The organism is Paraburkholderia sp. BR10872 (assembly GCF_040965835.1).
Lineage (GTDB): Bacteria > Pseudomonadota > Gammaproteobacteria > Burkholderiales > Burkholderiaceae > Paraburkholderia > Paraburkholderia nodosa_A.
Window position 1 is genome coordinate 1 of sequence record NZ_JBFRCN010000044.1, and the last position, 80,972, is coordinate 80,972.

Here is an 80,972-nt window from a genome sequence, read left to right on the forward strand (position 1 = left end):
CGACAATAGTCTTGCCTGGAACGACGCGCGACTACTCGGCTTCACGCCGATGGACGACGTTCACAAGGAGTTCTATACGTTTGCGCTGCGCCTGGTGACGTGCTCGGACGCGACGGCCGCAGCAGCGCTAGAGCTGTTCGAACAGCACGCCGTTAGCCATTTCGAGCAGGAAGACGAGTGGATGCGTACGACGAACTTCCCACCACGCGACTGCCACATCGAAGAACATGCGGCAGTGCTGAAGTCGGTCGGTGACGTGAAGGCTGCCATCGCGGAAGGACGAGCCGGCGCGGAACTGGCGCGAGATCTCGGCCTGCGCCTTTTCGAGTGGTTTTCTGGTCACGCGGACTATCTGGACTCGGCGCTTGCGGCATGGATGACGAAGCAGACAATGGGCGGCAAGCCTGTCGTGTTCCGACGATCGATTTGATTGCGCGTGAAAACATGGCCGACGATGATCAGGGTGCAAACCCGTCGCGACGCGATGGAAATTGCATCAGGACTTGGGAGCTCACTTAGCGTCCTTCGAGAGGGTGTTCCCGCGGAAACGTTAGAAGAGGCTCGTTCATGCGTATGTGTCAACCCATCGCCGGTGGCTCCGGCCACCTCGACAATATCCTGGTCGTACCCACGCCGACTCGAAGAACCTGCTGATGAGTGGCACTTTCTTCCGAAAAGCACGCGCCGTTCGTGGTCCAGCTTCGTCAAGCCGTACGAGGACGCGATTTCTGCCGAGAACGAAAATTGGCTCACAAAGTGGATGAAAAAGCGTCGGGAAACGAGCCGTTATTATGTCAAGAATGACCGCTTCACCTTTGCGAGCAGATATTCGCCTCGCGGTGACTCCAACGGCTGGCGTGGGTCGAATACGCAAGTTCGCCGATCAAAGCGATCCGTTGCGCGTACGTCTCCGATGGACTTCCGAGATCGGGACAACAAGAGACAGTCGTCGGCATCCTGCTTGAGGCATTCGAACGGCCGCTACTTGCTAGCGAGCAAGCAGTTTAGCTGCCGGCATGCTGCTCGGACGATGACTGCAATCATACGTCGCAGTACGCCGTATTCGCGCGTTCGCTATATGCGTCGTGCCATCGCCGATGATGTGGCCAGCTACGCTAATTCAAGCGGGCAAGAGCAGTTTCAAGCTGGCAATGATCAACACAATGCCCAGCAAGCTACGAATTTGACGAGGCGACAGCCAGCGGCTGCCAAGATATGCCCCAAACCAACTCCCCACAAGCACCATCAACGCCAGCGGACCAATCCCATGTGGAAGGTGATTTGTGGCTGTCCAATCACCTGCCAGCGCCGCGATGGAATTGCAAAGGATGAACAGCGCGGAAACGGATGCAGCAGTGCGCACCGATGACCATCTACAAAACAGCAGGAGCGGCGTTATCAGGACGCCCCCACCAACTCCGGTCAGCCCAGAAGCTAATCCGATAATTGCTCCCCAAGCGAGCGCGACGGACTTAGGAGGCGGCCGCAAAGTCTGGTCGTTCAATGGCCCACGGGCAAGAGAGAGCGTTCCAGCGATCAACAGCAGTGCACCAAGTAAATATTCAAACCCTGCATTCGGGAGCGTCATATAGCCACCTAATAGCGCCATCGGTACGGCCGGCAATGCAAATGGCCAGAACAACTCCCAGTCAAAATGACTGTCCCGTATGAAGCGCCAGCTTGCAACCAGAGAGACCAGGATATTCAGGACAAGCGCGGTAGGCTTGATGCTGTGGGGCTCGTATCCCATCAGCGCCATGATGGCGATGTAACCGGAAGCGCCAGCTTGCCCTGTGCTGGCGTAGAGCAACGCAACCGCCAGAAACGCACCGTAGATCAGCAGTGTCTGGAAATCAATCATCGCGCGTGTTAGTCGGGATGTTGGAGCAACAGTAACGCACCGGAAACTGGCTGCGTGCCCGCTCTACGTGCAGTAGCGGCATTCTTCCGTACGCAGGATAGACCGGCGACGGCGGGCCGACTACAGAAATTCATCGACCAAGGCGATCTGCTGCGCACAAGCTGTCGATGGACCTCCGAGTTTAGTCACCCACAGGTGCTGCCCCGCACCTCCGCGCGGACGTTCGAACGTCGGCTCCGCCCCCACGACGTGCCTTTCGAGAGAAGATCACGTCGGTCGCGTTTCGCCTTTGCACAGAATCCACACATGACGACACAGCACACGTAGCCGGATCGACGGGTACCACCGCGGTTAAGCATCGGGACGCAGTGAAAGGGCGCCCACTATTCCCACGAGCCGATATCGGCGTCGTCGCCTTCACCGCCTTGCTTTGCGTCGGCGCCATAGCTGAATACGTCGACCTCACCATGCACACCCGGATTGAGATACCGATACGCGTTGCCCCATGGATCGTTAGGCAATCGCTGGAGATAGCCGCCCTCCTTCCCCAGAATGACCATCACGATGGCGGTCGCCCCACTCGCGGCTGTGTACATGCCATCGCTCACATCCACACCGGTACCCGCGACCAAACGGTGCCTTGGCGCGGTCGCTAGACCGCGTGGGACCTGCCCGCTGTAGGGGATGCAGCAGCACGGCCAAGCGGTCAGGACGATATTGGAAGACCGACAGGTCGCGTCGCCTCGTGGCCTGATAATTGCTGCTGCCACTGCCACGTCCCGACAGCCGCGTCAGGACTCAGACACCAACACATTTGAACAGATGAACAACGCTCCCATTCCGTCCGAGGATTTCAGCTCCGCCTGGCTCCGGCTGTGGGCTGGCTCGACCGAAGATTACTCGATCTTCGCCGTCTCGCTTGACGGCACTATCCTGACGTGGAACCCGGGCGGTGAACGCATTCAGGGCTATCGCCCCGAAGAAGTCATCGGACGGCCGTTCTCCCTTTTTTACCCCGAGGCCCAACGCACCTCCGGTGCACCTGCAGCGGCGCTCCGCGCCGCGCTGGATGCCGGGCGTCACGTCTCGGAGGGTTGGCGCGTGCGAAAGGACGGCACCACGTTCTGGGCGCACGTGGTCATAACAGCGTTACGCGACGGCAATGGCGAACTGGTCGGTTTCGGCAAGGTGATCCAGGACATGAGTGACAAGAAGGCCGTTCACGAGGCTGTACTTGCAAGCGAACGGAGTTTCCGACTGCTGGTTCAGGGCGTCAGCGATTACGCCATCTTCATGCTCTCGCCCGATGGGCACATCACGAGCTGGAACTCCGGCGCCCGGCGGATCAAGGGCTATACGGAAAAGGAGATCATCGGTTCGCACTTTTCCCGGTTTTACACACCCGAAGACGTCGCAGCTGGTGTGCCCTTCAGGGGCCTCGAAACGGCGAGACGCGAGGGACGCTTTGAGGCGGAGGGCTGGCGCGTTCGGCGGGACGGAAGCCACTTCTGGGCGCACGTTGTGATCGATGCCATCAGGGAAGATGGCGAGCTTGTCGGATTCGCCAAGATCACGCGGGATGTTACCGAACGACGGCGCGCAGCCGAAGTTCTGGAGCAGACGCAAAAGGCCTTGTTCCAGGCGCAGAAAATGGAGGCCCTGGGAAAACTTACAGGCGGGGTGGCACACGATTTCAACAACGTGCTGCAGGTTTTGCGTGGCAATCTGGAGCTGCTCGAGAGCCGGTATGGCCGTGATGCCTGGGCCGCCGCTCGGCTTGGCAACGCCGTTGACGCCGTAGAGCGCGGTGCGAAGCTCGCTTCACAGCTGCTGGCGTTTGGCCGTCAGCAGCCTCTGGCACCAATCGTCGTCAACCCGGCACGCCGACTCCACGCGATGGATGAACTCCTGCGCCGGGCCCTGGGGGAGACGATCGAGATCGAGTCCGTGGTCACGGGCGGGCTCTGGAACGTCATGGTCGACCCCCACCAGTTCGAAAACGTGATCCTCAACCTGGCGATCAATGCGCGCGATGCGATGCCACACGGTGGCAAGCTCACGCTTGAACTCTCGAATGCAACGCTCGACGACGAGTATGTGTCAACACTTCCCGACGTTGCCGCTGGACAGTATGTGATGCTCGCCGTCACAGACACTGGGACAGGTATGAGCCCGGAAGTAATGGAACGTGCATTTGACCCATTCTTCAGCACCAAGCCGGAAGGTCGTGGTACAGGGCTTGGCCTCAGCATGGCTTACGGCTTCGTCAAGCAGAGTGGAGGTCATATCCGGCTCTACAGCGAGATCGGCCACGGAACGTCCGTCAGGATCTATCTGCCCCGCTCTACCGAAACGGCGCTGGAAATCGCCCCGGGCAGCGCGGGGGAAGTGAGGCACGGGAACGAGACTGTCCTCGTCGTGGAAGACGATCCGAAGGTTCAGTCGACAGTCGTCGAACTTCTTGCTGGTCTTGGTTATGCGGTGCTCAAGGCGAGCAATGCAGAGCAGGCGCTGGCCGTCGTCGCGAGCGGCATCCATATTGATCTGCTCTTTACGGACGTGGTGATGCCAGGTGCGTTGCGCAGCACGGAAATGGCCCGGAGGGCAGTCCGGATGGCGCCCGCGCTAAAGGTACTCTATACGTCGGGCTATACCCATAACGCGATCGTCCATGGTGGCCGCCTCGACCCTGGTGTGGAACTGCTGAGCAAGCCATACAGCCGTCATCAACTTGCTGCCAAAGTGCGGCAGGTCCTCGGAAGCACGGACAGCAAAACCCCGGGAAATGAGACAGATACCCTGGTGGCCGATGAAAGTCGGAGGAACTGGAACCCGGGAGGCATGCGCGTACTTGTTGTCGAAGACGACGTTGCGTCGCTCGACGCTACCTGCGAGCTGCTGGCGTTGATCGGAGTCGAGCCCGAGCGCGCGTCAAGCGCGGCGGCCGCGCTTGACGCGCTCACGGCAAACCGATTTGACGTTCTGGTCACCGACGTCGTGATGCCCCATATTTCCGGGTTCGAATTGGCCGAGCGCGCATTCGCCATCCGTCCGGGAATCGGGATCATTTTCGCTTCGGGAAATCCTGTTCCCGGGAATCGAATTTTTGCGTTCAAGTGGACCGCCTTACGCAAGCCCTATACGCTCGATCAACTGCGCGTCGCCCTGCAGACCACTGTCAGCTGATGTGCTCTCCGAAGATGTCAGGAAATATTTTTGCCAGCTCTCAACAAGTGGCTCACGCAGCGGAAAGCCAAGCGCTGAGTCGAGAGAAATAGAAGCGCACTTTAGGTGCGCCTGATCGTGGATAAGTATTCTGGAGCCCGCGACGTTCGGCCTTCAAACCTGCTCCGTCTTGTTAGCTGGCCCCGGTAACTGCTGCCCGAACGAATGACCGAGGTACCCTCGAAGCGAGCCGTTGGCGCCAACGTGCATCGGAAGACCGCTGCGGGTCGGTTATGCCTGCTGCATGAGACGTGGTGCGGGGATGGACGGCGTTCCCGATCATGGGACGCAGTGCGGCCCACTTCCAGACGTTTAGTCAAGGGCTGAGGTCGTTTAAGACACTATGACGGCTACGGCCGACCGCGTGGGGCCGTAGCCGGCCCAAAAAGGGGCGTTGAACCCGGCGATGACGATCGTCGACAATGTGATTCACCGTGAGAGCAGCCGAACTTGGCAGGTCACGTAACTTGCTGCCAAAGCCTGCAACCGATAGCTCGATGCATCCTAGCTGAACGGTCACCCAAGGTTCGCCCTCGGTCGAGCCTACAAGTACGATGATCCCGTCTGGCGGTGCTATACGGACGGCCTGAGTGAGGGTGGCGCAAACTAGCACTCGATACACGCCCCGTTAGGGCCTGCACGGTGCTAGCATTAGGCTTGCGTCGATTTGATCTCAACTTGTGGACGCAGGGAAGCCCGAAACAGCTAAAGCGAACGGTGGGGTGGCAGCCTAGCTATCGACGCTTGACAACATCCCCGCATACGAAGCCCGCTTCTGCCGACGCAGAGCGGGCTTTTTCGTTGCACTCGCGTCTTGATGCTGTCAACGGCGAGCGCGTGCGGCGTAAGAATAACGGAATAGAACGAACATGGACGACTCCCTCAACTTCGACACCCTTGCGGTCCGCTCCGGAACACTACGCAGTGAATTCGGCGAGCACTCTGAAGCGCTTTTCCTTACCTCCAGCTTTGTGTTCGCTAGCGCGGCAGAAGCCGCCGACCGTTTCACGTCGTCTGGGGACTACTACACATACTCGCGCTTCACGAACCCGACGGTGACAATGTTCCAGGAGCGTCTGGCCGCGCTCGAAGGCGGCGAAGCGTGCATCGCGACGGCCTCGGGAATGGCTGCCATCATGTCGGTCGTGATGTCGGCGCTCAAGGCGGGGGACCACCTCGTCAGTTCGCGAAGCCTTTTCGGCTCAACGCTCGGCATGTTCTCTCAGATCTTCAGCAAGTTCGGTATCAACACGACGTTTGTCGATCCGACGAACCCCGACGCGTGGAAAAAGGCGGTCCGTCCCGAGACGAAAATGTTCTTTCTCGAAACGCCGTCCAACCCGCTCACGGAAATCGCAGACATCGAGGCGATTGGCGCGATCGCCCACTCGGTGAACGCATTGTTTGTGGTCGACAACTGTTTCTGTAGCCCCGCGTTGCAACAGCCGCTCAAGCTCGGAGCCGACATCGTGATGCATTCGGCGACGAAGTTCCTCGATGGGCAAGGCCGCGTGCTTGGGGGCGCACTCGTCGGATCGAAGCAATTCATAACGGAGAAATTGTTCCCGTTCGTGCGCAGTGCGGGACCGACGTTGTCAGCGTTCAATGCGTGGGTTCTTCTGAAGGGCATGGAAACGCTGTCGGTACGGATCGAGCGACAGTCTGCCAACGCGCTAGAAATCGCGCGCTGGCTTGAGTCAGATCCCGCAGTTAAGCGCGTGTTCTACCCCGGCCTGCAATCCCACCCACAGTACGAGATTGCGAAGCGCCAGCAGAAAGCGGGGGGCGCCATCGTGTCATTTGAACTGAATGGCGACACACCGGAGCAAATGCGCGCAAATGCTTGGCGCGTGATCGACAGCACGAAGATCTGTTCAATTACCGGCAATCTCGGTGATACCCGAACCACGATCACCCATCCAGCTACCACGACGCACGCGCGAATCACGCCGGAAGCGCGGGCAGACGCAGGCATCACGGAAGGTCTTGTTCGGCTCGCCGTCGGTCTGGAGAGCGCGACAGACATTCGCGACGATATCGCGCGCGGTTTGACGCCCTGATGCGTCCTCCTCAAGGCAACGACAGCCGGCTGCAGAGCAGGACACGCCCGAACATTTCCACTGCCTTAAGAGCGCGGATTGAATGTCACCAATGCACCGGCTCCGAACGGCCGATCGTTGTCGATTGTGTGTCGGCTGAGCGACCGGTTTGGAGAATGTCATCTGACCGGAGTGGGTCGAGCTATGCCTTTTGCATGATCCGCATACCCCGGATGTTCAGCGCGCGGCGCCGTCGGGCTCTGCTCGGCCAATATGGGCCACTCAGGAATAGCGCTTAGATCGTCAACAATTCGACCTCCTTGCGCCCAGCTACAGGTTCGCGCCGGAACCAGAACTAAAGCTCTAGACCCCCTTCTAGCAGCCGAGCACGCAACTGCGGTTGTTGATCATCGGCCAAATCGAAGAGGCGTGATCGGGCGTCCGGGTTGGATAAAATCAGGCGGTGCTCGCCACTGGGTTTCGTCCACGATGAAGTTGGGTCTGCGATCCAACGTCTCAGCGCCTCCTTTACATCCGGATAACCGTCTTCGCCCACCACATTAAGTTCTGTGATGAGCGCGATGCATATGAGGCGATCCCATCTGTCTCTCGCACAGACCGCCAGTGCGGCGCGATAGTCTCCATGTTGCATAAGAACCGCTTTAAGCAGATCCAGAGAGACAAACGCTCCACAAGTGCACAGACGAACCCCGGCTTTTCGGACTTGCCTGGACGAATCGAGAAGCGCACGCGATGCGATCTCGTCCTTGAGCGATGGCAAAATCTTAGCCTGTAGCGCGACTACATGGGCGCGGATATCGGCCCGTGCGTCGTCCGCATGCCTCGCAAGCGTGGGGACGATTTCTGGCGCATGCTGCTCCGCGAGAAGCGATAGTCCTGCACGGACTTGTCTGGCAGTCAGCCCTCCCGTCTCGAGCAGCACAGTGCAGTGGCCAAGCACATCTCTACCGTGCTCGATAAGCAATCGGGCCGCCGCTGTCCGCAGGCTACCCTGCGAGTCAAGTGTCGCACGCCACAGGAAGGGCTCGTAATCGGAACTGCTCTTGTCGCTCGAAATAAGGTTGAAAGCAGCGAGGCGTACGGGACCAAACGGAGATGTGGCTGCAAGCTCGATGTACTTGGCTCGGTCTGAAGCCGGTACAAGGTCAAGCAGGGCAACCGCGGATCTCGCAAGCACGATGTCACCTGAGTTCAGACCAAGCTCTATCGTTTCGTTAGTCGACAAAAGTTGATGGTCTACAGCAACGAGAAACGCGGCGCGTCTGAGCCGAAAATCTGTGCCAGTCATTGCCGCGACAATCGCTTCGGTTCCTCCTGCTTCGACGAGACGCTGTTCAAATTCGAACAACCAAGACCTGTGGTCCGTACGCGTGGCCAGCATGAGACCGCGCAGTCGTGGAATGATGGAGACAAAGTGCTCGGCGGGAACGGTTGCTAAAAGCGTAAGTAGTGCGCTCGTCGCAGCCCGCCGCACCTCGGGTACCCAATCGTTCACACGCTTTGTTATCGAGTCTAAAGACGAACTGCCGCCAAGCTCGACCGCCCGCCCAATCGCCGCCTCCCTGACATAGCCCGAATAGTGCGATATACATTGCGCAACGAATTCTTGATCGGCGCTGGAGGCAATGGTCTCAAGCGCGGCGCGAAGGGACATCGATTCACCCGGCAATAGGTAGACCGTTTGTGCCGGCACCGTCGAAGGTGAGCGAGCCCCGAAGATCTTTGAGATAAGATTCATTGATTCTTATTTAGCTTGGTTGGGGCTGCGGCCCGCGGCTTTTGCTGGTGTCAAAGAAACTGAATGATGCCCGATTTTGAAGGATCGTTTTAAGGAAATCCGTCCGTCCGCTCAGGGTCGGTTATGCCTGTTGCATGAGACGTGGGGCGGCGAGAGCGACGTGTCCGGTTGTGGGACGCAGTGCGGCCACCTTCGGTCGTTCGACATCGCAGGCCGGATCGTCGACAATCGCGAAAAGATCGGGGGGAAGTATGTCAGGGGAAACGGATCTCGCTCGCAGGCGTTTATATAAGCGCGCTGTTGTGGCCTATTCAGGTGGCGTTGGGATGGTGCTTTTCGTTCTCGCGATATCAATTCACCACGGAGCTGGTTGGAGACCGGCTCTGGCCGGAATACCGCTCTACTTAACAGTATTCGGTGGTATTACGTACCAGCTCATAAAGGAGTTGCGCGCACTGAACGGTAAGCACTAGCGGTGGCTCGCTCAGACTATCAAGTGTCCGCTTTTCGCGAACGCGAACGTCTATTCAGGGTCGATCAGGGTCATCGAGGTAAGCGGCTCCTGACAGCGCACCGCGACAGGCCGAAACCGCTCACAAGCCTTGTCTCACGAGCCTTCCGGCGGTTTGGATGATATTTGCAAAGGTCGGCGCTTCACAAACTGCCGCTTTGCGTAACGGAGTTTGCCTGTGTGTGCATCGCCTTATCGTCTGCCAGACCTCGTTGGTTCGAAGTAGCAACGACGCATACTTTCGTCCGACATCATTCACGAATCAGGTACCTGTCGCGGTCTTCCACGTCCTTGATCCAATTGGGCGCACGCCCCCCTTCCCGACCAGGTCGCGCCCGTCGTCGGATCACGATACTTGGGGGGCACGACGCGCGCTGCGGACGTCGCCCTCCCGCCTCGCCGACGTCCGAGGATTTCGCTCTCAGTGAACCCATAGTCGGCAGCCTTTCCCCTGATGTCAGCGAGCACCTCTTCGTATTCTGCCGCCCGGGCCGCCGCCGCCTGCTCCTCGAGCGCGGCCATTTGTGCCTTCAGTTCCCTGAATGTTGCCACGATTTGTCTCCGTCCACACAGAGTAATCGCGATCTTAGCTCGCTTCGATTTAGGACGGCTGATAACTGGCCGCTCTCCTGATTCTACGAATTGCATAGGAAAATCAAGCGGTGCTGCCGCGCGTAGGCGGCAGCGAGAGCTTCGCGCGCCGGGAAAGGTGCTACGCTACATGAGCACCGCACGTGCTCCCAACTCCCGTGATTGCCGACGCAACCCGTCGAACTCCGGCTCGGGCAGTGCGCGCAACGACATGCGCAGCGCCCGACCCGCTGCTTCGCAAACGCGATCCACGCACGCTCTTTCCGTTCTCGCCGCGGAGAGCCACAGCGGCCTCAAACTGGATGTCTGCCGGATATTAAGATAAGTATTCCTATCAAAACCATGTGGATACCTATTTAAACTTGCACCAATAGAACATACCCGCCATGCGTCTCGACGCTGATGATCGTGCCCAGGCCTTCCGCTCACGCAGTGTCATTCAAAGTCAGGTCACCAAATCTTAAAAGAAATCCGGGTGTGCTCTCTTGGGGTCGTCCTCGTCCGAAACGATCATCTCGATGCGCAATGGCTCAAGACTTCCTGGGCCACCGGGTTCGGACGATTCGCGAAGATGTAGGACTTTTGTGGGTCGCAAGGTAGAATGCCCCCCGCATCTTTGAACAGCGAGCGATGATTCCAGCTCGCGATGAACGCAGGGCGATGAGTCCTAGCGGTTCCTGCCGCGGCCCGGCACTTCAACACGCCTTCGGTAAATGCATTGTCAGGACTCTTGCGCCACGTTCCAATTCATCGAGATGATCGGCCCACGCCTGCATCATTTTCCGACGTACGGGCAGGCAGCAAAGTTGTAAGCGCTCCGAACCTCGTCGCGTTCACCGTGTGATAACTGCCGCTCGATTGCGTCCCCCGGCCAACCGAGTTCGTTGAGTAGCGTAGAAGCAGTACTGCGAAATCCGTGGCCGGTCATTTCCTCACGGGTGTATCCGAGACGGCGCAGGGCGGCATTCACCGTGTTTTCGCTCATCGGCCGCTCGCTGGTCCGAACGCTGGGAAAAAGGTAGCGTCCATGGCTATTGACGGCATGAAGCTTTTCAAGGACGGCAACGGCCTGCAGCGAAAGCGGCACAATATGTTGCTCCTTCATTTTCATGCGTGCGGCTGGAATGCGCCATTCAGCCTGAACAAGGTCGAATTCGGTCCATTCAGCCTTGCGAAGCTCGCCGGGGCGAACAAACGTCAGCATGCCAACAAGAAGCGCGCATTTCGTTTCGAAACCTCCCTGGTAGTCGCGGATCGCGCGTACAAGCGCACCGACTTCCTTGGGGTCCTTTATCGAGGCATAGTGTTGCTTGGGTGCCGGCTTGAGCGCCTCGCAAAGGTCCGTCGTAGGGTCACGGTCTGCCCGTCCGGTCACAACTGCATACCGGAAAATCTGTCCGCACTTCTGCAACGATCGATGTGCCGTGTCGACGGCGCCGCGTTTTTCGATTCGCCTCAATGCAGTCAGTAGTTCGACTGCCGTAATCTCATTGATCGGGCGTTTGGCGAGGGAGGGAAACATGTCCCGCTCCAGTCGATGCATGATCAACTTCGCGTATTCCGCTTCCCACTTCCCTTTCGTCAACTGGAACCACTCGCGCGCCACGACTTCAAAGCTGTTCGTCGCCAGGTCTTTTTCCGCCCTCTTCTGCGCCTTCCTCGCTTCGCCCGGATCGTATCCCGCCGCGAGTTTCTTTCGCGCCTCTTCGCGCCTGTCGCGCGCGTCCTTCAATGTCACCGTTGGGTAGGTGCCGAGCGCGAGCAGTTTTTCCTTGCCAGCAAAGCGGTACTTCAACCGCCACAGACGGGAACCGGTCGGCATCAGGAGAAGATAGAGTCCGTCACCATCAGAGAGCTTGACGGGCTTGGCGCCTGGCCAGGCGCTACGGATTGCGGTATCAGAGAGACGCATTGGGGGTATCTCCTGTCGAAGACGGCAGAATACCCCCAAAACTACCCCCACCAAGCAGGGGAAGTCAACGGACCAAGCCAGCAAACAGCGGAACAGCCGACGGCCTGAGAAGCCCACCCAGCAAGGGTTTCGGCTACTCCATCGGAATATGTTGGAGTTCTATGGAACAGCGAATGGTGGGCCGTACTGGATTCGAACCAGTGACCAACGGATTAAAAGTCCGCTGCTCTACCAGCTGAGCTAACGACCCGGTCGACTTCACCGTCGCCGTCACAGCGCTTTCGTGTGCTTGCCCTAACCGATATCGATCGTCCGGTGCGCGGACGGCGCTGGTTCCATTTTCGGAATCGTCAACGTGAGAAGGCCATTGTCGAACTTCGCCAGAGCGCGGCCGGGATCGGCATATTCGGGCATCGGAATCGTGCGCACGAAGCGTCCGTGGGCACGCTCCAGCCGGTAGCAGCCGTTCTCTTCACTGTGTACGTCCTGCTTCTTCTCACCTCGGAGCACGATCGCGCCGTCCTCGACGCTCACTTTCACGTCTTCGCGCTCCATTCCGGGCAGCTCGGCAGTCACACGCAGCACCGGTCCTTCGTCGACAACGTCGATACGCGGCTGGAAACGCGACGAACTGAAGTCGCCAAACCACCGGTCGAGCGCACCACGGCCCGCGAACGGGTCAAGAAAAAATTCCTCCATTGCGCGCCATGGTTCGCGTGAAAACAGCCGCGCGATGTCGGGCATCGAGGCACGTTCGTTTTCGCTCGCCGACGTGCTTTCCCGGCCTTGCACATCGGACTTGCGGGAAGCTGCTCGAAGGAACTTGAAGGGATTCCACCTTCTCGGATCAGGGCTCATCGTATCCTCCCCCAATGTTCTGGAAGGGCAACCGGACTGTGTAGCCGCAAGCGCCAGTGATCCCGCACGGGAGTCTGGCTGCATGACAGCAACGCTTGGCGCGGCTGCCGGAACGATGCATAAAATAGCCCATGGAACGGAAATTTCAAGTGGCCCTTGCAACAAGCCACGGGAGGCTTCATGGACCTTTTCGACAGACTTCGGGAACAGGCCGAAAGCGTGCGCCTGCCGCTCTTCGCGGTCACCGTCAGCGCCGCTGCGCAGGTCAATACGCCGCTCGTCGCGATACTTCACTGGCACGGTTTCCGGCGCGCGACGCCGCTCGTGCTGCCCGGTGTGGAGATACCGGCGCGGCCAGTCCCCGGCACCGCCATCCAGATTGATGCGCCCTGGCAGAGCGTGGAAGCTGTCGACGCCATGCTGCTCGACGCGGCCTGGCAGTTCGGTGCGTGGGAGGTCGAGCGCATAGTGCGGCGCGGGTGCAATACGATCGGCGCCGGCGGTGCCGAAGCGCTCGCCTGTCGCCAGGCGTTTGGCGACTACGGAAGCGACATCCCGCCCGACGGGGCACTCATTGACGGTGCGAGTGATCGCGATGGCCTGATGCGACTGGCCGCGCGACGCGGCTACGTGCGCTGGCTCTTCCGACCGGTGAAAAGTGGCGTGTGGCGGGCGCTTGATGAAGCCGACGACAGCCTCGATGCGGACGGCGGTCGGCAGCCGCCCTGCCCCGTGCAACCGCAGCCGCGCAGCGCGCACAAGCGCGCGCTCGGACGTACGGTCTACCGCCTTGGGACCGTCGGCCGTATCCTCTTGCCGCGCTGAAATATTTTGTTACATTTGCGATTCGCGCTCCCTCTTGAACCTCGAATGCAGCGCCTCTATTTCGCTTTCCGCCAGACACTGGCACGGCTGCACGGAGGCCTCCCACGCGCCTCGTTCACGCAGCCGGATTCCCTTATTGGTGATCCTTTAATCGCTCAGGAGATGGAAATGCAGATTCGTCCCCTCTACGACCGGGTTATCGTCAAGCGAATCGAAACGCAGCGGACGACGGCCTCGGGCATCGTGATTCCCGATTCAGCGGCAGAAAAACCAGAACAGGGCGAAGTCGTCGCCGTCGGCAGCGGCCGGCTGCTGCAGGATGGAACGCTGCGCGCGCTCCAGCTGAAGGTCGGTGACCAGGTTCTCTTTGGAAAGTACGCAGGCCAGACCGTCAAGGTCGATGGCGAGGAACTGCTCGTCATGCGCGAGGAGGACGTCATGGGCGTCCTCGAGGCCGACGGCAGCGCCGCCCGCAAGGCCGCCTGAACTTTCGACCGGTCGCGGACACCCGCCCGGTCGTTCGCGACGTGTCGAGTCAACGACTTTACCCGGAGCAAGAACATGAGTGCCAAAGACGTCAAATTCCATGACAGCGCCCGCGCCCGCATCGTCAAGGGCGTGAACGTGCTCGCCGATGCCGTGAAGGTCACGCTCGGACCCAAAGGCCGCAACGTGCTGATCGAGCGCAGCTTCGGCGCGCCGACCATCACGAAGGATGGCGTGTCGGTCGCGAAAGAAATCGAACTGAAGGACCGCTTCGAGAACATGGGTGCGCAGGTGGTGAAACAGGTTGCATCGAAAACCGCCGACGTGGCGGGGGACGGCACCACCACAGCCACGGTGCTTGCCCAGGCGATCGTGCAGGAAGGTATGAAACACGTCGCCGCGGGCATGAACCCGATGGATCTGAAGCGCGGCATCGACAAGGCTGTCGCCGCCGTGCTCGACGAACTGCGCAAGCTGTCCAGGCCGATTTCGACGAACCGCGAAATCGCTCAGGTCGGTTCCATCTCGGCCAACTCTGACGAGGCAATCGGGAAAATCATTGCTGACGCGATGGAGAGAGTCGGCAAGGAAGGCGTAATCACGGTCGAGGACGGCAAGTCACTCGAGAACGAACTCGACGTGGTCGAAGGCATGCAGTTCGACCGCGGCTACGTGAGCCCCTACTTCATCAACGATCCCGACAGGCAGGCCGCATATCTCGATGACGCGCTGATCCTGCTGCACGACAAGAAGATCTCGAATATCCGGGACCTGCTCCCGGTTCTCGAAGCGACGTCCAAGGCAGGCAAGCCCCTGCTGATCGTCGCGGAGGACATTGACGGTGAAGCACTGGCCACGCTTGTGGTCAACGCGATGCGCGGCATCCTGAAGGTCGCCGCCGTCAAGGCGCCCGGCTTCGGCGATCGTCGCAAGGCGATGCTCGAGGACATCGCCATCCTCACGGGTGCGACCGTCATCTCGGAAGAAACCGGCAAGCAGCTGCAGAAGGCCACGCTCGAAGATCTCGGATCAGCAAAACGCGTCGAGGTCCGCAAGGACGACACCATCATCATCGATGGCGCCGGTGACGAAAAGCGCATCGAGGCGCGCGTGCACTCGATCCGCAGGCAGATCGAGGAAGCGACGAGCGATTACGACCGCGAAAAGCTACAGGAGCGCGTCGCGAAGCTCGCGGGCGGCGTGGCCGTGATCAAGGTCGGCGCGGCCACCGAGGTCGAGATGAAGGAGAAGAAGGACCGCGTCGACGACGCGCTGCACGCCACGCGTGCGGCGGTCGACGAAGGCATCGTGCCGGGTGGTGGCGTCGCGCTCGTGCGTGCGCGTTCGGCCGTGACGAGCCTGAAAGGCGTCAACAGTGATCAGGACGCCGGCATTCAGATCGTGCTGCGCGCACTCGAAGCGCCCATGCGCGTGATCGCCTCGAATGCGGGCGATGAGCCTTCGGTGGTCATCGCGAAGGTGCTCGAAGGCAAGGGCAATTTCGGCTACGACGCGGCCACCGGCGAATACGGCGATCTTGTCGAGGCGGGCGTAGTCGATCCGACGAAAGTCACGCGCACGGCTCTGCAGAATGCGGCATCGATTGCAGGGCTCATCCTGACGACGGATGCAACGGTGGCCGAAGCGCCGAAGGACGAGAAGCCGGCGCAGGCGAGCGCGCCGGAACTGGAGTACTGACCGCATCGGTTCCGCTCTGCACCGGTCATCAAGCCCGGCCGGTGCATTTCTTCGGCATCGTTCTTCCTGTCTTCGCGGGAGCGGTGCCGCTTTTTTTGCACCATAACCGTCATGAAACTCGAACTTCATATTGACTCAAGACCGCTCGACGTCGAGATCGATGATGTCGTGGCGGGGCTACTCGCCGTGCGGCTCAATCTGCCTGACGGCGAGGACCATCGCGACGCCCTCGCGCGCTATCTGAGCGAGAAGGGGAAACCCTGGATCCTGGACGAAGAGCATATGCGCAGGCGCATCCTTCGGCGGCTGATTCTGGAGATTGCCGACCCGGCGCTCGTAATCCGCCATCTGATGGCAGACGATTCACCGTGAGCAGACAGCCGAAATAATAGGCTTTCCGCACGCGACTCTATTCGCATTCCTGCATGAAATCCGACGATAAGCGAGCGCGCGCCTGCTCATCAACGAGGCTTCCTCCCGGCGTGCCCGATCTCTGCCTCGATCAGACGGGAACCCCACTCGATCGCGACGCCGGGCCCGATTCATGATGAAATGGCAAGTGGCGAACCTGTTACGTTAGCCGCGCTTATGGGCATCGAGCAGCGGAAACTAACTGGATGCGCGCGAACCGGTTCTCCGGGACCGCATACTCTGAGACTTTCGATGGAACTTCGGCAGTTGCGATATTTTGTCAGCGTCGTCGAACACGGCAGCATGGGCAAGGCCGCGCTCGAGCTAGGCATCGTCACGTCGGCGCTCAGCCAGCAGATCAGCAGGCTGGAAAGCGAACTCTCGACGCGCCTGCTACAGCGAACTTCGAGCGGCGTCGTTCCCACCGACGCGGGACTCGCCTTCTGGCGCCAGGCGCAACTCGCGCTGCGCCACGTCGACGATGCCGCACTGGCCGCGCGCCAGGCTCGCCTCTCGGGCCATGTCAGCGTGGGCCTCGCGCCGAGCACGACAGGCGTGCTCGGTCTCGCGTTCATGCAGGCAATGCGCGAGCGGTATCCCGACGTGCGGCTGCGCATGGTCGAAAGCCTCTCCGGTTATCTCGGCGCGATGCTCGGCGCCCGGCAAATCGATCTCGCGATTCTGTTTCGTGAAGAGCCCGCGCAGCGCTGGAGCGTCATGCCCTTGCTCGATGAACGGCTGTTCGTAATAGGCGCGTCGACGCTGCAAGGCATGCCCGCAAGATCGCGCACGTCGATTGCGAAACTGGGCCCCCTGCCGCTGATCCTGCCGAGCGGCACACACGGCCTTCGCGCACTGCTCGACGCCGCATTCAAGCGCGCTGGCTACACCCCGCGCATCGCCGCCGAAGTCGACGGCCTCGCCATGCTCATGGACGCCGTGCGCGGTGGACTCGGCGCGACGATTCAGCCCGGAGCGGCGCTCGCACGCGCAGAAAACGCTTCACTGGCGAGCGTGCCGCTCGTCGAGGCATACGCGACAAGACCGAACCTGATTGCGAGCGTCTCGGACGACGAACTTTCTCCCGCGGGGCTTGCCGCGCGCGTCGTACTCGCCGATGTCGCGCGCGATACCGTCCTGGCAGGCCGCTGGCCCGGCGCAACGCTGCGCCAACCCGCCCTTCACGAATCCTGAAGACCCCTTGCCGTCTCCCTGATGGCCGCGCCGGACGGAGCTTCTTATAGTTGTCTCAAAGGAGACAACCCAGATGGTGGACGTTCTTGTAATCGGCGGAGGCAATGCCGCGCTGTGTGCCGCTTTGATGGCGCGAGAAGCCGGCGCCTCCGTCCTGCTTCTCGAATCGGCACCGCGCGAATGGCGCGGCGGAAATTCCCAGCACACTCGCAATCTGCGCTGCATGCACGATGCGCCGCAAGACGTGCTGGTCGATGCTTATCCGGAAGAGGAATATTGGCAAGACTTGCTCAAGGTGACCGGCGGCATCACGAATGAGGCGCTCGCGCGGCTCGTGATCCGGGCATCGTCGACATGCCGTCCGTGGATGCGCAAGCACGGCGTGCGCTTTCAGCCGCCGCTTTCCGGGGCCCTGCACGTCGCGCGGACCAATGCGTTCTTCATGGGCGGCGGCAAAGCGCTCGTGAACGCCTACTACCGCAGCGCCGAAGCGATCGGGGTCCAGATCCGCTACGACACGCCTGTCGACGCAATCGAACTCGACGCAGGCCGCTTCGTCGCGGCGCGCAGCGGCGTGCAACGTTTCGAGGCGCGCGCCTGCGTGCTCGCGGCCGGCGGATTCGAATCGAATCGCGAGTGGCTGCGAGAAGCGTGGGGGCAAAACGAGCGCGGCGAATGGCCCGCCGACAACTTTCTCATTCGCGGCACGCGCTTCAATCAGGGCCTGCTGCTCAAGCACATGATCGAAGCAGGGGCGGATGCGATTGGCGATCCGTCGCAGTCGCACTGCGTCGCCATCGACGCCCGCGCGCCGCTCTATGATGGCGGCATCTGCACGCGTATCGACTGCGTGTCGCTCGGCGTAGTCGTCAATCGCGACGCGCAGCGTTTTTACGACGAGGGCGAAGACTTCTGGCCGAAGCGCTATGCGATCTGGGGACGGCTCGTCGCGCAGCAGCCGGGCCAGATCGGCTATTCGATCATCGACGCGAAGGCCGTCGGGCGGTTCATGCCTCCGGTGTTCCCGGGCGCGAAAGCCGCTTCGCTGAGCGAACTGGCGCGTCAACTGCATTTGCCCGAAGCGGCCTTCGTCGAGACGATTCGCGCCTACAACGCCGCGTGCCGCGACGGTACCTTCGATCACACGGCACTCGATGACTGCCGCACCGAAGGCCTCACGCCAGCGAAAACCCACTGGGCGCGGCCCATTGATACCCCTCCCTTCTTCGGCTATGCATTGCGGCCGGGCATCACGTTCACGTACCTGGGACTCGAGGTGAATGACCACGCGCAGGTGCATTTCGGCGGACGCCCCAGCGACAACCTTTTCGTTGCAGGAGAAATGATGGCCGGCAACGTGCTCGGCAAGGGTTATACCGCGGGCGTCGGCATGTCGATCGGCACCGCGTTCGGACGCATTGCCGGCACACAGGCTGCGATGGCTGCTGCTCATTACACTGGAGTTCAACGTGCAAAAGCTTGAAGCGCTTGCCCGCGAGGCGCGGGAACTCGCCTCGCCTTCCGTCATCACCGGCTACACGGCCACGAGCGAGCCCGCGGCGCGGACAATCCGCGTGCTCCCGCTCACGCAAAATGAAGCGGAAGTCGCACGGCAGATGCAGATCTGCAACGCGTGCCGTTACTGCGAAGGATTCTGCGCGGTCTTTCCCGCGATGACACGGCGCCTCGAATTCGCCAAGGCAGACGTCAATTATCTCGCCAACCTGTGCCACAACTGCGGCGCGTGCTATCACGCATGCCAGTATGCGCCGCCACATGAGTTCGCCGTGAACGTGCCGAAGGCGATGGCCGAAGTCCGTGTCGAAACCTATGCGGAGTATGCGTGGCCCGCACCGATGGGCGCACTCTACAAGCGCAACGGATTGACCGTCGCGCTTGCACTCGCGATCGGACTCGCCCTCTTTCTGATGCTTGGCATCGGGTTCAGGGGTTCGCTGTTCGCAGGCAATCTGGGCGGCAATTTCTATGCGATTTTCCCGCATAACCTGCTCGCGGCGATGTTCGGTTCGGTCTTCGGCTTCGCGATCCTCGCGCTCGGCGTCGGCGTGTCGAGATTCTGGCGTGACGTGTCTGCGGGACCGGCCAGCGCGCCGGCCATCGCCGAGGCCGCGAAGCACACGCTTACCCTGACGTATCTCGACGGAGGCCATGGCGACGGCTGCAACGAGTCGAATGACGCCTTTACGCTCGCACGCCGGCGTTTCCATCATTTGACCTTCTATGGATTCATGCTGTGCTTCGCGGCTACGGCGGTGGCCACCTTCTATCACTATGCGCTCAATCTGCACGCGCCTTACCCGGTCCTGAGTCTGCCCGTGATGCTCGGCACAGCGGGTGGTGCCGGTTTGCTCGTCGGGCCGGCGGGCCTGCTCTGGCTCAATCTGCGCCGCGACCCGAGCCGGGGCGATCCGAAGCAGCGCCCGATGGACCGTGGATTCATCGCGCTGCTGCTCTTGACCAGCGTTTCGGGTCTCGCGCTCCTCGCGTGGCGCGACACCGCCGCGATGGCGTGGCTCCTGGCCCTCCACCTCGGCGTCGTGATGGCACTCTTCGCCACGCTGCCTTACGGCAAATTCGCCCACGGAATCTATCGCTGTGCGGCGCTTCTCAAGTCATCGATCGAAAAACGACAGGCCAGCCGCCTGCAACCCGGCTCGGACTAACGGCGGTCCTCGAGGCAATACCTTCGACGGGCGGCCGCACTCACATAACACATCCATGGAGACAACTCATGCATCCCTCATCGCTCAACGCCGGGGATAGCGCGCATGGCCGAACGTCGAAGTTTGGCGCAGTGCTGCGCGTGACCAGCGGCAATTTTCTGGAGCAGTTCGACTTCTTTCTTTTCGGCTTCTATGCGACTTACATCTCGCGCATCTTCTTTCCGTCCACGAGCGAGTTCGCCTCGCTGATGCTCACCTTCGCCGTGTTCGGCGCGGGCTTCCTGATGCGCCCGCTGGGCGCGATCATATTGGGCGCATACATCGATGAAGTGGGGCGCCGCAAAGGGTTGATCGTCACACTGTCGATCATGGCGAGCGGAACGATCCTGATCGCGTGCGTCCCCGGATATGCGACGATCGGATTTCTGGCACCCGCTCTCGTGCTGCTCGGGCGCCTGCTGCAAGGCTTTTCCGCTGGCGCCGAGCTGGGCGGCGTCTCTGTCTATCTGGCGGAAATGGCGACGCCGGGGCACAAGGGCTTCTATACGAGTTGGCAGTCCGCGAGCCAGCAGGTCGCAATCGTGGTCGCAGCCGCTCTCGGCTATCTGCTCAACCATCTGATGACGGCCAGTGAAATCGGCGCATGGGGATGGCGCGTTCCCTTCTTCGTCGGTTGCGCTATCGTGCCGGTTATCTTTCTGTTGCGACGCACGCTGCAGGAAACCGACGAGTTCAAGGCGCGCACGCACCATCCGCGCGCACGCGAAGTGTTCGCCACGATGCTGCAAAACTGGCGGACGGTGCTCGCGGGCATGATGCTGGTCGCCATGACGACTACCACGTTCTACCTCATCACGGTCTACACGCCGACCTTCGGCAAAGCCGTTCTGAAGCTCACTACCGCAGACAGCCTGATCGTCACGCTTTGCGTGGGCCTCTCGAACTTCTTCTGGCTGCCCGTTGGTGGAGCGCTCTCGGATCGCATCGGCCACAGGCCGATTCTTATCGCCATCACCGCGCTCGCTATCTGCACGTCGTATCCGGCGCTCTCCTGGCTGTCATCGGCGCCGAGCTTTGCTCGCATGCTCGTCGTGCTGCTGTGGCTCTCGTTCTTCTTCGGCATGTACAACGGCGCGATGGTTGCAGCACTCACTGAAGTCATGCCCGCCGAGGTCCGCGTGGCCGGTTTCTCGCTCGCCTTCAGTCTCGCCACCGCGGTTTTTGGTGGTTTCACGCCCGCCGTATCGACGTATCTCATCGAGATTACCGGCGACAAGGCCGCGCCGGGATACTGGCTCAGTTTCGCCGCCGCGTGCGGACTCGTCGCGACTCTCGTGCTGTATCGCCGGGGCGGCGCAGCCGGGCGGTTCGCATCGCTCGCCTGAACGCTACGCCTGCGCCAGCCACCGCAAGCGAGGCCACCGCGGTGTCCCTTTGCCGTGTCGGCATTGAGAAACCTTGAATGATGACGTTCGCGGTCTTCGTGCGCGCGGTTCGATTCGTGATGTCCGTTTCCATGCGTCTCTCCATCGTGGAGAGGTCGGTATTGCGTTCGGACCGTACGCAACGGAAACGGGAATCCACGATAGTCGCGATCGGAACCGGCGATGATCGCGTGCGCCACGATCAACCCTTGGTGGCAGCCCCGCGCCGGCTCTTTTTCGCGGGCGCGGCAGCACGCTTACGCACGGCGTCGGCGTGTGCGCGAATCGTCTCGATCAGCGCGCGCAACCCCGCCGGCGCGTGCCGCCGCCCGGTGTAATAGAGGCACAGCCCGTCGAGCGGCGGCGTCCAGTCCTCCAGCACGCGCACCAGCGTGCCCGCCGCCAGGTCCGCATTCACGTTCCATTCGGTCAAATATGCAAGGCCGAGTCCATCGCGCGCGGCCGCGAGCATGAGACCGGGCTCGTCGAGCGTCAACGTGCCCTCCACGTCCACGCGCACGGCTTGCCCGCGCCGCTCGAACTCCCACTGGTAGATTTGCCCGCTCGGCATGCGACTGCGTATGCAGCGATGCGCCTTCAGATCGGCTGGCGTACGCGGCGGCTTGTGCTTCGCAAAGTACTCCGGACTGCCAACCACTGCGAAACGCTGACGGTCGCCGAAGGGCACGGCGATCATGTCCTGCGGCACCGTTTCGGCGAGACGAACGCCGGCGTCGTAGCCTTCGACCACGATGTCGATGAGCCGCCCTTCCGTAACGAGATCGAGCTTCATCTCGGGATAGCGCTGCAAATAAGCGATGAAAACGGGCATCACCTGCTTCGCCGCGCCTACCGAAGCGTTGATGCGCAATGTGCCGGAGGGCGTGTCGCGAAAGCTCCCGGCCTGGTCGAGCGCCTCGCGGATCGTGGACAACGCGGGCGCGACGCTGCCCACGAACTGCGCGCCTGCTTCCGTCAACGCCACGCTGCGCGTCGTGCGGTTGAAGAGCCGCACGCCGATGCGTGCTTCGAGCGCCGCCACCGCGTGGCTGAGCGCCGAAGTCGACACGCTCAGTTCGTCTGCCGCCGCGCGGAAACTGCGATGGCGCGCCACGGCCAGCACGGCTTCGAGTTCCACCAGGCCCGATGTTTTCATTGTCCCAAATCGCTCAACAGGTCATGCTTTATTGTACGGCTAGTCAACGCAATGCAAGGCGTCTATCTTGCGTTCATCGACTCACGTTTTCTGGAACAGCCATGCAGATCATCGACAAAATCTATATCGACGGCGCGTTCGTCACGCCGCACGGCGAGGAACACTTCGACCTCTTCAACCCCGCGACCGAGACGGTGATCGGCCGCGTGCGCCTCGCCGACGCGGCGGACGCTGACGCGGCGATCGCCGCCGCGAAGCGCGCGTTCCCGGCGTTTTCGCGCACGCCGAAGGCGCAGCGCATCGAGATGCTGATGGCGCTGCACGAGGCCGTCGTCGCGAGCGAGGACGCGCTCTTCGAAGCGATTGTGCAGGAGTACGGCGCACCGGTCTCGCGCGGCCGCTGGATGGCGCAGCACGCCTCCAACGTGCTGCGCGACGCCGCGCAGACGCTGGAAAGCTACACATTCACGCGGCGCGCAGGCACGGCTGAGGTCACCATGCAGCCGCTTGGCGTAGCGGGGCTGATCACGCCGTGGAACAGCGACGCGGGCTTCATCTGCGGCAAGCTGGCAGCCGCGCTCGCGGCGGGCTGCACGGCCGTCATCAAGCCGAGCGAGATGAGCGCGATCCAGACGCGCATCGTGACCGAGGCGCTGCATTCGGCGGGCTTGCCTGCGGGCGTCCTCAACATCGTCACGGGCCACGGCGACACCGTGGGCGCGCGCATCGCCGGGCATCCCGACGTCGCCAAGATCTCGTTCACGGGCTCGACCGCAGTGGGCAGGTCGATCCTGCGCACGGCAGCGGAAACGCTCAAGCGCGTGACGCTCGAACTGGGCGGCAAGTCGCCGGTCATCGTGCTCGACGACGCCAATTTCGACGTAGCCGTGCCGCTCGCGCTGCAGGCCGGCTTCATGAACAGCGGGCAAGCATGCATTGCGGGCGCGCGCATTCTCGTGCCGCAGTCGCGGCTCGTCGAATTCGAAGCGCGTGTCGTGGAAGCCGTCGTGCAGATTCAAGCGGGCGATCCGCGCGACACGCGCACGAGCGTCGGCCCGATGGTGAGCCAGAAGCAATGGGAACGCGTGCAGCGCTATATCGGCATCGGCATCGACGAAGGCGCACGCCTGATTGCGGGCGGCGCGGGGCGGCCCGAAGGTATCGAGTCGGGCTGGTTCGTGCGTCCCACCGTGTTCAGCGGCGTGACGAACGACATGACCATCGCGCGCGAGGAGATTTTCGGGCCGGTGCTTTCGATCATCGCGTATCGCGACATGGAGCACGCCATCGAGATCGCCAACGACACGCCCTACGGCCTGCAAGCCTACGTGCTCTCGACCGATGTCGCGCGTGCGCGCCGCGTGGCCACGCAGATCGAAGCGGGCCGCGTGCTCGTCAATACGCTCGCCCACGAGCCGGCCGCGCCGTTCGGCGGCTTCAAGCAATCGGGGATGGGGCGCGAGTACGGCGCCTTCGGGATCGAAGCGTTTCTGGAACCGAAGTCCACGCTCGGCGTGCTTTGATGCGCTGCTAGCCGCATCAAAAATGCAAACGCCCCGGTTGTGCTGCTAACCGGGGCGTTTGAACTGCGCTTTTAGCGCACTACATCAGAAGGTCTGCCAGTCGTCATCGGACGTGGCCGTTGCCGGTTCGCGGCGGTCGGCCTTCGGAGCGGACGCAGCGGGGGCACGCACGGGTGCAGGCCTGGAAGCTGCGGGACGCCTGACCGTTGCGCCCGCAACGGCCTTCGCCGCCGGCGCGATGCTCGTCGTGGCCGCACGGCCCGCCGAGCCGATGTTGAACACGGACACCAGTTCGCGCAACGCCGCTGCCTGCGAGGACATCGACTGCGCCGCCGCCGACGCTTCCTCGACGAGCGCCGCGTTCTGCTGCGTGACCTCGTCCATCTGCGTGACGGCCTGGTTGACCTGCTCGATGCCGGTGCGCTGCTCGCCCGAAGCCGCCGAAATCTCGTTCATCAGGTCGGCAACGCGCTTGACCGATTGCACGATCTCGCCCATCGTGCGGCCCGCATCGTCCACGAGCGCCGTGCCGTTGTTCACGCGCTCGACCGATACGCTGATGAGTTCCTTGATTTCGCGCGCTGCCGTCGCGCTGCGCTGCGCGAGTGTGCGCACTTCGCCGGCCACCACCGCGAACCCGCGGCCCTGTTCGCCGGCACGCGCCGCTTCCACGGCCGCGTTGAGCGCCAGGATGTTGGTCTGGAATGCGATACCCTCGATCACCGAGATGATCTGCGCGACCTGCTCGGAGCTGTTGGCGATATCGCGCATCGTATCGACCACGCGCCCTACCACTTCGCCGCCGCGCGTGGCCGTCTGCGAAGCCTGGCCCGCCAGCGTGTTGCCCTGGGTCGCGTTATCGGCGTTCTGCTTCACGGTCGCCGTGAGCTCTTCCATGCTCGCCGCCGTTTCTTCGAGCGAAGCGGCCTGCTCTTCGGTGCGCTGGCTCAGGTCGGTGTTGCCGGCCGCGATCTGCGCGGAAGCCGTCGCAATGCCTTCGCTGCCCGTGCGCACGCGGCCCACCAGGTCGACGAGCCGCTCGTTCATGTGACGCAGCGCGCCGAGCAACTGGGCCGCCTCGTCGGTGCCCACCACTTCGATGCGTGCGGTCAGATCGCCGCGCGCCACCGTTTCGGCCACGTCCACGGCCCGAGCAATCGGGCCCGTGATCGAACGCGTGATGAAGAGCGCAATCGTGGCACCGAAGCCGATGGCGATCACGATCAGCGCGATCGTCCACGCGACCGCGCTTCGGTACGCCGCCTTCGCCGCGGCGACTTCGGCGGTCGAGCCATTGTGATTGAGGGTCACGTCCTGGTTGATGAGATCCATCACGCCCGTGAACGACTTCGCCGATGCGGACGCGACCGCAGCGCGGGCATCGGGCGCTCCGCCGTCGGCGGACATGATCAAGGCCTCGATCTTCTTGTCGTCGTCCAGATATTGCGACCATGCGGTGCCGATCGAATCGGCCACGCGGCGCTCTTCGGCCGAAGAGACCAGCTTGGAATAGCTGTCGAACATCGTGCCGAATTGGCTGATCATCTGGGCGTGCTGGTCGTGCAGTGCGGCCTTCTCGCTGGCGTCGTTGGTGATCAGCATGCGCAGCGACGTGCGGCGCACGTCCTGCGCCTGATTGCGCATGTTCCCGAGCGTCTCGACGCTAGGCAGCCAATTCGTGCCGATTTCTTCCGTGCCGTCGAATATGCGCGAGGCCTGAAGGAGCCCGATGCCGCCCACCGCGCCGAGCAGGAGCAACACAATGGCAAAGCCCGCGCCGAGACGCGGACCGATCTTGATTCTGGTAAGGAATGACATGGGGACGCCGTAGTGAGAGGTCATCCCTATTGACGACATCGACGTCAAAAAATTAAGTCAATGTTGCAAATATAACAACGCGTAAGGAAGCGAACGTTGAGCGAACGATCGGTCTCTTTTCATACGATCAGGATGCCGTATCAATTGCATCAGAGATTCGCCGCCCATACTCCGACCTGCGCGATCGCCGCATCGCGCTGAACCGAACTCGCATGCGTTGCGCCGGTGAGATACGTCGTGACGAGAATAGGGGCGCGTTCCGTGGGCCAGACAATTGCCACATCGTTTGCCGTGCCACGGTCGCCGGTGCCGGTCTTGTCGCCCACGCGCCAGTCTTTCGGCAAGCCTGCGCGCAAACGCGCGTCGCCGGTCTTGTTGGCGACGAGCCATGCAATGAGCTGCTCGCGCGATGCCGCAGACAGACGCTCGCCCAGCAGCAATTCGCGCAGGTTCGCGACCATGGCGGCAGGCATGGTCGTATCGCGCGGGTCGCCGGGGATCGCTTCGTTGAGCGTGGTCTCGTTGCGATCGAGGCGCGTGACCGGGTCGCCAATGCTGCGTGCGAAGGCGGTGATCGCGGCCGGTCCGCCAATGCTTTCCAGCAACAGGTTAGCCGCCGTGTTGTCGCTGCGCGTGAGCGCGGCTTCGCACAGTTCGGCCACCGTCATGCCCTCACTACCCGCGCGCGGTCCGCTCACCGGCGAATACGACACGACTTGCGCAGGCGAATACACGATTTTGCGCGCGAAGTCTTCCTTGCCGTGATCCTTGCGCGTGAGCACGGCCGATGCGAGCAACACCTTGAACGTGCTGCACATCGGAAAGCGCTCGTGCATGCGCCATCCGCGCACGTGCCCGTTTGCCGTATCGAGCATCGCCACGCCGAGCCGCCCGCCTGCCTGCGCCTCGATGGCGGCGAGCTGCTTTTCCACTGCGCCAGCGGGCGCCGCGCCCGCTTCCGGCGCTTGTCCCGCCGTGGCGCCGAACGCGTGAGATGCAACGCCAGCTATCGCACTGCCCAACACTGTCATCGTGAATCGACGTCGCGTGATCATGGCCTCTCCCTGAAGTGCCGCCACTATCGCGCGTTCTCGCCAGGGTGACAAACGATGATAAATTGCGCGTTGCCCCAGAAAAACTTATGACTCGATCATGCGAACGTATCTGCCCCTCAATGCCCTGCGTGCCTTCGAAACGTCGGCGCGGCACCTGAGCTTCACACGCGCGGCGAGCGAGCTGAACGTCACTCAGGCGGCCGTGAGCCAGCAAGTCCGCACGCTCGAGGAGCGGCTTGGTGCGACCCTCTTCAAGCGCCTGCCGCGCGGCCTTGCGATCACCGACGAAGGTCTCGCGCTGCGCCCCGTGCTCACCGATGCGTTCGACCGGATCGAAGCCGTATTGCGGCAATTCGAGGGCGGCCACTTTCACGAGGTGCTGACCGTGGGGGCCGTGGGCACCTTCGCGGTGGGCTGGTTGATGCCGCGCCTGAAGTCGTTTCACGACGCGCATCCGTTCGTCGAGCTGCGCATCATGACGAACAACAATCTCGTCGATCTCGCGGGAGAAGGTCTCGACTTCGCCATCCGGTTCGGCGACGGCACCTGGCCCGGTTCGCGCGCCGCGAAGCTGTTCGACGCGCCGCTCGCCGCGCTCTGCACGCCCGATATCGCGCAGCGTCTGCAAAGCCCTGCCGATCTCGCCAACGAAAAACTGCTGCGCTCGTATCGCGCCGACGACTGGACGCTCTGGTTCGAAGCCGCCGGGCTCGCCCCGCGTCCGGTGCGCGGGCCCGTATTCGATTCGTCGCGGCTCATGGTGGAAGCGGCAATGCAGGGCGCGGGCATCGCGCTCGCCCCGGTTTCGATGTTCGAGCGCGATCTCGCGGCGGGCAGGCTCGTGCGGCCCTTCGATATCGAGGTGCAGGCCGGCAGCTACTGGCTCACGTCGCAAAAGGGGAAAACGGCGACGCCCGCCATGCGCGCGTTCAAACAATGGATCGTGAGGGAAGCCGGCAGCGGCGAGGAAGCGTGATTGCGCGGTAATCGCCGTAGTTACGGCGCTACGCGCTGGCCTGCGTGAGCCGCGCGTGAAGCGCTTCGATTTCCGTTTCGGCAAAGACCTCGATGCCGTGCTCGCGCAGCAACGCAGTCGTCACCCCTGCGCCCGCATGCTTGCGGCCCGCAAAGCTGCCGTCGTAAATGGCACGGCTGCCGCACGAAGGGCTGCCATCGGTCAGCAACGCATAGCGGCAGTCGTGGGCTAACGCCAGTTCGAGCGCGACGCGGGCACCTTCGACGAAATACGCGGAGACGTCCTCGCCGCGCACGTCGATCACGTGTGCGATCCCCGCCAGCACCGCGGCGCCCGAAGCGGCGTTTGCGATCTCCGCAGGCGGCCTCGGCACGCCGAACCCGCCTGAAACTTCCGGGCATACGGGCACGAGCCGCCCCTCGCGCTGCCACTGCTCCATCAATGCATGCGCAACGGTTTTCGCCGAGCCGTCGTATCGAACCGGATGGCCAAGCAGGCAAGCGCTAACGAGTATTCGGGGGAGCATGCGCGAAGAGATTCTGTTGCACGAATGTCCCGCATTTTACGCGCCGAAGTCGAGCAACACCTTGCAAGTTTCGCGCGGATTGTGCTCCGCCAGTTCGAACGCGCTGCTCACCTCGCGAAAATCCACCTTGTGCGTGATGATCGATTCCGGTGTGACGAGCCCGCGCTCGAGCCAGTCGATCACGGTCGGGAACATCGCGCAGTTCAGGCGCGAGGCGCACAACGTGAGTTCCTTTTTCGTCAGCTCCTGCTGCGCGATGGCCGAAGGCGTCGACGAAAAGCCGAGCAACCCGATACGTCCCGCAGGCGCCGAGAGCCGCACCGCTTCTTCGAGGATGGTCGGATGGCCCACCGCGTCGAAGATCAGCGTGGGGCCGTCTTCCACGCCGCGCGTGCGCAGCGCGTCGGCGAGCGGCTCGTTGCGCGTGTTGATCGTTTCGTCGGCCTGCGCCCCGCAATTGCGTGCGAGTTCGAGCCGCTCGTCGAGCTGATCCGTAATGAAGGCACGCACGCCGTACACGCGCTTGAGCACCTGGAGGATCGTCAGGCCGACGGTGCCCGCGCCGTAGATCAACGCAACGTCGCTGGCCAGCACACCGGTGCGCGCTGTAACGTTCGCCGCCACGGCGAACGGCTCGACAATCGCCGCGCACGATTGCGCAATGCGCTCGGGAATGCGGTACGCGTTGCGCGCGGGCGCACACACATACTGGCTGAAACCGCCGTCGCGATGCACGCCCAGCACGACGAGATTGCGGCACACGTTCTGCCGCCCGATCTGGCATGCGTGGCAACGCCCGCAGCTGATGACGGGATCGACGGCCACGAGTTCGCCCACGCGCGCGGCATCGACACCGTCGCCCACGGACTCGATGCGGCCCACGAACTCATGGCCGATGATTCGCGGATACGACACGAACGGATTGTGCCCGCGATAGATGTGCAGGTCCGAGCCGCAGATGCCCGCATAACGCACCCGCACGCGCACTTCTCCCGCTGCGGGCGTGGGCGTGGGCATCTCGCGCACGGCGAGGCTGTTCGGTTGATCGACTACGACGCTCAACATAGTGGACGCTTCCATGAATATTTGATCAGGTCTGCCTACCAGTTCCACATCGACCCGTCGCGCAGACGGGCGACCGGCAGATAGGCGCGTTCATAGGGATACTTCGCGGCCAGCGTCTCGTCGATGTCCACGCCGAGCCCCGGCGCTTCGTCCATCACGAGGAAACCGTTCTCGAAGCGGTACTGATGCGGGAACACGGCATTCGTGAGCGCGTTGTGCGGCATCAGTTCCTGAATGCCGAAGTTCGGCGCCCACAGGCCGAAGTTCACGGCGGCGGCCATGCAGACCGGCGAAAGATCGGTGGCGCCATGAAAGCCCGTGCGCACCTGGTACATGGCCGCGTAATCGGCAATGCGGCGCATATGCGTAATGCCGCCCGCGTGCACGATGGTCGCGCGGATATAGTCGATGAGCTGCTCGCGTATCAGGTCCTTGCAGTCCCAGATCGAGTTGAACACCTCGCCCACCGCAAGCGGCGTGCTCGTGTGGCTGCGGATCAGGCGGAAGCTCTCCTGGTTCTCGGCCGGTGTCGCGTCCTCCAGCCAGAAGAGGCGATACGGCTCCAGGTCGCGGCCCAGGCGCGCGGCCTCGATCGGCGTGAGGCGGTGGTGCGCGTCATGAAGCAGATGCGGGCCGAAGCCCACGGCCTCGCGCACCTTGCGAAAGAGTTCGGGCGTATGGCGCAGATAGAGCGCCGTGTCCCACGGTTCCTCGGGCGGCAGCCCCTTTTGGGCGGGCTCGTATTCGCCCTTGACCTTGCCCACGCCATAGACCTTGTCGAGACCGGGCACGCCCGACTGCACGCGAATCGCCTGGTAGCCCTCGTCCACATGCTGGCGCACCGCGTCGATGGCTTCTTCGTGGTCGCGCCCGTTTGCGTGGCCATAGACCATCAGCCCTTCGCGGCTCTTGCCGCCCAGCAGCTGATACACGGGCATGTTCGCGAGCTTGCCCTTGATATCCCAGAGCGCCATGTCGATCGCGGCGATCGCCGTCATCGTGACCGGGCCGCGCCGCCAGTACGCGCCGCGATAGAGGTATTGCCAGATGTCCTCGCTATTGCGGGGGTCGCGGCCCACGAGGCACGGAAACACGTGATCTTCGAGGTACGAGCGCACGGCCAGTTCGCGGCCGTTGAGCGTCGCGTCGCCGAGACCGTACACGCCTTCGTCGGTCACGATCTTCACGGTCACGAAATTGCGGCCGGGGCAGGTGACGATCGTCTGCAACCGTTCAATCTTCAATCGCTGTCTCCACTCTGTTTCATTCGACGAAATAGTCGGGCACGCGCGCCCGCACTTCCGGCAGATGCGAGCCCACGCGGTCGATATGGCTCGCCACCGTCGCGCCCAGTTGCGCGAAGTTGCGCGAGGCAATATGCGCGAGGATCAACTCGTGTTCGCGCAGCGCGCGCTGCGCATGGTCCGCCACGCGGTCGAGCAGCAACCAGCGCACGCGATCGAACTGGCGTTTCATTGGCTGCAGCATTTCCCACACATGCGAGCGGCCCGCGAATTCGAACAGGCGCCGGTGCATCAGCTCGTCGAGATCGAAAAAGCGATCGACGTCGCCGCGCGCGACGGCGTCACGCTGGTCATCGACGATCCGGCCGAACTCCGAGAGCTGCTCGGGCGTGATGGTCTGGGCCAGCTGCACGTGGTTCGCGCATTCGAGCGTGCTGCGCGCGAAGCGTCCCTCTTCGAGCTGCGACACGGAGATCGGCGCGACGATCGTGCCGACCTTGCGGTAGATGTTCACGAGATGTTCGTCGGCGAGCTGCGCAAGCGCTTCGCGCACCGGCGTGCGGCTGACCTGCAGCGCTTCGGCAATCGCGGCTTCGGAAAGGCTTGCGCGTGGCGGCAGCGTGCCGCGCACGATGGCGTCGCGCAGGAAGGCATGCACCTGTGGGCGATAAGACGCGTCGGGATTGGCGACGAATCCGCTCAGTGCGGCGAGGACGGTGTCCTCTTGCGGTTCGATGACGGTCTGGCTCATGTCGGTAACGGGAAACGGTTTGTACCATGGTAGCAAATGCGCTGTACGGTCACCGCATAGCGTTAACCCCGATAAAACGAGATAAAACATCGGACTAAGCTTCAGTCATTCGTATTCGTACCATGGTACAAAGCAATGACGGCACCTCTTCTATGCGAGCGCTCACTAACTAAAGCCGCGTCGACCGTGCGCCAGCCGGGATACGACCGCCAGCGCGTGCGCCCCGGCATCGTCCATCTCGGGCTCGGTGCGTTTCATCGCGCGCACCAGGCGCTCTATACGGAAGCGCTGCTCGAGCGCGGCGACACGCGCTGGGGCATCGTCGGCGTGAGCCTGCGCGAGCGGCGCGTGCCGCAGGCGCTGGCTGCCCAGGACTACCTCTATTCGGTGACCGAGCGCAGCGGTGAGACGGCGGCGTGCCGCGTGGTCGGCGCGCTGCGCGGCGCGCTTTACGCGCCCGAGGCGATGGACCGGGTGCTCGGCGCAATTGCGGACCCCGGCGTGGCCATCGTGAGCCTGACCGTGACCGAGAAGGGCTACAGCATCGCGCCCGCCGGCGCCGAGCTGGACGCCGGCGACCCCGGCATCCGCCACGACCTCATGACACCCGATGCGCCCCGCACCACGCTTGGCGTGCTCGCCGCGGGCATCCGCAGCCGCCTGGCCGGCGCGCCGCTTACTGTGGTCTGCTGCGACAACATGCAGGCCAACGGCGACACGCTGCGCAAGCTCCTGATCCAGTATGCGGAGCAGTTCGACCCGGCGCTCGCGCGCCGCATCGGCGAGACGATCGCGTTTCCCAACACGATGGTCGATCGCATCGTGCCGGCCGCCACGCCCGCGTCGCTCGACGCGGCTGCCACGCAACTCGGCCTGCACGACGAAGCCGCGATCGTATGCGAGCCGTTCACCCAGTGGGTCATCGAAGACCGCTTCAGCGGCCCGCGCCCCGCGTGGGAAGACGCGGGCGCGCTGCTCACACGCAATGTGCACCCGTACGAGGCCATGAAACTGCGCCTCCTGAACGGCTCGCATTCGGCGATTGCGTATGTCGGCCAGTTGCGCGGGCGCGAAACCGTTTCCGATGCGATGGGCGATCCTGCCATGGCCGCCTTCGTGCGCGCGCTGATGACCGAGGACCTGCTCGCCACCGTGACGGTCCCACCCGGCTTCGACGTTCATTCGTACTGCCAGGATCTGCTGGCGCGCTTTGCCAACCCGACGCTTGCGCACCGTACCGGTCAGATCGCGACAGATGGCACCCAGAAAGTGCCGGTGCGCTGGCTACCCGCGCTGCGCGAGAGCCTCGCGCGCGGTATCGAGCGCCCCCATCTCGAACGCGCGCTCGCCGCCTGGCTGCACTACCTCGCGACCGAACGCAGCGACACGGGCGCGTCGGTCCTGGTGAGTGATCCTGGCGCCCCCGCACTTGCCGCGAAGCTGCGCAGCGCGAGCACGGCGCTCGATACCGTGCAAGCCGCCCTCTCGCACACGAGCGTGTTTGGCGCAACGCCCTGGCCGCAGGCGTTCGCCGATCGGCTCGCCGGACATCTGCAATCGCTGCGCCTGCACGGCACGAACGCGCTGCTGGCTTGCCCCGCCCCTGCCTGATGCCGCACGCGCGCCCATATCTATAAAGACTGGAGACTGAACATGAAGCAACGCACGATGGGATGGATAACCGTATTCCTGTTATTCCTCGTCTACGGCATCAACTATCTCGACCGGGTGGCGCTTTCGATCACCGCACCGCTCGTTCAAAAGGACCTCGGCATCGATGCGGCGCAGATGGGCATCGTGTTCAGCAGCTTCTTCGTAGGCTATGCGCTGTTCAACTTCGTGGGCGGCCTCGCGAGCGACAAGCTCGGGCCGAAGATCGTGTATGTCCTCGCGGTCGGGCTGTGGTCGATCTTCTGCGGGCTCACGGCCGTGGCCGTGGGCTTCGCGAGCCTGCTCGTGCTGCGCGTGCTTTTCGGCATGGCCGAAGGGCCGCTCTGCGCAGGCGCGAACAAGATGGTCAACAACTGGATGCCGCGCGACATCGCCGCGACTTCCATGGGACTCCTGAGCGCCGGCTCGCCGCTCGGCGGCGCAATTGCCGGGCCGGTCATCGGGCTGCTCGCGATCAGCTTCGGCTGGCGCCCCGCGTTCTGGATCATCTGCGCGATTGGCCTCGTATGGTGCGTCGCGTGGATGCTGCTCACCGCCAACCGTCCCTCGGAAAGCCGCTTTGTCAGCACGCTCGACGAAGCCGAGCCCGAGCGGCGGGGGCAGGGCGTCGCGCACACGAGCCGCGCCGTGCCCGACAGCGCCGCTTCTTTGCCGCTTTCGGCATGGCTGCGCCAGCCGCTCGTGATCGCAACGGCCGTGGCGTTCTTCGCCTACAACTACGTGCTGTTCTTCTTTCTGAGCTGGTTTCCCAGCTACCTCGTGCAGGCGCATCACCTCAACATTCGCGAGATGAGTCTCGCCACCGTCGTGCCGTGGCTCGTGGGCACCGTTGGCCTCGCGGCGGGCGGCGCGATCTCCGATGCGATTTTCCGCTGGACCGGCAAGCTCATGCTCTCACGCAAGCTTGTCCTGTCGACGTGCCTCGCGGCGACGGGCGTGTGCGTGGGCGTTGCCGGCCTCGTCCATACGGCTGTCGCGGCCATCGCGCTGATGTCCATCGCGCTCTTCCTGCTCTATGCGACGGGTGCGCTCTACTGGGCGATCGTGCAGGACGTCGTGCATTCCGCGAGGGTGGGCAGCGTGAGCGGCTGCATGCACTGCGTGGGCAGCCTTTCGGGCGTGATCGGGCCGGCAGTGACGGGCTTGCTGGTGGAGCGCAGCGGCTCGTTCGCCACGGCGTTCGTGCTGGCCGGTGCGGTTGCACTCACTGGCGCGGCGCTCTCGGTAATTTTCATTCGCGACGCGCGCAAGAGTGCGCCGCTCACGGACGAAGCATATTCGTGACCAGCGCGTAACCAGCGCATGCGCCAGCGGCGACGTCACATCGTTAGCGCGAGCCGCGTGGCCTGATCGATAGCGCGCAACGCATCGAGTTCGGCGGCGACATCGGCGCCGCCTATCACCTTCGGTTTCGCTGCGCGCTCGACAAGTTCGTCATAGAGCGTCCGATTCGAATTCTGGCCCGCGCACAGCACGACATGATCGACGGCGAGCACATGCGGCTTGCCGTCGACGCGATAATGCAGGCCTTCGTCGTCGATCGCGTCATAGGTCACGCCCGACGTCATCATCACGTGCGCCTTGCGCAGCCGGGCCTTCAGGATCCATCCTGTCGATTTGCCGAGGCTCCTGCCGAGTGGTTCCTCCTTGCGCTGAAACATGTGCACGCTACGGCGCGGCGCGCCATGAGCGTCGATACGCGTCAAGCCGCCCGCATCCGCATTCTCAGGATCGACGCCCCACGCGCGGAAAAACGCACCGCGGTCCAGCGATTCCTGCTCATCGCCCAGCAGATACTCGGCCACGTCGAAACCGATACCGCCCGCGCCGATGATCGCCGCGCGCGCGCCCACTTCGACCTTGCCCGCGAGCACATCGATGTACGACACCGCCTTCGGATGATCGACACCTGCAATATCGGGCACGCGCGGCGTGACGCCGGTGGCGATGACGATCTCGTCGAACGCCTCGCTGGCGAGTTCATCAGCCGTAGCGGCTTCCCCAAGCCGCAACGTCACGCCAAGCCGTTTTAGCCGCACCTCGAAATAGCGCAGCATCTCGTGAAACTCGGCTTTGCCGGGGACGACCTTCGCCAGATTCAGCTGCCCACCCAGCCGCGCATGCGCTTCGAACAGCGTGAGCGTATGGCCACGTTCGGCGGCGTTGATCGCGAACGCCATGCCGGCCGGTCCGCCGCCCACGACCGCGATGCGTTTGGGCTGCAAAGCCTTGCCCGCCGCGAATTCGATCTCGCGCCCGGCGCGCGGATTGACGAGGCAAGTGGCCGTGCGTTCCGTGAAGATGCGGTCGAGGCAGGCCTGATTGCAGCCGATGCAGGTGTTGATTTCGTCGGCCACGCCAAGCCGCGTCTTCTTCGCAAAGTCCGGATCGGCGAGCAGCGGGCGCGCCATCGAAACGAGATCGGCCACGCCGGAGGCGATCAGTTCCTCCGCGACCTCGGGCGTATTGATGCGGTTCGACGCCATCACCGGAATCGACACCGCCTCTTTGACGTTGCGAATCGCGTCGCGCCAGGCCGCGCGCGGCACGCACGCCGCGATGGTCGGCACCGCCGATTCGTGCCAGCCCACACCCGTGTTGATGAGATCCGCGCCGGCCGCTTCGATCTCCTTCGCGAACGCCGCGATCTCGGCGCCGCTCATGCCGCCCTCCATGAGATCGATTGAAGAGATACGGTAGATCAGCATGGGCTCGCGGCCCATTTCTGCGCGTACGGCGCGCACGATGTCGAGCGCGAAGCGGATGCGGCCTGCGAAGCTGCCGCCGTATTCGTCGGCACGCGCGTTGGTGACGGCGGCCGTGAACTCGTTGATGAGATAGCCTTCCGAGCCCATGATCTCCACGCCGTCGTAGCCGGCTTGAACCGCCAGCGCCGCCGTGCGGGCGAAATCATCGATGGTGGCGCGCACTTCCTGAGTGCTGAGCGCGCGCGGCGGGTACGCGTTGATTCGCGCCTTGGCGGCCGATGGCCCCACGCACTCCGGCACCTTCGCATAGCGGCCCGCGTGCAGGATCTGCAGCACGATCTTGCCGCCCGCTTCGTGAACCGCGTGCGTCACCGCGCGATGCTCGTCGACCTGCTCCGCGCGATTGAAGAGCGGGCCGCCCGCCTCCATCACGCCTTCGGCGTTCGGCGAGAACCCGCCGCTCAGAATCAGACCGATCTCGCCGGCCGCGCGCGCCGCATAGAACGCGGCGAGGCGCTCTTGCGGACGGTCGAGCGTTTCGAGCCGCGTGTGCATCGCGCCCATCACCATGCGGTTGGGCAACAGCGTCGCGCCAACGCGAAGCGGGGTCAAAAGCCGATCGTAGGTCGCCATGGGGATGTCACTTATATTCTCGAGCGTCGTTTCCACACTCTAGGCGAGCCTCTTAATTACGTCAACATCATGATATATATTGAGGGCACGAGGAGGGGTATTGCCCAGATGGACGGCGCGCCCACTTCCCTTCACTATTTTCGTATCAGGTATTTGTCTCATTGCCGCCGCACTCGCGCGGCGACCGAAAGGCGCCCATGACCCAGAACGACCCTTCGTACGATCAATCCGTCTCGTCGATTCACAACCGCTTGTTCTTCCGGCTTTTCCAGGCGGGTAACACGCTCGACCGGCAGACGACCAAGGCGCTCGGCATCACGACCGTGCAGTGGTCGGTGCTCGGCGCGCTGTCGCGCCCGCAGGTTGCAGAGGGCATGTCGTTTTCCGAACTGGCCGATTATCTCGTCGTGAGCCGCCAGAGTCTCGACGGCGTGCTCAAGCGCCTGGAGCGCGACGAGCATGTGCTGCGCGTGGCCGACACCGTGGACCGGCGTGCGAAAAAGGTCGTGCTCACAGAGCAGGGCAAGGTGTTCTGGGAGAGCCTGCAGCCGAAGATCTACGAGTTTTATCGCCAGGCGCTCGCGAGCTTTCGCTTCGACGACAAGGTTTCGCTCGTGCACTTCCTGAATCAGCTGAACAAGGGCATGGACGAGATCGATCTCGGCGAACCGGCGCAGCGCGACGAGGCGTGAATGCACGCTCGCGCTTTCATATCGTGCAATGCGCGCCCGGTGTGTGCAAATTCCGCATTTGCGGCTGCGGGCCTGCAATTGCACATGGAAGGACACCTTCTCTTATCGTGAAAGACATCACGTAAACCATTGAACAACAAGGAAATTGCGGTTCCCCGATGCTGCAGGGAAGTCGTCTTTCACTGCGATAGACTGAATCCAACGACGCTTCTTATTCGCTTGTTAATCAATGGAGAAGACGATGGACGTCTATATCGAACCGTTACCGAGAGGCCAATGGGGGCCAATCGATGGCTATGCCCTGGAGTTCGCGGACGGCAGCAAGTTCGCCGAGAACATCTTTCGCTCCGAGCTTCTCGCGATCAGCGAAATCGTCCTGAGAGGCTATAAGCCGCTGCTGGCGAAGGTTCGCATTACGGACAAGCACGCCAACGCGCACTGGAAGCGCCCCGAAACTGCGCGCTGATGCGCTCGAGCTCGACGGCGTGGATTGCCGTCGAGCCGTGAGCACCATAACCGCACCCTGAGTGGCCCTTTCGTCAGGCTCATGAGCACGGCCCATTGTGCGTTCGACCGCGCATCCGAGTGACGGACGGCACGATTTAAAACCCTTCGAGCACGAGCTTGCCGCGCGAGCGGTTGGTTTCCACGAGTTCGTGCGCCCGGCGCAGGTTTGCCGCATTGATGGTCCCGAAGCTCTCGTTGAGGGTCGTGCGCAACACGCCCTCGTCGATGAGCGAAGCCATGCGCTCGAGCAGATCATGCTGGCGAATCTGGTCTTTCGTCCCGAACATCGAGCGCGTAAACATGAACTCCCAATGCAGGGCCACGCTCTTCATCTTGAGCTTGCGGAAGTCGAACAGCTCCGGATCGTCGATCAGCGCGAGATGCCCCTGCGGGTTGATCGAGGCGACGATCTCGTCGAAGTGATGGTCGGTCTGATTCAGGCTCGCGATATAGTCCACGCCTTCTATACCAATACGCTTGATTTCCTGCGAAAGCGGCTTCGTATGATCGATGACGTGATGCGCGCCCAGTTCGCTCACCCACTTCGACGTTTCGGGCCGCGACGCCGTGCCGATCACCGTGAGGCCCGTGAGCTTGCGCGCCAACTGCACGAGAATCGAACCGACGCCGCCCGCCGCGCCGATCACGAGCAGCGAGTCGCCGGACGGCGCCGTGCCTTCGGGCACCTTGAGGCGGTCGAACAGCAACTCCCACGCTGTGATGGAGGTGAGCGGCAACGCGGCCGCCTCGGCGAAGTTGAGGCTCTGCGGCATGCGGCCCACGATGCGCTCGTCCACCACGTGCAATTCGCTGTTGGTACCGGGGCGCAGCAGCGAGCCCGCATACCACACCCGGTCGCCCGGCTTGAAGAGCGTCACGTCGCGGCCCACGGCGCGCACGATGCCGCTCGCGTCCCAGCCGATCACTTTCGGCTCGCCGTCTTCGGGCGCCTTGTTCGCGCGCACCTTCACGTCGACCGGGTTCACCGACACCGCGTGCACTTCGACGAGCAGATCGTGCGGGCCCGGCTGCGGCTCGGCGAGATCGAGATCGATCAGCGAATCGGCGTCGCTGATGGGGAGATTTCGGTAGTAACCAATCGCTTTCATCGTGAATACCTCCAGACAGTCAAATTGCGGGAAACCGGCTTTGTTGAACGAGCGGCTCGAAGTGATAGAGGTCGGGGTCCGCCGAGAAGTACGGCCACAGCGTGTGCAGGAAGGTCTGGAAATCGCCGTGCATCATGAACGCGCTCTGCGCGTCGAGGGAGTCCCACTCCACTTCCAGCACGTAGCAGCCTTCGTCTTCGCACTGCGGACCGAGGCGGTGCCCGCGATAACCCGGCTTGTTCGTGAGCAGCGGGCATACGCGCAGCCAGGCCGCCTCGAAACGCGAAATCTTGTCGGCTCGCAGGTAAAAGCGGCCTATCGCGACGATCATCCGAGCCTCCGTACCGTTCGTCTTCGTACGAATAATCGGCCAGCGCGCACTGCGCGCATAGCGGCAAACGGCGAATTCAGCTTCAACGGCGCTTTGAAGATCGAGGGGGCGATCGGGCCCGGTACCGAACAGCGCGCGGACTGACCGCGGATTCAAATATCAGGCGAGATATGCGGCAATGCGATCGCGCAGCCAATCGCGCAGTGCGTTGACGGTCGGCGAGAGCATCGTGCGGTGCGCGCAGACGAGATGCAGCGGCGCGCCTTCGCCCCGAAACGCGTCGAGCGCGGTTTCGAGGCGCCCCGCCTGGATATCGGCGAGCACGTCCAGACGCGACTTGTACGCCAGGCCATGCCCCGCCACTGCCCAGCGGCGCACGAGTTCGCCGTCGTCGCTGCTGCGGTTGCCCTGCACGTTCACGACGCTCGCTACGTCGCCGCGGTAGAAGGTCCAGCGGTCGTGCAGCGTGTCGCTCAACGCGAAGCGCAGACAGTTGTGGCGCGAGAGATCGGCAGGCGTCGCGGGTTTGCCGTGACGCGCGAAATAGCCGGGCGCGGCGCACAGCACGCGCCGGTTGTCGGGCGCGAGGGGCAGCGCGACGAGGGAGGAATCTTCGGGCACGCCATAGCGAACCGCCACGGCAACCGGCGACCGGAACATGTCTGTCACGTGGTCGCCAATGTGCACCTGGAACGACACCGCCGGATGCTGCACCTGAAAGTCGTCGAGCCAGGGGACGAGCACGTTGCGCCCGAGATCGGAGGGAATCGACAGCGACACCGTGCCGCCGATCATCTTGCGCCCATGCGCCACGGCGTTCTGGCCGGCCTCCACCTGCTCCATGACGCCGCGCGCGTATTCGAGGTAGCGCTCGCCGTCCGGCGTGAGGCGCAGGCTGCGCGTGGAGCGTACGAGCAGGCGCGTGCCGAGTTCGGTTTCGAGGCGCTTGAGGCCTGCGCTCGCCACCGCGGGCGTGAGATCGAGTTGGCGCGCGGCGGCCGAGAGGCTCCCGTTGTCCACTGCACTGATAAAGATGACGAGGTCTTCCAGTCTGATCATGTACCGTCGCGTCGTTGGGCTGCGCTCGCCTCGGAAGCAGGCGCCGCGGTCATGGAGTAAGCGAACTGTACACGATGCCACCGCGAGCGCGGGCAGGCCCGATCACGCCAAAAAGTCCGCGAATCCCCAACATTGCATCGTTGAACAATCTTTGGCTTACCGTTGCGCGATTCCTATACTCCCCAGCAGAGATCCCGCGAAGGCTGCGCCGTGCCCCATCGGCTTCGCGAATGCGGGCACAGGTCGTTCACGCAGGTCGTTCATACAGGAGTACGAGGCAATGCTGAATTATCCCGCCGCCTACCAGTCGACCAAGGGCTCCGCGCTCGACGTGAACAAACCCTTTTACCGCCGCATCGCCGAAGAGAAGGATCAGCGCGAGCTAATCGAATCGATCGTCGTGCCGATACGCTCGGGGCAAGCCTGGAGCGTGCCCGCCGGACACGTGTTCCGCATCGTGACGATCGAAGGCCCGCAGGTCGCCGACCTCAATCTGTGGAACCGGCACGATCCGCGCGAACGCATGTGGGCTTCGCGCACGCGCCAGCTCCAGCAGGCGCACGTGAGCACTTTCGACCGCCTGTGGTCGACGCTGCCCTTCCTGCGCCCGCTCGTCACCATCACCGACGACAGCCTCGCCGATTACGGCGTGGACGAACATGGCGGACGCGTACACGACCTGCTCGGCACGCGGTGCGACCCCTACGTGAACCGCATGCTGACCGGCGAAGACTTTCATTTCCACTGCCACTCGAATCTCACGCGCGCCATCGCGCCGTATGGGCTCACCGAATACGACGTGCACGACGTGCTCAACGTGTTCCAGTGCACCGGCCTGAATCTGGAGGACAAGTACTTCATGAAGGCCTGCCCGGCGAAGAAGGGCGACTACCTCGAGTTTTTCGCCGAGATCGACCTGTTGTGCGCGCTTTCGACCTGCCCCGGCGGCGACCTGTCATTGCCGATGTGGGGACCCGATGCACGCGACCCGCTGGAAGTCTGCCGGCCGCTCGGCATCGAGATCTACCGGCTGGCGCCGGCGCTGCTGGAAGGCTGGTCTTCGCCGCCTGTCGCCGAATATCGCGGCCTGCACGGCATGGCGTTGCAGCAGCCGGACTGGAAGTGCGGCTGCTGAAACGCGACGGCTCTAGCTTACTGCTGCTTCTCGACCTTCTTCGGCTTCGGCGGCGATTCGACCTTCGCGTACTGGAACGCGGGCGTGGCCTTCAGCGCTTCCTTGGTTGCGCCGGGCAAATAGAGATTGCCCTGGCGCACGTCGAGCGAAGCGATGGGCACGGCGACGTCGTGCGAGCCGACGCCAAGGAAACCGCCCGCCGAAACGATGGCCGCGGAAACCGAGCCGTCCGGCGCTACGATCAGGTCGCGCACGGTGCCGATCTTCACGTTGTCGTCGTTATAAACGGACTTGCCGAGTACGCTCTTCTTCACGCTCCAGCCTTCGAGCAGCGCCTGCGACTGCTCGACCGAAACGCTCAAGGGCTGCGCGCCCGCGATCTGGGCATTCGCGCCGGCACTGGCCAGCACGGCGCTGAATGCGGCTACGGCCAACATCGTCTTGCGGAAAAGCATTTTCTTTCGCTCCTGTATTCCGGTTAGTTCGCCGCGCAGGTCGTTGCGAATCAGCGCGAGACTGCAGGCGGAATACCATGGTAGCCGGTATGGGGCGGGGATGCGCTCAAGCTGCTTGCGCGAGCATGCACGAAGCAGGCGGGTGCAAAAACGGTGCGCGCCAAAGCCTTCATGGGGCGGCCTGGAAGCGGAGGCACTACGGCCCGTCATAGCGAGGACGTTCCCCTTCGAGCAGATCGTCGAGGCGCACCGCTATCTGGAATCGAACGAGCAGTTGGGAAAGGTGGTCGTTACGCTCTGAACCTGGCGCCGGCAATGCGCGAGTTCACGACGAAGCCGCGGCGCACTGGGCGCAAAGCCCGAACACGACGAGACTCGAATGCGTATAGCGAAAGCGTTTCGCCGCAGCGATGGTGGCGTGCTGTTCCTGCAGCATCGGCTCGTCGATGTCCACCACGGTCTTGCAGCTCTCGCACACGAGATGCGCGTGCGGCGCACCACGCCCGAGTTCGTACACCACGCGCGTTTCGCCAACCCAGGTGCTGTCGAGCAGCGACGATTCCATCAGTTGCGCAAGCGCGCGATAGACGCTCGCCAGGCTGCATTGCTCCACGTCTTTTGCAATGCGGCGAAAGACCTGGTCAGCCGTCAGATGCTCGTGCGGCGCGTCATGAAATACCTTCAGCACGGCCACGCGGCTGGATGTAGGGCGCAGGCGCGCGCTCTTCAGTTCGGAGTAGACCGTTCTCATACGCAGGGAAAACACGTCGGCAAGGCCGACAGTTTCCTCGAGAATGCTTAAGGTTTCCTTATGTCAGTATGGGAAGCGGCCCGACTTGCGGCCCCACTTTATGCTGCGGCGCCGTATGGACGGGAGAGTATGGGACTGGTGGCTATTGAACAGAAGCACGATCTGAGGCGCGCATGGCTTCCACGCCCACTGTGATCTTCGGCGCCTTCGACCGGCACAATTTCGGCGACCTGCTGATCGCGCAGGTGGCGGCGCGCATGCTGCCACGCCGCGAACTGCTGTTCGCCGGGCTCGCCGCGCGCGATCCGCATGGCGATGGCGGCCCTGCCACGGTCGCACTCGCGCGCATCGCCGCTTTCGCGCGCGGCCGCCCCGTGAACGTGATTCATGCAGGCGGCGAGTTGCTGACCTGCAATGCGTGGGAGGCCGCCGTCATGCTCGCCTCGCCGCAGCGCGTGCCTGCGCTCATCGCAGCGGAAGACGACTGGCTGCGCGACGGACGCGCGTGGGCGCACCAGCTTGTTGGCGTGGCGTCGCTCGCGCCGTATGTGCTGTCGAAATCCGCATTGCCGGGCGTGCGCGTGAAGCATCTCTCGTTCAACGCGGCAGGAGGCGTCGATCTCGATGCGCGCAATGCGCTGTTGGGCGCCGACGTGCTCGCCGCGCTGCAAACCGCGGATGCGGTCAGCGTGCGCGACCGCCAAACCCAGGCGCTGCTCGCCCAACGGGGCATCGAAGCCCGCCTGATACCGGACCCCGCCACGATGACAGCGGCCCTGTTCGGCACGGCAATACGCCGGCACGCCGCCAACTCCGCGCTGCCCTGCGTGCGGCAGGCGTTCCCACGCGGATATGTCGCCGCGCAATTCAGCGCTGACTTCGGCGACGATGCAACGCTCGATACGCTGGCCACCCAATTCGAACTCGCGGCGCGGGGGCACGGCCTGGGTATTGCGCTGTTTCGCGCGGGCGCCGCCCCCTGGCATGACGACCTCGCGGTGTACGAGCGGCTCGCGGCTCGACTGCGCGCGGTTCACGTTCGCGTGTTTGCCTCGCTGAACGTCTGGGACATCTGTGCGCTGATCGCAGGAAGCCGCATCTATTGCGGCAGCAGCCTGCACGGTCGCATCGTCGCGATGGCCTATGCACTTCCTCGCGTCAACATCAGTCATCCTGATTATTCTCTCGACGCAAGCAAGCATGCGGCTTATGTGCGGACATGGGAAGCGGCAGGTCTCGCAGGCGTTGTGAATCTGGGCAATCTTGCCGATGCGGTTGCCAATGCTCTCGCGACCGATCGCGAATCACTGCATGAAACCGCATCGGCACTCGCGCGGCGCTATCGGGAGGAATTCGAAACTATGGTTGCTGAGAATCGACTATAGGCCGTGCAAAAGATCGGTGCGGCGGCGGACGACGACACTGCCCTCGGTCAGATAAGCGCGCCATTTTTCGCACAACCATTCGCAAATCCTTTCGCGCACAGATCGACCGGCGAATTGCGGCTTCTGTGCGCGATTCGACGGTTCGATACTGGTTTACCCGGTCCGATTGAAAGTAAAAAAATACCATTCAATCTACACAGCGGCCGGCTTTCTCCAGAACCGGAATCAGGCGCAATACACGCTCTCCGGCACCGCCTACTCAGGCTTGACGGTGGCTCCCGGCAGCGACACGCGCGGCATAGGGGTCGGCCTGGTACACAAGTTCCAGGAACAGCCGCGCATCCACTAACCGTTCTTCATTGCGGCGCGCAAGAATGCAACAAAGCGCGCCGTAACCGGATTTTCCCGCATGGAAGGCCATGCGAGTCCCACGCGCCACTTGGCGTTTTTGCCATGAAGCGGCAGTACCGTAGCATCCCGCAGCAGGTGTCGTGCGCGAGAAGGAATGAACGCAATGCCCACTCCCGCGGCGACCGAAGTCAGGACCGACTGGATGTCTTCGGCCTGCTGCGTCACCTTCGGCACGAAGCGGTGCTCGATGCACCACCGGTCGATCTGTGCAGCGAGCCCAGGCCCGCGTGCACGCACCAGCGAGATGAAGCCGATTTCATTGAGCGCGTCGAGATTCGCCGGGAGGCGTGTGTACGGAAGGTGTGGCGGCAATGCGAGCGCAAGTCCCTCGTCTACGACTTTGAATGACGACAGACCATCCGCGGCAGGCAAGCGAAGGAAACCGGCATCCAGCTTGCCCGCCAGCAGACGGCGCGTTTGCTCTGCGGAAGACAGGTCGCTCAGGGTGACGGAGACGGCAGGATGCTGCTCTCGAAAATCGGCGATGAGCTTCGGCACAATCGTCAATACGGACAGGCAGATTCCGAGGCGCAAATGGCCGTGCCGGCCGCTGCTTGCCTCTCGCGCGCGCAACAGGATTTCATCCGCGTCGCGTACGAGCGCCTGCGCATCGGACAGGAACGTCTCGCCAAACGGCGTGAGTTGCGCACCGTGCCGACCGCGTTCGAACAGCCTGCCACCGAGGCTCGCCTCCAAAGCGCCGATCTGCTTGCTGAGTGCCGGCTGACTCATGTGCAACGCATCCGCTGCGCGGCTGAAATGGCGCAGGTCGGTAACCGTCAGAAACGTCCTCAGTAATTTCAGTTCCATTCGGAAAAGTAATCATACCGGTAAGAACATTCATTTTACTGATCGATGGGCGAGGAGTTCAATACGTGCATGCCCCTCTCGAAAATCATCCGCAATGCCAATTCGAACCTCGCCGGCTGACGGCCCCCAGGCGGACCTTGAAACCGACGCCATCGGTAAAACGGCGGTCGACAGCGAATCCGACACGCCCCCGGTCAGCCACTCCGATTCGCGCAGAGTGCGCAGTCGCCGTTCTCGCTTCGGCGACGTGTCCCACGACGCCCACCTTCGCGCGGCGACGGGTGCGATCGCCGTAAGCTTCGCTGTCGTCTCTCGCAGGCACTGGCCGCGTTGAGCACGGTTGTGTGCGCGTCTGCGCCAAAGTGCGCCGGTGGCCAGCCTGTTCCAGGACTGGCGTTGCGCATCCCAAGGATCAGGGTTGGCGTTTGCCGCGGCCGCCAGCGGGTTTGCCAGCCGGCTTGCGCGAATCCGCAGCTGGCTTGCTGGCAGGCTTGCTGCGTGGCTTTTGCACGCTGAATGGGCTACCGCTCGTGAAACTTGTGCCCTTACCCGCGGCCACAGTGCGCTGCGTGGCAGGCTTGCCCTTGGTTTCGCCGCTCTGCGTGCGCGGTTTTTTGCTGGCGACCTGCATGACGCCCGGCACTGCATGGGACACTTTGGGCTTCTTGGGCTTTTTGGGTTTCTTGATGAGTTCACCCGTCGCGCTGGTTTGCGGCACGCGGTGTTCGGCTTCGAAGCCCGGTTCTTCTTCGCGGGGCAGCGTTTGCCGGATCAGCGCTTCAATCGCGGCCAGTTGCGGCGCTTCATCGGCGCACACGAGCGACACCGCCACGCCGCTGGCGCCCGCGCGGCCGGTACGGCCAATACGGTGCACATAGTCTTGCGCCACGATCGGCAGATCGACGTTGATCACCAACGGCAGATCGTCGATATCCAGCCCGCGCGCAGCCACATCGGTGGCCACCAGCATATTGACTTCGCCCGTTTTGAAGCGCTCCAGCGCACGCAGTCGCGCCGGTTGCGGTTTGTCGCCGTGGATGGTGTCGACCGCATAGCCCGCTTCATCCAGCATGGCCGCCAGATAATCCACGCCACTGCGGGTTTTGACGAACACCAGCGCGTGCTCCCAGTTGTTCTCGGCCACGAGGTGCATGAAGAGCTCAGGCTTGTTCCTTTTATCCACCGGAACCACCCACTGCTTGATCTTGCTGGCCGTGGCATTGGGCGGGCTCACGCTGATATTGACCGGGCTGCGCAGAATGCCCGCCGCCATGGCGCGGATATCGTCGGTAAACGTCGCGGAGAACAGCAGGGTCTGCCGCTGAGCCGGCAAGGCAGCAAAGACGGCGTTGAGTTCGCGCGCAAAGCCCAGATCCAGCATGCGGTCGGCTTCGTCCAGCACCAGCGTTTGTACCTGATCAAACTGCACGGCGTTCTGGCGGTTGAGATCGAGCAAACGGCCCGGCGTGGCAACGAGCACATCCACGCCTTTGCGCAACTTCATCATCTGCGGGTTGATACTCACGCCGCCATAGGCGGCCAGAAATCGCAAGTCGAGGCCTTTGCCGTAAGCGATAAAGCTTTGCAGCACTTGCTCGGCCAGTTCACGCGTGGGCACCAGCACGAGAACGCGCGCGCGGTTGCTGGACACCGCCGGGCCGTGTTGCACCAGCCGCTGCAACAGGGGCAGCGCAAAACCCGCCGTTTTGCCGGTACCGGTCTGTGCCCCAGCCATGACGTCCTTGCCGCTGAGCACGGCAGGAATCGCCTTGGCCTGCACCGGCGTCGGCGTCTGGTAATTGAGGTCTTGCACATTACGCTGCAAGGGTTCGATCAGGCCAAGCGAGGCAAAAGACATCGGCGTATTCCGGGCTAAAACTGTAATTTTAGCGGTTACCACGCAGGTTCGATGGTCAGGAAGATCGATGCTGAACGCCGCTGAATAACGTAGCGGCGCCGCGCGCCGCGCCGGCATCATCGCTGAACATGACAGGTTTCGTTTTTATGTGTCATCGTACAGAACCCATTCATGTGCTACTGTAGGTACCCAGAGCCAGCAGGACGTTTCAGTCGAACACCAGAAGGATCCTCATGGAATTCAATAATGGCGCTGTACTAGAAGCTCTTCGACTTGCTTTGCATCGACAAATACCGTGGCACAAGCGACCGGCAATCTTCACGTTGCTTCGCGCACAGGGTTTGATCCAGACCGTAGACCAGAAACCTCCCCCCAGTACGAAGTACCTCCCCACCTTACAGATTGCCGTCCTGACGGATAAAGGACAGAGCGAAATCCAGCGCATCGAAGCGTCAAAGCATGTTTCAGGATGGCTGGACGACGACTACTTCGCAACGTTCCTTGCGGAAGTTGTGCTTGCCTGACCACGCATCATTGCGTGCCGGCGATTTCGATATTCACGAATCGGGCCAGATCCCTCCGGGGGCTCTCATGAGGCATTCAGGGAGATGACTCGCCCACGCTGCTGATGTTCGGACCGCGCGGCTCTCGGTATCGAAGAAGTTGCTTTCCGGCACGATCCTGTCGGCGATCGCGATGTGATGGCTGCCGGAACCCTTGAGCCCTGCCACGTGCCACGTATCCTCGATCTGCCATTCGGACGCCGGGAGAATGAAGCCGCGCACCAGCGGCGGCCCTTCTTCGCCAGCGTGACCGGGAAGCGGCTTTCCGTCTTTCGTCATCGTGCCGAAACCCACCATCCATTCGGTCTGCTGACAACCGCTCGCGAACGGCCAGCGCCCGCTCACGCGCCAGCCACCCGGCACCGGCTGTGCGGTGCCCCCGGGCTGGGATGACCCGGCGAGTATGACGTCCGGAACTGATTCGTACACCTGATCATAGGTCCGAATGTTCAGCAGGGAGGCAATCGTCGCGGTCCAACCCAACGACCCATCGATCTTTGCGAGTTCGACGATCACCCTGAGCCCCTGCGGAAGATCCAGTTCCATTCCGCCGTGACTCCTGGGTACGAACATGCGATACATGCCAATCGCTTTGAGCGTCTCCACCAGGTCTGAAGGCATTCGTCGCGCCGGCTCCACTAGCCACGCAGCCCGCAAGCTGGCGACATCGCAAAACATCCTGTGCGCGTCGCCGGCGTATCTGGCCCACTTCGGACAACCGGCCATGCCGGCGGACCTGATGCAGCACCGCTGCATAGGGTACACCTATGCGGCCACCGGCGATGAGTGGCAACTCATCGACCGTGGCGGCAAGACCCACGCTGTGAGGGTCGACTGCCACATGCATACCAATAACGGCGACACGGCACGCTTGGCAGCGCTCGCTGGCCAAAGCGTGATCTGGCAACCAACATTCCTGACCGGCGACGATCTACGTGCCGGCAAACTCGTTCACGTCTTGCCGGATTATCGGCTGCCCGAGATCGACATACTCGCCATGTACCCGAGCCGTCGACAGCTGAGCGCCAGGGTGCGCGTCATGATCGATTACCTCGTCGATGCGTTCAGCGGAGTGCCACCATGGGATCGGGGCAGTCGGCACAGGTAGATGCCGGTGCGGTCAGTACCGCTTCTTCGGCGGCAACGACCGTTTGATCTGCTTGCGCAGGCGTGCCACAGCAGCGGCCTTTTTGCGCTTGCGTACCGCGGTAGGTTTTTCATAGGCTGTCCGGGCACGAAGCTCCGGAATCAGGCCGGTGCGCTCGATCGAGCGACGGAAACGGCGCAACGCAACTTCCATGGGCTCGTCGGGTTTCAGAATTACGGTAGTCACTATTTTCCTTGGTTGAGATCCACCAGCCATGGCGAATCGTGATATGGATGTGCACGCTGCGTCGTGGCACAGGTAAGGGTCACAGCCGACGGTCGCGCGCTCCGTCAACGACGGCGAAATGGGGTTCTTGGCGTTGCGGCGCCGCTTCGCTCATCCTTATGCCGGAAATTGATTCGTCCTTTCGTCAGGTCGTACACCGAGAGTTCCAGCGTTACCCGGTCGCCCGCAAGGATGCGAATGTGATTCTTGCGAATTCGACCGGATGCGTACGCACCTACAACCACGCCATTGTCGAGCGTGACGCGGTAACGGCTGTCTGGCAGCACTTCGTCAACGATACCGTCGAGTTCCAGCAGTTCTTCTTTGGCCATTCAAGATTCCTGATCATTTGGCGGGACATAGGTTCGGACGCCGCATTGCGAAGACGTCGCGAGCGTTGATCGACAAGCGCTCGCGCGGCAATGGGGAGCATGAAATTGCCGGGCTGCCCTTGCGTCCCGGAAGTCATGGTCACCGCTCTGTCCGGGCGGCGACTGAGATACGCGAGGGGATGGGTAAAACGCGGCGGCTCGCAATACCGGACCGATACGCGTCGGGGCGTATAGTCCAGCGAGCACAGTTATCGCCGGACTATCAATCAAAGGAGGACTCGCGACTCACCCACACGCGTCTTGTCGGTGCTGTGCGAAGCGAACTAGTCCTGTATTGTAACCGAAGGCCGCTATTTATCCCGCCACTCTCGGCGGGGCCACAAGGAATGGGTGTTGTCAGCGACGCATGCCGACGACGCGCAGTTCGGGGTCCCGCGTGATGATTGGGCGCGCTTTGCTGCACCCGCCCTGGCGCTTCAGGTGCGTTGAGTGTTTCGCACTTTGGCGTCGTCTTTAGCCGCGCGTGTCGACCCAGTTGCGTGCCCACTGGGTCGAGTGCTGCAACGCTTGCTCTTCACTCTTGAAGTAATCGAGCGAATAGAACGAGTAGCGGCCTTCGGCTCGCTCGCCGTCGATGAGTTCGAGCGACAGGTTGGATGAAAAGCTACCATCGGGCAAGCGATGCGCCGAGGATTGGACGGCATAGCCGTTGTAATGTTGAATTTGCTTGTTCTGCATTTTAATTTTAATGATATTTGAGCGCGCACATGCCGTGCGAATCGCGCACGGGCGCGCCGATTCAAAGCCATTCGAGCCGAATTCTTCAGCAGTCGAAAAGCGAAAAAAGGGCGTTAAAGCCTGAGGGGAGAATGAGGCGCAACGAGGCGTATGGCGCCGGCAAGCTGCTGAATAAACAGATGCCAATCAGGAGTGATCGCGCCAACAGAGGGAGGCAAAGCTCCGCGAGGGTGTCGCTGCAACCCGGCGTCCGTCTGAGGAGGCCGGGCCCTTCAACTTTACAGCGGCTTGATGTTAGCCGCTTGCAGACCCTTCGGGCCTTGCTTCGTTTCGAAGCTCACCTTCTGATTCTCAGCCAGCGTCTTGAAGCCTTCGCTCCTGATTTCGGAGAAGTGAGCGAACAGGTCGTCACCGCCCTTGTCCGGGGTGATGAAGCCAAAGCCTTTGCTGTCGTTGAACCACTTAACGGTGCCGGTATCCATGAAGAATCCTTGAGAAAAAAAATGCGAAAAATTGCTCTATTGAAGAGCGCGTGAAGCTTCAAGGAGGGAGAGGACAACGAATACCGCGGGGGCGCGAGCAATTGATGAACAGCAATCGAACTTCTTGAACTTCGATGCGAACGTTACCCTGCCGGATGGACCAGCGTCAATACTTATCTTGTAACTGTTTCACGAGGCGGCCCGTTTTGCAGGCGAAGCGATGCGGCCCTACCTTGCTGCGCCCCTTGCCTGGCGTGGCATTGCGCGCAGCAGACCGCTGGACGCCCTTGCACTCGAGCGAACCGTTCCTCGAGAGGATCCAGAGGGTGCCGGTGAAGGTTGTCATGCTCGAAAGCGCCGGGCATTATCCACTCGAACAGCCCGGACTCTCGCAAATGGTGGACGCCAGTGACGCGTTCTACCGTGATGGAGCGGCTAGATAGCGGGAAATCGAAGGGCTGGCCTGAAAGGGAGCATGAAAGTGAGCGGTGTGAGCGTCAAAATCTGCGCGATCCTGGTTGTGGTCTCCATGAGTTGTGGCTCGATCCACGCTGGCGCGCAGACAGGTGAGAACACGGGTGCTGGCGCGACAGCGCATCGGGCGGCGTACTCGACGTCGCGGCTTCAGAACAGGCCGGACAGTGCCGTGACTCGTGACGTCCGCAGCGCCCTTGGGCGGACGCCGAACCTGGATGCTTCAGGGATTCGCGTCAGGGCGCGCCTCGGCGTCGTGACGCTCACGGGATGGGTGCCTGAGCCCAGGCAGATCGCGCTCGCCGGCAACACGGCAAGATCGGTGCGCGGAGTCAGGTCGGTGACGAATCAGTTGACCTTGCGGAACAGCCGTTAGACCATCCGCCCCCGAACAATCTACGCAATCTCGGGAAAGGATCGAAATGCCGATCCCTGCTTCGACGCGCGTGGCCACACGATCCGCCGCGCCATTTCGAGAGCCTCCATCAAATGGTGGAGGCCAAAACGATCACCCGCGCATACGATCGGAACAGAGGACAACGATAACGTATGAGCGCTGCAAAGTCTGGCAAGGGGTCGAACCAGGGTTCGGATGAACGGGCCGTTTGCAGCACGTGTGAGCCGGTGTCACTAACCCGGAGGTGGACCATTATGAAGACGCTAGTCCACGCAGTTTGCGCGGTCGCCGTCATGGCTGTGCCAATTGCTTCGTTGGCGCAGTCGGATGGAGGTCTGACGCGCGCACAAGTACAGGCCGAGATCGCACAGCTTCAGCAAGCCGGCTTCAATCCGGCCAATGCGAACACCGTCGACTTTCCCTCCAGCATGCCGGCCGCCGACGCTAGTGCCGCCGGCCAGGGCAGCGGCTACGGCCCTGCCATGAACGGCTCGTCGCAGATGGGCCATCCGGCCAGCCCGACCGGGATGAAGCCGGTGTTCTTTGGCGGGTCGTAAGCTTTTTCGTCTGACGAGGTCGCGCGATGGCGTGTATGCCGGCTCTTCCTGAGCCGGCATGGAGCGTCGTGCTATGCGCTTCGCCCCCTTCAGGACCCCGAAAAGAGCAGGCGAAAGAAATAGGCACACGCTTGTTCTGCGATCCTGCTGAATAGCCGTTACCTGCCTGTTCGCTCATGGTTCGACAGCGAGCACGCAAAAAGCCTTCTCGGTTTCGACAAGCTTCGCTTCGACAAAGCCGGCGGCTGTTAGTCGTTCGATCAACCCGCCGGGCTTTTGTCCCGAATACGCAGTGAAACCGGGCGCGAAGGTGCTGGCTTCGCATGGCAACCGCTCCACTGAGCCGATTCGCAGACCGACCCGGCCGCGGGCGATTGCAGCGGCATTCCGCGCTGTGGCTTGCGCCAGCATTTCCTGTGATGGATCGATGCCGTCAATGTGCCCGGAGGGTGCCGCTGCGGCGAGAAGCTGAATACCCGCGCCAGGCCCGAACCCGATTTCAAGCACCCGGTCGTGTTCGCGAATCTCGAGGAGGCCGATAGCCCATGCCGCGCACGGCTGGTTCATCTTTGCCATGAGCATGCCGCCGAGCCGACCGAGGATGCCTTCGGGTCGACCAAACGCTCGCATCAAGACACGCTCGAACGCGCCCACGAACGCTTCTCCCATGTTGCATGCAAGAAGTCTATCAGCGCGCCTGGGCCAGCATTGCCGCCCCGCGCCCGGCGCGGCCGGGATCAGCGTGCGGGAGGCCCCGGAAGCGGTTCGAGCGGCTGCGGCTGCGCATCGGGATCGACCAGCGCGCTCACGCGCGCACGCAACCCGGTGACGCGGCCATCAACGGCAATGGGGCTCGCGCTTGCGACCATCGTCGAGCCGGACTGATCGACGAATACCGGGTCTTCGCTCTGCGTGGTGCGCTGGATCGCGTGGCCGCGATACGGATCGAGTTGCATCAGCGTCACCATCAGCGATTCCGGCAAGAAGACCTGGCCGACATGCGAAACATGCGTGCGCTGCGGTTGCGACGCGCGTGCCGTGCGGACCTTGAAATGAATGTGGTTGGTGCGCCCGGGATAGTTGCCCGGCACGATGGTTTCGAACGTGACGATGCCCGCGCGATCGGTGTGCTGAATGCCGCGCAGGAAGGTCTGGTGGTCGGTAGGCCGCAGCGTGGGCGGCGTCATGGGCGGCGGACCAGGGGGCTGACCCGCGGGCGGGCGGCCAGGCGCCTTCGGATCGAAATCGGGCGGGGGCGGAAGTTCCATCTTCGTGTAGCCGGAGTAGACGCCCATCGCATCGCATTGCCATATGTCGACTGCCGCGCCTACGAGCGGCGCGCACGTTCTCGCGTCGGTAAGCACGATGTCGAGCGTCAACGGCACGCCCGGTCTGCCCTCCCGGATGTCGCGGCGCACGAGATCGCCGTCGATCCAGTAAGGGCCGACTTCCTGCTCGGGCGTGAGCCGGCAAGGCGCGGCGTTCGCGAAGGCCGCAGGGCTCGTTTCAATGGCCGCAACGGTCGTGCCGACCGCGATCGTCAGTTTGATGAATTCTCGTCGTGACAGGCGTGATGTCATTGTTGTGCTGCATTGCGCGTGATGGCGGGACTTTACCGGACCCCGCGCGGATGTCGATTACATTTCTATTACGCCTTATTTCGCCCCGGCAGGGCGTACTTGCCCTGATTGCCCCGATTCGGCCCGCTATGCAGAAATGCGCATGGAAGCCGTCGTGAACGGTCAAGACGAAGCGATATTGGCTTCCTATAGTCGCTCTCAGCGTCTCGCCCCGGCGTCTTGCGTGCGGGGCGCTTCGATCGATTCCACGCCTATTCTGGAGGAGCCCAACCCGCAGTCGACGCGAACAAGAGAGTCGTGAGCCGGCCGCTAACCGCGCGAAGCGGGGAAGCCTGGTCGGTATGCACGCCACAGCAGTAGACCCATGCTTGCCGACAAAGGAAACAACATGCGTTTTGCGAAGACTCTTACCCCTATCGCAGTTGCCGCTGGAGCACTTCTCGCTGTTGCACCGCTCGCCTCGCGCGCGGATACCGTCGTTAAAATCGGTTTTGCCGCGCCGCTCACCGGACCGAACGCGAATTACGGCAAAGACCTGGAAAACGGCGTCAAGATGGCCCTCGACGACGCCAAGGCGCAAGGCGTCAAGATCAACGGCCAGCCCGTCTCGTTCGAACTCGTCGCCGAAGACGATCAGGCCGACCCGCGCGTGGGCGTGCAGGTCGCGCAAAAGCTCGTCGACGAAGGCGTTTCGGTCGTCGTCGGCCACTTCAACTCGGGCACGACCATTCCCGCTTCCGAGCTGTACGAAAAGGCGGGCCTGCCCGACATCGATCCGGCCGCGACGAACCCGGTCATCAGCGGCCGCGGCTTCAAGAACATCTTCATGGTGATCTCGAGCGACGCGCAAAACGCGGGCACCGCGGGCGCCTACGCAGTCACGACGACGAAGGCCAAACGCATCGCCGTCATCGACGACCGCACGGCGTTCGGCCAGGGCGAAGCCGACGAATTCGTGAAGGCCGTCAAGGCGCACGGTGGGGAGATCGTCGATCGCGAGTACACGACGAACCAGGCGACGGACTTCAAGACGCAGCTCACGAACATCAAGAGCAAGAACCCCGATCTGATTTTCGTGGGCGCCCTCAACCCGCAGGCGGCCGGCATCATGAAGCAGATGGCCCAGCTCGGCATCAAGGCGCAGTACGTGGGCGGCGGCGGCGTGAAGGATGTGGACTTCGTCAAGCTCGCGGGCGACGTGTCCGAAGGCGCCATGGCGTGGGAGTACGGCCGGCCGCTCGACAGCACGCCGGTCGGCGCGAAGTTCGCCGACCGCTTCAAGCAGAAATATGGCGTCGACGTGCTCTCTTATGCGCCGTTCGGCTACGACGCGGCGTGGGCCGCCATCAAGGCGATGCAGGCCGCCAATTCGACCAAGCCCGACGACTATCGCGCGAAGATGCAAAGCATCGCCTTCGACGGCATTACCGGCCATATCGCGTACAACGCGAATGGCTCGCTCAAGAACGGTTCGTCCACGGTCTATCAGGTGAAGAACGGCCAGTGGGTGACGGTCAAGACGGTAAGCGGTCTCTGATCGCCCACGCGGCCCTCGCCTCGTTCAGGCGAGGGCCGCGTCCGACGCGAGGGTTTGCAACGCCACCGGCAGCCGCATTCCTAGAAGCTATGCCGGATACCCGCCATGATCCCCAGTTGCCCCGCTCCCGGTGCGGGCGTCGTGCCGCCGCCACCCTGGCTCACCGTGTAGGCCGCCTTCGCGCTGTTCCACAAATACGCGCCCTGCAGATAAACGGCTGATCGCTTGGACAGCTGATACGTGGTGCGCAGCGCCGCAATCGTGCCGCGCGTGTCGTGGTCGCTATTGACGATGTGGTACACGCCGCCGTCGACGATAAAGGCCGCCGTCACCGGATACTGCGCCGTGAGATAGAACTGGTCCGAATGCACGTTGGGCGTTTCAGCCGACACCGTGTCGACGCGCCTGCCCAGCCAGCCGCCGCCGATGCGCAGCGCGCCGACATGGCCGTAGCCGTTGAGCTGGATGCGTACGTCGGTGTCGCCCGGGTTCGTCAGTGCGAAGGTCGGCGTGCCGTCGTAGAGGTTCGCCGCCGCGCCTGGGCCGCCGCGTTGTTCGTCATAGGCAGCGGCGACGCCGTAACCATTGCGGTCGTAGCGCAGCATCGCCGACCATTCGCGGCAAGACTGCGAACTGCCCGGCACGGGCCCCGCGCAGGTGCCCTGGCCCGGCGAATTGCCGGTGCCGGCCGAATCGCGCCCGAATGACCACGTCGCGCCGAGCGTGAAGCCCCCGTAGCTGCCCTTGTAGACGATCGTGTTGTCGCTGCGCGAACTCGGCAGGTACTGGTCGAACGAAGCGGTGCCGCCGTAGATGTCCGGTCCGAGCAGATCGGCGTCGGCGATCGCCCAGAACGTCATGGTGTACTGACGCCCGAACGTCAGGCTGCCATAGGGGCTGCTCATGCCCACCCACGCCTGGCGCCCGAACAGCCGGCCGCCCTGATTCAGGGTGCCGCCGCGCATGTTGAAGCCGCTCTCCAAAGCGAAAATCGTGGACCACCCTCCGCCCAGCCCCTCGCTGCCGCGCACGCCCCAGCGCGAGGGCATTTCGCCGGTAATGCCGGGCATGCGCACCACGCTGTCGCCCGCCGCGTTCGCGTGTGAAACATATTCGATGCCGGTATCGACGATGCCGTAAAGCGTAACGCTGCCCTGCGCGAACGCCGACGCGCTGAGGCCAGCGAAGACCAGCCCTGCTGCGATCCGAAGTTTCATGATCTCCGTGTTCTCCTGGTGTTCCGGTCTCGCGGACTTGCCGCCAGCCGGACGTTGTTTTCGATTCGACGCGTGAGAGGGCGACACACAGCCACGCCGCCTTGTCGTGCGTCGTTTTTTAGTACTCTTGATTGAATGCACTGACCGACCGAACGCGATGGCGCAGGCCCGCGCCATCGTCCAGTCTCAGGAACGGATCAAATCCGCTGCTGTCCCGCGCGCTTCGGGATATGACGGCCCACCACGGCCAGCGCGATCAGCACCAGCGCCATGGCTGCGCCGAGCATCGTCAGATAGCCTGCCGCGCCGCCTGCGGTAATCACCACCGCGCCGGCAAACGCGCTCAGGATCGCGCCCACGCGGCCGAATGCCAGCGCCGAGGCCGTGCCCGTCGCGCGCACGCCCGTTGGGTAGACGTAGGCGCACAGCGCGTACATGGTCGATTGCACCGCGTTGACGAAGAGGCCGTGCAGGCCGAGACCCGCAATGAGCAAGCCCGTGTGCTGGGTCGCACCCACGCCGAGCATCACCCAGGCGCTCGCCGCGCCGCCCGCGCAGCACAACAGGAGCGGCCCGCGCGAGCCGAAGCGCGCAATGGCGAGCGCGCACAGCAACGCGCCGATCACGCCGCCCAGGTTGTACGCGCTCAGCCCGTAGCCGGCGAGCGAGACGCTCAGACCTTCGCTCGTCAGCATGGCGGGCAGCCAGCTGAATGCGCTGTACACGGCGAGCAGGCACATGAAGAACGCCCACCAGATCGCCACGGTGTCGCGTGCGCGGCCGTCGCGAAAGAGCGCCATGAAGCCCACGTGCTTTTCGGCGCTTTGCTCGCGCACGTCGGTGAACACCGCGTCCGGCGCAACCTCGCGCGCCATGCGGCCGAGCAGGCGCACGAGTTCGGGCCAGCGCTTCGGCCGGCGTGCGAGAAAGCGGGGAGACTCGGGCAGCGCCACGAGCAGCACGAGCGCGAGCACGAGGGGCAGCACACCGCCAGCGAAAAAGAGCCCGCGCCAGCCGTACACCGGCAGCACTTGCGCCGCGAAAATGCCCGCCAGCATGCCGCCGAGCGGCACGCACACGATGGTCGCCGTCACCGCGAAGGTGCGAAAGCGCGCGGGCGTGAATTCGGCTGTCATCGTCGTCGAACTCGGCAGCGCGCCGCCAATGCCAAAGCCTGCTATGAAGCGCAGCGCGGCGATGGCCGCCACGTTCGGCGCGAGGCCGATCGCGCAGGTCGCCGTGCCGAACACGAGTACGCTGCCCACCACGGCCCAGCGGCGTCCGAAGCGATCCGCGAACAGGCCGGCGAATGCGCTGCCGAAGCCCATGCCGATCAGCCCCGCCGCCACCACGGGGGCGAACGCATTGCGCGTGATGCCCCACTCCTTGATCAGCACCGGAATCGCGAAGCCGATCAACTGGCTGTCGAAGCCGTCGACGACGATCGACAAGGCCGCCAGCACCACGGCGAACTTCTGCAGCGTGGAATACGCGCCTTCGTCGAGCGTGCGGCCGATATCGACCGTGCCGCCGGCGATGGCGTCGCTCTCGCGCGGCGTCGCTCCCGAGGCGGGGGCGGGCGTGGCATAAGTCATGAATTGTCTCCTTTGCTGCGCTGTGGACGCGCAGTCATTCGTTTGTCATGGTGGTGCGACGTTGACTGCTATTTCATACGGAATCCTTTGCATCGACGAGGCGCACGAGATGCAGCAGCGCTGTCGTATATGGCACGGCGATCGCACGCATGCCCGCCGCCTCGACGACCGCGCCGTTGATGGCCTCGATCTCGGTCTTGCGCCCGGCGATCACGTCCTGGAGCATCGAAGGCCGATGCGCGCGGTGATGCGCGAGCGCGTGCCGCACGTTGTCGGCCACATGCGCCTCGTTCACGGCCACGCCGTGCGCATGCGCCACCGCCGCGACTTCTGCGACGATCTTGAGCGCGAGCGCTTCGCCGTCCGGCACGTTCGTGAGTTCGCCGACAGTGCAGCCCGTCACCGCGCAAAGGCTGTTGAGCGCCGTGTTGAACGCGACCTTCTCCCAGATCGCCGCCCAGACATCGGCGTCCGCGCTGCAGGCGAGTCCGGCGTCGTTGAGCGCTTGGACCGTGCGGGAAAGCATCGGCGAATGCGCGCCGTCCGCGCTCATCAGGCGGATCACGCCCTGGCCGTGCGAACTCACGCGGCCAGGGCCGTTCTTGTCGGCGGGCCAGGTCGTCACGCCTATCATCACGCGAGCCGGGTCCGCGAACTGTGCGAGACGCTCGGCGTTGCCGAGGCCGTTCTGCAGCGACAGCAGCGCAGTTTGCGGCCCGAGCACGGCGTGCGCCGCGCCGAGCGCCGCCTGCGTGTGCAGCGTCTTGGTGAAGACGATCAACAGATCGGCCGGCGTGGTCGCCGCCTCCGGGCGCAACGCCTCGAGATTCGCGACGACTCGCTCGCCCGCATCGGTCGTGAGCCGCAGACCGGCTTCGTTGATCGCGTTCAAGTGAGCGTCGTCGACGTCGAGCAGCGTGACGCGATGGCCCGCAACGGCGAGCAGACCGCCGAACAGCGAGCCCATCGCGCCCGCGCCGAGTATGGCGATATGCATGGCGCGCCCTTAGAACGGATAGTGGCGCGGCGCGGTCTGCATCGTGATCCAGCGCAGTTCGGTGAATTCGGCAATGCCCGCCTTGCCGCCGAAGCGCCCAAAGCCGCTCTCCTTCACGCCGCCGAACGGCATCTGCGCTTCGTCGTGCACGGTCGGCCCGTTGATGTGGCAGATGCCCGACTCGATGCGCTGCGCGACGCCCCACGCGCGCGCCGTATCGCGGCTGAATACCGCCGACGAAAGCCCGTACGCGTTGTCGTTCGCGCAGGCAATCGCGGCGTCCTCGCCACGCACACGCACGATGCCCTTCACGGGACCGAACGATTCGTCGTGATAGACGCGCATCCCGGGCGTGACATGGTCGAGCAGCGTGGCGGGCATCAGCGTGGTCTCGGCCTTGCCGCCGCATACGAGCGTCGCGCCTTTGGCGAGCGCGTCGTCGATCAGCGCGTTGCAGCGCTCCACGGTGCTCATGTCCACCACCGATCCGAGCACGACCGGGCCCTTGCGCGGATCGCCGAGCGGCAGCGCGCGGGCGCGCTCGCCCAGACGCGCGACGAAGGCGTCGGCAATGCTTTCATCGACGATGATGCGCTCCGTCGACATGCAGATCTGCCCGGAATTGGCGAACGCGCCAAACGCGGCCGCGTGCGCCGCCGCTTCGATATCGGCATCGTCGAGCACGACGAGCGGCGCCTTGCCGCCCAGTTCGAGCACCGAAGGCTTCAGATAGCGCGCACAGGTTTCGGCGATGATGCGGCCCACGCGCGTGGAGCCCGTGAAGTTCACGCGGCGCACTTTCGGGTGCGCGATCATGGCTTCGACCACGCGCGCCGCGTCGGCGGGCGCATTCGTCACGAAGTTGACGGTGCCGCGCGGCAGGCCCGCCTCCTGCATCGCCGCAATGATGAGACCGTGCGTGGCCGGGCAAATCTCCGAGCCCTTGAGCACGACGGTATTGCCGCACGCGAGCGGCAACGCGATAGCGCGCACCGCGAGGATCACGGGGGCATTCCAGGGCGCGAGGCCGAGCACGACGCCCGCCGGCTGGCGCACGCCCATGGCGAGGCTGCCGGGCACGTCGGAGGGAATCAGCTCGCCGCCGATCTGCGTGGTGAGCGCGGCGGCCTCGATCAGGCCGGCTGCCGCGAGATGCACATTGAAGCCCGCCCAGATACCCGATGCGCCGGTTTCCGCGGCCATCGCGGCGGCGAACGCTTCGGCTTTGGCTTCGAGCGCGTGCGCGGCCTTCGTGAGCAGCGCGCGGCGTTCGCTCGGGCCCATGGCCGACCATACCGGGAAGGCGGCCGCCGCCGCATCGACCGCCGCGACTGCGTCTTCCACCGTGCCCGCGGGCGCGCAGCTCGCCACCGTGCCGTCGAGCGGATTGCGGCGCTCGAACGTCGCCCCGTTGCGTGCCTGCACCGCTTCGCCGTCGATCAGCATCGTTACGGTTTGCATGTCCTTTTTCCTCGCTTTACGTGAATTCGACAGGTTGCGCACGCACCGTTCAGGCGACGAGCAGCTCGACCAGCTTCGGGCCCTGCCCGGCCAGCGCGCGGCCAAGCGTATCGCGCAACGGCCCCGCCTCGCTCACACGCACGCCGGGGCAGCCCATGCCCGCGGCCAGCGTGACGAAATCGAGCCCCGGCAGGTCGGTGCCCTGCACCGGGTCGGTCGGCGCGAAGCCGAACACCGGCGCGAAGTCCTGTAGCGCTGCGTAGCGCGTGTTGTTCAGGATGACGAAGGTAATCGGCAGATCGAGCTGCACCGCGCTCCAGATCGCCTGGATCGAGTACATGCTGGAGCCGTCGCCGATCAGCGCGATTACGCGTTCGCCGGGCTTCGCGAGCGCCACGCCCACGGCGGCGGGCATGCCGTAGCCCAGGCCGCCGCTGTCCATCGTGAGGAAGGTGCCGGGGCGCTCGTAGGGCAGATACGCCTGCATCACCGGGCGCGAGCTGGGCGCTTCCTCGACGACGGCCGTGCCCGCGTCGCGCACTTCGGCGAGCGTTTGCAGCGCGTAGGCGACCGACATGCGCTCGCCCGGCGCAGCCGGTGGCACGGCGCGCGGCGGCACGGCGCGCCGCGCGGGCATCGCACGCTCGACGGCCGGCGCGGGCCGCTCCAGCAGATCCAGCACGCCCAGCCTCACATTGCCCACGGCGGCCATGCCCTCGGGCGTCCACGCGGCGGTGTTCGGATCGTCGATCAACTGGTACAGCGCGGCGCCCGGCGGCACGTGCGGCCCGTGGCCCTCCACGTGATAGGTGAAAGCCGGCGCGCCGATCGCGAACACGAGATCGTGCCCGCCGAGCAACTCGACGATGCGCTCGCGCATGGCCGGCAGAAAGCCCGCGAACAGCGGATGCTTTTCCGGAAAGCTGCAACGGCCCGTCATGGGGGCGACGAACACGCGCGCACGATGGCGCTCCGCGAGCCGGACCACGTCGTCGGCCGCGCCCGCGCGATCCACCGCGCCGCCCACCACGAAGACGGGGCGCGCACACGCGTCGAGCGCCGCGCCGATGTTCGCCAGCATCGCGGGCTCGGGGCGCGTGGTGTGCGCGAGCGCGCGCTCGGGCACGCGTTCGGCCGGCTGGTCCCAGTCGTCCACGGGAATCGACACGAACACCGGGCCGCGCGGCTCCTGCATGGCGATCGCGTAAGCGCGCGCGACGGCGAGCGGCACGTCCTGCGCGCGCGCCGGCTCGATGCTCCACTTCACATAGGGCTTGGGCAGCTCGGTGGCCTGGGTGGCCGCGAGAAACGGGTCGAAGGGCAGGATCGAACGCGCCTGCTGGCCCGCCGTGACGACGAGCGGCGTGCGGTTGCGAAACGCCGTGAAGAGGTTGCCCATGGCGTTGCCCACGCCCGCCGCCGAGTGCAGGTTCACGAGCGCCGCATTGCCGGTGGCCTGCGCATAGCCGTCGGCCATGCCGACCACGACCGCTTCCTGGAGGCCGAGCACGTAGCGGAAGTCGGCGGGGAAGTCGCGGAACATGGGCAGCTCGGTCGAGCCGGGGTTGGCGAAGACCGAGGTCATGCCCACGCGGCGGGCGAAGTCGATGACCGCGTCGCGCACGGTATAGGCACCGCCGGCGCCGCCGGGTGCCGTGGTGTCCCGCTTCTGCTGGTTCTGCTGAGGCGCGCTGCCAGTCATCCAAGGCCTCCTGTCGAAAAAAGCGCGTCGTTCAATGGAGGATCATTATCGCGACGCTACGGGTAACCGGAAATTGCGGATTTCGCCAAAAGCCATTACCTTTAGGCATGACTTACAACCTCCAGCAACTCCAGGCGTTCGCGACCATCGTCTCGGCGGGCAGTCTCGGGCGCGCGGCGGAAACGCTGCACGTGACCCAGCCCGCGCTCTCGCGCGCGATCCGCCGCCTCGAAGAGCAAGTGGGCGCGCCGCTGTTCGAGCGGCATTCGCGCGGCATGCACCTCACCGCCGTGGGCGAAGCGCTCCTGCCGCACGCCATCCTGCTGCAGCGCGAAGCGGAGCAGGCGCGCGAGGAAATCGACGCCATGCGCGGCCTCGCGCGCGGCACGATCCGCGTGGGGGCGGTGGGCAGCATTGCGAGCCTCGTGCTGCCGCTCGCCGTGAGCGGCGTGCTGCGGCGCTGGCCCGGGCTGCGCGTCGAGATTCTCGAAGGCGTGTGGGACCGGCTCGCCGATGCGCTCGTCAAACGCGAGATCGATCTCGCGCTCAGCATGGCCGTGCCCGATACCGACGAAATTGCAGCGATCGGCGATTGCCGCTGGGAGGATTCCAGCTATGTGGTGGCGGCGCACGATCATCCGTTGCGCGCGAAACCCGACCTCGCGCTCGCGGACACCCTGAACGAGCAATGGGCGATTCCGCCGCGCGGCACGGCGCCGTTCGAGCACATGGAGCAGGTCTTCGCGGCGCACGGGCTGGGCCTGCCGAACGTGGTGGTGCAGACGCGCTCGATCACGGCGCTCAAGAGCCTCGTGGCCCGCTCGGGGTTCCTGAGCTGGATGGCATCGACGATGTACCTCACGGAAAGCAAGGCGGGTGTGTTCGATACGCTCGACATGCCGGGAGTCGAGGGCCGGCGCACGCTCACCGCGTTTCGCCGGCGCCACGGCATTCTGCCGAGCCCGGCGGTGAAGCTGCTGGAGCAGTTGCGCACGTTGACGGCGGTGCCGCACTAACGGCGTTCGTCATTCGTCGCGCAGGAGGCGCCCCGCGTTCGCGATCACGACGAACGTGCCCACGTTGTGCAGCACCGCGCTCGCCACGGCGCTCAATACGCCTAGCGCCGCGAGCGTGATGACGGCCACCGTCCACGCCAGCCCGATCGCCGCATTCGCCGTCGCGATGCGCCGGCAGCGCCGCCCGAGGCGCACGCTGTCCGGCACGCGGCGCAGGTCGTCGGCGAGCAGCACGATATCGGCGGCGGCCACGGCGATATCGATGCCGCGCTCGCCCATCGCCACGCTGGTCGCGCCGGCCTTGATCGCGAGCACGTCGTTCAGGCCGTCGCCGACCACCATCGGGCGGCGCCCCGCGCCGATCTCGCCCAGCACATAGTCGAGCTTGTCGTGCGGCAGCGCATGCGCCACCACGGTGTCGATGCCCACTTCGGCGGCCACGCGGCGCGCCACGCGCTCGCGGTCGCCCGTGAGCAGCGTCGCACGCTCGATGCCGAGCGCACGCATTCCGTCCAACGCTTCGCGCGCTTCCGGGCGCACCGTGTCGGCGAAACCGAACCACGCGAGCAGGCGGCCATTCAGCGCGATGCCTGCACATGGGCCGTCCAGCTGCGCGGGCGCGGGCGGCAGCGCGCTCACGTATTGTTCGAGCAGATCATGGCGGCCCAGCACCGCCTCACCTTCCGGCATCGTCGCGAGCACGCCGAGTCCGCGCATCTCGCGCGCGTGCGGGGGCGGCTCGGTTGGCGGCGTGCCCGGCGCGCCGTAGCGCAACAGCGCGCGACACACCGGATGCGCGCTGACCTGGGCGAGATGCACGGCCAGCGCCAGTGTGGAGGCTTCGTCCGCGCCCGGCTGCAACATGACCGTCGTCACGCGCAATTCGCCGTGCGTGAGCGTGCCCGTCTTGTCGATCACGAGCGTATCGATTTCGGCCAGCGCGTCGATAAAGGCCGCATTCCTGAACAAGATGCCGCGCCGCGCACCCGCCGCGATGCCGGCGATCGCGGTGGAAGGCGCTGCCAGCACGAGCGCGCATGGGCACGCGGCGACGATCACCGCCAGCATGGCCGAGGCGTTCGCGCTCACGAACCACACGATCGCCGCGATCAGCAGCACGAGCGCGAGATAGGCGTCCATGTAGCGTTCGAGCGCCTGGGTGATGGGCGGCTTCGCGGCTTCGGCACGCTGCATCAACTCGACGACCTTGCCCAGCGTCGAGGCCTTGCCGACGTGCGTGATCTCCACGCGCAGCGGGCCGTCCAGATTCATCGCGCCGCCGAAGACGCGCGCGCCCTCGCCCGCGTCCTGCGGCAACGATTCGCCAGTGATCGGCCCGTTGTCGATGGCCGAGCGGCCGTGCCGCACGATGCCGTCAGCGGGCACGCGCGAGCCGGGCAGCACGTCGACGACGTCGCCGGGACGAAGCGCGTCATAGGGCACAGTCTCGATCGCGCCCGCGGCGCTCACACGCCGGACGTCGCCGGCAGTGAGGCGGCCCAGCGCGCGGATCGCTTCCTGCGAGCCGAGCACGCTGCGCTCTTCGAGCGCGTGGCCGAAGGTCATCACGATGGGCAGAAGCGCGGCCGTCGTCATGTCGCCCACGGCCCAGGCGCCGAGCATGGCGAGCGCGATGAGACGGTCGGTCACGCCGTGCAGACTCGGCGTCCTGAGGCTGCGCCACGCGCCCGCGAACACGGGCGGCGCGACCACGAGCGAGGCGACCGCCGCCAGCACCTGCGCGAGCGTGGCGCTGCCGCTCGCCAGATGCGGCCACGCGAGCGAGAGCAGCAGCAATGCGCCCGCGAACAGCGCGAGCGACGTGTGGCGAGTGATGGCGCGACGCTCGGCGTCCGACATGACGAGCGTGGCGACGGATGGCCCTGCCGGAGCTTCGTGACCCTCGCGTGCGTGGCCGTGGGCGTGCGCGGATCCGGTTTCCTGTGCGGCGCCGGGTGCGCGCTGACTCGTCGGCGTGTCGTATGGCGTGGTCATGGCGCGCGCCCCGGCAGCACGAGGCTCGAAGCGTCGTTGGGGTCGAGCGTCGTCACGCGCGCGGCGTGCGCGAGCACCGCCTGCACGCGGTCGCGATACGCACGCGCAAGCAGCCCCGGGTCATGGTTCGCGCCGAGCGCCGCTTCGAGTTGCGCGATCGTCGAGGTTTCCGACTGCGCCGTCGCCACGCGCTCCGCGGCGCTCGCTTGCGCGTCCTGCACGATGCGGTCGGCGCTCTGCTGCGCGTGCTGCCGCGTTTTTTCCGCGAGCGTGCGCGCCTGCGCGACATCGCGCTCGGCGTTCTGCAGCGAAGTCAGCACGGCATTGAACGCATCGACCGCCGAGGCTGGACACGACGCTTGCAGATCCATGCGCGAGACCTCGATGCCGAGCCCCGCACGCGCGGCAGTCAGCGCGTCGAGCTGGCGCTGGGCCGCGCGTGCGAGATCGCCGCGCAATTGCTCGCGGCGCGCGGCCATCTGCTGAGCGGCGGCCACCATCTCCGGGCGCGCGACGAGGATCGAATCGAGGTCGCGTTGCGCGGCGGTTTGCGCGAGCGCGGCCGAGACGATGCGCTCGAGCGCGGCGTCGAGATGCTCGAGCTGCAACGCATACGCGTAAGGGTCGCTCACGCGGTAGAACAGCGTCGCGCTCACCTGCACGACGCCGTTGTCGCCCGTGAGCACGTAGCCGGACCCCGCGAGCGCGTCGCTTGCATCGCTGAGTTGCGCGGGCGCACCCGGATCGCGTGTAAGCGAGACGATGCGCTTCTCGAGCACACGCTCGCTGCCCGGCACGAGCAGCACCGTTTCAAACGGCCGCGGTAACGCGACGAGCAGCCCCGCGCCCTGGCTGCGCACGTAGGCGCCAAAGCGCATCACGACGGCGCTGCTGTCGGCGGGAATGCGGCGCACGTTCGACGTGGCCCACGCGAGCGCGGCCAGCACGGCCAGCGCCGCCACGAACCAGAACGACAGACGCACCGCCTGTGCGCCGGGCCCGAGCGCCGGGAAGTTGTCGCTCGTGCTCATGGCGTGTGCCCGCGCGCGTGCGAAGTGGTTGTGGGCGCAACGACCTGCCCAGACGGCGCCGCGGCCGCTCCGAGCCCGGGCGGCCCCTGCACTAGTGCGCGGAACGGCGCGGCATCGGTGCGCAGGATCAGGTTCGTGTTGCTGTTGACGACGGTGCCGAGCGTGTCGAGCGAGCGCAGCATCGTATAGAGCTGCGGATCGGCGGCGTAGCTCTTGCCGTAGATCGCCGCCGCATCCTTGCGCGATTGCGCCTCGATATCGGCGGCTTTCACGTTGGCGTCGGCGATCAGCACGCGTGCGTCGCGATCGGCGTCCGAGCGGATCTGCGCCGCTTCGCGCAGGCCTTCGGCGGTGCGCTGCGCGGCCACGGTCTCGCGTTCGGCGCGCATGCGATCGACCGTTGCCGCCAGCGTCACGGCGGGCAGCGTGAGACGCTCGAGCCCCACCTGCACGACGTGCACGCCATAGGCCGCGTACACCTGCGCATCGACCTGGCGGCGCAGCGCCTCTTCGAATGCGCCGATGCGGACCTGCGACGGATCGGTGTTCACGAGCGAGGCAAGATCGAAGCCGGCAGACGTCGTCTGCAAGGCCGACCCGACGAGCGAGCGAATCTGGCGCGCGGCTTCGTCGGGTTCGTTGCGCACGGCACGCACGAAGCGGCCAATGTCGTTCGCATTGGCGGGCACGCGCCAGGCCACATAGGCCTGCACGATGATGCGCAAGCCATCGCGCGTGCCGACGTCCTGCAAACCGCTCGACGTCGTGTGCAGCCGCAGGTCCACCGGCACAGCGGCCTCGATGGGCGCAGGCAGGCGCCACGCGAGACCGGGCCGCAGCAGCACGCGCACGGGGTCGCCAAAGCGCGTGACCACGGTGGCCTCGCCCTCGCGCACCTGCACGACGCTCGCTACGATGAGCGCGACGATCACGCAGAACAGCGCGAACGCCACGCGCAGCGCAAAACGCCGGGGATTCACGGGCGCGAGGCCGCCTGCGCCACCCGAGCTGCCTGCGCCGTGGTCATGATGATGATGAGAATGCGCATCGCCGTGCGTATGCAAAAGGCTCACTGTCGAATCACCTTACTCTGTCTATGGGGTAACGGGTCACCACGCCTTCTTCATGCCAGCCGCCGCGGCCGGGCTCAACGTGCGCAGGTCGATCGTCGCGCGGCTGCCGCTCGCTAGCCGGTCGTCGATCACGGTCACGCTCGCGTTTTTCAGCCCTTTTTGCAGGCTGTGCAGGTAATACTCGAAGCCGAATGCCGGCCCGCCGAGCTGCTGCGCGATCACATCGGCGTCGAAGGCGATCTGCTGGGCGCGCGCGGCGGCAAGCGTGTCCGCCGCGTTCGCGCTACCCAGCGCGACGGTCTCGATCGCCTGCTGCTGCGCTTGCCCAAGCGCCGTCGCCGCAAAGCCGTGCGCCTGCACCACACTGGCCTGCGCGCGAATCTGCGCGGCCTGCACGCCGTGATACGCGGCGGCCGCGCCCGCAGGCGGATGCACGCTCTCGATCACCACGGCCACGACCTCGATGCCGCTCGCGAGCCGGTCCAATTCGCGCTGCACGGCGCCGCGCAACGCGCCGGCCATGGCCGTTTGCGGCGTGTCGAGCAGCGACGGCAGCGTGCGCGACGCGAGGTAACGCACGACCTCGCGGTTCGCGATCGAGCGCACCGTGTCGTCCATAGCGACAGCGCGATACAGCGAGGCACGCGCCGCCGCGTCCGTGAGGCCGACGCGATAGTCGAGCCGCACGTCCGCGCTCACGATCTGGAACGCCTGCTGGGCGCCGCTCGTGCCTGCGATCACCTGAGTCGTCTCCCAGGGATGCGTCACATCCCACAGGCGATTCAATTGCGCGGGTGTGTCGCCATCGGCGGAAACGGCAGGCGCGGCGCGGCTGCTGTCGTTCGCGCTGCCCGAGACGATCAGTTGATGGACCGCGCCGTTGTCGATCACGCGCGCGCGGCCGAAGGGCCAGGGCAGGCCCACATGCAGGCCCGGCTGCCACACGGCGACAGGTGCGCCGAAGCGCTCGTACACAGCGCGCTGATCGGGGCCGAGGATCGTCACGCCGCCGAGTAGCCAGCCCGCCACCACCATGGCCGCGAGCGCGCCTGGCAGGAGGCGAACGAAACTCTGGAGCGCCCAGTTCTGCCGCAGATCGATGCCATAACGCATACGCAACTGGGCATTCAGTGCGGCGACCGGACGTGCCTGCACGCTCAGCACGCCCGCGATAGTGCTATGCAGGAAGCGGTCATCGCCGGGCTTTGCCAGCGCAGCGAGCAGCGCACGCAGGCCGAGTTCGACGGCAATCACACCGGAAAGCAGGGCGACGATACGCACTAGCCATGTAAGCGCCTCGCCCGCATAAGCCAGCGCCGCAACTGAAGCCGCCATACTCAACGCAGCGACGAGCACCAGACGCAACGGCCCCGCGAGCGCGGCGGATTCGCGTGACTGCGCGGCGCGCTGCGCATGAAAGCGCTCCGCCACGAGCGCAGCAAAAGCGATGACGAGCGCAGCGGCTCCCGCTACGAGAAAAGGCGCGGATTCACGTTGCGAAACCGTTGGCGCATAGGCGGGGGACGTCCACGCAGAGATGGCGAACGCAAGCGAAAAGAGCGCGCCGAGCGGCGCGATCCACCCTTGCCACGGCAGCGACCGCAGCAGGCTGCGCATGTCGGCGGCCTCCGAATTGCGCTGGAACGCGAGGCGCAAGAGGCGCAGCGAAGTCTTCGAGACCGGTTCGCCGGCTGGCGCGCGCGCCGCCGAGAGCCGTGTGCCGAAGGCGACGATGAAGAGATTGAGGCACGCGCTCGACATCACGGCACATAGGCGTGCATCGAACGGCACAGCGAAAACGAAAGCCAGCGCGCCGAACACGCAAGCCAACCCCAACGCGGACCAGCCAAGCCTCGTCTGGCCCGCACGACCGCCGAGCCAACCATAGCCTTCGCGGTGGTCGCGCGATACGCGATGCATCATCAGCAATCCTTACATGCAAACTACATGAGCCACGCCCGCGCGTGACGACCACCGATCGCGCGATGCCGAAATTCGCGCGCCCAATGTAGCGCGCTCATAACCGAAACTCAATATAACTGGGCTCGCGCATCCGTGCCCCACTATTTAGCCGATTCGGAGCACAATACCTTCAGTCAATTTAGTCTGCTTTCCGGACGCGAGCGGCCCTCACGCTGTCACGCCACGATCACATGCTCGAGCTGCGCATCAACCCAAAAGTCATCATATGGACGGCTTGCTGATCGGTCCGGCAACACGCAGGCAGGCGCTCTTCGCCAGCATATGCGCGTTTGCGATCCTCCTCACGCTCGCGCTCGCGGCGCCGCGTGCACGCGACGCGTTGCCCGGCATCGCCCCGTTCATGCCGATGTGCGCGCTCGCCGTATTCACCACGTCGAGCATCGCGGCGTTCCTGCTGGGCGCGCGTTTCGCGGCTACGCGCGTGGCCATGCTCGCGGCGCTGGGCGGCGCCTACGCGTTCACGGCCATTGCCGTTGCGCTGCAGCTGTTGATGTTTCCTGGCGTGTTCGCGCGCACGGGCCTGCTCGGCGCGCTCCCGAATAGCGCCGCATGGATGTGGGTGTTCTGGCACGCAGGCTTTCCCGCGCTCGTCATCGTCGCCGAACTGGTGAGAAAGCGCCTGCCCGCCCCGCCGTTCGCCCGCGAACGTCTCGACGCACGCGGCTGGCTGCTGATCGCGTGCCCGGCGGCGCTCGCCGCCCTGCTCGGCGTGCTCGTCACGCACGTCGATCTCGCATCGCCGTTTCACGACGTTGCGAACGCTGCGCCTGCTCCCTCGCCGGTGTCGGCCATCGCGAACAATCTCGCGGGTCTCGTGATCTGCGCGCTCAACCTGATCGCCATCGCGCTCGTGCTGCTCAAGGGACGGCTGCGCCTCGTGCTCGATTTGTGGATCGTGGTGGCGCTGCTCGCCTCGCTCGTCGACGCCGCGCTCAATACGCTCAGCATCGAGCGCTTCACGGTGGGCTGGTATGTCGCGCGCGTGTTCAGCATGTTCGCGCCAGGCGTGCTCGTGTGCGTGCTGGTGTGGGAAGTGACGGCGCTCTATCGTCAGCTCGCCGAAGAACACGCCACGCTGATCCGCGCCTCCGCACGCGATGCGCTCACGCGCGTCTACAACCGCAGCTATTTCGACGAGCAGTTCCGCGAGGCCTTCGAGCGCGCAGCGCGCAGCGGCCAGCCGCTGTCGCTCGTGATGCTCGATGTCGATCACTTCAAGCACTACAACGACGCCTTCGGCCATCTGCACGGCGACGCCTGTCTCGGCGCCGTAGCGAGCGCGCTCGCCGCCACGCTTGCGAGCACGCGGCACGCGCCCGGCGGCTTTGTCGCGCGCTATGGCGGCGAAGAATTCGCGCTCGTCCTGCCCGATACCGGCGCAAATGAAGCCGCGGCGCTCGCCGAACGCGCACGTGCCGCCGTCGAGCAACTCGGCATTCCCTCCCCCTCCGCAGGAGGCCTCGTCACGGTGAGCGCGGGCTGCGCCACGCGCGACGCGATCGTTGCGTCGTCCCCTAATGCGCTGATCGAAGCCGCCGATGCCGCCTTGTATGCGGCCAAACACGCCGGCCGCAACCGCGTGAGCCACACAGGCGCGAGCATCGCGTAAAGCGCGGCCGACTCATTGCCTCCCTCGTTGGCATAAGCGGCATTGTCATAAGCGCAACGCATTTGGGTTTCAACCAGGTGCTTCCACGTCGCGGCACCCATAAAGTGCGTGCTATGGCCTGTTTCAGCATTTGCATACGTCGCGCGCAACCCATGCAAACACATCGATGCAGGCACATTTTGTTCCCCACACGCTTTCAAAATGTAATGAGGAATCGGGATGTCCATTGAAAAATCGGCGGAAATTGCCGCCCGCTTCGACCGGTTGCCGCCGTCGCGCACAGTCTGGTCGATGGTGATTCTGCTGTCGCTCGGCGGCGTATTCGAGTTTTACGACCTCTTCTTCACGGGCTATGTCGCGCCCGGCATGGTGCATTCGGGTCTTTTCACGCCGGAATCGCTCGGTTTCTTCTCCGCGCTCGGGCCGCTCAAGGTGGCCGGCTTCGGCACCTTCGTGTTCTCGACCTTCGCCGGGCTGTGGGTCGGCGCGCTCGCGTTCGGCCAGGTCGCCGACCGGTTCGGGCGGCGCATGATCTTCACGTGGTCGCTGATCTGGTACATCGCCTGCACGGCGATCATGGCGTTTCAGACGAGCGGCCAGGCGCTCAATATCTGGCGCTTCATTGCCGGCATCGGCATTGGCATCGAGCTCGTGACCATCGACACGTACATTTCCGAACTGATCCCGAGCGGCGAGCGCGGCCGCGCCTATGCGGTCAACCAGTTCATCACCTTCAGCGTGGTGCCGGTCGTCGCGTTTCTCGCCTATATCCTCAAGGACACGCATCCTATCGGCCTCGACTACTGGCGCGTGGTGATCCTGATCGGTTCGGTGGGCGCGGTAGTGGTGTGGTTCCTGCGCCGGAGTATTCCCGAAAGTCCGCGCTGGCTCGCGCGCAATGGCCGTGAGGACGAAGCGGAACGCATCGTTGCCGACATCGAGCGGCGCGTCACGGCAGAAACGGGCACGGCGTTGCCGCCGCTCGGGGCGATCTCGCTTGAAAAGGCCGGGCGCGGCTCGCTTGGCGAAGTGTTGCGCGCGCCGTATTTGCGGCGCACGGTGATTCTGTCGATCTTCAACATGGCGCAGGTGATCGGGTTTTACGGCTTCGCGGCATGGGTGCCGACGCTGCTGATTGCGCGTGGCGTCCACATCACGCAGAGTCTTGCGTACGCCTTCGTGATTGCCATCGCCAATCCGTTCGGGCCGCTGATTGGCGTGTGGTTCGCCGACAAGCTGGAGCGCAAGACGCAGATCGTCGGCGGCCTCCTGATGATGGCGGTGGTGATTACGCTATTCGCGCAAGCCACGCAGCCGTGGGTCCTGATCGTGCTGGGCGTGCTCTTCACGCTTGCTTCGAACGTGATGTCCTACGCCTATCACGGTTACCAGGCCGAGCTTTACCCGACGCGTATCCGCGCTCGCGCCGTCGGCTTCGTGTACTCGTGGAGCCGCATCGCCGCCGCATTCGCGGGGCTCGCCATCGGCATCCTGCTCCATCATTACGGTGTGCCTGGCGTCGCGGTGTTCATCGGCGCTTCGATGCTCGTGGGCATCGTGATGATTCTGCTAGGGCCGGTGACGCGCGGGCTCTCGCTCGAAGCGATCAGCCATTGAATCAGGCGATCGTCAAAACAGCACGTGCGATTTGACGATCATCTGTACGGCCGCGGCCAGCACGCACACGAGCACGACCACGCGAAACGCGAGCGGATGCATTCTGTCGCGCAACGGTCTAATGAGCAGCATGCCCGCGATGGCGGGCACGCTGGCCGCCGCCGAAATCGCGAGATCGACGAGATTGGCATGCGCGCCGTGGCTGAACGTCGTGATGAGCGTGATGACCGAAACGACGAGAATGATCGCAATCTGCTTCGTGAAGGCGCGGCCCGTGGCGCCCGACGCGATCAGATACATGGCGAGCAACGGCCCCGGCACGGCGGCAATGCTCTCCATGAGCGCCGCCCCGAAACCGAGCGCGAATCCCACCGGCCGCGCGAGTCCAGGCGCGAGCTTGAAACGCGGCGAGACGAGCAAAAGCAACGCCGCCACGATCAACGCGACACCCGAGGCCGCCTGGGCGTGATGCGGCTCAAGTGCGATCAGTACCGACACCCCAATCACATTGCCGATCACGGTGCCAATTAGCGGCGCCGCGATAGTGCGCACGGTAGGCAGCATTTCGCCCCCCTCCAGCGCCTGCGGAATATTGCCGAGAATGATCGGCATGGACAGCAGCAGCACCGCTTCCTTGACCGGCAAAAAATGCGTGACGATGGGCATGGCGACGAGCGGCACGCCTATGCCCGTCACGCCCTTCACCATGCCGCCCAGCACGAGCGCAACCGCAATGCCGAGCAATTGAAGTCCGTCGAGCGACTGCAGATGGGGCGCGAGAAGCCCCGAGGAAAACGAAAGACCGGACATCGATGACGATCAGGGCAATAGGCGCGCGTCGTTTCGCGCCGCTCATGTGAAAGTGGCCGCGGGCGTCGAAACGCCGGCGCGGCCACCGGTTCGCAAGCGAATTTCGCTTATGCGCTTTTCTCAGCGACTTTATTAAGCAGCCGCTGCGGCTTGTGCCGGCTTTGCCGCGGCTCTACGGCCTGCGGTTTTACGCGCCGCCCGTTTTGCGGGTGCGGCTTTCCTTGCGGGCGCGGCCTTGGCGCGCTTCGCCGCGGTCTTTTTCACCGCCGCCGCATTGGCGCGCGGTTTGCGTGCGACTTTGGTGGCGGCCTTTGCCGCGCTGCCGTCGATCTGGAATTTCGAACGGTCTTTCACGTCGCGAATCCACGCCGGCGCACGGCCGCGGCCGGTCCACGTGGCGCCCGTTTTCGGATCGGCATATTTGGCCGCAACGGTGCGCTTTGGGCCTGCGGCTTTGACGCCTTTGCCAGGTTTGCGGCCACGCTTCTTGCCGACGAAGCGTTCGATGTCGGCCACGCTCAGGCCATGTTTGGCCATCAGATCGCGAATTTTCGTGAGACCGACCGACGTTTGTTTTTCCACGATCGATTCGGCCTGCTTTTGCAGCTTTGCGATCTTCGATTGAATTGCATCCAGGGTGACCATTCACACCTCCTTATTCACGGTTTTTACGGACACCCTTCAACCATCACTGGCCGATCGAATTGCGATCTTGTCGGCATGGGCGTCGCGAAAGACAAGGTGATTATGAAGTCAAATCACGCATGCTGGCAATTTAAACGAATGTTTTGTAGTGAAAAACATGTTTCCTGATCAGACTATTGATCGTTCCGCAAACAATGTCTCCATGAATTTCCATTGAGAAACATTCGCACCGCTAGGCGACGAGAGGCGCGCGCTGCAATTCGACGACATTGACCTGCACGCCGAATATCTCGCGAATCATGGGCAAAAGGTGATCGTGGTGCGTGAGAAACAACACCTGGGTTTTCGCGGAGAGATTCCGTAATGCCGCGAAACCGGCCTTTGCGCGCTCGTCGTCGAAATTGATGAAGAGATCGTCGGCAACGAAAGGCAGCGCCGCCTTGCTCACCAGCTGCAATTCGAGAGCCGCGATACGCAGCGCGAGAAAAAGCTGGTCGCGCGTGCCTTCACTCATTCCACTCACTTCCACGGTTTTGCCGTTACTGCGCCGTGCATGCAATGCGGGCGGATTGCGTTCGTTATCCACCACGAGCCTCGCGAAATCACCGAGCGTGAGTCCGCTGAATATTTCACCTGCGCGACGCAGCATCGGCCCCTGCTTCTGGTCGCGATAACGATCCGTTGCCCATTTGAGCAAGCGGCTCGCGGTCGCGGCTTCGAGATATTGCTCGGCGGCTTCGCCCATGGCGCTCAGGGCTTCCTGGCGTTTTGCTTCGGCCAGCGCGGCATTGGCCTGGCCGTTGATGGCTTCGAACGCCTGCCTCGCGCTGACCTGCTGCTGCAGGCACTCGCTCAACGCACGGTCGCCGGCTTCGCGTTTCTGGTTCACCGTTGCCAGCAGCGCAGGCAGCTCGGTAATGGGCTGCTCCGCAATCTCTGCCGCGATGGCCTCCTGCGCAAGTCCATCGCCTTCGCGCACGAGCGTGTCCCGCGCCGCCGAGATCGCTGTCGACAGCGCACGGCGAGCGTCGGAACGCTCGGCGAGCGGCAATGCCGCATCGATTTCGTTCACGCCCGCGAGCTGCAGAATGGGCTCGATGCGCGCCTGTGCCCCCGCCACCGCCGCGGCGGCATCGGCCACGCGCGTGCGGGCAAGCTGCACTTCCGCATCGGCCTGGGCGAGGCATTTCGCCGTTTCGCGCGCGGTTGCCAGCCGCGCCGCGAGCTGACGCGCCACGTCGATGCCGTCACTCGACGCGGGCCATTCGGGCGCGAGCGCCTCGGCGAGGCGTCGCGCGTCGGTTTCCAGCATCGCCAGTTGCGTGCGGATCGCGCGAATGCGGTTACGGGGTGCTTCGGCGTCCGAAAAAGCGGCCGCAATGATATTGGCGAGTTCGACAGCGCCTTCCGCTGCTGCGAGCGTCGCCGCGCGAGCGCCGAGATTCGCTTGCGCGAGCGCCTCTCGCCATTGCGTCTGCCACTTTGCGTAGGCTTCCTGTTCAATGGTCAAACGGGATTGAGCGGATTCACTCGCGCGTTCGACGTCGCGAATCTGCGTTTCAAGACCTTCGCGCTGCACGGCGCTCTTCTGAGCCGATTGCACGACGGTTTCCGCGATGCCGATCAACGTAGTCAGTGCGTCGCCCTCGTTTGCCTGCGCCACCGGGCGCAACGTTTCGAGCAGCTCGGCATGCGCGGCGATGCGCGCCGCTCGACGCGCTTCAAGCTCACTCGCGCGGCGATCGCATTCGCTCTGTGCATTGAGCGCCGCTTCGCGATTCGCGAGCCAAGCACCCATGTCCGCAATCGGCATGCCAGCCAGTTGCGCATCAATGGCAAGTTGCGTCCAGGTATTGCGAAAGGCTTCGAGCTCGCGCTCGCGTTCGCTCAATGCCGCAAGCTTGCGCTGCGCATTCGCGCGGGCTGTTTCGACTTGCTGACGCAAGTTCTGCAATGTGGCCGCCGCCTGCGAGGTGCCGAGTTGCGCGTCGACGAGTTCGTCGGCGAGGCGCATCGCGTCGTCCACGACGGGTGCGCCATCCGCGAGGCTGACGCGCGCCTGCTTGACTTCGTCCCACGCACTATCGCGGCGCGTGCGCGCCGCCTGCACTTGCGCAGTCGTGACAACCTTGTTGCCCTGCGTGAAATGCGTCTCCTGCAATTCGAAACGCTCGATCTCTTCTTGCGCGGCTGCGACTGCTTCTCGCGCTGCGGCCACTGCGCTCAGGCGATCGCTTTCTTCTTTTTGCAGTGCGGCCAGGCGCGTAGCCGATGGCAGATTGAGCGCGCGCAGCGCTGGCACCGGCCTGTTCCATTGGCCCAGCAGCTGGCGTTTCTCTTCGACCGTGCGCTGAGCATCCGCGAGTTCGCGCTCGAGCGCGCTTTCCTTCGTCACACTGTTGCGCAATTCGCGTGCATCGTCGAGCGCGGCGCGCAACGCGTGCGGCACTTCGATGTCCGGCAGGCGCACAAGCTGCTCCCGCAGTTGGGCGAGCTTGCGCGCCTGTTCGTCATATACTTCGCGCGCGGTCGTGAGCGCCTGCTCGCGAAGACCGTGATCGCGCAGCAGGTTCGTCACCGTCTTCAACGCGAGCGCGCCGGGCAGCGCCGCCCGCAATGCGGCTTCGTCACCCGGCCAGCCTAGCTGAGCCGCAGCGGCGAATGCGGCGTCGAGATGGTTGCGGATCTCGGTTTCACGCACCAGCAATTCACGCGGATGATTGACGCATTCGCCGCGCAGCGTATCGAGCGCATCGATTTCGGCGGCGAGTGCAAGTGCCGCACGATCGGGCTCGATCGCATCGCGTGAGGCTTCTTTGCCTGCGAGATCGGCCTGGCGCGCTTCCTGCACTTTGCGCTCGGCGGCAAGGTCGGCTTGCGCCTTCAACAGATCGGCATGCGCAGTGGGCGGTAAATCGACGACCTCGCCCAATGCGGCCAACTCGCGCTGCTTGAGCGAAAGCTCTTCTATATAGGGAGCGAGGCGGCGCACGCGTTCGAGCTTCGAGCGCTGCGATTCGAGACTGCGCTGCTCGGCGCGCAACCGCTCGATAGCCTGTTCGACCGCTTCGAGCGCGTCTTTCTTCTCGACCCAATCGCGCGTGCGCACCTGCGCGGCCTTCAGTTCGCTCGTTGCCTCGGCGAACGACGTTTCCGCCTGTGCATACGCACTGCCGCTGCGTCGCGGAGCCCAAAGTTCGGCCGCGCGATTCTCGAGCTCTTCGCGCACGGGCCCGAGGCTGCCCACACCCGCCGCCGATTCGAACAACACCTGGCCGAGCTTGTCCGATGCGTCGAGAATGCTGCGCCCGCCTTCAACGAGCCGCACATGATCGAGGCCGAACATCTGCTCGAAGAACTCCTTGCTCGTGCCGTCGAGAAATGCCGCGAGAAAATCGTCGGGTAGCTTGTCGTCCTGCGGAGTGCGCAGCGAATTGCGGCCGCGCGCGCGATGAAATCGCTGCTCGGCCGCGCCGTTTTCCAGCACGCCGCCAATGCGCAATTCCGGTGTGTTGTGGAGAAAATCGAGCGGCGTTTGCAGGCGCATGCCGAACAACAACTCCGACACGGCGGTCCGCACTGTGGACTTACCCGCTTCGTTCGGCCCGACGATGACGTGGAAATCGTGCGCCGCGTGCGGAAACGGCAGGGTCGTGTCGGTGAACTTGCCGTATTTGATCAAATCGAGTTGCTTGAGACGCACTGGTCATTCTCCCGTGGAAAGCCGCGCAAGCAGCGCGGGGCCGACCTGCTCCACCAGCGACGCGAGTTTGCCGTCGCGGGCGAGTTCGAGCAGCGGCGCGTCTTCTTTCACTTCGCTGCGCACCTTGCCGATAAAGGCGCGTAAATCACGTTCAAGCAGCGCGAGAAATTCGGCGTCTTGCGTGGCGGCTTCGAGTAGCAGTTTGAGGTCAGCGAGCGCTTCGATCTGCTCGTTCTGTGCGGCAGCCGTATCGGCCGCGCTCGTTTCGAGCTTGACCTTTTCGAGCCACAACTTGTCATTGCCGATGATGCCGATCTGATTGAGCACTTCGGCGCGCAATTGCGTCGCGCGCCCGAAAAAGAGTCCATGCGCCGGCGACTTGCCCGTCACCGTCACGCGGACTGCGCGGGGCACATGCGCGTCGAAGGAGACGAGCGCTTCGAGCGCAGCGCCGATCTTGCGCGCCAGATCCGCGACGCTTTCGCAGTCGCTCGCGTCGACGCGCACCGACTCCCAGCGCAGCACGTCGAGGTAGAGACGCTCGACCTCCGTGCGACCGTCTTCGACGCTCACGAGCACGGCGCCCCGGCGCCCCGTTTCGCGGATGTGCCGGCCCTGCAGATTGCCGGGGAAGACGATGGTCGACTCTTCCGCCCACTGCTGAAATTCGTGGACGTGACCGAGCGCCCAGTAGTCGTAACCCTTTGCGTGCAATTCGGCACGCGTGCATGGCGCGTAGGTCGCATGCGCGGCATAGCCTTCGAGCGCGGTGTGGAGCACACCGATGTTGTAGTAGCCGGGAACCGGCGACGGGTAGCCCACCGCCAGATTTTCGATCACGGCCTTGTCCTTGAAGCTCTGTCCGTGCAGTGCAACCTTGATGTCGTGCAGCGCGTGGGTTTCAGACTTGCGATGACTGAACACCACCACGTTGTCCGGCAACGTGAGCTTCCTGGTCATTTCGCTTTCCGCGTCGTGATTGCCCCACAACGCGAAGACGCGAATGCCGGCCTTGCGCAGACGTCCCATCTGCTGGCCGAAGAAGATGCCAGTGTTGTGGTCCTTCCAGTCGCCGTCGTAGAGATCGCCGGCAATAACGACGAACGCGACCTCTTCTTCGATGGCCCGATCGACGAGCAGGCGCAATGCTTCGCGCGTGGCGTTGCGCAATTGGGCGACCGGCGCATCGGGATAGGCGCTCAGGCCATGTAGCGGGCTGTCGAGGTGTAGGTCTGCCGCGTGGATGAACTTCACGACGTGTCCTCTTTGGTGTTTGCGAGCGCTGAATGGAGAAAGGGCGATTGCTGTTTTATCGCGCGAGCGGCGCGTGATGCGCGCTGGCGATTTGAACATGGCTGTGGTCCCGGATCGAAACCCGGACTGAGGCTTCGGCAATGGGGCCCAATTTTAATCGACGCGGATGAGGGCGGCTTCAGGTAACGTGGTGCGGCGTGGGTGAAGCGCTGCGCGCGCGTCACGTCGTCTCGAATTTTCGAAAACTACAAAATACGTATTGAAATATACGATTGATGCCGACGAGCGGGGATTTAGCGACTTCGCGGCTATTCTCACTGTGTTTCGGGGTCGGACGTCCGTTATCGCCGTGAAACAAGTACTAGAATTTGGATGGTTTCAGGCGTGGAGCGCCCGTGGGATGGGCGTTTTGCCGATTTCTCAGTTTTGAGTGAATTGTTTCACGCTGGTTTTCTGAGGCGCGGGCGCCGTTTAACTTTCTGCGATGTGTCTGTGTCTGTTGTTCTCGTCGTTTAGGTCGCTGGGCGGTTGGCTGATTTCCCACTGGCTTCCCATAGCTGCTCTGCGCCTCTGTTCGATTTCCTTGATGGGTGGCGTGCTGATCGCTAGTTTGCCTTCTCGTTATGGGGGAGCATTGGGCGCGCGTGCCTTGTGTTGCTTGCTTCATCTTTGGGGAACGGATTTGTCAGTTAGTTGCATTTGTAAACTTGCTGCGGGGCGCTGCTTATTCGGTGACGAGATGTCATGCTCCACAGTCGCTGGCCGGCTGAGCAACGAATAACAGAACGAGTTCTATGCGGGAGCGCGGAGACATGGCGCCGTGCCACGTCAACCTGACGAGTGCTACTACCCCGCTGCCATACCGCGCGACAGGTTCGCCTCTTGCCTGCAGGCTACCCGTACGAAAAGACGCGTCACGCGGGCACCGTTAAGCGGGGCTACTCCGGTCCCGAGGGCAACCGGCTGGGAGTCTCGGCGCAAAGCGTCGGCTAAACGAGCGAACAGCGCGTGCACACTGCTTGAGCATGAACGCAAGGCGTGAAATTGAATGTGACGCGTACGGGGCGCACGTCGCCGAGAAGGTGTCAGGGAAAATCAATGTGGGCGATGTCGTTCTCAAGGAGTTGATGCGAGACATGGCACGTCTGCGGATCTTCGAAGCGGCGGGATCTCGTCCGGTACTGTTGAAGCCGCTCGTTTTCCACTGGCGAGCAGCCCGACCTATTTGAAGCCGCAGGGCGTTGAGTGCGTCCACCGTGTGTCGAGTCGACACACCGGCACGCCCGATACTACGCACGCGCTGGCTACGCTAATCGCAACTGTGGCGGCCGGCGCCCAGGACAGTGGCATCTGCGGGTTTCACACGTGGCGGGCGCCAGGCACTTTGGAGGTATTCGCTTCCTCACGAGCTGCGCCCCACCGACGAGGCATCTCCCAGATCACGTTCGCCAGAGACCGCTACCGCGGGAAGGCAACGACCGTGTGTCGTCTCGACACTCCGTTCTGGATGGGAATTCAGCAAGCGAGCGAACAGACGATGGGTCGTTGCTTGTTGTCGTGCGCTCCCATGACTCTCCCGATTTGCCGCCACGGTCCGCGGGTGTCGACTCGACACACAGCCTCGGCCGTCAGATCAGCACCTGAGCGATGGACCATGGTCCCGTGCTACACAGGATGTGTGCAGCCGAGGAGATGACCTCATGCCTTGTTCTCGATTCGCACCGATGGGGCGTGTCCTGGATCGCAATCCTCTCAGACGGGGACCGAGAGGAAGTCGAGGCAGTGTGTCGACTCGACACACCGTTCTGGGTAGCAAGTCGGCTTGCAAGCGAACAGGCAATGCATCGTCCTCGCGGACGCGACACGATGAGAGTGCTTGAGAGAGGATCTCAACCCCGTGCCCGTCGTCGCGCGGCCTGATGACTCTCCGGTTTGCAGCGACGCTCCGCGTGTGTCGACTCGACACAGCGTCCAATCCCTCGCGGACAAAATCGTGGACCGCTGCTCACAGTTTTCGAGCGCGCCCCACGCCGACAGCAGTCCGCGGGCGTCGCCGGCGGCGCACTCAAGCCGGCTATATGTTGCGTCTTTCGGCCGGCACGATCATCGGTCGTGTGTCGAGTCG

Annotated in this window: 65 protein-coding genes, 1 tRNA gene and 4 pseudogenes; 28 read left to right on the top strand and 42 right to left on the bottom strand. The window is 63.9% G+C overall.

Annotation, left to right across the window (positions count from 1 at the left end; all coding sequences use genetic code 11):
* A partial coding sequence (locus AB4Y43_RS28540) for a bacteriohemerythrin (RefSeq protein ID WP_368729327.1) occupies positions 1-430 on the top strand: 430 nt, incomplete at its 5' end.
* A 690-nt stretch (positions 431-1,120) separates the two neighbouring features.
* Here AB4Y43_RS28540 and AB4Y43_RS28545 read toward each other — a convergent pair.
* Complete coding sequence (locus AB4Y43_RS28545) at positions 1,121-1,861, bottom strand: sulfite exporter TauE/SafE family protein (RefSeq protein ID WP_368729328.1); 741 nt, start codon at positions 1,859-1,861, stop codon at positions 1,121-1,123.
* Positions 1,862-2,244: 383 nt separating this feature from the next.
* Positions 2,245-2,406 (bottom strand): annotated as a pseudogene (locus tag AB4Y43_RS28550) (type II secretion system protein GspG); the annotation flags it as partial.
* A gap of 277 nt (positions 2,407-2,683) precedes the next feature.
* On the opposite strand from AB4Y43_RS28550, the gene AB4Y43_RS28555 reads away from it, so the two are divergent.
* Both AB4Y43_RS28555 and AB4Y43_RS28560 read left to right on the top strand, forming a co-directional pair.
* Entirely contained in the window at positions 2,684-5,047 is a 2,364-nt protein-coding gene (locus AB4Y43_RS28555; RefSeq protein ID WP_368729329.1) for a PAS domain S-box protein, read from the top strand.
* Between the two features lie 908 nt (positions 5,048-5,955).
* The gene (locus AB4Y43_RS28560) at positions 5,956-7,146 is read left to right on the top strand and encodes an O-succinylhomoserine sulfhydrylase (protein WP_368729330.1); all 1,191 of its coding nucleotides are present in this window, start codon (positions 5,956-5,958) and stop codon (positions 7,144-7,146) included.
* A 334-nt stretch (positions 7,147-7,480) separates the two neighbouring features.
* On the opposite strand, the gene AB4Y43_RS28565 is transcribed toward AB4Y43_RS28560, so the two are convergent.
* The 5 genes and pseudogenes from AB4Y43_RS28565 to AB4Y43_RS28585 all read right to left on the bottom strand — a co-directional run bounded on the left by AB4Y43_RS28565 (position 7,481) and on the right by AB4Y43_RS28585 (position 12,756).
* The gene (locus AB4Y43_RS28565) at positions 7,481-8,884 is read right to left on the bottom strand and encodes a hypothetical protein (RefSeq protein ID WP_368729331.1); all 1,404 of its coding nucleotides are present in this window, start codon (positions 8,882-8,884) and stop codon (positions 7,481-7,483) included.
* A 762-nt stretch (positions 8,885-9,646) separates the two neighbouring features.
* A pseudogene (locus tag AB4Y43_RS28570) lies at positions 9,647-9,947 on the bottom strand (H-NS histone family protein).
* Between the two features lie 814 nt (positions 9,948-10,761).
* Entirely contained in the window at positions 10,762-11,898 is a 1,137-nt protein-coding gene (locus AB4Y43_RS28575; RefSeq protein ID WP_368729332.1) for a tyrosine-type recombinase/integrase, read from the bottom strand.
* Between the two features lie 174 nt (positions 11,899-12,072).
* A tRNA-Lys gene (locus tag AB4Y43_RS28580) sits at positions 12,073-12,148 on the bottom strand.
* 44 nt (positions 12,149-12,192) lie between these two features.
* Complete coding sequence (locus AB4Y43_RS28585) at positions 12,193-12,756, bottom strand: Hsp20/alpha crystallin family protein (RefSeq protein ID WP_368729333.1); 564 nt, start codon at positions 12,754-12,756, stop codon at positions 12,193-12,195.
* 180 nt (positions 12,757-12,936) lie between these two features.
* Here AB4Y43_RS28585 and AB4Y43_RS28590 point away from each other — a divergent pair, with 180 nt between their 5' ends.
* The 8 genes from AB4Y43_RS28590 to AB4Y43_RS28625 all read left to right on the top strand — a co-directional run bounded on the left by AB4Y43_RS28590 (position 12,937) and on the right by AB4Y43_RS28625 (position 21,439).
* Positions 12,937-13,581, top strand: a complete 645-nt coding sequence (locus AB4Y43_RS28590; RefSeq protein WP_368729334.1) for a diguanylate cyclase — start codon at positions 12,937-12,939, stop codon at positions 13,579-13,581.
* Between the two features lie 168 nt (positions 13,582-13,749).
* Positions 13,750-14,067, top strand: coding sequence for a co-chaperone GroES (gene groES, locus AB4Y43_RS28595; protein ID WP_069263488.1), 318 nt, complete (start codon positions 13,750-13,752; stop codon positions 14,065-14,067).
* 75 nt (positions 14,068-14,142) lie between these two features.
* Positions 14,143-15,765: a chaperonin GroEL gene (gene groL, locus AB4Y43_RS28600; RefSeq protein WP_368729335.1), complete on the top strand. Its 1,623-nt coding sequence runs from the start codon at positions 14,143-14,145 to the stop codon at positions 15,763-15,765.
* A gap of 111 nt (positions 15,766-15,876) precedes the next feature.
* Positions 15,877-16,137: a hypothetical protein gene (locus AB4Y43_RS28605; RefSeq protein WP_069263040.1), complete on the top strand. Its 261-nt coding sequence runs from the start codon at positions 15,877-15,879 to the stop codon at positions 16,135-16,137.
* A gap of 291 nt (positions 16,138-16,428) precedes the next feature.
* A complete protein-coding gene (locus tag AB4Y43_RS28610; RefSeq protein ID WP_069263039.1) occupies positions 16,429-17,370 on the top strand; it encodes a LysR family transcriptional regulator in 942 nt (313 codons plus the stop codon).
* A gap of 73 nt (positions 17,371-17,443) precedes the next feature.
* The gene (gene tcuA, locus AB4Y43_RS28615; RefSeq protein ID WP_368729336.1) at positions 17,444-18,853 is read left to right on the top strand and encodes an FAD-dependent tricarballylate dehydrogenase TcuA; all 1,410 of its coding nucleotides are present in this window, start codon (positions 17,444-17,446) and stop codon (positions 18,851-18,853) included.
* A 43-nt stretch (positions 18,854-18,896) separates the two neighbouring features.
* Complete coding sequence (gene tcuB, locus AB4Y43_RS28620) at positions 18,897-20,054, top strand: tricarballylate utilization 4Fe-4S protein TcuB (protein WP_256094609.1); 1,158 nt, start codon at positions 18,897-18,899, stop codon at positions 20,052-20,054.
* Between the two features lie 68 nt (positions 20,055-20,122).
* Positions 20,123-21,439, top strand: coding sequence for an MFS transporter (locus AB4Y43_RS28625; protein WP_368729337.1), 1,317 nt, complete (start codon positions 20,123-20,125; stop codon positions 21,437-21,439).
* A gap of 241 nt (positions 21,440-21,680) precedes the next feature.
* On the opposite strand, the gene AB4Y43_RS28630 is transcribed toward AB4Y43_RS28625, so the two are convergent.
* Entirely contained in the window at positions 21,681-22,634 is a 954-nt protein-coding gene (locus tag AB4Y43_RS28630) for a LysR family transcriptional regulator (protein ID WP_368618352.1), read from the bottom strand.
* Positions 22,635-22,735: 101 nt separating this feature from the next.
* On the opposite strand from AB4Y43_RS28630, the gene AB4Y43_RS28635 reads away from it, so the two are divergent.
* On the top strand, positions 22,736-24,157 hold the full coding sequence (locus AB4Y43_RS28635; protein ID WP_368729338.1) for an aldehyde dehydrogenase family protein: 1,422 nt from the start codon (positions 22,736-22,738) through the stop codon (positions 24,155-24,157).
* Positions 24,158-24,241: 84 nt separating this feature from the next.
* On the opposite strand, the gene AB4Y43_RS28640 is transcribed toward AB4Y43_RS28635, so the two are convergent.
* Both AB4Y43_RS28640 and bla read right to left on the bottom strand, forming a co-directional pair.
* Positions 24,242-25,975 (bottom strand): methyl-accepting chemotaxis protein, encoded by a 1,734-nt coding sequence (locus tag AB4Y43_RS28640; protein WP_368729339.1) that lies wholly within the window; start codon positions 25,973-25,975, stop codon positions 24,242-24,244.
* A gap of 149 nt (positions 25,976-26,124) precedes the next feature.
* Entirely contained in the window at positions 26,125-27,030 is a 906-nt protein-coding gene (bla, locus tag AB4Y43_RS28645; RefSeq protein WP_368729340.1) for a class A beta-lactamase, read from the bottom strand.
* A gap of 97 nt (positions 27,031-27,127) precedes the next feature.
* Here bla and AB4Y43_RS28650 point away from each other — a divergent pair, with 97 nt between their 5' ends.
* Entirely contained in the window at positions 27,128-28,006 is an 879-nt protein-coding gene (locus tag AB4Y43_RS28650; RefSeq protein WP_069263031.1) for a LysR family transcriptional regulator, read from the top strand.
* Between the two features lie 28 nt (positions 28,007-28,034).
* Here AB4Y43_RS28650 and AB4Y43_RS28655 read toward each other — a convergent pair whose 3' ends face one another.
* The 4 genes from AB4Y43_RS28655 to AB4Y43_RS28670 are packed head-to-tail and all read right to left on the bottom strand — an operon-like array spanning position 28,035 to position 31,592.
* Positions 28,035-28,532 carry a DUF523 domain-containing protein gene (locus tag AB4Y43_RS28655; protein WP_342949335.1) on the bottom strand — a complete coding sequence of 166 codons (498 nt, stop codon included), beginning with the start codon at positions 28,530-28,532 and terminating at the stop codon, positions 28,035-28,037.
* A 36-nt stretch (positions 28,533-28,568) separates the two neighbouring features.
* Positions 28,569-29,597 carry a Zn-dependent oxidoreductase gene (locus tag AB4Y43_RS28660; protein ID WP_368729361.1) on the bottom strand — a complete coding sequence of 343 codons (1,029 nt, stop codon included), beginning with the start codon at positions 29,595-29,597 and terminating at the stop codon, positions 28,569-28,571.
* Between the two features lie 35 nt (positions 29,598-29,632).
* Complete coding sequence (manD, locus tag AB4Y43_RS28665; protein WP_368729341.1) at positions 29,633-30,841, bottom strand: D-mannonate dehydratase ManD; 1,209 nt, start codon at positions 30,839-30,841, stop codon at positions 29,633-29,635.
* Between the two features lie 19 nt (positions 30,842-30,860).
* Positions 30,861-31,592 carry a GntR family transcriptional regulator gene (locus AB4Y43_RS28670; protein WP_342949337.1) on the bottom strand — a complete coding sequence of 244 codons (732 nt, stop codon included), beginning with the start codon at positions 31,590-31,592 and terminating at the stop codon, positions 30,861-30,863.
* A gap of 135 nt (positions 31,593-31,727) precedes the next feature.
* Between AB4Y43_RS28670 and AB4Y43_RS28675 the strand changes: the two genes are divergently transcribed.
* Entirely contained in the window at positions 31,728-33,203 is a 1,476-nt protein-coding gene (locus tag AB4Y43_RS28675) for a mannitol dehydrogenase family protein (RefSeq protein WP_368729342.1), read from the top strand.
* A gap of 42 nt (positions 33,204-33,245) precedes the next feature.
* Complete coding sequence (locus tag AB4Y43_RS28680) at positions 33,246-34,547, top strand: MFS transporter (protein WP_368729343.1); 1,302 nt, start codon at positions 33,246-33,248, stop codon at positions 34,545-34,547.
* 35 nt (positions 34,548-34,582) lie between these two features.
* On the opposite strand, the gene AB4Y43_RS28685 is transcribed toward AB4Y43_RS28680, so the two are convergent.
* Positions 34,583-36,604 (bottom strand): FAD-dependent oxidoreductase, encoded by a 2,022-nt coding sequence (locus AB4Y43_RS28685; protein ID WP_368729344.1) that lies wholly within the window; start codon positions 36,602-36,604, stop codon positions 34,583-34,585.
* Positions 36,605-36,801: 197 nt separating this feature from the next.
* Between AB4Y43_RS28685 and AB4Y43_RS28690 the strand changes: the two genes are divergently transcribed.
* Together AB4Y43_RS28690 and AB4Y43_RS28695 are read left to right on the top strand one after the other, a co-directional pair.
* The gene (locus AB4Y43_RS28690) at positions 36,802-37,296 is read left to right on the top strand and encodes a MarR family transcriptional regulator (protein WP_342949341.1); all 495 of its coding nucleotides are present in this window, start codon (positions 36,802-36,804) and stop codon (positions 37,294-37,296) included.
* A 241-nt stretch (positions 37,297-37,537) separates the two neighbouring features.
* The gene (locus tag AB4Y43_RS28695; protein WP_368683318.1) at positions 37,538-37,762 is read left to right on the top strand and encodes a hypothetical protein; all 225 of its coding nucleotides are present in this window, start codon (positions 37,538-37,540) and stop codon (positions 37,760-37,762) included.
* A gap of 136 nt (positions 37,763-37,898) precedes the next feature.
* Here the strand turns inward: AB4Y43_RS28695 and AB4Y43_RS28700 are convergent, their stop codons facing one another.
* The 3 genes from AB4Y43_RS28700 to AB4Y43_RS28710 all read right to left on the bottom strand — a co-directional run bounded on the left by AB4Y43_RS28700 (position 37,899) and on the right by AB4Y43_RS28710 (position 40,302).
* Positions 37,899-38,912, bottom strand: coding sequence for a zinc-binding alcohol dehydrogenase family protein (locus AB4Y43_RS28700; protein WP_368729345.1), 1,014 nt, complete (start codon positions 38,910-38,912; stop codon positions 37,899-37,901).
* Between the two features lie 19 nt (positions 38,913-38,931).
* The gene (locus AB4Y43_RS28705; protein ID WP_069263021.1) at positions 38,932-39,243 is read right to left on the bottom strand and encodes an antibiotic biosynthesis monooxygenase; all 312 of its coding nucleotides are present in this window, start codon (positions 39,241-39,243) and stop codon (positions 38,932-38,934) included.
* Positions 39,244-39,402: 159 nt separating this feature from the next.
* The gene (locus AB4Y43_RS28710; protein WP_368729346.1) at positions 39,403-40,302 is read right to left on the bottom strand and encodes a LysR family transcriptional regulator; all 900 of its coding nucleotides are present in this window, start codon (positions 40,300-40,302) and stop codon (positions 39,403-39,405) included.
* Between the two features lie 280 nt (positions 40,303-40,582).
* Between AB4Y43_RS28710 and AB4Y43_RS28715 the strand changes: the two genes are divergently transcribed.
* Positions 40,583-41,437, top strand: a complete 855-nt coding sequence (locus tag AB4Y43_RS28715; RefSeq protein WP_133180720.1) for a DUF1989 domain-containing protein — start codon at positions 40,583-40,585, stop codon at positions 41,435-41,437.
* 17 nt (positions 41,438-41,454) lie between these two features.
* Here the strand turns inward: AB4Y43_RS28715 and AB4Y43_RS28720 are convergent, their stop codons facing one another.
* Positions 41,455-41,892: a PRC-barrel domain-containing protein gene (locus tag AB4Y43_RS28720; RefSeq protein ID WP_069263018.1), complete on the bottom strand. Its 438-nt coding sequence runs from the start codon at positions 41,890-41,892 to the stop codon at positions 41,455-41,457.
* Between the two features lie 178 nt (positions 41,893-42,070).
* Here AB4Y43_RS28720 and AB4Y43_RS28725 point away from each other — a divergent pair.
* Positions 42,071-42,193: pseudogene (locus tag AB4Y43_RS28725) on the top strand (zinc-binding dehydrogenase); the annotation flags it as partial.
* A gap of 24 nt (positions 42,194-42,217) precedes the next feature.
* Here AB4Y43_RS28725 and AB4Y43_RS28730 read toward each other — a convergent pair.
* A complete protein-coding gene (locus AB4Y43_RS28730; protein ID WP_368729347.1) occupies positions 42,218-42,643 on the bottom strand; it encodes a Fur family transcriptional regulator in 426 nt (141 codons plus the stop codon).
* Between the two features lie 173 nt (positions 42,644-42,816).
* Here AB4Y43_RS28730 and AB4Y43_RS28735 point away from each other — a divergent pair, with 173 nt between their 5' ends.
* On the top strand, positions 42,817-44,028 hold the full coding sequence (locus AB4Y43_RS28735) for a polysaccharide pyruvyl transferase family protein (protein WP_368729348.1): 1,212 nt from the start codon (positions 42,817-42,819) through the stop codon (positions 44,026-44,028).
* A 345-nt stretch (positions 44,029-44,373) separates the two neighbouring features.
* Here AB4Y43_RS28735 and AB4Y43_RS28740 read toward each other — a convergent pair whose 3' ends face one another.
* Positions 44,374-45,249 carry a LysR family transcriptional regulator gene (locus AB4Y43_RS28740; RefSeq protein WP_368729349.1) on the bottom strand — a complete coding sequence of 292 codons (876 nt, stop codon included), beginning with the start codon at positions 45,247-45,249 and terminating at the stop codon, positions 44,374-44,376.
* Positions 45,250-45,661: 412 nt separating this feature from the next.
* Positions 45,662-47,107 carry a DEAD/DEAH box helicase gene (locus tag AB4Y43_RS28745; RefSeq protein ID WP_368729350.1) on the bottom strand — a complete coding sequence of 482 codons (1,446 nt, stop codon included), beginning with the start codon at positions 47,105-47,107 and terminating at the stop codon, positions 45,662-45,664.
* 233 nt (positions 47,108-47,340) lie between these two features.
* Here AB4Y43_RS28745 and AB4Y43_RS28750 point away from each other — a divergent pair, with 233 nt between their 5' ends.
* Complete coding sequence (locus AB4Y43_RS28750; protein WP_069263012.1) at positions 47,341-47,631, top strand: hypothetical protein; 291 nt, start codon at positions 47,341-47,343, stop codon at positions 47,629-47,631.
* A gap of 33 nt (positions 47,632-47,664) precedes the next feature.
* Here AB4Y43_RS28750 and AB4Y43_RS28755 read toward each other — a convergent pair whose 3' ends face one another.
* Entirely contained in the window at positions 47,665-48,396 is a 732-nt protein-coding gene (locus AB4Y43_RS28755) for an acyl-CoA dehydrogenase family protein (RefSeq protein WP_368729351.1), read from the bottom strand.
* Between AB4Y43_RS28755 and AB4Y43_RS28760 the strand changes: the two are divergent.
* A pseudogene (locus tag AB4Y43_RS28760) lies at positions 48,296-48,778 on the top strand (substrate binding domain-containing protein); the annotation flags it as partial. The gene AB4Y43_RS28755 and the pseudogene AB4Y43_RS28760 overlap by 101 nt on opposite strands.
* A gap of 12 nt (positions 48,779-48,790) precedes the next feature.
* On the opposite strand, the gene rpsU reads toward AB4Y43_RS28760, so the two are convergent.
* From rpsU to AB4Y43_RS28780, 4 genes are all read right to left on the bottom strand, one after another.
* Positions 48,791-49,003, bottom strand: coding sequence for a 30S ribosomal protein S21 (gene rpsU, locus AB4Y43_RS28765; RefSeq protein ID WP_069263010.1), 213 nt, complete (start codon positions 49,001-49,003; stop codon positions 48,791-48,793).
* 104 nt (positions 49,004-49,107) lie between these two features.
* Positions 49,108-49,374, bottom strand: coding sequence for a translation initiation factor IF-1 (gene infA, locus AB4Y43_RS28770; RefSeq protein ID WP_083245150.1), 267 nt, complete (start codon positions 49,372-49,374; stop codon positions 49,108-49,110).
* Between the two features lie 513 nt (positions 49,375-49,887).
* Positions 49,888-50,112, bottom strand: coding sequence for a hypothetical protein (locus tag AB4Y43_RS28775; protein WP_368602836.1), 225 nt, complete (start codon positions 50,110-50,112; stop codon positions 49,888-49,890).
* Positions 50,113-50,390: 278 nt separating this feature from the next.
* Positions 50,391-50,594, bottom strand: coding sequence for a cold-shock protein (locus AB4Y43_RS28780; RefSeq protein ID WP_091997204.1), 204 nt, complete (start codon positions 50,592-50,594; stop codon positions 50,391-50,393).
* A 529-nt stretch (positions 50,595-51,123) separates the two neighbouring features.
* Here AB4Y43_RS28780 and AB4Y43_RS28785 point away from each other — a divergent pair.
* Together AB4Y43_RS28785 and AB4Y43_RS28790 are read left to right on the top strand one after the other, a co-directional pair.
* Positions 51,124-51,444 carry a BON domain-containing protein gene (locus tag AB4Y43_RS28785; RefSeq protein ID WP_368729362.1) on the top strand — a complete coding sequence of 107 codons (321 nt, stop codon included), beginning with the start codon at positions 51,124-51,126 and terminating at the stop codon, positions 51,442-51,444.
* Between the two features lie 275 nt (positions 51,445-51,719).
* A complete protein-coding gene (locus AB4Y43_RS28790; protein WP_342949351.1) occupies positions 51,720-52,022 on the top strand; it encodes a DUF4148 domain-containing protein in 303 nt (100 codons plus the stop codon).
* 174 nt (positions 52,023-52,196) lie between these two features.
* Here the strand turns inward: AB4Y43_RS28790 and AB4Y43_RS28795 are convergent, their stop codons facing one another.
* Both AB4Y43_RS28795 and AB4Y43_RS28800 read right to left on the bottom strand, forming a co-directional pair.
* The gene (locus AB4Y43_RS28795) at positions 52,197-52,691 is read right to left on the bottom strand and encodes a class I SAM-dependent methyltransferase (RefSeq protein ID WP_342949352.1); all 495 of its coding nucleotides are present in this window, start codon (positions 52,689-52,691) and stop codon (positions 52,197-52,199) included.
* Positions 52,692-52,759: 68 nt separating this feature from the next.
* On the bottom strand, positions 52,760-53,602 hold the full coding sequence (locus AB4Y43_RS28800; RefSeq protein WP_342949353.1) for an intradiol ring-cleavage dioxygenase: 843 nt from the start codon (positions 53,600-53,602) through the stop codon (positions 52,760-52,762).
* A 388-nt stretch (positions 53,603-53,990) separates the two neighbouring features.
* Here AB4Y43_RS28800 and AB4Y43_RS28805 point away from each other — a divergent pair, with 388 nt between their 5' ends.
* Positions 53,991-55,139 carry a branched-chain amino acid ABC transporter substrate-binding protein gene (locus AB4Y43_RS28805; protein ID WP_069263002.1) on the top strand — a complete coding sequence of 383 codons (1,149 nt, stop codon included), beginning with the start codon at positions 53,991-53,993 and terminating at the stop codon, positions 55,137-55,139.
* 80 nt (positions 55,140-55,219) lie between these two features.
* On the opposite strand, the gene AB4Y43_RS28810 is transcribed toward AB4Y43_RS28805, so the two are convergent.
* The 5 genes from AB4Y43_RS28810 to mdlC form a co-directional block, all read right to left on the bottom strand.
* The gene (locus tag AB4Y43_RS28810; RefSeq protein WP_368729352.1) at positions 55,220-56,356 is read right to left on the bottom strand and encodes a porin; all 1,137 of its coding nucleotides are present in this window, start codon (positions 56,354-56,356) and stop codon (positions 55,220-55,222) included.
* A 197-nt stretch (positions 56,357-56,553) separates the two neighbouring features.
* A complete protein-coding gene (locus AB4Y43_RS28815) occupies positions 56,554-57,951 on the bottom strand; it encodes an MFS transporter (RefSeq protein WP_368602818.1) in 1,398 nt (465 codons plus the stop codon).
* A 73-nt stretch (positions 57,952-58,024) separates the two neighbouring features.
* A complete protein-coding gene (locus AB4Y43_RS28820; RefSeq protein ID WP_368602819.1) occupies positions 58,025-58,948 on the bottom strand; it encodes a ketopantoate reductase family protein in 924 nt (307 codons plus the stop codon).
* A gap of 9 nt (positions 58,949-58,957) precedes the next feature.
* Positions 58,958-60,409, bottom strand: coding sequence for an aldehyde dehydrogenase (locus tag AB4Y43_RS28825; protein WP_368729353.1), 1,452 nt, complete (start codon positions 60,407-60,409; stop codon positions 58,958-58,960).
* Positions 60,410-60,458: 49 nt separating this feature from the next.
* Entirely contained in the window at positions 60,459-62,111 is a 1,653-nt protein-coding gene (gene mdlC, locus AB4Y43_RS28830; RefSeq protein WP_368729354.1) for a benzoylformate decarboxylase, read from the bottom strand.
* Positions 62,112-62,218: 107 nt separating this feature from the next.
* On the opposite strand from mdlC, the gene AB4Y43_RS28835 reads away from it, so the two are divergent.
* A complete protein-coding gene (locus tag AB4Y43_RS28835; RefSeq protein WP_368729355.1) occupies positions 62,219-63,127 on the top strand; it encodes a LysR family transcriptional regulator in 909 nt (302 codons plus the stop codon).
* A gap of 9 nt (positions 63,128-63,136) precedes the next feature.
* Here the strand turns inward: AB4Y43_RS28835 and AB4Y43_RS28840 are convergent, their stop codons facing one another.
* Genes AB4Y43_RS28840 through AB4Y43_RS28855 form a run of 4 tightly spaced genes read right to left on the bottom strand, consistent with a single transcriptional unit; the run spans position 63,137 to position 69,149 of the window.
* Positions 63,137-65,122, bottom strand: coding sequence for a heavy metal translocating P-type ATPase (locus tag AB4Y43_RS28840; RefSeq protein WP_368729356.1), 1,986 nt, complete (start codon positions 65,120-65,122; stop codon positions 63,137-63,139).
* Positions 65,119-66,153: a protease modulator HflK gene (hflK, locus tag AB4Y43_RS28845; RefSeq protein ID WP_368729357.1), complete on the bottom strand. Its 1,035-nt coding sequence runs from the start codon at positions 66,151-66,153 to the stop codon at positions 65,119-65,121. Before hflK ends, AB4Y43_RS28840 begins: the two co-directional genes overlap by 4 nt.
* On the bottom strand, positions 66,150-67,226 hold the full coding sequence (gene hflC, locus AB4Y43_RS28850; RefSeq protein WP_368729358.1) for a protease modulator HflC: 1,077 nt from the start codon (positions 67,224-67,226) through the stop codon (positions 66,150-66,152). Before hflC ends, hflK begins: the two co-directional genes overlap by 4 nt.
* Positions 67,227-67,262: 36 nt before the next feature.
* Complete coding sequence (locus tag AB4Y43_RS28855; protein WP_368729359.1) at positions 67,263-69,149, bottom strand: SPFH domain-containing protein; 1,887 nt, start codon at positions 69,147-69,149, stop codon at positions 67,263-67,265.
* 265 nt (positions 69,150-69,414) lie between these two features.
* Here AB4Y43_RS28855 and AB4Y43_RS28860 point away from each other — a divergent pair, with 265 nt between their 5' ends.
* The gene (locus AB4Y43_RS28860) at positions 69,415-70,818 is read left to right on the top strand and encodes a GGDEF domain-containing protein (RefSeq protein ID WP_368619715.1); all 1,404 of its coding nucleotides are present in this window, start codon (positions 69,415-69,417) and stop codon (positions 70,816-70,818) included.
* 291 nt (positions 70,819-71,109) lie between these two features.
* Entirely contained in the window at positions 71,110-72,435 is a 1,326-nt protein-coding gene (locus AB4Y43_RS28865) for an MFS transporter (protein WP_368619731.1), read from the top strand.
* Between the two features lie 12 nt (positions 72,436-72,447).
* Here AB4Y43_RS28865 and AB4Y43_RS28870 read toward each other — a convergent pair whose 3' ends face one another.
* From AB4Y43_RS28870 to AB4Y43_RS28885, 4 genes are all read right to left on the bottom strand, one after another.
* The gene (locus AB4Y43_RS28870; RefSeq protein ID WP_368619716.1) at positions 72,448-73,245 is read right to left on the bottom strand and encodes a sulfite exporter TauE/SafE family protein; all 798 of its coding nucleotides are present in this window, start codon (positions 73,243-73,245) and stop codon (positions 72,448-72,450) included.
* 132 nt (positions 73,246-73,377) lie between these two features.
* Positions 73,378-73,890: an H-NS histone family protein gene (locus AB4Y43_RS28875; protein ID WP_069262990.1), complete on the bottom strand. Its 513-nt coding sequence runs from the start codon at positions 73,888-73,890 to the stop codon at positions 73,378-73,380.
* Between the two features lie 232 nt (positions 73,891-74,122).
* Entirely contained in the window at positions 74,123-77,593 is a 3,471-nt protein-coding gene (locus tag AB4Y43_RS28880) for an AAA family ATPase (RefSeq protein WP_368729360.1), read from the bottom strand.
* A gap of 3 nt (positions 77,594-77,596) precedes the next feature.
* Positions 77,597-78,847, bottom strand: a complete 1,251-nt coding sequence (locus tag AB4Y43_RS28885) for an exonuclease SbcCD subunit D (protein WP_368683338.1) — start codon at positions 78,845-78,847, stop codon at positions 77,597-77,599.
* Positions 78,848-80,972: the final 2,125 nt, after the last annotated feature.

What these genes read in the sequence shown, in the direction of transcription:
- AB4Y43_RS28640 (WP_368729339.1), bottom strand. Translation starts at nt 25,975, where the DNA reads ATGTCATTCCTTACCAGAATCAAGATCGGTCCGCGTCTCGGCGCGGGC.
- AB4Y43_RS28560 (WP_368729330.1), top strand. Translation starts at nt 5,956, where the DNA reads ATGGACGACTCCCTCAACTTCGACACCCTTGCGGTCCGCTCCGGAACA.
- AB4Y43_RS28625 (WP_368729337.1), top strand. Translation starts at nt 20,123, where the DNA reads ATGCATCCCTCATCGCTCAACGCCGGGGATAGCGCGCATGGCCGAACG.
- AB4Y43_RS28590 (WP_368729334.1), top strand. Translation starts at nt 12,937, where the DNA reads ATGGACCTTTTCGACAGACTTCGGGAACAGGCCGAAAGCGTGCGCCTG.
- AB4Y43_RS28650 (WP_069263031.1), top strand. Translation starts at nt 27,128, where the DNA reads ATGCGAACGTATCTGCCCCTCAATGCCCTGCGTGCCTTCGAAACGTCG.
- AB4Y43_RS28605 (WP_069263040.1), top strand. Translation starts at nt 15,877, where the DNA reads ATGAAACTCGAACTTCATATTGACTCAAGACCGCTCGACGTCGAGATC.
- AB4Y43_RS28575 (WP_368729332.1), bottom strand. Translation starts at nt 11,898, where the DNA reads ATGCGTCTCTCTGATACCGCAATCCGTAGCGCCTGGCCAGGCGCCAAG.
- AB4Y43_RS28720 (WP_069263018.1), bottom strand. Translation starts at nt 41,892, where the DNA reads ATGCTTTTCCGCAAGACGATGTTGGCCGTAGCCGCATTCAGCGCCGTG.
- AB4Y43_RS28860 (WP_368619715.1), top strand. Translation starts at nt 69,415, where the DNA reads ATGGACGGCTTGCTGATCGGTCCGGCAACACGCAGGCAGGCGCTCTTC.
- bla (WP_368729340.1), bottom strand. Translation starts at nt 27,030, where the DNA reads ATGATCACGCGACGTCGATTCACGATGACAGTGTTGGGCAGTGCGATA.
- AB4Y43_RS28730 (WP_368729347.1), bottom strand. Translation starts at nt 42,643, where the DNA reads ATGAGAACGGTCTACTCCGAACTGAAGAGCGCGCGCCTGCGCCCTACA.
- AB4Y43_RS28855 (WP_368729359.1), bottom strand. Translation starts at nt 69,149, where the DNA reads ATGATGCATCGCGTATCGCGCGACCACCGCGAAGGCTATGGTTGGCTC.
- AB4Y43_RS28655 (WP_342949335.1), bottom strand. Translation starts at nt 28,532, where the DNA reads ATGCTCCCCCGAATACTCGTTAGCGCTTGCCTGCTTGGCCATCCGGTT.
- AB4Y43_RS28715 (WP_133180720.1), top strand. Translation starts at nt 40,583, where the DNA reads ATGCTGAATTATCCCGCCGCCTACCAGTCGACCAAGGGCTCCGCGCTC.
- AB4Y43_RS28700 (WP_368729345.1), bottom strand. Translation starts at nt 38,912, where the DNA reads ATGAAAGCGATTGGTTACTACCGAAATCTCCCCATCAGCGACGCCGAT.
- groES (WP_069263488.1), top strand. Translation starts at nt 13,750, where the DNA reads ATGCAGATTCGTCCCCTCTACGACCGGGTTATCGTCAAGCGAATCGAA.
- AB4Y43_RS28865 (WP_368619731.1), top strand. Translation starts at nt 71,110, where the DNA reads ATGGTGATTCTGCTGTCGCTCGGCGGCGTATTCGAGTTTTACGACCTC.
- AB4Y43_RS28835 (WP_368729355.1), top strand. Translation starts at nt 62,219, where the DNA reads ATGACTTACAACCTCCAGCAACTCCAGGCGTTCGCGACCATCGTCTCG.
- groL (WP_368729335.1), top strand. Translation starts at nt 14,143, where the DNA reads ATGAGTGCCAAAGACGTCAAATTCCATGACAGCGCCCGCGCCCGCATC.
- AB4Y43_RS28670 (WP_342949337.1), bottom strand. Translation starts at nt 31,592, where the DNA reads ATGAGCCAGACCGTCATCGAACCGCAAGAGGACACCGTCCTCGCCGCA.
- infA (WP_083245150.1), bottom strand. Translation starts at nt 49,374, where the DNA reads ATGGCCAAAGAAGAACTGCTGGAACTCGACGGTATCGTTGACGAAGTG.
- AB4Y43_RS28870 (WP_368619716.1), bottom strand. Translation starts at nt 73,245, where the DNA reads ATGTCCGGTCTTTCGTTTTCCTCGGGGCTTCTCGCGCCCCATCTGCAG.
- AB4Y43_RS28555 (WP_368729329.1), top strand. Translation starts at nt 2,684, where the DNA reads ATGAACAACGCTCCCATTCCGTCCGAGGATTTCAGCTCCGCCTGGCTC.
- AB4Y43_RS28660 (WP_368729361.1), bottom strand. Translation starts at nt 29,597, where the DNA reads ATGTTGAGCGTCGTAGTCGATCAACCGAACAGCCTCGCCGTGCGCGAG.
- AB4Y43_RS28785 (WP_368729362.1), top strand. Translation starts at nt 51,124, where the DNA reads ATGAGTTGTGGCTCGATCCACGCTGGCGCGCAGACAGGTGAGAACACG.
- AB4Y43_RS28790 (WP_342949351.1), top strand. Translation starts at nt 51,720, where the DNA reads ATGAAGACGCTAGTCCACGCAGTTTGCGCGGTCGCCGTCATGGCTGTG.
- AB4Y43_RS28825 (WP_368729353.1), bottom strand. Translation starts at nt 60,409, where the DNA reads ATGCAAACCGTAACGATGCTGATCGACGGCGAAGCGGTGCAGGCACGC.
- AB4Y43_RS28750 (WP_069263012.1), top strand. Translation starts at nt 47,341, where the DNA reads ATGGAATTCAATAATGGCGCTGTACTAGAAGCTCTTCGACTTGCTTTG.
- AB4Y43_RS28690 (WP_342949341.1), top strand. Translation starts at nt 36,802, where the DNA reads ATGACCCAGAACGACCCTTCGTACGATCAATCCGTCTCGTCGATTCAC.
- AB4Y43_RS28815 (WP_368602818.1), bottom strand. Translation starts at nt 57,951, where the DNA reads ATGACTTATGCCACGCCCGCCCCCGCCTCGGGAGCGACGCCGCGCGAG.
- AB4Y43_RS28740 (WP_368729349.1), bottom strand. Translation starts at nt 45,249, where the DNA reads ATGGAACTGAAATTACTGAGGACGTTTCTGACGGTTACCGACCTGCGC.
- mdlC (WP_368729354.1), bottom strand. Translation starts at nt 62,111, where the DNA reads ATGACTGGCAGCGCGCCTCAGCAGAACCAGCAGAAGCGGGACACCACG.
- AB4Y43_RS28735 (WP_368729348.1), top strand. Translation starts at nt 42,817, where the DNA reads ATGGCTTCCACGCCCACTGTGATCTTCGGCGCCTTCGACCGGCACAAT.
- AB4Y43_RS28775 (WP_368602836.1), bottom strand. Translation starts at nt 50,112, where the DNA reads ATGCAGAACAAGCAAATTCAACATTACAACGGCTATGCCGTCCAATCC.
- AB4Y43_RS28705 (WP_069263021.1), bottom strand. Translation starts at nt 39,243, where the DNA reads ATGATCGTCGCGATAGGCCGCTTTTACCTGCGAGCCGACAAGATTTCG.
- AB4Y43_RS28565 (WP_368729331.1), bottom strand. Translation starts at nt 8,884, where the DNA reads ATGAATCTTATCTCAAAGATCTTCGGGGCTCGCTCACCTTCGACGGTG.
- AB4Y43_RS28680 (WP_368729343.1), top strand. Translation starts at nt 33,246, where the DNA reads ATGAAGCAACGCACGATGGGATGGATAACCGTATTCCTGTTATTCCTC.
- AB4Y43_RS28610 (WP_069263039.1), top strand. Translation starts at nt 16,429, where the DNA reads ATGGAACTTCGGCAGTTGCGATATTTTGTCAGCGTCGTCGAACACGGC.
- AB4Y43_RS28875 (WP_069262990.1), bottom strand. Translation starts at nt 73,890, where the DNA reads ATGGTCACCCTGGATGCAATTCAATCGAAGATCGCAAAGCTGCAAAAG.
- hflK (WP_368729357.1), bottom strand. Translation starts at nt 66,153, where the DNA reads ATGAGCACGAGCGACAACTTCCCGGCGCTCGGGCCCGGCGCACAGGCG.
- AB4Y43_RS28585 (WP_368729333.1), bottom strand. Translation starts at nt 12,756, where the DNA reads ATGAGCCCTGATCCGAGAAGGTGGAATCCCTTCAAGTTCCTTCGAGCA.
- AB4Y43_RS28675 (WP_368729342.1), top strand. Translation starts at nt 31,728, where the DNA reads ATGACGGCACCTCTTCTATGCGAGCGCTCACTAACTAAAGCCGCGTCG.
- AB4Y43_RS28630 (WP_368618352.1), bottom strand. Translation starts at nt 22,634, where the DNA reads ATGAAAACATCGGGCCTGGTGGAACTCGAAGCCGTGCTGGCCGTGGCG.
- AB4Y43_RS28795 (WP_342949352.1), bottom strand. Translation starts at nt 52,691, where the DNA reads ATGGGAGAAGCGTTCGTGGGCGCGTTCGAGCGTGTCTTGATGCGAGCG.
- AB4Y43_RS28710 (WP_368729346.1), bottom strand. Translation starts at nt 40,302, where the DNA reads ATGATCAGACTGGAAGACCTCGTCATCTTTATCAGTGCAGTGGACAAC.
- AB4Y43_RS28820 (WP_368602819.1), bottom strand. Translation starts at nt 58,948, where the DNA reads ATGCATATCGCCATACTCGGCGCGGGCGCGATGGGCTCGCTGTTCGGC.
- AB4Y43_RS28545 (WP_368729328.1), bottom strand. Translation starts at nt 1,861, where the DNA reads ATGATTGATTTCCAGACACTGCTGATCTACGGTGCGTTTCTGGCGGTT.
- AB4Y43_RS28840 (WP_368729356.1), bottom strand. Translation starts at nt 65,122, where the DNA reads ATGACCACGCCATACGACACGCCGACGAGTCAGCGCGCACCCGGCGCC.
- AB4Y43_RS28685 (WP_368729344.1), bottom strand. Translation starts at nt 36,604, where the DNA reads ATGGCGACCTACGATCGGCTTTTGACCCCGCTTCGCGTTGGCGCGACG.
- AB4Y43_RS28755 (WP_368729351.1), bottom strand. Translation starts at nt 48,396, where the DNA reads ATGGCCGGTTGTCCGAAGTGGGCCAGATACGCCGGCGACGCGCACAGG.
- AB4Y43_RS28810 (WP_368729352.1), bottom strand. Translation starts at nt 56,356, where the DNA reads ATGAAACTTCGGATCGCAGCAGGGCTGGTCTTCGCTGGCCTCAGCGCG.
- AB4Y43_RS28635 (WP_368729338.1), top strand. Translation starts at nt 22,736, where the DNA reads ATGCAGATCATCGACAAAATCTATATCGACGGCGCGTTCGTCACGCCG.
- AB4Y43_RS28780 (WP_091997204.1), bottom strand. Translation starts at nt 50,594, where the DNA reads ATGGATACCGGCACCGTTAAGTGGTTCAACGACAGCAAAGGCTTTGGC.
- AB4Y43_RS28805 (WP_069263002.1), top strand. Translation starts at nt 53,991, where the DNA reads ATGCGTTTTGCGAAGACTCTTACCCCTATCGCAGTTGCCGCTGGAGCA.
- AB4Y43_RS28695 (WP_368683318.1), top strand. Translation starts at nt 37,538, where the DNA reads ATGGACGTCTATATCGAACCGTTACCGAGAGGCCAATGGGGGCCAATC.
- tcuA (WP_368729336.1), top strand. Translation starts at nt 17,444, where the DNA reads ATGGTGGACGTTCTTGTAATCGGCGGAGGCAATGCCGCGCTGTGTGCC.
- AB4Y43_RS28745 (WP_368729350.1), bottom strand. Translation starts at nt 47,107, where the DNA reads ATGTCTTTTGCCTCGCTTGGCCTGATCGAACCCTTGCAGCGTAATGTG.
- AB4Y43_RS28800 (WP_342949353.1), bottom strand. Translation starts at nt 53,602, where the DNA reads ATGACATCACGCCTGTCACGACGAGAATTCATCAAACTGACGATCGCG.